This window comes from Pseudoponticoccus marisrubri (assembly GCF_001482405.1).
Lineage (GTDB): Bacteria > Pseudomonadota > Alphaproteobacteria > Rhodobacterales > Rhodobacteraceae > Pseudoponticoccus > Pseudoponticoccus marisrubri.
In genome coordinates, this window is sequence record NZ_LPXO01000002.1 from 109,696 (window position 1) to 222,916 (window position 113,221).

Below are 113,221 nucleotides of genomic sequence, written 5' to 3' on the forward strand. Positions count from 1 at the left end.
GCCGTCCAGCCGGATCTGCCCGCCGGTCACCGATAGACCCTCGGTCAGCAGGCCCATGATCGACAGCGCGGTCAGCGACTTGCCCGAACCGCTCTCGCCCACCAGCGCCACGACCTCGCCGGGCCGGATGTCCAGGTCGACGCCGTCGACCAGCGACAGCGGGCCGGCCTGCACCGACAGATCCTCGACCGCCAGAAGGCTCATGCGGCCCCCTCGGGGATGGCCGCGGCCCAGGGGCTGGGCGGGTGCGCGGCGCCGATATTGGGCCCGGCCCCCTGCCCTGCCACGGCCAGCGAGGGCACGGCGAAGCGCACGGGATAGACCGCGTCCTCGGTGATCTGGACTGCGTGGCGCGCCGAGATCGCGGTGGCCACCGGTCCCTCGGCGCGCCGGTCGACCAGCACGGTGGGCGTGCTGGCATCGATACGCGGCGCATGCAGCGCCGCCCCGGGGGACAGCCCCAGGTCGATCATGTTGGTCAGCACCTGCAGGACGGCGGGAAAGATCTGCCGCCCACCCGCGGCGCCAAGCGCGATCTCGGGCCGACCGTTGCGCGTGGCGATCACCGGGCACATGTTGGCCAGCGGCCGGGCGCCCGGCGCGATGGAGTTGGGCTGGCCCGGGCGCGGGTCGAACCACATCATGCCATTGTTCAGCAGCAGCCCCAGCGAAGGCGCCACCACCTTGGCACCGAAGCGCGACAACAGCGTGTTGGTCAGCGCGACCATGTTGCCCTGCCGGTCCACGACCGACACATGGCTGGTACAGTCGCCGCCCGAAGCGGCATGGCCCATGGTGGTCAGCCGGTGCTCATAGGTGTCGCGGATGGCATCGGCATGGCGCGCGGCGCGCTCCGCCGCGTCCAGCGCGGCAAGGTCGGCCCGCCCCAGCCGGTCGAGGCAGGCCAAGAGGCTGGGCCCGCCCGACAGGCCCGGCACCGCGTGCACGACCCGGTCGCGATAGGCGGCCGAGTGCGCGCCCTGCCATTCCGGCGCATAGGCGGCCAGATCCGCGGCACTCACCGGCGCGCCCATGGCGGCCAGGTCCTGCGCGAGGTCGCGGGCGATCTGCCCCTCGTAGAAATCCCGCGCACCGTGTTCTGCCAGGCGCCGCAGCATCGCGGCCTTGACCGGCATGGGCAGCAGAGCCGCGCCCGGATCCTCGGGATCCGCGCGGCGGCTGGCCGGATCGAGGAAGAGCGCCGCGGCGGCCGGATCAGCCGAGAGGCCGGGCCGGTCGATGGCAAAGGCGAGGTCGGCGAACCAGTCGACGCGCATGCCGCGCTCGGCGATCTCGATCGCGGGCGCCAGCGCATCGGCCCAGGAAAGCGAGCCATGACGCGCCAGCGCCGCCTCCAGCCCCGGCACCGCGCCGGGCACGCAGATCGACCCCGGGCCGATCAGGTTGCGGTCGTCCTTGACGGCGGGCCAGTTGAACCAGTCGCCACCTTCACCGCCGGCCAGCGGGTAGGCCGCGGGATCGGCGCCCTGCCCGGCCACGAGGTTGAAGTCCAGCACGTCGACCGCGCCATCGGCCGCGCCATGCAGCAGGAAGCCGCCGCCGCCCAGCCCTGACAGCCAGGGCTCGACCACCGACAGGACACAGGCGGTGACCACGGCGGCATCCATGGCGGTACCACCCGCGGTCAGCACGCGCGCCCCGGCGCGCGCGGCCTCGGCGTTCTGGGCCACGACGATGCCGCCGGCGCTTTCGACCTGCGGCTTGGACAGGGTCCAGGTCTGACCCGGGGTCACGGTCGCTTTCATCGTCGCTGCCTTTCCGAGACGGCGCGGATCGGCGCGGTCTGCACCTCCATCCCCGCCTGCGTGTCGTGATGCGCCGCGATCTCGCCGCAGGGCGCGATCCAGACATCGCCGCGCTCGGCCAGCCCGCGCCACAGCTCTTCGAGCATGGCCACCCGCGCCGCGCGGCCCGAGATCCAGTCATGCACGGTCAGCATGAACAGCCCGCCATCGGCCACCTGTGCGGCGGCCTCGCTTTTCCAGGTCTCGCCGATCTCCAGATGCGAGCGCGGCGCGCGGTCGCCCGGGCCGAGGAACTTGAAGAATATCGCGTCGTCATTGTCCCAGCGCACCGGCACCTCGGTGACGCCGTCGATCCTGTAGGGCAGGTCATGGCCCATGAGCGAGCTGTCCCAGAGCCCCAGCCGCTTCAGCTCGGCCAGCATGTGGGGCGTCATCTCCCAGGCGGGCGAGCGGAAGCCGGCCGGGCGCTGGCCGGTCTGCGCCTCGAACAGCGCGATGGCCCGTTCCAGCGCCTCGGTGAATTGCGCGTCGGTGATGTCGGCGACGATCTCGTGGAAATAACCGTGCAGCGCGATCTCGTGGCCGCGCGCCACCAGCCCGGGCAGCAGGTCGGGGTTTTCCTCGGCCACGACACCGGGCACGAAGAAGCTGCCGCGCAGGCCCAGCCGGTCCAGCATGTCGACCATGCGGGCCAGCCCGCGGCGCATCCCGTATTGCCGGTGCTCGACCGCGGCCAGCCGGTTCGACACGCCCTCGCGGGTCTGCCACAGGTAGGGCGACAGCGCGTCCACATCGACGCTGAAACAGGCCGCGGCGCGCTTGCCCTCGGGCCAGAGATAGTCAGGAGCTTCCCAGATCATAGCGGGTGCTTCTTGTCCTGGTAGACATCCATCACCCCGGCCGAGTTGCCGCCATCCACTGCCAGTGAGGTGCCGGTGACGTTCTTGGCCGCCGAGGAGGCGAGGTACAGCGCCGCCTGCCCGATATCCTCGGGCATGGTCTGCGCCCCCAGCGGGATGTTGTTCGTCACGCGGTCGATATGCTCCTGGCTGAGCTGCGACACGGCGCTGCCCGGGGCAAAGCCCGGCTCGAGGCAGTTCACGCGGATGCCGAACTCGGCCAGTTCCAGCGCGAAGCCCTTGGACATGCGGTCGAGCGCGGTCTTCGAGGTGCAGTAGGTCACCGCCGTGCGCCGCATCTTGCGCGCCGCGCCGGACGAGATGTTGATGAAATTGCCCTTCACGCCCTTGTCGATCATCTGCAGCGCAAAGCCGCGCATCAGCACCACAGGCGCGCGCACGTTGAGATCCATGATCCGGTCCCAGTCGCTGACCTCCATGTCGAGCAGGAAGGCCGAGGGGTAGAGCGCGGCATTGTTGATCACCACGTCCGGCGCGCCCCATTCCTCGGCCACCGCCGACAGCAGCGTGTCCAGCCCGTGATCGGTGGTCAGGTCGGCGGCCACGGCAAAGCCGCCCAGACCGTCGGTCAGCATGTCCGAGGCGCAGATCTCGGCCCCCGCGGCGGCGAACTGGTCGACCAGCGCGCGGCCCATCACCCCGGCGGCGCCGGTGATGACCACGCGCTTGCCCTTGAACTCATCTCCGAAATCCATTCAGCGTCCCTTTCCGATCACGTCGCCCATCCGGTCGCCCAGCATGTTGGCGGACAGGACAAGCAGAAACAGGGCCAGGCCGGGGAAGGTGGCGATCCACCAGGCCGTGGCGATATAGTTGCGCCCCACCGAGAGCATCGCGCCCCAGCTGGCCATGGGCGGCTGCACGCCCAGCCCGAGGAAGGACAGCCCCGCCTCGAACAGGACCATCAGGCCGAATTCCAGCGTGGCCACCACCAGCAGCGGGCCGGCGATATTGGGCAGGATGTGCTGCCACAGCACGCGCGGCGTGCCCGCCCCCATGGCGCGCGACAGCCGCACGAAGGGGCGGTCGGCAATGGCCAGCGTCTGGCCATAGGCAACGCGCGCATAGCGCGGCCAGCGGGTCAGCGCGAGCACGAGGATCACGTTGACGAAGCCCGGGCCCAGCACGGCCACGGTGATGATCGCCAGCAGGATGGCGGGGATCGACAGGAAGATGTCGACCAGCCGCATCAGCACCGTCTCGACCCAGCCGCGCAGGTAACCCGCCAGCATGCCCACCGCGACACCCACCGCGCCCGACAGCAGCACCGACAGCACCGCGACCGAGATCGAGACCCGCGCGCCGTGGATCACCCGCGACAGCACGTCGCGGCCCAGCTCGTCAGAGCCCAGCCAGTAGGTCGCGCCGCGCGTCTCGAAACCCGGGTCCTTGAGCCGGGCCAGGAGGTTCTGCCGGTCGGGATCCATCGGCGCCAGCCAGGGCGCGAAGATCGCCGCCAGCACCAGCAGCCCCAGCAGCCAGGCCGGCCACCAGCTCAACGCCCGGGCCGAGCGCGCGCGCAGCGAGACGGCCGCGCTCATGCCTTGCCCGTCAGGCGCACGCGCGGATCGACCACGGTGTAGAGGATGTCGGCGGCCAGGTTGGCCGCGATGGTCACGAAGGCGCCCAGCAGCACCACCGCCTGCACCACCATGAAGTCGCGCGACGCGATGCTCTGCACGGTCAGCAGGCCCAGCCCCGGCCAGGCGAAAACCGTCTCGACGATGACGGCGCCGGCCAGCAGCTGCGACAGCTCGAGCGCAGTGATCGAGATCACCGGGATCGAGGAGTTGCGCAGCAGGTGGCGCCGCACCAGCCGCCCGGTGGTCACGCCGCGCGCGCGGGCCGAGCGGACATAGTCCTTGCCCAGCTCGTCGATCACCGCGCTGCGCATGATCCGCGCATAGGTGGCCAGCGACAGAAGCCCCAGCGCGATGGACGGCATCACCAGATGCGCCAGCGTGCCCGTGCCAGACGGTGGCAGCCATTTCAGCCAGACGCCGAAGACGAGGATCATCATGATGCCGCTCCAGAAGGTCGGCAGCGACTGGAAGGCCAGCACCAGCCCCATGATCGCGCGCGAGATCGCGCGCCCGCGCGTCAGCGCCATGATCAGCCCCAGCGGCAGCCCGATCAGCAGCGCCACGACCAGCGCACCGGCGGCCAGTTGCAGGGTCTGGGGAATGCGGCTGAGCAGGATGTCCCAGACCTGCGCGTTCTGGACAAAGCTGCGGCCCAGGTCGAGGCGCAGCATGTCGAAGAGGAATTCCACGTATTGCACGCCCAGCGGGCGGTCGAGGCCAAGCGACACGCGCATGGCCTCGATATCCTGCTCGGTCGCGGTCTCGGGCACCAGCAGCAGCACGGGGTCACCGGTCAGGCGCTGGATGAAGAAGACCAGCGTGACCACCCCGAACACCGCCACCAGCGCCTGTCCGCCCCGTTGCAGCAGGAAGCGCAGCATTTACTCGGACCAGCTCATGCGGTTGAGGAACATGCTCTCGTTCGCGGTCGGCTCGAATTCCAGCTCGGCCCGCGCGCCGTACAGCACCGCCGCCTGGTAGATCGGCCGCACGAGATAATCGTCACGCACGATCTGGTGCACCTTCTCGTAGGCCGCGAGGCGCACATTCTCGTCCAGCGAGGTGCGGGCCTCTTCCAGCAGCGCGTCCAGCTCGGCATTGCTCACCCGGCTCCACGAGCTGCCCGAATGCAGCAGCGGATAGGCGATCCCGTCGGCATCCTGGCAGGCGCAGGACCAGCGGCCGAAATTCAGCTCGGGGCGCTCGGCCCGGTCGGGCGCGCGCGCGGCCGCAAGGTAGGTCGGCATGTCGGTCATGCTGATCGAGATGTTGAAGCCCACGTCGTTCAGCATCTGCTGCAGCGCCTGCACCACGCGCTGGTCGAAGACCGGGGCGGTGGCGAAGGTGGCCGGGGTCGCGGCCATCTCGGATTTGGACGCGACGATCTCGGCCGCCTGTTCGGGATCGTATTCGAAGGGCGCGATATCGGGGGCATAGCCGAAATGCGCCGGGCTCGACAGCTGGGCCATGGGCACCTCGCCCGCGCCCAGCAGGCCCTCGGCGATGGCGACCGAGTCGATGGCGAGGCTGGCGGCGCGGCGCAACTCGGGATCGCTGAAGGGCGGCTTGTCGAGGTTCATGCCCATGAAGGCCACCCGCTCGGTCGGCGTCGAGAGCGCCTTGACCGCCGGGTTGCCCGCCAGCTGCATCGCTCCGTCGCTGTCCAGCCCGACCACCAGATCGGCGGTGCCGGCCTGCAGGTTGGCGATGCGTGTCGCGGCATCGGGCACGGCGCGGAACACGGCATTGTCGAAGGGCCCGTCCTCGCCCCAGTAGCTGTCATTCTTCGCCAGCGTCACCGAGACGCCGCGATTCCAGTCCTCGAAGCTGTAGGGGCCCGAGCCCACCGGCGCCTCGTTGAACGCGTCCTTGCCGACCTCCTCGACGATGTGCTGCGGCACAACGGACAGCTTGACCAGCTGCGCCAGCAGCGCGGGGTACGGCCCCTTGGTGGTCAGCTTGACCTTGTTGCCCTCCATCACCTCGGCCATCTCGATCTGGTTGAACTGGCCCAGCTGCGGCGAGCCGAATTCGGGGTCGATGATGCGGTTGACCGAAAACGCCACGTCCTCGGCGGTCAGCGGCTCGCCGTCATGGAAGGTCACGCCGTCGCGGATGGTCAGCACCAGCTCGGTCTCGCTGGCATAGTTCCATTCGGTCGCGATCTGCGGCACGATGGCGCCGTCATTGTCGCGCGTCACCACGTTGTCGAAGATGTTGCGATAGACGTAGTAGCTGTCCGGGTTCCACTGCATGTGGGGGTCGAGCGACGAGGGCTCTCCGGTCAGGTCGATGGTCACGTCCCGCGCGAAGGCGGGCAAGGCGAGCACCGTGATGGCGACGCCGGTCAGCAGTCCGGTCAAGGGTCTCATGTGGATCTCCTGTTGCTGGCAGCTTGTCCGGCCCGTTCGCTCAGCCCGCTGCCGGGGCCAAGCGCCGTCTGGCTTTTCAGCATCTGGCGCAGGAAGAAGGTCTCCTGCGCGTCGATCAGCGCGGCCCGGGCCGCGCGCACGCCGTCTGCATCCCGCGCCTCCAGCGCCCGGACGAGGGCAAAGACATCGTCCCGGCGGAACATGTGGCCCGCCTGCGCGTCTTCAAGGTAACGCGTGATGCGCGCCGAATGGTGCCACAGCCGGCGCAGATGCCGCGCCGTGAACGGGTCGATGGCCGAGAGCAGCAAGCTGTCGATCTCGTCCACGAAATGCCGGAAGGCCACGCGCGCCCCGGTCTGGGGCTGGTGCTGCACCGCCGCGAGGATCTGGCCCGTGCGCCGCACCTCGTGCAGTTGCGCCTCGTCCAGGCGCGCTTCCGCCAAGGCCGCGGGCTCGACCAGCCGGCGAGCCGAGAGCACCTCGCCCACCAGCGCGCCGGTCACCTCGAGCACCTGCCAGCCCATGCGCGCCAGCGGCTGTGCCCACCCGTCATAGCCCAGCCGCGTCAGCGCGGCGCGCGCCGCGGCGCGGGTCAGGCCGAACCGGTCCATCACGTCGGATTCGGTGATCGTCTCGCCCGGCAGGATCTCGCACCACAGGACGGCATCCAGCAGCCGGTCCTCGGCAAAGCGGGCCTTGGCGTCGGGCTGCGGCAACCCGGCGGCCGGGCTGCCACTGCGCAAGAGGGGAGAGGCGGGATCGTACATCGGGGCTCACCTTTCTGGTAAGATGTGACAGCACGTGTCGTGACATGTCAATAAACCCTTTCTGGCATCCACCGCACGAAAGCGCGAGTGCCGAATGTCGCGTCGGCACCGCGCCGCCGGCTCATTCGTAGCCCGTCATCTCCAGGTAGCCGCGCCCGTCATGGCTTCCGGTGACCTCGACCGGCCCTTCCCAGTAGGGAATCGCAAGGTCCATCCAGGCCTGCGCATTCATCGCCGCGACGGTCACGTCGACGTCGCGCGCCGGCAGCTGCACCCGCCAGCGTACCGGCACGTCGCGCCCGGCGACTTGCGCCTCGTCCAGCGGCGCGGCCGAGAAGGCGCCGTCGGGATAGGCGGTGGTCGTTCCGTCCGGCGCGATCCAGGTGGCCGAGGTGTAGAAACTGCCATCGGTCTGGCGCAGCCGGAACCCCATCAGCTTGTCGCCCCCCGAGAAGGAGAGCGAGAACCAGTCCCAGCCAGACTGCGCCCGGGACAGTGGCTGCGAGGACCATTCCCGGTCCAGCCAGGCCTGCCCTCTGACCGCGACCGACCCCTCCGGCAGGTCCAGACTTCCCGAGATCTCGTAGAAGGGCTGCGAGTAGTAATAGCTCGCCTGCCCCTCGGCCGACTTGACCGAGAAGCCGTCGGCACCGTGAAAGACCAGCGGGCCCTGCGCCTCGAGCGCCATGTCATAGGCAAAATCCGGCGCGGACGCGCGCAGCGTCAGAGTGTCGAAATCCGGGCCCTGCAAGGCCCATTCGTCGATCCAAGCGCGGAAGGGTGCGGCCTGCACGCCGGCCTGCCCGATCCCGCCGCGCGCGAACCGCTCGGTCGCGAAATGACGCTCGGGCGTGGTGACGGCGGCATGGGCGAACCAGACCTGCGGCGAAGTCCAGCCCGCCGCCTCGCCCGGAGCCAGCGCGGTGCGGAACAGCGTCCACTGCAGCCCGTAGTCGCGACCATCGGCGTCCTGCAGGTTCGCGGTCAGGTACCACCATTCGATCCGGTAGTCGGGATGGGCCCCGTGATCGGCGGGAAAGTCGAAGACCGGGTCGGGGGCGGGCATGGCAAAGCCCTCGCTTTCCGCCCCGAGCCCGGCAAAGCCCTGCGCCTGCGCGACCACGGGCAGCAGGCAGGCCAGGAGAAACGCCTTAACGTTCATGGGAAAACACCTTGAGAAGCTGCCCGGCGGGCGTGCGCATCAGCCGGAAGGCAGGCCAAGCCGCCGCGACCAGCGCGGCGAGTGCGGCGTAAAGGCCGAGCCGCGCGTAATCCACCGGGAAGAGGAACATGGGCAGCTGCCAGCCGAAGGCCGCCACGTTGACGATGCTCAAGAGCACCCAGGCCAGCGCCAGCCCCAGCGGCAGCGCGCAGAGAAAGACGCAGAGCGCCAGCACCACGGCGCGGGCCAGCTCCAACCAGCCCAGCCGGCGGCGCGTCAGCCCCAGCGCCCAGACCGGGGCCAGCTGCGGCACACGCATGTCGGCCAGGGTCAGCAGGCTCATCAGGATGGCGAATCCGGCCACGCCCAGCGTCAGCACGTTAAGCGCGCCGGTCACGAGGAAGGTCCGCTCGAACACGTCGAGCGAGGCGCGCTTGATCACCGCCTGGTCGGTCATGGCGCTTTGCGGCACGCCCAGCTCTGCCTCGATGGCCCGGCGCAGCGCGTCCGGATCCTGCGTGCGCACGCCGAAGCGGAGCGGCCGCACCTCGGGGTAGAGCGTGGCAAAGAAGGGCTCGGACAGCACGACCTGCCCGCGCGGATTGCCGTAGTCGCCCACCACGCCCGCGATGGGCCGGCTGACCCCGGGCGCCAGCGTGACGCGATCGCCCACCCACAGATCGGCGCGCCGGGCCAGCTGTTCATTGACCACCACAGCCTCGCCTGCGGCCACCGCGTCCCACGGCGCGTCACCGGCATCAAGGAAGGCCCAGCTGTCGCGATAGGTCGGCCCGACCCGCACGCCGAAGACCTGCGCCGGCAGCCCGGCAACCTCTTCGGCCACGGAATAGAGAGGCAGCACCTCAAGCCCCTGCCCGCGCAGGTAGGCGTCCAGCGCGGCGCCCTGCGCGGCGGTGTCGACCTCGACATAAAGCTCGGGCGCCAGCCGCTGGTCGAGGAAGGAGACGAAGGTCAGCCGGAAGCTCGACACCATGGTCGAGACCCCGATATTTGCCGAGACCGCCAGCAGCAGCGCCATCAGCGCAAGGCTCAGCCCAGACAGCTGCTGGCGCGTGTCGGCCCAGAACCAGGACAGGATCGGGCCGTGACTGCGCGCTTCGATCAGCGCCAACACGCGCGACAGGACCACCGGCAGGGCCAGCGCGGCGCCGATCAGCAGGCAGGCCAAGAGCGCGAACCCGGCGACCAGCCCCTCGGCCACCAGCCCCAGGATCGCGGCCGCCACCAGCAGGACCAGCGCGGCCAGCGCCTGCCCGCGCAGCCCCGCCGCGCCGGACATGGCCCAGGCGCGCGGCCGCGCGCTGGCCAGGATCGGCATCCGCGCGATCTGCCAGAGGCTGCGCGACAGCGCGGCGGCGGTGCCGATCAGCGCCAGCGCCATGCCCGACAGCCACCATTCCGGGCGCAGCGCCAGCGTGCCCGAGACCTGCGCGCCATAAAGCCCGCGCAGCGTGGCCGCCACGTCCGGCAGCAGGACCGAGGCCAGCGCGTAGCCCAGCACGATGCCGAGCGCGCCGCCCAGCAGCGCCAGCGCCAGCATCTCGGCACAGGTCACGCCGATCACCACGCGCAGCGGCACCCCCAGCGCACGCATGGTCCGCACAACGCCGCGGCGCTGCTCGAAGGCCAGCCCGATCGTGCTGTGCACGATGAAGAGCCCCACCGCGAAGGATAGGAAGCCGAAGGCGGTCAGGTTCAGGTGGAAACTGTCGGTCAGCTGCGCGATGTCGGCGGTTTGCTGCGAGGCGCGCAGGCGCAGCTCCGGGGCGACCTTCTCCAGCGGCGGCCGGCCGATGGGCTGTTCGGGCAGGACCAGCAGCCGTGACAGGCCGTCCCGGTCGAGCAGGCCCAGCACCACGCCGATATCACCCACCGCCACGCCCGGCGCGACGCCGCGCGTCACGGTGACCGGGGCCAGCCCCTCAAGCCGCCGGGCGGTGTCCGCCGTGCCGAACAGCCCCTTGGCCGCGCCCGTGTCGCCCGGGGCCAGCGCAGCCGTCGCCTCCAGCCCGCCGAAGCCCGCCGGCGCTGTCACCGGATCGAACCCGATCACGCGCACATCGCCCAGCCGCCCCTCGACGATCGGGGTCACACGCCAGCCGGCCCGGCGCAGCGAGACATAGGTCTCGACCGGCAGCGCGTCGCCCTGCCGCGGCACCAGCTGGTCATAGCGCCCCTCGCCCAGCGTCGCAGCGGCCGCGTCATAGCTGGCCCGCGCCTCGCCATTGATCGCCTGCACCCCCGACCACAGCGCCGTGGCCAGTGCCAGCCCGGCCAGCAGCGCGAAAAGCTGCAGCAGGTTGCGCCGCCAATGCGACAGCAGCGCGGCAAGGCTGACCCGGATCACGACAGCTGTCCCGCCGACAGGTGCAGCTGCCGGTCCATGCCGGCGGCCACCTTGGACGAATGGGTGACCACCATCAGCCCCGCCCCGGTGCGCGCGACCAGCGACAGCATCTCGGTCATCACCTTGTCGGCGGTCGCCTCGTCGAGATTGCCGGTGGGCTCGTCCGCCAAGAGCAGCCGCGGCTGCGCGGCCAGCGCCCGCGCGATGGCAACCCGCTGCTGCTGCCCGCCCGACAGCGCCTCGGGATACTTGTCGAGCTGCCCCTCCAGCCCCAGCGCCTGCACGATGGTGTCGACCAGCCCGGCATCGAACCGGCCCGCCAGCCGGGCATGGAACCCCACATTCGCCCCCACGGTCAGCGAGGGGATCAGGTTGAACTGCTGGAAGACCAGCGCGATGTCGCGGCGGCGCATCTCGGCCCGCGCGCGGTCGTCGCAGTCCTCGAGCGCGCGGCCCAGCACCCGGACCGAGCCGCCCTCTGCCGCCTCGAGCCCGGCGGCGATGTGCAGAAGCGTGCTCTTGCCGCTGCCGGATTCGCCGGTCAGCGCCAGCGTCCGCCGCTCGGCCAGCGCAAAGCTCACGTCGCGCAGCACGGGCACCCGGCCCTCGCCGTCGGAAAAGGATTTCTGCACCCCGTCGAATTCAAGCAGCATCTGGCCGGTCTCCTTTGCTGCCGACATATCGCGCGAGGCCCGGATTGACAGCCGCTTGCACGCAAAACCGGGGCCAAGCTGGACTCCCCCGTCCCGATCCGCCATCCCTGCGCCAACAGCACGGAGATGATCATGCGCGACAGTTCCGACGACCTCGTCCACGACCCCAAGGGCGGCATGCCCCGCCTGATCGAGATCATGCGCCGCCTGCGCGATCCACAAACCGGCTGTCCCTGGGACCTGGAACAGGATTTCGGCACCATCGCGCCCTACACGATCGAGGAGGCCTACGAGGTGGCCGACGCGATCGAGCGCAAGGCCTGGGACGAGCTGAAGGGCGAGCTGGGCGACCTGCTTTTTCAGTCGGTCTTTCACGCGCAGATGGCGGCCGAACGCGGGCTGTTCACCTTCGACGAGGTGGCCGACACCATGTCGGACAAGATGGTCGCCCGCCACCCGCATGTCTTCGGCGACCAGTCGCGCAACAAGTCCGCCGAGCAGCAGACCCGCGACTGGGAGGCGATCAAGGCGGAGGAACGCGCCGCCAAGGCCGAGACGGGCGTGCTGGACGGCGTGGCGCTCGGCCTGCCGGCGCTTTTGCGCGCGGTCAAGCTGCAGAACCGCGCCGCACGGGTCGGCTTCGACTGGCCAAGCACCGACGAGGTCATGGACAAGCTGGCCGAAGAGATGGACGAGCTGCGCCAGAGCCCCGATGCCAATGCCCGGTTCGAGGAGTTCGGCGACCTGCTCTTCGTGATGGCCAACCTCGCGCGACACCTCAAGATCGACCCCGAAGCCGCTCTGCGCGCTGCGAATTCCAAGTTCACCCGCCGCTTTGGGCATATCGAGCAGGCGCTGGCCGAACAGGGCCGCCGCCCCGAGGACAGCAACCTGGCCGAGATGGACGCGCTCTGGGACGCGGCGAAGGCGAAAGAAAAAGCCAAATAAAATACTCAGCTATTGACCTGAGTATTTTTCTTGGATTTAAGCACCCGCGGAAACAAACCGCAGGAGGACATCCATGTTCGCACGCATGACCACCGCGCTCACCGCGCTGGCCGTGGCCGCCCCGGCTTCAGCCGACGAGGTCAATCTCTACTCCTACCGCCAGCCCGAGCTGATCGCGCCGCTGACCGACGCCTTCACCGAGGAGACCGGGATCGAGGTCAATGTCTCCTTCCTCGACAAGGGCATGGTGGAACGGCTGAAGGCCGAAGGCGCCCGCTCGCCCGCCGACCTGATCTTCACCGTCGACATCTCGCGGCTCGCCTCGGCGGTCGAGGCCGGTGTGACCCAGCCGGTGGAAAGCGACGCGCTGCGTGAGAACGTGCCCGCCCAGTACCATGATCCCGACGGCCATTGGTGGGGCCTGACCACCCGCGCCCGCATCGTCTATGCCTCCAAGGACCGCGTCGACCCGTCCGAGATCACCACCTACGAGGATCTCGCCGATCCCAAGTGGGAGGGCCGGATCTGCACCCGCTCGGGCACCCATGTCTACACGCTGGCCTTGGTCGCCGCGATGATCCACCACCACGGCGAGGAAGAGGCCAAGGCCTGGCTGGAAGGCGTGAAGTCCAACCTCGCACGCAAGCCGCAGGGCAATGACCGCGCGCAGGTCAAGGCGATCTGGGCCGGCGAATGCGACATCAGCCTCGGCAACACCTATTACATGGGCAAGATGCTGGAGGACGAGGAACAGCAGGAATGGGCCAATGCGGTGGACATCGTGTTCCCGACCTTCGAGAACGGCGGCACCCATGTGAACATCTCGGGCGTGGCCATGACCGCCTCGGCCCCGAACAAGGAAAACGCCATGAAGATGATGGAATTCCTTGTCTCGCCCGAAGCCCAGGAAATCTACGCCGCAGCCAATTACGAGTACCCGATCGCGCCGGGCACCGAGGCGATCGACCTCGTGCAGAGCTGGGGCGATTACACGGCTGACGACGTCAACCTGATGACCCTGGCAAGCTACCGCGCCGACGCGCTGCGCCTGGTCGAAGAGGTGGATTTCGACGGCTGAGCCCTGACGGAACACACGGTCGGCGCGCGCCCGCGTGCCGGCCGCTTCAACCATCCCCCCGCGTCGCGCATCGGCACGGTCAGGGAGTGTCGAGTATTTTTGGAAAGATGAAAGACGCGAGGGTTCTCCTGCCCTTTCATCTTTCTCCAAATACTCACTTGCAACGGCTCCAACCCGCGCTCCGTCTGATCAATGTCTTTCGGGACGGCGAGCGGGGCCCACGCCGGACTGTCTCACAGGAACTCGGCAGTCTCTTCGGGCTGCGGGCGTGCGACATCCAGCGCCTGTTCGAGCGTGAAGGTCTTGCGCATCAAGGCGCGCCCGACGATGGCACCCGCGATATTCGGCACGTAGCGCAGGCGCGAGAAGTCATCGAGCGTGTCGACAAGGCCGCTGGCGAACACGAGGTGGCGGGTCTGCGCCGCCAGCCCGGTGATCACGCCGAGATGTTTCTCGACCCCGGCGGCATCGGCATCGTGATCGGTCACGATCACACCGGCGAGGGGCGCCTGGGCAAAGCTTTCGAGCACGGCGCTGGGGTCGAGCACGGTATCCATCTGGCGGCCAATCGGGGCCAGCCAGCCGTCGCGGATGTCGAAGTTCAGCAGCACCATGTCAGGTCGGTACTTCGCCAGCGCGCGTACCATGTCGGGGGCGGTCACGGCGAGGCTGCCCACGACAACTTGCGCCGCACCTTGCGCGATCCAGAACTCGGCGCGCTCGCGGGCGCGGATGCCGCCGGCGACTTGCACCGGGACACCGACCGCGCGGATGATCTCGGTGATCAGAGCGTCATTGTCGTGGCGCCCCTGCATGGCGTCGAGGTCGGTCACCTGCAACCGGGTCGCGCCGGCCGCGACGAAGCCGCGCGCCGTGGCCACCGGATCCACGTGCCACAAGGTGGGCGCGTCGAAATCCCCGCCGCGCAGCGTGACGCAGCGCCCGTTCAGCAACTCGATTGTCGGAATGACCTGCATGACACCCTCCCCGGCACAAGCTTGGGAGCAGTGTAGCATGGTCGGGGCTGTTTCGCGCAGTACAGGCGCGACGCATGGCGCGCCATACGCGGCCTTCTGATACGCAGGACGGCGCCCTTGACGGGCGCCGTCGGGGGCCGGGCCGGTCCCGGGCCTTTAGGCTTACTGGGCGTCGGAGATGAACTTGACCGCGTCGCCGAAGGTCTGGATGGTCTCGGCAGCGTCGTCCGGGATCTCGATGCCGAATTCTTCCTCGAAGGCCATGACCAGTTCCACGGTGTCGAGGCTGTCCGCGCCGAGATCGTCGATGAACGAGGCGCTCTCGGTCACCTTGTCCTCGTCGACGCTCAGGTGCTCGACCACAATCTTCTTCACGCGATCTGCGATGTCGCTCATGTTCTCGTCCTCACATAGTACAAGCGGGCCTGTTGCCCGATTCGCCCTGCCCCTTGGCGTGGCATCTGTTGCCCTTGCGGGCGGCTCGATCTCCCGGCAGAACCGGGCCATGGCCGGTCCGCCACCCCGCGTCCGTCCAAATCTGGAGGCGCCTATAGCACAGGCAACCGGGATGGCAAACGCTTTCCCACGCCGCTCTGCAGCAGGGCGCCGAAACCCTTCAAAGCATGGCCATGCCGCCATTTACATGCAGCACCGTGCCGGTCACGTAGGCCGCCTCGGGGCTGGACAGGTAGAGCACCGCGGCGCCGATTTCGGCGGGCGTGCCCATGCGGCCGGTCGGGATCTGGCCGAGGATCCCGGCCTTCTGGTCGTCGGTCAGCTTCTCGGTCATGGCGGTCTCGATGAAGCCCGGCGCCACGGCGTTCACGGTGATGCCGCGGCTGGCAACCTCGTAGGCCAGCGATTTCGACATGCCGACCATGCCGGCCTTGGCGGCGGCATAGTTGCCCTGCCCGGGATTGCCGGTCGCGCCGACCACCGAGGAGATATTCACGATCCGCCCCCAGCGGGCCTTCATCATGCCGCGCAGCACGCCCTTGCACAGGCGGAACGTGGCCGAGAGATTGACGTCCAGCACCGACTGCCATTCCTCGTCCGACATGCGCATGAAGAGGTTGTCGCGGGTGATCCCGGCATTGTTGACCAGGATATCGACGCTGCCGAGCGCCTCGGCCGCCTGCTTGGGCAGTGCGGTCACCGCCTCGGCATCGGAGAGGTTGCAGGGCAGCACGTGGGCGCGGTCGCCCAGTTCCTCGGCCAGGGCCGCCAGGGGCGCCTCGCGGGTGCCCGACAGCCCCACCGTGGCACCCGCCCCGTGCAGGGCATGGGCAATGGCCCCGCCGATGCCGCCCGAGGCGCCGGTGATCAGGGCCGATTTTCCCGTCAGGTCGAACATTCTCGTCTTCCTTGTCGCTGGCGCAAATTCCATGGATGGAACTTGCAAATTTCTTGCAAGAAATTTGGGCGCGGCTCAGCCGTTCAGGCTGTCCACCGCGCCGGTCACGTCGGCCGGGGCGCCGATATTGCGCACGGTGGCCGGCTTGTGGATGCGGCGCACCATGCCCGACAGGGCCTTGCCGGCGCCGATTTCCCAGAAGCTGTCCACGTCCTGTGCGGCCATCCAGGCCACGGATTCCCGCCAGCGCACCGCGCCGCAGATCTGCTCGACCAGCAGGGCGCGGATCGTGTCGGGATCGCTGACCGCCTCGGCGCGCACATTGGCGACCACCGGCACGGCGGGCGCGGCGATGGTGACCCGGGCCAGCTCCTCTTCCATGGCGTCGGCGGCCGGGGCCATCAGCGCGCAGTGGAACGGTGCGCTGACCGGCAGCAGCATGGCCCGCTTGGCCCCGGCCGCCTTGGCCAGTGCCACCGCACGTTCCACCGCCGCCTTGTGCCCCGAGATCACCACCTGGGCCGGATCGTTGTCATTGGCCGCGGCGCAGATCTGGCCCTGCGCGGCGTCGGCGGCGACCTGGCGCACCGCGTCCAGGTCGAGACCCAGCACGGCGGCCATGGCGCCCTCGCCCACCGGCACCGCCGCCTGCATGGCCCGGCCGCGCGCGCGCAGGAGCCGTGCCGCATCGGCGAGGCTGAGGCTGCCCGCGGCGGTCAGCGCGGAATACTCGCCCAGGCTGTGCCCGGCGACAAAGGCCGCATCGGTCACCTTGACCCCCTCGGCCTCGAGCGCGCGCAGCGCCGCGATCGAGGTGGCCATCAGCGCGGGCTGGGCGTTCTCGGTCAGGGTCAGCGTCTCGGCCTCGCCCTCCCAGATCAGCGTCGACAGTTTCTCGCCAAGCGCTTCGTCCACCTCGTCGAACACCGCGCGGGCGGCGGGGTAGGCTTCGGCCAGGTCACGTCCCATGCCGATGGTCTGGGCGCCCTGCCCCGGGAAGATGAATGCGCGGCTCATGTCTGGCCTCCTCGCCTCTGCACCGTGTCGTTGCCGCACAGCCCTACAAGGCCCGGCCGGCGCGCGCAACGGTCTGGCCGCGCCTCAGCCTGCGCGCCGCGCGCGGCCCCGCGGTCTGCGCGACAGCGACACGCAACACAGACCCGCCATCATCATGAAGAGCGACACGCCCAGCTTGACCAGCGCGAGGCCCGGACCCCCTTGGGCGTCGCCCACCAGCCAGATGCCGAGCGCCGAAAGCATCAGCCCGCCCCCCAGCACGGCCAGTCCCAGCCGCAGCACCGCCCGCGCGGTGATGTCGTCCCCGGCCATGCCCGTGCCCGTGATCGCGATCTCGCCTGTGCTCATATCATGTGCCCTCCGCCTGTCCTGTCCCGCAGGCTCGCGCGCGAAGGCGACGGAAATGCGGCGGCTTCCGGGCGATGCGGTGCCCGCCCGGCGGGCATGCCGCGCGGCCTTGCGTCGGCGCGAGATCCGTGTATACCGCGCGGACCTTCCGCGGAAATATGCAATCGCGCAGTCTCTCGTGGGCCGGGGCGGAAGGCCCGAGACCCGACCCTTTGAAATGCGCCGTGACACAAATGGAGTTCGCATGCCGCTTTACGAGCATGTTTTCATCTCGCGTCAGGACCTGTCCAACGCGCAGGCCGAGGGCCTGGTCGAGCACTTCACTGCCGTTCTCACCGACAATGGCGGCAAGCTGGTCGACAGCGAGTACTGGGGCGTCAAGACCATGGCGTTCAAGATCAACAAGAACCGCAAGGGCCACTATGCCTTCCTGCGCACCGACGCGCCCGCCTCGGCCGTGCAGGAGATGGAACGCCTGATGCGCCTGCATGACGACGTGATGCGCGTTCTGACCATCAAGGTCGATGCGCACGAGGAAGGCCCCTCGATCCAGATGCAGAAGAAAGACGAGCGCGACGGCCGCCGCGAGCGCCGGTCGCGCGACTGATCCCGAAGACAGAGGAGTTAAACCATGGCTGCAAAACCGTTTTTCCGCCGCCGCAAGGTCTGCCCCTTCTCGGGAGACAATGCCCCCAAGATCGACTACAAGGACACCCGCCTGCTGCAGCGCTACGTATCCGAGCGCGGCAAGATCGTGCCCTCGCGCATCACCGCCGTGTCCTCCAAGAAGCAGCGTGAACTGGCCCGTGCGATCAAGCGCGCCCGTTTCCTCGCCCTGCTGCCCTATGCCGTGAAGTAAGGAGACAGGCACATGCAAGTCATTCTGCTGGAACGCGTGGCCAAGCTGGGCCAGATGGGCGACGTGGTCGACGTCAAGCCCGGCTTCGCGCGCAACTACCTGCTGCTGCAGGGCAAGGCGCTGACCGCGTCCAAGGAAAACATCGCCGCCTTCGAAGAGCAGAAGGCGCAGCTTGAGGCACGCAACCTCGAGTCCAAGAAAGAGGCCGAGGCGCTGGCCGCCAAGCTGGACGGCGAGCGGTTCATCGTGATTCGCCAGGCGTCGGACGGCGGCAACCTCTACGGCTCGGTCACCACCCGTGACGCGGCCAATGTCGCGACCGAGGCCGGCTTCTCGATCGACCGCAAGCAGATCCTGATCCGTCAGCCGATCAAGGAGCTGGGCCTGCACGAGATCGAGGTGCACCTGCACCCCGAGGTGATGTGCCTGGTCACGCTGAACGTCGCCCGCTCGCCCGAAGAGGCCGAGCTGCAGGAATCGGGCAAGTCGATCCAGGACCTGGCCGCCGAGGAAGAGGCCCAGGCCGAATTCGAGGTCAGCCAGCTGTTCGACGATATCGGCGCAGCCGGCATGGACGACGACGATCAGCCCGCCCCGGCCCCCCGGGCCGAGGAAGGCTCGGAAGATCCGCGCGACGCCGACTGACCGACCCGTCTCCGACGGACCTGATGCAAACCGCGCCGGCCCTGCCCGGCGCGGTTTTTTTCGTGGCCGCCTTCAGGATCTGCGCCCGGCGCCCGATCGCCACAAAAGCTTCGGCATAGCGTCACATGGCGGTTACGTGCCTGCGTCACAGACGGCGTCACGCGCGACGGGCCCCGGCGGCGCCGACGCGCAAGACAGATGCAAGCTGACATGTGAGGCCAGCCATGAAGAAAACCGACATCACCGACCTGTCCTGGGACGATTTCGACGAGCTGCGCGACCCGCGCCCGGCGGAAAGCGATTTCGACGCCGTCGTGGAACGCGCCATCTCGCGCCGCGGCTTCCTGGGTGGCGCGCTGGCCTTCGGCTCGGGCGCGGCCGTGTTCGGCGCAGGCATGTTCGGCTCGGCCAGCTCGGCCCGCGCGCAGGCCGCCGCCTTCGATTTCGAACCGATCGACATTGCCACGGATTACGACATCCACCTGCCCGAAGGCTACCAGTGGAAGCCGCTGGTGCGCTGGGGCGATGCGCTCTTCTCCGAGGCCGAGGGCGCCTATTCGCCCGAGACCGGCGTCTCGGTCGAGATGTCCGACAAGGTCTTTGGCGAGAACACCGACGGCATGGAACTGTTCGAGGTGGACGGCCGCCAGGTCATCGCCGTGAACTCGGAATACGTGAACCCCAAGATCAACCTGCCCGCCGACAGCGAAGGCACGCCGAAGAGTGCCGACGAGGTGCGCATGCTGCAGAACTTCCAGGGCGTCAGCGTCATGGAAGTGGCCGATACAGGCAACGGCTACGAGGTGGTCAAGGACAGCCCGCTGAACCGTCGCATCCACCACAACACGCCGATGACCATGGACGGCCCCGCCGCCGGTTCGACGCTGGTGCAGACCAATGCCGACCCCGAGGGCCTGTCGCCGCTGGGCACGCTGAACAACTGTGGCTCGGGCAAGACGCTCTGGGGCACCTACCTGACCTGTGAGGAGAACTTCAACGGCTACTTCGGCACCACCGGCGCCGCGGTTGAGACCGACGGCTTCTCGCGCTACGGCATCGGCGGCGAAGGCCGCTATGCCTACGAGAAATTCGATGCGCGCTTCGACATCTCGAAAGAGCCGAACGAGCCGCACCGCCACGGCTGGATCGTCGAGATCGACCCGTCCAACCCCGACAGCACGCCGGTCAAGCACACCGCCCTGGGCCGTTTCAAGCACGAGAACGCCGCCATGACCCAGGCCGCCGACGGCCGCGTGGTGGTCTACATGGGCGACGACGAGCGTGGCGAGTTCATGTACAAATACGTCTCGAACGGCACCTGGGCCGAAGGTCAGCCGACCGACGGTCTGCTGTCGGACGGCACGCTCTACGTGGCAAAGTTCCACGACGACCAGACCGGCGAGTGGCTGGCCCTGACGCCCGAGAGCACCGGCATGGAGATGGCCGACATGCTGGTCCACGCCCGCATGGCCGGCTCCAAGCTGGGCGCCACCACCATGGACCGCCCCGAATGGATCGCCGTGAACCCGCTCAAACCCGAGGCCTATTGCGCGCTGACCAACAACAAGAACCGTGGCGTCAAGCCCAATGCCGGCGGTGACGAGACCCCGGTCGGCGGCCCCAACCCGCGCGAGACCAACAATTTCGGCCAGATCGTGCGCTGGCGCCCCGAAGGCGAGGACCACGGCGCCACGGGCTTCACCTGGGATCTCTACGTCATGGCCGGCAACCCGACGGTCTATGACAATGCCTATGCCGGCTCGGACAATGTCACGCCCGGCAACATGTTCAACTCGCCCGATGGAATGGTCTTCGACAGCAAGGGCACGCTGTGGATCCAGACCGACGGCAACTACTCCAACGAGGGCGAGTTCGAGGGCCAGGGCAACAACCAGATGCTGGCCGGCAACACCGAGACCGGCGAGATCGCCCGCTTCATGACCGGCCCTTATGGCTGCGAAGTGACCGGCCTGTGCTGGTCGGCCGACCGCAAGACCGCCTTCGTCGGCATCCAGCACCCCGGCGGCTCCTGGCCCGACGGCGAAGGCAAGCCGCGCTCCTCGATCATCGCCGTGTGGCGCGAGGACGGCGCAACCGTCGGCTGACCTGCACGCCGGACGCAACGACAAAGGCCGCGCCCGGACCCCGGGCGCGGCTTTCTTCGTGCAGAGCCTTGTGCCGGGCGTGCACGCACGTGCGGTTTGATCGAGGTCACGGCCCGGCGCAGGGCATGGGGGATAGGATTCGGGGGTGTCCAGCAGAGAGGCCCCCGATGCGATCACTTCGTACCCAGTTGTTGTCCCTCACCTTCGGCGTCCTCGCCGGCGCGGCCGGCGCAGGCCCGATCGAGACCGTGACCGAGGGCGCGGGCCCGGGCGAGCGGGTCGTGGCCTACCGGCTGGCCCCTGATGCGCTGCCCCTGCGCGCCGGCGATACCGATGTGCTGGCCCTGGCGGGCGAAATCTCGGACCGGCAGGGCGCGGCGGCCACACAGGCGGCGCTGGAGGCCGGATTGACGCTTTTCGGGGACGGGTTCGGCGGCGCGGGCGCCGTGGGCACGCTGGCCGAGAACGTGGGCGGGATCGCCGCGCTTGGCGGGATCAATTCCATCATGACCTATGCCGGCGTGGTCTTCACCGGGGTGCTGGTGGCCAATGACCTGGCCCAGGGCAAGCCCGACAGCGCCGCGATCAATGCCTACAAGGGCATGGTCGGTTTCGCGATCTCGAAATACGGCTGGAGCGCGTTGCAGACCTCGGCCACCACGCTCTTCATCTTCGACGTGACGCTGCGCGAGGTCGCCTCGGGCGGGCGCGAGATCTACGAGGATCGCTGGCGCGAGGCGGTGAAACGCACCTTCCGCGAGGATCGCGACCTCGCGCGCAGCGCGGCGGACTGGCACCGCATCGTCTGGGACATCTACCTGCGCAGCACCCCCGCACCGGGCGAGGACCGCGCGGCCGGGATCAACCCCTTTGCCGCAACGCTCGAGGCCGAGCTGGACGCCTACGTGGCGCGGGTCACGCTGGACAAGGTCGCCCTGCATGACGAGGCGACGCGGCTGGCCGGCGGCGGCAGTGGGCTCAGCCGGACGATCCTCGACGGGCTGCGGGCCGAGCACAAGGCGCGCCTGTCGGCCTGGATCGCGCGCTCGGTCCTGCCGTCCATCGCGAAGCGCGCGCGTGAACGGCAATTGCACCTGCTGGTGCAGCAGATGAATGCCGAGCTGAAGCCCGAGATGAACCGCACGATCACGCTGGAGGTTACGGCCTGGGACATGCCGGGCGCCACGCTGCGCCTGCCCGGGGCCGATGGCACCGACTGGGGCGGGCCGCTGGGCGCCGATGGCAGCTTCACGCTGGAGTTCACGCGCTTTGCCTGGATGAAGGCCGGGCTGCCGCGGCAGATCCTGCTGGAGACGGGCCAGGGCACGGTGCTGAGCGCACCGCTCAGCGTCATGGGCGACCGCGCGGCGGCGATCTTCGGAGAGCCGCGCACCCCGCTTGTCTCGCGCATGACGCTGCGTGAGGACTCCCGCCTGTGCTGGCTGACCCGGCTCAGCCTTGCGCGCGAGCCGCTCTCGACCCGTGCCCTGCGCCTGTCGACGCCGGCCGAGCAGCAGCTCGACGCGGCGCAGCTGCCCGGCGGTCAGGTCGTGGTCGGGCGCTATGACGGGCAGGCGCAAAGATGGCTCTCGGCCGCGCCGGCGGTCTGGCTCTACGACACGCAGCTGCACCTGGGCGCGCCGCGCGACACGGCGCTGGCCGTCATCAAGGATTGCGAGATGACCATGTTCTCGGGCGACCGGATGATGCAGGGCAGCTGCACCTTCGTGCACCAGCGCGAGCGACTGCGCGCCAACGACATCCTTCAGATGCGCTGCTCGAACCGCGGCACGGTCAGCTATGACGGGGTGTTTGCCGACATGGGCGACGGGTTCGCCTATCACCCCTATGGCGGCGATACCGGCGCCATGGCCAACGAGGCGCTGCGCGAGGGGATGCGGCGCGGGCTGCCCGGGCTCGACAGCGGCGCGCTGGAGCAGAACCGGCTGATGATCCCGCAGGGAGGGAACTGAGATGTCACGCAACCTGCCTTTCGCGACCGCCCTTGCCCTGATCTGGGCCCTGCCCGGCACGGCCCAGAGCATCGACATGCTGGCCGCCGAGGCCGAGGCGTGGCTGGCCCCGGGCCCCGCGCCGGTGCTGGAAAGCCTGCTTGGCCCCGTCTCGGAAGAGGCGCTGCCCGACCGCCCGATCCCCGAAGCGGCGCTGCAAGCCGAAACGACCGACGACGCCGGCGATGCGGGCTGGCCGGAATTCGGCATCACGGCCGAGGACGTGGCCCGCGCGCAGCCCGTCGATCCCACCACGGTCGACCAGGATGCGGCCCCGCAACAGGCCGGCATCGCCCCGGTCGAGCCGCCTGCGGGCTGGACCCGGCACGCGCTGCATGGCGTGGAATTTGCCCTGCCCCCCGGCTGGCGCGTCATGGAACAGGACGAGGATCAGCTGGGCATTGCCCTGCTCGATCCCGCCAGCCGCGCCCCCAAGGGCAGCCTGATCCTTGTTGCCGTAACCGGGTCGATGAAGACGGATCGCTTCCTGCAGGAGTTCGCCACCGCCGAGATCGGCACCGTGCAGGAAGGCATGACCCTGCGCGACAAGGGCGCTGTCGAGATCGCCGGCGCGGCCTTCTCCTGGGCCAGCATCGACGGCGAAAATGAAGGCATGGCGATGGTCATGCGCCTCTACATCTCCGAGCGGCGCTTCGGCCCCGATGACGTGCCGCTGACGCTGGCCTTCGGCGCGGTGGGCGGCGGCGATGTGCCCTCTGATGAGGTGCGCGCGCAGGTCCTGGCCTCGCTGCGCCTGCCCGCGCCGAGGACCGAGGAGCCTGCGGCGCCCGAACCGGCCGCGCGGCCCGTCACCAAGACCCGCAGCGCCTTTGACGGGATGGTCACGGTTCCCGCCCTGCCCGGCTGGTCCTGGGTCGAGGCCGGGACGCGGGCGGTGCTGGCGGCCGCGGATGGCAGCGGGAAAGTGAGTTTCCTCCGCGGCGCTGCAGCGCTGGCCGCACTCGACCGCCGCCAGCCCGACGCGGAGGGCATCCCCAGCTGGCAGGGCGGCGCACCGGCGCGCGACTACCCCGTCGCGGGCGGCGAGCTGACCCTGTGGGACAGCTGCCCGGGCCCGGGCGCACCGCTGGTCATGCTCTTCGAGGGGCCCGAGGGCTTTCGCGACGACCCGGCCTACCGCACCGTGTTGATGGGGCTGCGCATTGCCCTGCCGCCGGACGCCGCGCCGTGCGGCAAGCTTTCCGACGCCTCCAGCGCCCCACGGGAGACCGCGCCCGCGGCCGGACAGGCCCCCTCTGCACCGAACGAGACGGCAACCCAAGCCGCCCCGGACCAAACGGCCCCGCAGACCGCGACCCAAGCCGCCCCGGAAGCCACGACCGGTGTCGACACGCTCGCCCCGCCCAGCTTCGGCACGGACCGGTTCGACCCGCAGCCCGGCGGCTACACGCTCTACCGCAACGCGCGCTACGGCTTCTCGCTGTCCTACCCGGGCAGCTATTTCGCGGCCGATCCGCCCCCGGCCTCGGGGGACGGGCGCAGTTTCCTGTCGGTCGACGGGCAGGCGCGCTTTGCGGTCTTCGCGGGCTACGAGGTGCAGGCCCCCGGGCTCGACACGCTGCTGGCGCGCGACCGCGGCTATTTCTCTAAGCTGCACTCCGAACGTGTCGAGAGCGGCGCCTACACGCTGCGCGGCCTGATGGGCGGAGAGATGGTCCTGCGTCGGGTGCTGCGCGACAGCGACGGCATGGTCCGCGTGCTCGAGATCGGCTATCCCCCGTCCCGCGCGGCCGAGTTCGAGGCGGTGGTCACCCATATGGCCGCCAGCTTCGGCCCGCCGCCGCAAGTCCAGACCGCCCCCGTCCCGGTGCCGCAGCCGACCACGCGCAGCGCCGTGCCGCAACCGCCGCCGCAGAGCACCCCGTCGGAGCCTGCGCTCGGGCAGCTCTACACGCCGCAGCGCGGCACGCCCGAGCGCGCCGCTCTGATGGATGCCGCGCGCAAGCCGATGCTGATGGCGATCGGGCAGCGGGTGATCTTCGTCGTGGACCGGCTGAACTCGGACGGGCACTGGGCCTTCCTGCAAGCCACGCCGCGCAACCCCGATGGCACGCCGATCGACTGGCGCAAAACCAACTATGCCCGCGACTGGGACCGCGACATGATGAGCGACATCGTCATGGTGCTCATGCGCCATGACGGGCGGCAGTGGCAGGCGGTGGAATGGGTGGTGGGCCCGACCGACGTGGCCTGGATCAGCTGGGCCGAGCGGCACGGCCTGCCGGAGCGGCTGTTCCGCTGACACGCCCGGTTTGATCCCGATCATGCCCCCGACCGGCGCGCCGTGCGATGCTGCGGTCGCGGGCGGCGGGCCCGCAGGCTGCCGGGACAGACAATGACCGACCAGAGCGAAATCCTGCGCTTCCTCAAGGACCCGGGCACCCATCCCGGCGCGCCGGAGGTGACCGAGATCCAGACCCATGGCGCGCATGTCTTCCTTGCCGGGGAGATGGCGCTCAAGATCAAGCGCGCGGTGCGCTACGACTATCTCGACTACAGCACGCTGGCGGCGCGCGAGGCAGCGCTGCGACGCGAGCTGGAGCTGAACGCCCCCGCCGCGCCGACGCTCTACCGCGACGTGATCCCCGTCACCCGCGAGGCTGACGGGCGGCTGGCGCTGGACGGCGATGGCCGACCGGTGGAATGGGTGCTGCGCATGGTGCGCTTTCCGGACGACGACCAGCTGGACCGGGTGGCGGCGCGCGGCGCGCTGGATCGCGCGCTGGCCGAGGCGCTGGGGGCGCGGATCGCCGACTACCACGCGGCGGCGCCCCTGCGGCGCGGGCCGGACGGCGCAGGCCCCCTGCGCGACATCCTGGCCGAGCTGGGCCGCGAATTCGCAGGCATGGGCGACGCGCTGCCGGAGAAGACGGTACGCGACCTGCTCGACCGGGCCGCGGTCGAGTTGGAAAACCGCGCCGCGCTGCTGGATGCGCGCGCGAGCGCGGGCCATGTGCGGCGCTGCCATGGCGATCTGCACCTGAGCAATATCGTCCTGCTCGACGGCGTGCCACACCCGTTCGACGCGCTGGAATTCAGCGAGGCCTTGGGGACCTGCGACGTGCTCTACGACCTCGCCTTCCTGCTGATGGACCTGCTGCATCGCGGGCTGGGCATGGCGGCGAACGCGGTGCTGAACAGCTACGTTTCGCGCGCAGGACGCCCCGCGCATCTGGACGGGCTGGCGGCGCTGCCGCTCTTCCTGTCGGTGCGCGCGGCGATCAGCGCCATGGTCGCGGTCCAGACCGCCCGGGCGCGGGGCGGCGACGAAGACCTGCCGGAACAGGCGCGGCGCTACCTTCAGGAGTCCGGCACCGCGCTGCACCCCGTGCCGCCGCGGCTGGTCGCGATCGGCGGGCTGTCGGGGACCGGCAAGACGACGCTGGCCCGCGCGCTGGCCCCCGCATTGGGCCGGGCGCCGGGCGCGGTGCATCTGCGCAGCGACGTGATCCGCAAGGCGCTTCATGGCGTCGACCCGCTGACCCGCCTGCCCGAGGATGCCTACACGCCCGGGATGACGGCGCAGGTCTATGCCGCGATGGAGGACGGGGCGCGCGCCGCGCTGGCCGCCGGGCAATCGGTCATCGTGGACGCGGTCTTTCTGAAACCGACCGAGCGCGCATCGCTCGCCACGGTCGCGGATGAGACCGGCGCCACGTTCGCCGGGCTCTGGCTGGAGGCGCCGGAACCCGTCCTGCTGCAACGGGTCACCGGACGGCGAGGCGACGCCTCGGACGCCGATGCGCGGATCGTGCGGATGCAGACCGGGCTGCCCCGGGGCGCGCTCGACTGGAGGTCGATCGACGCCTCGGGCGGGGCCGAGGCCACCCGCACCGCGGCCTGCGAGGCACTGGCGTTATCACCAGACGCAGACGGCACGCCCTGACGCGGGGTCACGTTGACCTGCGTCATGTGACACCCCTCTCGTCCCGCCTAGGCTGCCGCCGAAACGAGCGCGCATCGCGCGGCGCAAGAGGTACGGCATGGCGGATGACACGGCACACCCGGTTCACGGGCTGACATCGCAAGAGGCCGCGCGGCGGTTGCAGGAGTACGGCCCCAACCAGCTGGCCGAGCAGGAGCCGACCGCGCGCTGGCGCATCCTGGCCCGGCAGTTCACCTCGCTGCTGATCCTGATGCTGATCGCCGCGGCCGGCATCGCGCTGGCCCTGGGCGAGACGGTGGATGCCGTCGCGATCCTGCTGGTGGTGCTGCTGAACGGCGTGCTGGGCTTCGTGCAGGAATGGCGCACCGAGACCGCGCTTGCGGCGCTGAAGAACATGCTGGCCAGCGAGGCGCGGGTGGTGCGCGACGGCGCGCAGCGCATGGTGGACACGCGCCGGATCGTGCCGGGCGACCTCGTGATCCTCGAGGCCGGCGACAAAGTGCCGGCCGATCTGACGCTGGTCGCGGGGATGCGGCTGAAGGTCGACGAAAGCGTGCTGACGGGCGAATCCGTGCCGGTCGACAAGGCGCCCGGCGGAGAGGCCGACCGGCTCTTCATGGGCGCGAACGTGGTGGCCGGGCGCGCCGAGGGCGTGGTGCAGGCCACGGGCACGGCGACCGAGTTCGGCAATATCGCGCAACTCACCGCCTCGATCGAAGAGGGGCAGACCCACCTGCAGGTCAAGCTGGCCCGGCTGGCGCGGGTGCTGGGCGCCGCGGCGGTGGGGCTGGGGCTGATGGTCCTGGCCGCCGGGCTGGCCGTCGGCCGCCCGCTGGACGAGACCTTCCTGATGGCCGTGGCACTGGCCGTGGCCATGGTGCCCGAGGGGCTGCCGGCGGTGGTGACGATCACGCTGGCGCTGGGGGCCTCGGCCATGCTGCGGCGCCGCGCGCTGGTGCGCCGCCTGCAGGCGGTCGAGACGCTGGGCGCGGCGACGGTGATCTGCACCGACAAGACCGGCACCCTGACCGAGAACGCCATGACGGTCACCGCGATCTGGACCCCGGCGCAGGGCTACAGCGTGACCGGCACCGGCCATGATCCGGCCGGCCACGTGGCGCGGGACGGGGCCCGCGTGCGCGCGGGGGACGATGCGCGGCTGGCCCGGCTGATGGACGTGGCGCTGTCGTGCAACCATGCCGAGCTGACCCGCGACGCCGAGGGCTGGCACATGGTGGGCGACCCGACCGAGGGTGCGCTGGTCACGCTGGGCCACAAGGCCTGGGCGCCGCTGCCCGACCCCGCCGACCGGCTGGCCGAGATCCCCTTCGACGCCGAGCGCAAGCGCATGAGCGTGGTGATGCGGCGCGGCCCGGACCTGGTGCAGATGGTCAAGGGCGCGCCCGAGACCGTGCTGGAGGTCTGCGACCGGATCGACGGGCCCGACGGCACGCCCGCGCCGCTGACCGCCGCCGACCGCGGTCGCATCCAGCGCGCGGCCGAGGAGATGGCCGCCGACGGGCGCCGCCTGCTGGCCTTCGCGCAGCGCAGCGTCGAGGATCCGCTGGCGGGCGAAAGCGGGCTGATTTTCCTCGGGCTCGTCGGCATGATCGACCCGCCCCGCCCCGAGGTCCGGCAGGCGGTTGCGCTCTGCCGCAGCGCGGGCATCCGCGTGGTGATGATCACCGGCGACGCGCCGCTGACCGCGGGTGCCATCGCGCGCGAGATCGGCCTGTCGGTGGACCGCGTGCTGACCGGCGCGGATCTGGACGATCTGTCCGAGGCCGATCTGGACCGCGCGCTGGCCGGCAACACGCATTTCGCCCGCACCGCGCCGGCGCACAAGATGCGGCTGGTCGAGGCGCTGCAGCGCGCCGGCAATCTCGTGGCGATGACCGGCGACGGGGTGAACGACGCGCCTGCCCTGCGGCAGGCCGATATCGGCGTCGCCATGGGGCAGCGCGGCACCGACGTGGCCAAGGATGCCAGCGACATGGTTCTGCTGGACGACAATTTCGCCACGATCGTGGGCGCGGTCGAGGAAGGACGCCGGCAATTCGCCAATATCCGGCGCTTCGTGCGCTACCTGCTGTCCTCGAACGCGGGCGAGGTCGTCGCGATCCTCGTCAACCTCTTCCTCGGCGGGCCGCTGATCTTCCTCGCCACCCAGATCCTGTGGATGAACCTTGTCACAGACGGGGTCACGGCCGTGGCGCTGGGGATGGAGAAGCCGGCCCCCGACCAGATGCGGCGCCCGCCCACCGCCAAGACCACCCCGATCCTCGATCTGGCAGGCTTTGCCATGATCGGGGCCTTCGGGCTCTATACCGGCGCGGCCAGCCTGTGGCTGTTCTACAGCTACCTGCCGCAGGGCGAGGACCTGGCCCGCACCATGGCCTTTGCCGGCATGGTGGTCTTCGAGAAGGTCAGCGTCTTTGCCTTCCGCTCCTTCCGGCTGCCCATGGCGCGGATCGGCTATGCCAGCAACCGACCGCTGCTGATCGCCTTTGCCGTGACCATGTCGCTGCAGGCGCTGGCGATCTACTGGCCGCCGCTGCAGGTCATGCTGCGCACCGTGCCGCTCGGCCCCGATCACCTGCTGGTGCTGGCGGGACTCGCCCTGCCGCTGCTGCTGGTCCCCGAGCTGTTCAAGACGCTTCGCGCGGCGCGCCCGTAGCGCGGATCCTATCCGTCCGGATAGCCGGGCCGCGCGCCCGCGCCACGCCGTCGCCCCCCGCGCCCGCGCCTAGCCCGGCGCGGGGATGCCGGCGTGGCTATTCCCCATGATAGACCGGTCCTCGGAAAGTAATTCAACTTTGACCAACATCAGGGCCGGTCGCGGATCGGCCACGCGCACGAGGACGAAAAAGATGACTGCAACGAAGAAGGTACTGGTGATCGGGGGTGACGGGTTCTGCGGGTGGCCGACGGCATTGCACCTGTCCGAACTTGGCCACGAGGTGGTGATCGCCGACAACCTGTCCCGCCGGGCCATCGATGCCGAGCTGGGCGCCGACAGCCTGACGCCCATCGCCTCGATCGAGGACCGCATCGCCGCCTGGCACGAGCTGACCGGCAAGACCATCGGCTTTGCCCGTCTCGACGTGGCCCGCGACCTGGCCGGGCTGCGCACTCTGATGCTGTCGATGCAGCCCGACACGGTGATCCATTTCGGCGAACAGCGTGCCGCGCCCTACTCGATGAAGGGGCTCGAGCAGAAGGTCTACACGGTCGACAACAACATCAGCGCCACGCACAACCTGCTGGCGGTGATCGCCGAGACCGGGCTCGACCCGCATGTCGTGCACCTGGGCACGATGGGCGTCTACGGCTATGACGGTGACGGGCTCGAGATCCCCGAGGGCTACCTGACCGTCTTCGTGCCGGGCGACGAGAACCGCATGTACAAGCGCGACATCCTCTACCCGACCAACCCGGGCAGCGTGTACCATATGACCAAGTCGATGGATCAGCTGCTGTTCCAGTTCTACGCCAAGAACAACATGATCCGCGTCACCGACCTGCACCAGGGCATCGTCTGGGGCACCCAGACCGAAGAGACGCGCCGCGACGAACGCCTGATCAACCGTTTCGATTATGACGGCGATTACGGCACCGTGCTGAACCGCTTCCTGATGCAGGCCGCCGTCGGCCACCCGCTGACCGTGCACGGCACCGGCGGGCAGACCCGCGCCTTCATCCACATCCAGGACACGGTGCGATGCATCGCGCTGGCCGTGGCCAACCCGCCGGCGCGGGACGGCAAGGTGAAGATCCTCAACCAGATGACCGAAACCCACCGCGTGCGCGACCTGGCCTACCTGGTGGCGCGCATCGCCGGCGCCGAGGTCGCGCTGGTCGACAACCCGCGCAAGGAAGCGGCCGAGAACGAGCTCAAGGTCTCGAACGCCACCTTCCTCGACCTCGGTCTCAAGCCGATCACCCTGGCCGAGGGGCTGCTGGAGGAGACGGTCGAGATCGCGGCGCGCTACGCGCATCGCCACCGCGCCGACAGCGTGCCCTGCGTCTCGGTCTGGACCGATGCGCAGAAGCCCGGCACCGTTCCGGCCGCGTCGCGGATCGACACCGCGGCCTGATCCCCTGACCCGTCCTGACCGGGGCAGCGCGGGGCGCGCGACATGGCGCGCCCCCTGCCCCGGTGTTCCCACCTGTCCAAGGAGTGAGCGCCATGCGCCTCGTCGGAGTTCTGGCGACCTGTTTCGTGTTGCTGGCCGCGCTGATCTACGGCTTTCAGCACCGCGCGGAAATCGGCCTGCAGCTTGCCGACCGCGTGAAGGAGATGATCCCGGCCGAGACCGCCGCGGTCGACGCCCACGCCCTGCCCGCCGCCGCCACCCCGGCCGAGCTGATCATGCCGATGCGCGAGGCCGGGCGGCTGAACGCGTTCAGCGGCTTTCCCGGCTACACCAAGGCGACCTTCGCCCTGCCGCGCAGCAGCGCCGCGCAGTCCGGCGTGCTGCTGCTCGACCTCAACGGCGAGCTCGAACAAGGCGCGCAAGGCATCCTGCGGGTTACGGTGAACGGCGTGCGCCGGGCCGAGCTGGTGCTGGACGAGGGCCGGCTGCGCCGGCGTCTGGCCGTGCCGCTCAACATCCGCGATCTGGCCGGGCAAACCGTCACCGTCGCGCTCTCGGCCGAGGGGCAGGCCCCGCAGGCCGAGTGCACCGCCGACTGGAATGGCGGCATCGTCGCGCAGATCCTGCCCTCGTCGCATCTGAAACTGGTCATCGACGCGCCGCTGAGCGATCCCGCCGACCTGCTGCTGGCCCAGGCCGCGCCGCGCCTGCTGGAATGGCCCGAGGCCGGGCCGATGCGCGCAGGGCTGCTCCGGGCCGCGCATCTGAATGCGACGCAGGGCGAGGACATCCTTCTCGCCTCGGCCGATAGCGGCGCGCTGGCGATGGATGCCGGCCTGATGGACGCGCTCGAGGCGCGCGCCGTCGCCCGTGCGACCACGGAAAGGGACGTACTGGACCTTGCCGCCGCGCTGGGGCGCAAACGCTCGGTCGCCTTCGAGGGCGAGGCCGGCTGGCGCGTGACCTTCGACCGGCGCCGCTTTGCGCAAGGCGCGCCCGCGGCCGCGCTGGACCTGCAGATGCGCTATGACGCGGCCGGCGATGACAGCGGCTGGCTGCTCTCGGTGCGGCTGAACGACCGGCTGGTGCATTCCGAGGCGCTGGACGGGGCCTCGGGGCAGATCGCGCGCCGGCTGGAGCTGCCGACCGCAGACCAACCCATGCTGAACGACCTGCGCGTCACCCTGACCAGCGCCGAGCAGCGCGCAGGCCGCTGCATCGCCGGCCGCCCGGCCAGCGCCGACATCCTGCAGGCGCGCCTGACGCTGGCCGCGCCCGAGGCCGACAGCCCCTGGGCCGCGCTGCAGACCGTGCTGCAGGACCAGATGCAACTGGCCGTGCACCCGCAGCTGGGCCCCACCGGCGCGCAGCTGGCGCTGGACCTGCTGGGCGGCTTGCAGGGCGCCACCCCGCTGCAGCTGACCACCGCGCAGGAGGCCGCCGCAGAGCAGCCGCGCATCACCGCCGTGCCGCTGGCTGCGCTGGACGCGGCGCTGGCGCCGGTCGACCCGGTCCACAGCTGGCTTGTCCTGCCCGATCCCGAGGACAGCGACATGCTGCGCATCCTGCGGGTCGGCGACCGCGACGCGCAGTTCCACGCCACTGCCGCGCGCGCCGTGCTGCTGATCGAGGAGCGCCCCCACTTCGCCAGCGCCGGGATGCGGCCATGACCGCCGCCCCCGCACCCGAGGGCACCACCGGCCAGCAGGGGCGCAACGACGTCCGGTTCTGGTCGGTGGACAGCGCGCCGCGCCGCTTTGCCAGCAAGGTGCCGCAGCACGCGGCACCGCTGACCCTGGCCCTGTTCTCGGTCATCGCCTTCGCCCTGCTCTGGGCGGTCAACGAGATCCCCGCGCTCGACGCGCTCTTTCCGCATAACGACCTGGTGTTTGCGCCGGCACAGGGCAGCCACGCGGTCGCGGTCCGGATCTTCGTGATCTCCTTCCTGTCGGCCTTCGCGCTGACCTGCGACCGCTCGATCCTGCGCCGCGCGCAGGTGCTGCTGGACATGGTGGGCAGCTATGTCGCGCTCTGCCTGCTGATGGACTTGATGGCCCACCTGCTGCTGTGGCAGACCCATATCGTGCTGTCGCTGCACGTGATCGAGATCGCCTCGGGCCTGACCGGCTTTGCCGTCTTCGCATTCAAGCTGCTGGAGCGCGGCGAGATGCCGGCCCGCATCCGGCTGCGCATCAACACGCGCAAGACGCGCAGCGTCGCGCTGCGGCTGATCGTGGTCACGCTGGTGGCCGCGGGCATCGCCTGGTATGTCGCCTCGCTGAACCTCTGGCTGGAACAGGCGCTGCGCCACCTGACCCTCCTCGGCGGCATCGGGCCCGGCGTCTTCCTGTTCCTGCCCACCTTCTTCACGCTGCTCTACCTGGGCGCGCGGGTCGAAGCGCACCTCGCGCCGCTGGCCGATTTCTCGCCCGACCTGACCATCTTCGTGCCCGCCCATAACGAGGAATACATCATCGCCGACACGATCCGCGCCATGGATGTCGCGGCCACGCGCTATGACGGCCATGTCGAGCTGCTGGTGATGAACAACAATTCCTCGGACCGTACCGCCGAGGTCGCCGCCGCCGCGCTGGCCGCCTGCACGGCCCTGTCGGGCCGGGTGATCGACGTGCCGAAACCGGGCAAGGCCAATGCGCTCAATGCCGGGCTGGACGCGGTCGAGACCGAGTACTGCGTGCGCGTCGATGCCGACACCCAGCTTGGGCCGGACTCGCTGCGCCTGGCCATGCGCCATTTCGCCGATCCCCAGGTGGGCGTGGTGGGCGGCGTCCCCCTGCCGCCGGGCGGCGGGCTGTTCGACCGGGCGCGCTTTCTCGAGGTCGCGGTCAAGCACGCCTTCTACTCGGTCGCCTTCGGCACGATTGATTCCGTCGTCGGCATCCCGGGCATGTTCTCGGTCTACCGCACCGAGCTGCCGCGCGACCTGGGCGGCTTCGTCGAGGGCATGAACGGCGAGGATACCGACATCTCGCTGCGCGCGGGCGAGCTGGGCTACCGCCTCGTGGTCGACCCCAAGGTGCGCTACATCTCGGAGGTGCCGGCCACCTATCGCCACATGCGCGAGCAGCGCACCCGCTGGTTCCGCTCGACCTTCCACATCTCGGCGCGCTGCCGCGACCTGATCTTCTCGCGGCACGGCACCGTGCGCGGCAAGATCATCCTGCCCTACATGCTGATCAACTCGGCCCGCCGCGCGATGATGGTGCCGCTGCTGCTGTTCGGCGCGATCGAGTACCTGACGAGCTTCAACGCCTTCAACACGCTGATGTGGCAGTCGGTGGTGGCGCTGACCGTGGGCGCGCCGGCGCTGATGGCGATGCTCTGCGCCCTGCTGATGCGCCGGCCGGGCGCCATCCTCTACCTGCCGGAATACCTGCTGTTCCGCGTGATGCGGGCCTATTTCACGCTGGAATCGATGCTGTCGATCAATATCCGCGCCTATGGCGAGCATCCCTATTCGCGCAGCGCGCTGGCCCGCCCGGCCCCGCCCTCGGTGCGCATCGCCTGACGGCGCGCGGCGTCCCGGCTCACTTCGTGCCGGGGCGCCGTTCGGCCAGCGCCTCGGTCACGGCGCGGATCGTGGCGCTCTTGCGCGGGCCCTCGCGGCATTGCGCGATAATGCCCGCATCGCGGCAGAACCGGTTATGCGCCGCGATGGTCGACCGCGTCAGCCGCCCGTTCAGCGAGCCGCGGTAATAGCCCAGCCCGCGCAATTCGCGTTGCAGGATGCGCACATAGGCATTGGGCGTCACCCGGTTGGCGGTCAGCGCCGCGCGCGGAAAATGCTCGGAGGGCGTGGTGGCGATGATCTCGTCGGCGGCCAGGTAGAAGCGGCGCGGCTGGATGTCGGCAGCCAGCCACATCCGTTCGGAGGCAAGGATCCGGTCGCGGATGCCCGGCACTTCGATCAGCGCCTGCCGCCGCGAGACGGCGCGTCGTTCTGCCTTGGTCAGGTAGACCAGCGCCGCCTCGGCCGAAGGACCGTCCCCCGCCAGTCCATCCGCCTCGACCTGCGCCACCAGCCGATCCGGGGCGGGCAGTGGCAGCCGGTTCCAAGTGTAGCGCAGCAGAAGCGGGCGCGCGGCGCGCCCATCCCCGTCATCGATCAGCGCCATCAGGATCTCGCGACCCCGGGCCGGGTCCGAGGCGACACCCAGCTGCCGGTCCACATGGGCAAAACCCAGCTGCCGCTCGGCCCCCGGCATCCCGGCGTCGATGGCGCGGTTCACCAACCCGAGCGCCGCCGCCCCGTTGCCAAGCGCCGCCTCGACCCGCGCCATCGGCGCCAGCGCATAGGGCCGCCCGCCCTCGATGGCACGCTGGTACCACTCCCGCGCGGCCTGAAGGTCGGTCTCGGTCCCGATGCCTTGCCTGTAATAGGTGCCCAGCTCCTGCTGCGCCTTGGTGTCACCCGTCGCGGCAAAGCGCGTCATCAGCCCGAACGCGGCGCCCGGATCCGTCTCGGCCATGGCCTCGAGCGCCTCGAAAAGCGCGGTGCGCTCCTCCCGCTCCAGCGGGCCCTGCTCGGCCGCGCCCAGCAAGGCCTGCACCGACCCGGGCGCCGCCCCCGCCTCCTGCCCCGGCGCGGCCGTGGCCGACAGCGCCACGACCAGCGCGGCGGTGATAAGACGAGCAGCGGCCATGCGGTCCTCCGGAGCAATGCGACAGGCAACAAACGGTAGCGCCATGTTGCCCAGCCGCGCGGACGGATCAAGCCCTTGGCGACGTGTCCCGCATGATCCGTTCAGCCACCCCGAGCGTGCCCATCAGCCGCGCTTGCGCGCGTAGTAGGCGCTGATGGCGGCGGCGTCGGACATGGCGTTGCCGTCCTCGGCATAGCCGACATAGGTCTCGACCGCGCGGTCGATGAGCGGCATGCCGCCGCCCTGTTCGGCCACGAAATCGGCCAGCGCCTTCATGTCCTTGGACAGCTGCCGCGCATAGGCCTTGGGCGGGTCGAAATCATCGGCCGCCATCTGCTTGTAGGTGCGCTGCAGGATCTGCGAATCCGCCAGCCCTCCGGCCAGTGCCTCGGGCAGGCGCGCGGGGTCGATCCCGGCGCTGCGGGCCAGGGTGATGACCTCGGCCATCAGCACGTAATTCGTGCCCACGATCGCCTGGTTGAGGGTCTTGGCCACCTGCCCCGCGCCGAGCGGGCCCAGCAACGTCGCGGCCTGTGTCAGCGCGCCAAGCAGCGGGGCGGCGCGGTCGACGTCGGCCTGTGCGCCGCCCAGCATCGCGGTCAGTTGGCCGGCCTCGGCCGGATCCGGCCCGCCCGATACCGGCGCGTCGATCCAGCCAACGCCATGTGCCGCCATGCCCGCCGCGATCTCCAGCGTGTGATCTCGCGCGACGGTCGAGAAATCGACGATCAGGTCGGCGCCGGCGCCGGCGCCGGCCTTGTCGAACCCCTCGGGCCCGAAGCAGCAATTGCGCACCGCCTCGGCATGCAGCACGCAAAGCGCGAGGAGATCGCAGTTGCGCCGGACCTCGGCCGGGCTGTCCGCCCAGATCGCGCCATGCGGCACAACCTCGTCAGCGCGCTCGGGTTCGAGGTTCCAGACGATGACGCGGAAGCCCTGGGACAGAAGGCGGCGCACCATGGGCGCGCCCATGATGCCCAGCCCGACAAAGCCGATGCGGGGAAGTGTGGTCTCGGTCGTCATGCGTGCTCCATGCGGTAGATGCGGCGGGCCGTGTCGCGGAACATGGCCGCGCGCGCGGCCTCGGCGAAGCCGCGGGTGATCCGGTCGAACCCGTCGATGATGGTGTCGAACCCGGCCACCAGCGAGTCCACCGGGAAGTTGGAAGCGAACATCACGCGCTGGGGCGTGAAGGCGTCGATGGCGGCAAGGACGATGGCGCGGTTGTCCTCGATCCGCCAGGGCTGACCGGGCACGCCCAACCCCGAGATCTTGAGCGCCACGTTGGGCGCCCCTGCGAGACGACGCAGCGCGGCATCCCACTGCGCCAGCCCCTCGGCGGACCGATCGGCGGGCAGCCCGGCATGGTTCAGGATGATCTGCGTTTCGGGGAAGTCGCGGGCCAGGTCGCAGGCGGCGTCGAGATGCCACCACGGCGTCTGCAGGTCGAAGGACAGCCCCTGCCCGGCCAGCATCGCGAACCCCTCGCGCCAGCGCGGATCATCCATCGAACCCGGCGCCCCGCGCCTTGCCGCCTGCGGCGTGGCGGAGGCGGCGGGCTTGTGCCGGATGCCGCGCACCAGCGGATGCGCCCCGTGGGCGGCCAGCACCTCGTCGCGATCCGGGCGGTCGAGCCAAGCCTGCGCCACGATCACCGTGGGCAGGCCCTGCGCGCGCGCGATGTGACTGACCCAGGCAACCTCGCCCAGCGGATCGCCGGGATCATGCTCGGCCTCGACATAGACCGAGCCCACCACCTCGTGCCGGCCGGCATCGGCGCGGTAATCCCCCGGCAGGTAGGGCCGCCGCAACGCCGCGTAGTCGCCATAGCGGAACGGGATCGGGTCGGGATCGCAGAGCCAAGGGTGATAGTTGCGGGAGATGTCCCAGAAATGCTGATGGGCGTCTACGATGCGCATCGCGGGTCAGGCTCCGCGCTGGCGGTCCAGCTCGTGCAGCATCTCGACACGGCGGACATGATCGTCGGTCGCGTCGAACTCGGCCTCGACATAGGCCTTGACCAGGTCGCGGGCCAGCCACGGGCCGACGATCTGCGCGCCGATGCACATGACGTTCACGTCGTCATGCTCCACCCCCTGGTGGGCGCAATGCACATCATGCCCGATCGAGGCGCGAATGCCCGCGCGCTTGTTGGCCGCGATCACCGCGCCCACGCCCGTGCCGCAGATCAGCAGCCCGCGATCGGCCGAGCCGTCCAGTACCGCGTCGCAGACCTTGCCCGAGATCACCGGGAAATCCACCGGGTCCGGGTCGAAAGAGCCGACATCGGTGATCTCGTGGCCGAGCGACTGCAGGTATTCCACGACCGAGGCCTTGAGCGGAAAGCCCGCGTGATCGGATCCGACGACAAGTTTCATGACAGTTTCCTTTCCGGGTTAGCGGATCATCTTGGGCAGGAACAGAGAGAGTTCCGGCACCAGCGTCAGCAGCAGAAGCGTGGCAAAAAGCGGAATGTAGAAGGGCATCATCGCCTTCAGGATCGCGCGCATCGAGACCTGCGCGATATCGGTGATCAAGAAGAGCGACAAGCCCATCGGCGGCGTGACCAGCCCCAGCATGAGGTTGAAGATCGCAACGATCCCCAGGTGCACCGGGTCGACCCCCGCAGCGTGCAGCGGCCCGGCGATGATCGGGATGATCAGCAGCGTCGCCGTGGTGCTGTCGAGAAACATGCCCGCCACCAGCAGGATCAGGTTGACGATCATCAGGAGCATCACCGGATCCTGCGATATCGAGGTCAGCGTGGCGGCAAAGCTCTGCGGGATCTGCTCGATCGCCAGGATCCAGCCGAACAGCGCCGCGGCCGAGACGATGATCAGGATCGCCGCCGTGCTCTTGATCGTCTCGTAGGCGGCATAGAGGATATGCGCCATGGTCAGCTCGCGGTAGACGATGCTGCTGATGAAGATCACGTAGAACACGGTGACCGAGGCGGCCTCGGTCGGGGTGAACCAGCCCAGCAACATGCCCCCCACCAGAAGGATCGGCGTCAGCAGGGCCGGGATCGCCGGCAGCAGCGCATCGCGGATCTCGCCGGGGCGCGACCAGCGTTCGGCGCGCGGCAGCTTGCGGCGATGGGCGATGAAGGCGGTGGCCGCCATCAGCATCAGCACGCAGACGACGGCGGGAATGATGCCGGCCAGCAGCAGCTGGACGATCGAGACACCGGTGACCGACCCGTAGATGATCAGCGGGATCGAGGGCGGAAAGATCGGCCCGACTACCGCCGAGGAGGCCGTGACCGCGCCGGCGAAGGCACGCGAGAAGCCGCGCTCGGCCATGGCCTTGATCTCGATCTTGCCCAGCCCGCCGACATCGGCCAGCGCGGCGCCGCTCATCCCCGAGAAGATCAGGCTGGAGAAGATGTTGACCTGCGCCAGACCGCCGGGCACCCGGCCGACAAGCGTGTCGGCAAAGCGGAAGATGCGGGCCGTCACGCCGGCCTGGTTCATCAGGTTGCCGACGAAGATGAAGACCGGCACGGCGACCAGCGGAAAGCTGTCCAGGGCATAGGTCATGCGCTGGCCGATCAGCTCGATCGGAAAACCGTTCAGCGCGATATACAGCGCCGACGGCACGAGAATGGAGAGGACGATGGGAAAGCCCATCAGGAACATGCCGGCAAAGACGGCGAGGATCAGGTAGCCCAAGTCGTACCTCGAATGCTTGTGGTCTGGGACGCGGGACTCACAGGGTCAGGTCCTCGGTGGGTTGTTCGGCGGCGAAGGTCACGTACATCGGCAGCCCCACCAGCGCCTTCCAGGCCAGCACGGCAAATTCCAGCGCGGCACAGAAGAACCCGACCGCGGTGGCCGAGAAGAAGACGTAATAGGGAATGCCCAGCGTGGGCGTCGCGTTGTTGAGGTTCTTCAGCGTCGCGGTCAGCACCGACCACGCGGCAAAGGCGAAGGCCGCCATGCCGAGCAGCGCGATCAGCACGCGCAGGCCCCGCTGGACGGGCTGCGGAAAGACGTGCTGCAGCTCTTCCATCCGGACGCTCGCCCCGGAGGAGACCGTGTAGGGGATGGTCAGCATCACCACGCTGATCAGCATGAAGCGCGACAGCTCGTCCGCGCCGATCAGCGGGATGCCGAAGAACTGGCGCATGATGACCTGCGCCATCGGGGTGGCGATCATCACCGCCAGGATGACAAGGCCGGCCAGTCGCAGGATGCGGCGCGCCGGGTTCAGGATGCGGTCTGCCATCAGGGCAGTCGTCGGAAGCGCGGCGTTCGGCGCCTCAGGGTCAGGATCGTGCGACACGGGGGGTCCCCTCCGTCGGGCTGCGGATGAACAATGGCGGGAGGGGGGAGTGACCCCTCCCGTCGCCGGATCACTCGATCGCGGCAATCTGCTCGATATACGGCGCCCAGGACGGGAAGTCCTCGTTCACCTGTGCGACCACGCCTTCGCGGAACGCGTCCAGCTCCAGCCCGTCATCGCCGGTGATGAAGGTCATGCCCTTCTCGGTCAGCGTGCCCACGAGGTCCTGCTCGGCCTGCTGCGCGGTGGCCAGCGTCTCGTAGGCCAGCTCGTCCAGCGAGGTCAGGATCGCCTCGCGGTTCTCTTCCGAGATCGACTGCCAGACATCCTCGTTGATGAAGACCGGCAGAACGTTCTGCATGTGACCGGTCAGCATGACGTGGCTCTGCACTTCGTACAGCTTGTTGGCGTTGATCATGGTCAGCGGGTTCTCCTGCCCCACGACCATGCCGGTCATCAGCGCGGTCGGCAGTTCGCTGACCTCGACCGGCGTTGGGATCGCGCCGAAGCCCTTGATCATCGTGGTCCACAGCTGCAGCGGCACGCCACGGAACGGCTCGCCCTCGAGATCGGCGGGCGAATAGACCGGCATCTTGGCCGTCATCTGACGCGCGCCGCGGAACAGCCGGCCGATGATGCGCATGTTGCCGCTCTCGATCAGCTGCTCGTTGAATTCCTGCAGCACGGGCGATGTGCGGGGATCGGTGGCCTTCAGCGCGTGCTCGCCGTCGCGGTAGACGAAGGGCGCGTTGAAGACGGCGATGTCCTCGACCAGCTGGGCCAGCGAGGCGAACTCGTGGTGGGCCATCGAGATCGCGCCCGAACGCACCCCGTCGATGGTTTCCTGCACGCCGCCCAGCTGCGAGTTGGGGAACACGGTGACGGTCACGTCGCCATCGGTCGCGTCGGGCAGCCGGTCGGCGGTCTGCGCGGCGAACCAGTGCTGGATGTCGCCTTCCGAGCCCACATGGGCATAGCGCAGGTTCTGCGCGCTGACGGCGGTGGCGGCAAGTGCGGCGCTGACAGCAAGCGCTGCTGACGCCAGCCGGATGGAGCTGAACTTCATGGATTTCCTCCCGTTGAGTGGTCTGGCGGGGCCAGAGAAGCGCCTCCCATGGTCGCCTCTGGGTCGCATTCTTGTATGCAAGAAATCAGGGCGTCAATAGAGGATGTGAAAGTTTTGCGATGGGCCGACCGCAATTCGGGGCGCCCTGCCCCGGGCGCCAGCCCGACGGGACAGCCCTATTCCTCGCCCATCCGGGCGCGCGCGTGACGTTGCGAGAAGGACAGCCCGTTCATGAAATGCTCACGTGTCATCTGCGCCAGCTTGGCACCGTCGCGCGCACCGAGCGCGGCCAGCATCCGCGAATGCTCGGACACCGCCGCCAGCCAGCGTTCGCGGTCGAGATTGGCCACCGCGCGCGCCCGCTCGACCCGCGGCACCAGCACCTCCCAGGCCGACAGCAGGACCGGGTTGCGCGCGATCTCGACAACGCGGCGGTGGATCAGGTGGTTGTTCGCAAGATATTCCGCGCGATCGCCATGCTCGTAGGATTCAAGCATTTTACTATGCAAATCAACGATTTCCGCAAATTCGTCCTGCGTGATCCTTTCGCAGGCCAATTCGCCCGCCGTGGCCTCGAGCGCGGCGACGACCACATAGATATGCTCGAGATCCTGCGCGCTCAGCCCGGCCACGACCGGCGATCTGTTCGGGGACAGCTCGATCAGACCCTCGGCCGCAAGCGCCTTGACCGCCTCGCGGAACGGCGTGCGGGATACGCCGAACAGTTGGCAGTAATGCGATTCCCGCAGCCGCTCTCCGGGGGCAAGCTCGCCCGAAACGATCATCTCGCGCAGCCGCTGCGTGGTCGCCACGTGCAGCGCCCCCTTGCGGGGTTGCGCCTCTGCGCCATCGACAGGCCTGGCCATGGCAGTTCCTCCTCCACAGGCTCCAAACCGACCTACTGATTCCGGGCCGTTGGGGCAATCTTTCCCGGTGCAGCTATGCGGCGCAGCTTGACCTTCGTCAATTCTTGTATACACAAATGGCAAGGCGAGACGTGATGGCAGGGAGGCAGCACACGCATGACAACCACCGACGACCAGGACCGGGCGGACGCCCCGCCCCTTCCGCTCGCAGGCTTGCGGGTCATCGACCTGACGCAGGTGATGGCCGGGCCCTTCTGCTGCATGATGCTGGGCGACATGGGCGCCGACGTCATCAAGATCGAGCCGCCCAAGGGCGACCAGACCCGCGCCGCCATGGGCTTTCGGATGAAGGGGGCCGACAGCCCCGGCTTCCTCGCGCTCAACCGCAACAAGCGCTCGGTGACGCTGGACCTCAAGACCGAGGGCGGGCGGGCCATGCTGCTGGAGCTGGTCAAGACCGCCGACGTGCTGGTCGAGAACTACCGCCCCGGGGTGACCGGGCGGCTGGGCATCGACTATGACACGCTCTCGGCGCTGAACCCGAAACTGGTCTATGCCAGCATCTCGGGCTTCGGCCAGACCGGGCCGTGGTCGCAGCGCCCGGGCTTCGACCTGATCGCACAGGCCATGTCGGGCGTGATGAGCGCGATGGGCCACCCCGAGACAGGACCGGTGAAATCGGGCGTGTCGGTGGGCGACCTCGGCGCCGGGCTGTTCTGCCTTTACGGCATTCTCAGCGCGGTGATCGGCCGGTCGAGCTCGGGCAAGGGCCAGTATATCGATGCCTCGCTCTTCGAGGCCGCGCTGTCGCTGTCGATCTGGGAGACGACCGAATACTGGGCCACCGGCCATTCGCCGGAACCGCTGGGCACCGCGAACCGGATGAGCGCGCCCTACCAGGCCTTCACCGCCAGCGACGGGATGTTCGTGGTCGGCGCCGCGAACCAGAAGCTCTGGGACCTGTTCTGCGAAGTGATCGCCCGCCCCGACATCCATGACGACCCGCGCTTTGTCACCAACAAGGACCGGGTCGCGAATCGCGACGCGCTGGTCGCCGCGCTGGAGCCGGTCTTCCTGGAACGCGGAGCGGCGGAGTGGGTCGAGGCCTTTCTGTCCAATGGCGTGCCGGCCGGGCCGATCAACGATTTCGGCCAGGTCTTCGCCGCCGACCATACGCAGGCGCGGGACATGATCATGACGATCGACCACCCGGCGGAGGGGCCGATGAACGCGCTCGGCTTCCCGGTCAAGATGCGCGGCACGCCGCAGCAGGTGCGCCATGCCCCGCCGCTTCTGGGCCAGCACACTGACGAGTTGGCGGGCGAGCTGGGGCTGGATGCCGCCCGGCTGCGCGCGGAAGGTGCCTTCGGATGAGCGCCGGGGAGGTCCGGCTCGCGATCGACGGCCCGGTTGCGCGCATCTTCTTCGACCGGCCGGCGGCGATGAACGCCATGACATGGAAGATGTATGGCGAGTTCGAGGAGATCAGCCACAGGCTGGCGGCCTGGACCGACCTGCGCGCCGTGGTGCTGCGCGGGGTCGGCGGGCGCGCCTTTGTCGCCGGCTCGGACATTGCGCAATTCGCCGAGTTCGACAGCGGCGCCGACGGCATCGCCTACGAGCGCAAGATGGACCGGATCCTCGACGCCTTCGCCTCGATCAAGGCGCCCACCCTGGCCGTGATTGACGGCATGGCGATCGGCGGCGGATTGAACATCGCGGGGGGCTGCGACCTGCGCGTCGCCACTGCAGGGGCGCGCTTTGGCGTGCCCATCGCGCGCACGCTGGGCAACTGCCTGTCCATGCGCAACTATGCGCGCATGTCGGCCGGTCTGGGCGAGGCCATGGCGAAGCGCATGCTGCTGCTGGGGGAGCTGGTTACCGCGGAAGAGCTGGCCGGTACCGGTTTCCTTGCACGCATCGTCCCCGCGGACGAGATCGACGAGACCGCAGACAAGCTGGTCTCCAGGCTTCTGGCCGGGGCGCCCCTGAGCATGGCGGCCAGCAAGGCCGCGCTCGGCCGGCTGGCGCGCAGCACCCTGCCTGATATCGACGACCTGATCGACAGCTGCTACGGCAGCGCCGATTTCCGCGAGGGCATCCGCGCCTTCGGCGAGAAGCGCAAGCCGGACTTTACCGGCCGCTGAAGCAGTCCGGCGACAGGCCGCCCGGAGCGTTGAACAAACACCAAGCGGGGCCGCCCTCCTGAAACGCGAAACACGACCCCCGGCGCACGCGCCGGAGGTCATCCTGCATCCGCTAGAGCAGACCCCGCGAGGCGAGGTTGCGCATCAGGTGGCTGGCGCCGAATTGCCAGGGCGGGCAGTCGGTCGACAGGTTCACGACATTGCGCAAGAGCCCCAGCCGGGGCGAGCTGATCTCGACCACGTCCCCCAGCTTGTGGGTGAAGCCCTGCCCCGGCGCATCGCGATCCTCGGTTGGGGCGAAGAGCGTGCCGAGAAACAGAACGAACCCGTCGGGATACTGGTGATGTCGCCCCACGGTCTGCGCCACGAGGTCGAGCGGGTCGCGGCTGATCCGTGTCATGTCCGACCGCCCCTCCAGCACGAACCCGTCTTTGCCGGTCACCTGCAGCCGCAGCTCGGCCCGGCGCACGTCCTCGATGCCGAACCCGTCATCGAACAGGCGCAGCATCGGCCCCAGCGCGCAGGAGGCATTGTTGTCCTTGGCCTTGGACAACAGCAGCGCCGAGCGTCCCTCGACATCCCGCAGGTTGACGTCATTGCCCAGCATCGCGCCGACCGCCCGGCCGGTCGAGGCCACGGCCAGCACCACCTCGGGCTCGGGGTTGTTCCAGGACGAGGACGGGTGCAGCCCCACCTGCGCCCCGTGGCCCACGGCGGAGAGGACCTGCGCCTTCGAGAACACCTCGGCATCCTGGCCGATACCGACCTCGAGATACTGGCTCCACAGCCCCTCGGCCATCAAGGCCTGCTTGACGCGCGCCGCCTCCGGTGAGCCGGGCACGATATCGCGCAGCGAATTGCCGATCGCCTGGCCCACCCGGGCGCGGATCGCCTCGGCCCGGCCGGCATCGCCCGCGGCCTGTTCCTCGATGACGCGTTCGATCATCGAGCCGGCAAAGGTGACACCACACGCCTTGACCGCCTGAAGGTCGACCGGTGCCAGCAGCTGCCAGCCCGCACCCTCGCCCAGCACCTCGGACACCGATCCCAGGTCGGTCCCCGGCGCCGTGCGGACATGCGCCACGGGATCCGCCATCTCGCAGATGTCGCGCACCGTCGGCGCGGCCCGGCATGTGATGTCCAGCACCCGACCCTGGCGGATCGTGATGACCGAGGGGCCCGCCGCCTCGGCGTTCCAGGCCCGGCCCAGCCAGCAGCCGTCTTGTTCGAGCGCGTCATTCATCCGTTCTGTCCTTTCTGCGCTTCGGCTGCCGGGAACAGGCAGCCGGGATTCATCCGCCCCTCGGGGTCGAGCAGCGCCTTGATCCCCTCGGCAAGGCGCAACAGCTCGGGCGCCCGATCCGCGTAGAGCGCCGCGCGCCGCTCGCGGCCGATGCCATGCTCGGCGCTGAGCGATCCGTCGAAGCCGCGCACGACCTCGTACATCCGCGCCCGCGCCGGCGCGGCCCGGGTGGCAACCTCCGCCCCGTCCAGCCCCTCGGGCGGCAGCACGTTGAAATGCACGTTGCCATCGCCCATGTGGCCATAGGCGAGCGAGGTCCAGCCCGGCAGATGCTCGGCCACGACCTGCTCCAGCGCCGCGACCAGCTGTGCCACGCGCGACAGCGGGACCGAGAAATCGGTGCGCAGATGGGGACCGCGGGCGGCCTGCGCCTCGACCATCGCCTCGCGCAGCAGCCAGAGCTCCTTGCGCTGCTGATCGCTGGCCGCGACCACCCCGTCAAGCACGCGGCCATCGCCCATCGCCTCTTCGAGCAGCCCCATCAGCAGCCCGTCGAGGTCGACCGGCCCCGAGGCAGCGATCTCGAGCAGGACGTAATAGGGATGGCGCGCCTCCAGCGGGTCGCGCAGGCTGTCCACGTGGCCGGTGGCCAGTTCGATCGCCTCGCCCGGCATGAATTCGAAGGCCGACAGCAGGTCGGAGCAATGCGCCCGCGCCTGACCGGCGAAGGCCACGATCTCGGACAGCCCTTCGAAGGCCAGCAGCGCGGTCTGGCGCCGGGTGATGCGGGGCAGAAGGCGCAGGCTGGCCGCGGTCACGATGCCGAGCGCCCCCTCGCTGCCGATGAAGAGCTGGTGCAGCGCCAGCCCGCGATTGTCCTTGGACAGCGCCGAGAGCGTGTCCAGCACCGTCCCGTCGGCCAGCACCACCTCGAGCCCCAGCACGAGGTTGCGCGTCATGCCATAGCGCAGCACGTTCAGCCCGCCCGCGTTGACCGCCACCGCACCGCCGATCTGCGCGGTGCCCTGCGCGCCGAAGGAGAGCGGAAACAGGCGGTCCGCCGCGGCCGCCGCCATCTGCGCCTCTTCCACGGTGACGCCGGCCTCGACCTGCATGACCATGTCGGTGGGCTCGACCGCGCGGATCGCGCGCATCCGCCCGAGCGACAGCATGATGTCGCGCCCGCCGGTCGTACAGGTCCCGGCCACCAGCCCGGTATTGCCGCCCTGCGGCACCACGCCAATCCCCCGTGCCTGCGCAAGGCGCATGATCTCGGAGACCTCCGCCGTCGTGGCCGGACGCACGACACAAAGCGGCTCGGCCAGGTTGTCACCCGGCCAGTCGCGGACATAAGCCGCGGTCTCCTCCGGCCCTACCAGCACGTTGCGATCCCCGACAATGGCCGCCAACGCGGCCAGGCAGTCCTGTTCGTTCATGGGCTTCCCCCCTCTTGGTGGCGACGTGTCTAGCAGGCTTATCCCATTTGTCCAACAATCCTATCATCGAAATATCTGTCGCATGTGCCTGCGTCTCTGCTATGACCGGGTCGAAAGAAGGCACCCCGCCGATGGCACGACAGTCAGGAGGCCCCCGTGAGCACCAGGTTTGTCATGGACCGCCCCGCGGGGCTGCCGGACCGGATCGCCGACCGGCTGCTGGCGCAGATCGAGTCCGGCGAGATCGCGGAGGGCGAGGTGCTGCCGACGGAAAGCGCCCTCGCCCAGAGTTTCGGGGTCAGCCGCAATGTCGTGCGCGAGGCCATCGCCCGTCTGCGCTATGACGGGATCCTCGACAGCCGGCAGGGCCGCGGCGCGACCGTCCTGCCGCGCGACGCACGCCTGACCTTCCGGATCGATGACAGCGGGCTGGCCGATGAGGCCGCGCTGGCCGACCTGTTCGAGCTGCGCGGTGTGCTCGAGATCGAGATCGCGGGGATCGCGGCGCTGCGGCACGGCGAGGGTGACCTGGCCGAGCTGCGCGGCGTGCTGGCCGATCTCGACGCGGGCCCGGCCTTCGACGAGGCCAGTCTCGAGGCGGACGCCCGCTTTCACCGCGCCCTCGCCGCCGCGACCGACAATGCCTATCTCAAGGGCATCTCGACCTATATCGCGTTCCGCCTGAAGGGCACGTCGCGCGATACGGCCGCGATCTACCGCTCCGACGATCTGGTCCGGCGCACCATCGCGGAACACCGCCACATCCTCGACCGCGTCGCGGTACGCGATCCCGACGGCGCCCGCGACGCCATGCGCCAACACATCCGCCAAGCCGCCGACCGCCTCGGCGTCGCCCTTCGCGAGGACCGGTTTTCAGTCTCGCGATAGGTGGGTGTCGTTGCGTGTTTTTTTGGGGCCCGGGCACTATAATGGAAGCCCCGAGTCGTCGTCGAGCGGGTGTGAGTCGCAAGAAGACCAACACAGAAAATAACGCCGATCATTCGACCGGAGGCATTTTCGGAGAAAGTATTCGACTTGCGATGGTGCCCAAGGTCGGACTCGAACCGACACGCTGTCGCCAGCGGGGGATTTTGAATCCCCTGCGTCTACCATTCCGCCACTTGGGCCACGGGGCTTACGTCTAGCCGCATGCCGGACATTCGTAAAGGCCGATTGCGGTGGCTTGACCGCGGCGGGCGGTCATGGGAAGCCGCGCGCGCGGCAAGAGGGAGAGCGGCATGCTGGCGCGGCTATATTTCTGGACCATGGCGCAGGCCAGTGCGCCGCATGCGCTCTGGGTGCTGGCGGCGGTGGCCTTCATCGAAAGCTCGGTCTTCCCCATCCCGCCCGACGTGCTGATGATCCCGATGATCCTTGCCCGGCCCCGGCGGGCCTGGCTGATCGCGCTGGTCGCCACCGCGGCCTCGGTGCTGGGCGGGCTGCTGGGCTACGGGATCGGTTATTTCTTCTATGACAGCCTCGGCCAGCCCGTGCTCGAGGCGCTCGGCAAGGCCGACAGCATGACGGCCTTCAACGAACGCTTCAACGGCGTGGGCTTCTGGGCGGTGCTGATCGCCGGGCTGACCCCCTTCCCCTACAAGGTGATCACCATCATGTCGGGCTGGACAGCGATGCCGCTCTCGACCTTCGTGATCACCTCGATCCTGGCGCGCGCGGGGCGGTTCTTCATCGTGGCGGCGCTGCTGCGGGCCTTCGGCGCACCCATTCGTGATTTCATCGAGCGCCGCCTGGGGCTTGTCTTCACCGTCTTCGTGGCGCTTCTTCTGGGGGGCTTCCTTCTGGTGAGGTATCTGTGATGCGCAAGACCCTGATCCTGGCCGCCGCCGCCGGTTCCGCCGGCCTTCTGCTGGGGGCGCTCGGCTTCCAGTACCTGGGCGAGATGCCGCCCTGCAAGCTGTGCTACTGGCAGCGCTACGGCCATGTGGCAGCGCTGGTGCTTGCCCTGCCCGCGCTGGCACTGCGCGGCGCGGCCCTGCCGCTCCTGGCCGGGTTGGGCGCGGCCTCCAGCGCCGGGATCGGCGCCTATCACACCGGGGTCGAGCGCGGCTGGTGGGAGGGTCCCAGCTCCTGTTCCTCGCAATCCATCGAGGGCCTGAGCCCCGAGGAGCTGGTCGAGCAGATCATGGCCGCCCCGCTGGTGCGCTGCGACGAGGTGCCGTGGGAGATGCTGGGCCTCTCCATGGCGTCGTGGAACGTGCTCGCCTCGCTGGGCATCGCCGCGCTCTGGCTGCTGGCGGCCCGGGCCGGGGCGCGCGCCATTCCCGCGTGACAGGGCGCGCCCGCTCTGGCATCAAGGCGGCGCCGCACAGCCGGAGGGCCGCATGACAAACCCGATCGCCATCGTGCTCGGCCTGATCCTTCTCGGCGCCGTCGCCGCGGATCTGGTGCTCTGGGACGGGACGAACCTGGTCTTTGTCGGAAAGAAACTCTTCTCGCTCATCGACTGGCTCGCCTTCTGGCGATAGGCTCGGCTTGACTTTCGACCACGCCAGTGGTTGTTAGCGATAACAGAGCGCCGCGCGGATCCGCGCCGCGCCCGGACCGAAAATCTTCGCAAAGGCTCAAGGCCGCCAGCAAGAGGAAGCCCCCATGAGTGTCAAAGTCGCCATCAACGGATTCGGCCGCATCGGACGGAACGTTCTGCGCTCGATCATCGAATCCGGTCGCACCGATATCGAGGTCATCGCGATCAACGACCTCGGCCCGGTGGAAACCAATGCCCACCTGCTGCAATTCGACAGCGTGCATGGCCGCTTCCCGGTCGAGGTGAAGGCCGGCGAGGACAGCATCGACGTGGGCCGCGGGCCGATCAAGGTGACCGCCATCCGCAACCCCGCCGAGCTGCCCTGGTCGGACGTGGACGTGGTGCTGGAATGCACGGGCATCTTCACCTCGAAAGAGGCCTGCCAGGCGCATCTGGAGAACGGCTCCAAGCGGGTGCTGATCTCGGCCCCGGGCAAGGACGCCGACAAGACCATCGTCTACGGCGTGAACCATGACAGCCTCACCGCCGAGGACCTCGTCGTCTCGAACGCCTCCTGCACCACCAACTGCCTCGCGCCGGTGGCCAAGGTGCTGAACGACACGATCGGCCTCACCCGCGGCTTCATGACCACGATCCACTCCTATACCGGCGACCAGCCGACGCTGGACACGATGCACAAGGATCTCTACCGCGCCCGCGCCGCGGCGATGAGCATGATCCCCACCTCGACCGGCGCCGCCAAGGCCGTGGGCCTCGTCCTGCCCGAGCTGAACGGCAAGCTCGACGGTGTCGCGATCCGCGTGCCCACGCCCAATGTCTCGGTGGTCGACCTGACCTTCGAGGCCGCGCGCGAGACCAGCGCGGAGGAGATCAACGCCGCCATCCGCAGCGCCGCCGACGGCCCGCTCAAGGGCATCCTCGGCTATACCGACCGCAAGCTCGTCTCGAGCGACTTCAACCACGACCCCCACTCGTCGATCTTCCACACCGACCAGACCAAGGTGATGGAGGGCACCATGTGCCGCATCCTGACCTGGTACGACAACGAATGGGGCTTCTCCAACCGCATGAGCGACACTGCCGTCGCCATGGGCAAGCTGATCTGATCCATTCGACCGGTTTGACCGAGGATACCGCCCCCGCAGGCACCTGCGGGGGCGGTTGTGTTCTTGGAAGGTGGCGGTGAAAGAGGGTTAGGATGGGCGGGAAGCTGCCGTTCGCCGCGCGTCGGACGAATGACCAAGATGCGCACGAAGCGGGCCGTGTGTCGAGGAGCGAACTTTGCAGCGAGCACGGATGAGCAGCGGCAATTCAAAAAAGTAGCGGGAGAAGGAAGGCGGGATGAATGCCTGCCTGCACCGCCGAGGTTACGATCCCGTGAAGCATCCCTTATATCTATGCCTCGAGCACCGAATTCAGGATGATTATTGATGAGTGATGACAGTGACGACAGCCAAGGCGATAGTGAAAGGCCCCCGAAGAAGAAAGGCGTCGATCTTGCCGCTTTGAGCGAACAACTGAAGGCTCAGGGATATGATGGCGACGAAAGGGGGGAGGCTCTGAAGAAAGCCATGAATGACCTGGAGCGGCAGATGGAACCGCTTCGCCATGTGCAAGAGCAGATTAAGCATCTCCAAGGGCTTTCGGGGCATGAGGGTATCGCTGCGAAGCTGGCTGAAGACGCGAAACGCTATTCTGCCGTTCAGGAGCAGATGGAGAAGGCGCTTGAGCCCTATCGTGGTCTCCAAGATCGCATGAAGAGCCTGGGGCTCTCCGCCGGGGAAGATTCCGCCATTGGCCGTGTTGCAAAGCAGATTGCCGACCAGCAGCGTGCGATCGAGGCAATGCGTCCCCATATCCCCGAACATCTGGAGAAGGCTGAGCCTCGACTGCCTAACATCGAACAGATCAAGTTGCCGCCGAACCCGCTCCTTGAGACCAACGAGCGTCTCGAACGTATCGAAGAGCGGTTCGAGCAGATGCAGGGCATCGCCACAGATGCTGCGCAAATCGCCAATGGCCTGCAAGGTGCCGCTGCCGAGTTCCTTCAGAAGTTCGAGAAGGCCGCTGCGGATAACGACCGCACCGCGGGGCGGGCTATCTGGATCGGTGTTATCGCTGTGATAATAGCCATTGCCATGCCAGCCGTCCAGATCGGCTATTCTGAGTTCCGACGCACGCCCGACAACGGCCCCGAGATTCAGTCTGCCCTCGAGGACGTGCAGGCTGAGGTAGCCGGTTTGCGCGATGCTCAGGCTCAAGCGTCGGCGCAGCTTGGAGAGATCATTGGTTCATCGAATGACGAGACTGCGAAGGTCCTCCGCGAAATCCGCGACCTGCTGTCGAACCGTTCTGCGCCGGTAGGGACGGTGCTTGAAGAGGTTCCGCAGTAGGAAAGCTACCGATATTAAGATGGAATAAAGACCGCGTTGAGGAATGACCGCGAGGCGCCGAAACCGCTCATGTAGCATATCCTGCGCGAAGGTCGGCTCAGGGCCGTTTGTAATGATATTGGCCCCCGGCCACGCCCATCACGGGGCCGGGGGGCTTCATAACCCTCAATCATCCCATTCGGGCAGGTTCTCGATCTGGGTGCGGTTCATCTTGCTGACATAGACCCCGTCTTCATAGGTCAGCGCGGCCAGGGGGACGGCCACGTCCTCGTCGCCGATATCGAGGAAGCCGCCAACCTCGATGTGGAAGGCGGCCGGGTGGCCGGCCTCGTCGACAAGGATCTCCTCGATCTCGCCGATCTTCTCGCCATCTGCATCGACCACGTCCATGTCATCCACCGATTTCAGGTAGCTGTTGTCGCGGCGGTCGACGGGGCCCCAGCTCTGGTCGCCCTCTTCCTGGGCCAAGGCGGGCAGCGCGGTCAGGCAGAGCAGTGCGGTGATGCGGGTGAACATGAAGACCTCTCCTGTTGCATGTCTCGGCTGGTCAACGCCCCCCGTCCCGGCCGGTTCCCGCGCAGCCAGTGGCGAAAAAGTTCCCGTTTCAGCTCTGCATCCGGCGCAAGGCGCCTTTTCGTTTCCGTCAGTTGTTCTGCACCGCAGCATGGCCCATGTTTGCGCTACCAACGACAAGAAACACCGAGCACATCAGTGAAAGGAACCGCCATGACCCTGTTTGATGGTCTTCGCACCCGCATGGAACGCCGCGCCCGCTACGTGCGCACCGTCCACGAACTCGAAGCGCTGTCGCATGACACCGCCCGCGACCTGAACATCGCCCCCGGCGACGCCCGCCGCATCGCGCGCCAGGCCGTCTACGGCTGAGCCGGGCCTCGCGCCCTAGCAGCACAACGCGCCCTGCCCGGCCCTTGCGCCGGGCCCGGGCGCGGATCAGCCCGCCCGGGGCTCAGGAAAACCGCTTGACCAGCGCCTCGCGCACCGGCGGTGTCACGAATTTCGACACGTCGCCATCCAGCCGCGCGATCTCCTTGACCAGCTTCGACGCGATCGCCTGGTGCCGGGCCTCGGCCATCAGGAAGACCGTCTCGATCGTGTCATCCAGAGCGCGGTTCATGCCCACCATCTGGAATTCATACTCGAAATCCGCGACCGCCCGCAGGCCGCGCACGATGACCTGCGCGCCCACGTCGCGCGCCGCGTCGATCAGCAGGTTCTCGAACGGGTGGGCGACGATCTCGGTGCCGGTCTGGGCGCTGAGCGCGGCGCATTCCGTCTCGATCATCGCGACCCGCTCCTCGAGCGAGAAGAGCGGGCCCTTGTCGCGGTTGATCGCCACGCCGATCACCAGCCGGTCGACCAGCATCGCCGCCCGCCGGATGATGTCGATATGCCCCAGGGTGATCGGGTCGAACGTCCCGGGATAGAGGCCGATGCGCATTTGGGTCCCTCGCTCCTTGGCGGATTTGCCGCGCACGCAACAATATTGCCCACGCGAATGCAAGCCCGAAAGCCGTCACGCCGTGGCGCGCGGTCTCACCACTGGCTGGTGATCATCCCCTCCAGCGCGCTCTTCTCCATGGCCAGCTCGGCCAGCCGCGCCTTGACCACGTCGCCCAGGGTGATCAGCCCGACCATCTTGCCGTCCTCGACCACGGGCATGTGGCGGAACCGGCCCTCGGTCATGCGGGCCAGCACGTCATCGGCCAGGTCGGCGCGGGTGCAGGTCTGCAGGTCGCGCGTCATGTAGTTGTCGACGGGGCTGTTCAGGCAGGTGGCGCCCTTCTCGGCCAGTTCGCGCACGATGTCGCGCTCCGACAGGATGCCGTCGGCGGCGCTGCCGTCGGACGAGATCACCACCGTACCGATGCGCTTCTCCGAGAGGATCTTGGCGGCATCGGACACCAGCGTGCCGGGTGTGACGGTGAACACGCCGTCGGTGCCCTTGGTCTTCAGGATCTGCTGGACTTGCATCTTGCTGCCTCCTCCTCGTGGTCGTCGCAGGACTGACCTCCAAGGTTCCCGCGGGGCGCCGTTCTGTCAAGCCTGCCGATCCGCCCATGTCCTGCCGCCACGGGGTTTTTTCGGCCCGCTCAGGCCCGCGCCTCCAGCCGCGCCAGTTCCGCCCGCAGCTCGGCGACCAGCGCCGCGGCAAAGCGGTTGAGCCGCTCCAGCCGCCGGTCATCCACGTGGCGCACCAGGTAGAAGCTGCGCGTCAGGCTGACCGCCCCGGTCAGCACCCGGCGCAGCCCCGGCGCGAAGGGCAGCGCGAAATCATGCACGATGCCCAGCCCCGCGCCTTGGCTCAGCCACTGGAACTGCACCACGACCGAGTTCGAGGCCAGCGGCACCCGCGTCAGCCCGAGATCGGCGAGGTAGTCCAGCTCCTTGTCGAAGATCATGTCGGGGATATAGCCCACGACGCGATGCGCCGGCAGGTCGGCCACGGTCTCGATCGGGGCGTTTTGGGCAAGATAGGCGTCACTTGCGGCAAGATGTAGCCGGTAATCGGTGATTTTCTGCACGGATAGCCGCCCCGCCGTGGGGGCGCTGACCGCGATGGCCATGTCCGCCTCGCGTCGCGACAGGTTGACCACGCGCGGCAGTGCCACGATCTGCAATTCCAGTGCGGGGTTGTCGCGGGCGATGCGCGCGCAGACCTGCGGCAGCAGGAAATTCGCGCAACCATCCGGCGCGCCGATGCGGATCTGTCCCGACAGCCCCTCGGCCCGGCCCTGCACCGCCTCGGCGGCCAGCGACATGGCCTGTTCGGCCTCCTCGGCATGGGTGACCAGCCGCGCGCCGGCCTCGGTCAGCGCGTAGCCCTGCGGCGACTTGACGAAGAGCGCCGTGCCCATGCGCGCCTCCAGCCGCGCCACGCGCCGGCCCACCGTGGCCGGGTCCAGCCGTAGCACGCGGCCCGCCGCCGACAGGCTTTCGCCCCGCGCCACGGCCAGGAACACGCGCAGATCGTCCCAGCTGTCCACCGCCCCTCGCTTTGCATTCCTGCAAGACCTTTTTGCCTGATTACCTCTGTTCAGGGCATTTTTGCAAGCTTAGGGTCCGCGCACCCAGATCAGGAGGATCCCATGACCGAACTCACCAACTGGATCGACGGCGCCCATGTCAAAAGCGGCTCGGGCCGCTTCTCGGACGTGTTCAACCCCGCCACCGGCGAGGTGCAGGCGCAGACCCCGCTGTCCAGCGTGGACGAGCTGAACGATGCCGTGGCCCGCGCCAAGGCCGCGCAGGTCGGCTGGGGCGCCACCAACCCGCAGCGCCGCGCCCGCGTGATGATGGCCTTCGGTGCGCTCATCAACCAGCACATGGACGAGCTGGCCGAGCTGGTCGCGCGCGAGCACGGCAAGACCATCCCCGATGCCAAGGGCGACGTGCAGCGCGGGCTCGAGGTCGTCGAGGTCTGCATGGGTGCGCCGCACATGCTCAAGGGCGAGTTCACCGATGATGGCGGTCCGGGCATCGACCTCTATTCCATGCGCCAGCCGCTGGGCGTGGTGGCCGGCATCACGCCGTTCAACTTCCCCGCCATGATCCCGATGTGGAAGATGGCGCCGGCGCTGGTCGCGGGCAATGCCATGATCCTGAAACCCTCCGAGCGCGTACCCTCCACCGCGCTGCGCCTGGCCGAGCTGCTGCAGGAGGCCGGCCTGCCCGACGGCGTGCTGCAGGTGGTCAATGGCGACAAGGAGGTCGTGGACGCGATCCTCGACAATGACGACATCGCCGCGGTGGGCTTTGTCGGCTCGACCCCGATCGCGCAGTATATCTATGGCCGCGCCGCCAATAACGGCAAGCGCGCGCAGTGCTTCGGCGGCGCCAAGAACCACATGATCATCATGCCCGATGCCGATCTCGACAAGGCGGCCGACGCGCTGGTGGGCGCAGGCTACGGCGCCGCGGGCGAGCGCTGCATGGCGATCTCCGTCGCCGTGCCGGTGGGCCAGAAGACCGCCGACGCGCTGATCGAGCGGCTGGTGCCGCGGGTCGAGAAGCTCAAGGTCGGCCCCTACACCGCCGGCGAGGACGTGGATTACGGCCCCGTCATCACCGCCCAGGCCAAGAGCCGGATCGAGGGGCTGATCGACAGCGGCGTCAAGGAAGGCGCCAATCTGGTGATCGACGGCCGCGGCTTCGAGCTTCAGGGCTACGAGAAGGGCTTCTTCGTGGGCCCCTCGCTCTTCGACAACGTCACCCCCGACATGGAGATCTACCGCGAGGAGATCTTCGGCCCGGTGCTGAGCCAGGTGCGCGCCGAGACCTACGAGGACGCGCTGAAACTGACCATGAACAACCCCTATGGCAACGGCACCGCGATCTACACCGCCGATGGCGATACCGCGCGCGACTTTGCGCACCGTGTGAACGTGGGCATGGTGGGGATCAACTTCCCGATCCCGGTGCCGCTCTCCTACCACACGTTCGGCGGCTGGAAGAAATCGGCCTTCGGCGACCTGAACCAGTACGGCCCCGACGCCTTCCGCTTCTACACCAAGACCAAGACCGTCACGGCGCGCTGGTTCTCGGGCATCAAGGATGGTGGCGAGTTCAACTTCAAGGCGATGGACTGATCGCCCCCGGGCCCTGCCGGATCACCGGCAGGGCCCCATGACACATGCAGTTTCCGCTAGGTCACCTTTGTTTGACAAAGCTGACTCTGGTTGTCACCATTCGCCGCAATGTTCCCATTGCGTGCCAAGGCACTGTCTTCATGCGTTTCAGCCATCGGGTCTCGCCACGGGACAACCTGCTGGCGGTCCGGTTCGCGGGCATCTACCGCCCGACCCGGTCCATCGAGGCGGCGCGCGCCGCCATGCAGGACCCGCTGTTTCAGCCCGACATGGCGCAGATCTTCGACCTGGCCGGGGTCGACCGCTTCGACGCCGATTACCGCGCCGTGGTCGAGCTTGTTGGCCAGAAGGCCCGGCTCTACCGCGACCTGCCCGCAGGGCTCACCTACGTGCTGCTGGCGCCCGGCTTCGAATCCTACGGCATGGCCCGGATGTACCAGCAACTGGCCGAAGGGCATTTCCCCTTCGCCGTGCAGGTCGCCCGCGACCGGACCGAGGCCGCCGCCTGCCTGCACATGGCCGAGGCCCGACTGGGCGCTCTTCTCGACGCAGGCTGAGCCGGCGGCTTCCCTAATGTCCCGGCCGCGATTACGCTGGCCGGGAGATCAGGAGGGCGGCCATGCAGGAACCGGAATTCACCATCGGCATCGAAGAGGAATACCTGCTCGTCGATACCGAGACCTGCGCCCTTGTCGAGGCGCCCGACGGGCTGATGGAAGCCTGCGCCGAAGCGCTCGAGGACCAGGTCAGCCCCGAATTCCTGCAATGCCAGATCGAGATCGGCACCCGACCCTGCCGCACCATCGCCGAGGCGCGCGACGATCTGCGCCGCCTGCGCGCCACCGTCTCGGACTGCGCCGCCCGCCACGGGCTCAGCCCGATCGCGGCGTCCTGCCACCCGCTCGCGGAATGGCGCCGCCAGCACCATACCGACAAGCAGCGCTACAACCAGCTGCAGCGCGACCTTGGCGGCGTGGTACGGCGCATGCTGATCTGCGGCATGCATGTGCATGTGGGGCTGGGCGACAACGCCCTGCGCGCCGACCTGATGGGGCAGATCAGCTATTTCCTGCCGCACCTGCTGGCGCTCTCCACCTCCTCGCCCTTCTGGCAGGGGCAGGATACCGGGCTGGCCAGCTACCGCATCTCGGTCTTCGACAACCTGCCCCGCACCGGCCTGCCACCGCAATTCGACAATTGGGAGGATTACGCCCGCTCGGTCCAGGTGCTGATCGGCACCGGCGTGATCGAGGACGCGACCCGCATCTGGTGGGACCTGCGCCCCTCGGACCGCTTCCCGACGCTGGAATCGCGCATCATGGACGTGCAGCCGCGGCTGGAACACGCGCTCACGCTCGCCGCGCTGAACCAGAGCCTGCTGCGCATGCTGTGGCGACTGCGCAGCCGGAACCAGCGCTGGCGCCGCTACGACCCCTTCCTGATCGGCGAGAACCGCTGGCGCGCGCAGCGCTACGGCGTCTCCGAGGGGCTGATCGATTTCGGCCGTGCCGAGATCGTCCCCATGCCCGAGCTGATCGAGGAGCTGGTCGAACTGGTCGAGGAGGATGCCGGCATCCTGCGCTGCCTGCCCGAGATCGAACGCGCCCGCGAGATCGCGCTCGAGGGCAATTCCACCACCCGCCAACGCGCCGCGCTCGCCTCCGCCGAGCAGCAGGGGCTCGACCATGACGGCCGCATGCGCGCCGTGGTCCGCCACCTGGTCGAGGAATTCCACGCCGATCTCTGAGGCCCGGCAAGCCGACAGGCCACGAACCGGCACGCCCACCCCGCCCCACAGCCCCCCGGGCTTTCATCTTTCCCCAAATACTCCTGCCGGAGGCTCCCGTCACCCGACCCACCGCCGGGGCAAGGCACCCCACCCTTGGCAGCAGGACCCCGGCGCGATAGGACGGCGCGGCCCAGCCCGGAGACCGCCATGAAAGCCGCCATCGCCACGTCCGATTATTTCGTCCCGGGCGAGACCTTCATCAACCGCCACATTGCGCAGATGTTCGGCGGCCAGACCTGCGTCATCTGCGGCCGGTTCAACGGCGAGGACCCGCTGGGCAAGCCGCTCTTCGAACGCCGCACAAGGCTCACCCCGGCCGACCGGCTGCGCCAGCCCTTCGCCGCCGCAACCGGCGCGCTGCTGCACGGCACGTCGCGCCTGCCCTTCGGCGACAACCGCGCCCGGCTGGCAGATTTCCTGCGCGACCAGCAGGTCGACGTGATCCTTGCCGAGTTCGGCACCCAGGCGCTGGTCGTGGCGCAGCTGGGCAACCAGCTGGGCCTGCCCGTCTTCACCTATTGGCGCGGCACAGACGCCTCGGCGCAGCTGCGCTCGCGCCAGCGCGTGCGCTCCTACCGGCTGATGATGCCGCGGCTGGCGGGCATGTTCTCGGTGAGCCGCTTCCTGCTCGACAATCTCGCCGCCCATGGCATCACCCATGACAATGCCCATGTCGTGCCCTCGGGCGTCGATGTGGACCTCTTCACACCGGGCGAGAAACGCCCCGGCAGTTTCCTCGCCGTGGGCCGCATGGTCGAGAAGAAGGCCCCCCAGGTCACGCTGCGCGCCTTCGCCAAGGCCGCCAAGGGGCGCGACGCGCACCTGACCTTCATCGGCGACGGCCCCCTGCTCGAGGAGTGCCGCAACCGCGCCCGGCTGCTCAAGATCGAGGACCAGGTCACCTTCACCGGCGCCCTGCCCCATGATGCCGTGCGCGCCCACCTGCAGCGGACCGAGATCTTCCTGCAGCACTCGGTCACCGCCGAGAACGGCAATACCGAGGGCCTGCCCACCGCCATCCAGGAGGCGCTGGCCTGCGGCTGCATCACGCTTTCCACCCGCCATGCCGGCATCCCCGAGGCGGTGCAGGACGGCCGGAATGGCTGGCTGGTCGATGAATGGGACGAGGCCGGTTTCGCCGACCGGATCACGCAGATCCTCGACAGCCCCGACCGCGCCGCCATGGCCCGCGCCGCCCGAACCACCGCGCTCGAGAAATTCGACAATGCCAAGGGGCTGGCCCGGGTCGAAGAGGTGCTGCGCGCGGCCTGCGCATAGGCGCAATTTCATCTTTCCCCAAATACTCGCCCGCCCGGCCCGCGCCACCAGGCCGCACCGCCCCCGGCGTGCGCGGAAGCTTGCAACCCGCCGCCGCATCCGGCATGATCTGAACAAGTGTTCAATTCACGGGATCGGGGAGGGTCACCATGGATTTCGCGCTGAGCGAGGAACAGACCGCCATTTTCGACATGGCGCATGGCTTCGGGCAAGAGCATATCGCGCCTTTCGCCCGCGACTGGGAGGCGCAGGGCACCATCCCCAAGGAACTCTGGCCACGACTGGCCGAGCTCGGCTTCGGCGGGCTCTACGTCTCCGAGGAGGCCGGCGGCTCCGGCCTGTCGCGGCTCGACGCGACGCTGGTCTTCGAGGCGCTCAGCATGGCCTGCCCCTCGGTCGCCGCCTTCCTGTCGATCCACAACATGTGCGCCCGCATGATCGACAGCTTCGCCAGCGACGAGATGAAATCCCGCATCCTGCCCCGCGCGCTCAGCATGGAGACGGTGCTCTCCTACTGCCTGACCGAGCCCGGATCGGGCTCGGACGCGGCGGCGCTGAAGACGCGCGCGGCGAAGACCAATGAGGGCTACCGGCTGACCGGCACCAAGGCCTTCATCTCGGGCGGCGGCTATTCCGACGCCTATGTCGTGATGTGCCGCACCGGCGGCGACGGGCCAAAAGGCATCTCGGCGCTCTATGTCGAGGACGGCGCCGAGGGGCTCAGCTTCGGCGGGCTCGAGGACAAGATGGGCTGGAAATCCCAGCCCACAAGGCAGGTGCAGTTCGACGAGTGTCTGGTACCCCATGACAACCTTCTGGGCGAGGAAGGCCGCGGCTTCAGCTATGCCATGGCCGGGCTCGATGGCGGGCGGCTCAACATCGCCGCCTGCTCGCTCGGCGCCGCGCAGGCCGGGCTGTCGCAGACCCTCGCCTACATGGCCGAGCGCAAGGCTTTCGGCCAGCCCATCGACCAGTTCCAGGCGCTGCAGTTCCGGCTGGCCGACATGGAGATCGACCTGCAGGCGGCCCGCACCTTCCTGCGCCAGGCGGCCTGGAAGCTCGACACCGGCGCGCCGGACGCCACCCGTTTCTGCGCCATGGCCAAGAAACTGGTCACCGAAACCGGCAGCCGCGTCGTCGACCAATGCCTGCAACTGCATGGCGGCTATGGCTACCTCGCCGATTACGGGATCGAGAAACTGGTCCGTGACCTGCGCGTGCACCAGATCCTCGAAGGCACGAACGAGATCATGCGCCTGATCGTGGCCCGGCAGATGCTGGCCCGCTGATCCCCCCGCGAGCCGCAAATTTTGTCGACAAAATTTGCAAATTCCGTCCACGGAATTTGCCCCATCCCGACCCGAGGCGCCCATGAGCCAGATCGCACCCCGTATCGACGGCCGCGCCGGCCGTATCACGCTGACCCGCCCCGAGGCGCTGAACGCGCTCAGCTACGAGATGTGCCGCACCACAGAGGCCGCGCTGAATGCCTGGCGCGATGACCCGCGTGTCGATCTCGTCCTGCTCGAGGCCGAGGGCGACCGGGCCTTCTGTGCCGGCGGCGACATTGCCGAGATGTACCATACCGGCCGCGCCGGCGATTACGATTACGGCCGGCGCTTCTGGCGCGACGAATACCGGATGAACGCAAAGCTGGCCGAGTATCCCAAGCCGGTCGTCTCCTTCCTGCATGGCTTCGTCATGGGCGGCGGCGTGGGGCTTGGCGGCCATGTCTCGCACCGCATCGTCTGCGACAGCACCCAGATGTCCATGCCCGAATGCGGCATCGGCTTCGTCCCCGACGTCGGCGGCAGCTTCCGGCTGGCCCGGGCGCCGGGGCACCTGGGCAAGTATCTCGGCCTGACAGCTTCGCGGATGGGGCCCGGCGATGCGATCCATGCCGGCTTTGCGGATCACTACCTGCCCGACAGCGACTGGCCCGCGCTCAAGCAGGCGCTGGTGGAGCGCGGCGACGCGGCCGAGGTGGCCCGCCGGGCCACACCCGCCCCGGACAGCCCACTGGCAGAGGCGCAGGAGGAGATCGACCATCTCTTCGGGGCCGACAGCCTTGACGGGATCCTCGCGCGGCTGCGCGCCAGCGACAGCCCGCTGGCCGCCAAGGCGCTCAAGGCCCTGTCCCGCAGCGCGCCCCTCTCCATGGCGGTCACGCTCGAGATGATCCGCCGGCTGCGCGCGCCCGATCTCACCATCCGCGACGCGCTGGAGCTGGAATACCGCGTCAGTCACCGGATCATGGAACACGGGGACTTCCTCGAAGGCATCCGCGCCGCCATCATCGACAAGGACAGGACGCCGCGCTGGCGTCATGCCGAGGGTCCCGTCCCGTCGCAGGAGGTCGCCGCGATGCTGGCCCCGCTCGGGGCGCAGGCGCTCGATTTCAGGGAGGAGCACACATGAAGATCGGATTCATCGGGCTGGGCAACATGGGCGGCCCCATGGCCGCCAATCTCGCCGCGGCCGGCCACGAGGTGACCGGATTCGACGTGGCCGGCACGGGGGCCGAGGGCGTGCGGGTCGCACAAAGCGCCGAGGACGCCGCCCGCGCGGCAGAGGTGGTGATCACCATGCTGCCCAATGGCGAGATCCTGCGCGAGGTCGCCGCCACCATCCATCCCGTCATGAAGGCCGGCGCGGTGCATCTGGACTGCTCCACCGTCGACGTGGCCTCGGCCCGTCACGTGGCCGAGGCGGCGACCGCCGCGGGGCTGCGGGCGCTGGACGCGCCGGTCTCGGGCGGGGTCGGTGGCGCCACCGGTGGAACGCTGACCTTCATGGTGGGCGGTGATGCCTCGGCTTTCGAGACAGCGACACCGCTCTTCGAGATCATGGGCCAGAAGGCAGTGCATTGCGGGGCCGCCGGCAACGGCCAGGCCGCGAAGATCTGCAACAACATGATCCTCGGCGCCACAATGATCGCCACCTGCGAGGCTTTCGCGCTGGCCGACAAGCTGGGGCTGGAGCGGCAGGCCATGTTCGACGTGGTCTCGACCGCTTCGGGCTACAGCTGGTCGATGAACGCCTATTGCCCGGCGCCCGGGATCGGCCCGAAATCGCCCGCCGACAACGGCTATCAGCCCGGATTCGCCGCCGATCTGATGCTCAAGGACCTGCGCCTCAGCCAGCAGGCCGCCGAGGAGGTCGATGCCGACACGCCCATGGGCCGCGCGGCGCTGGAGCTCTACAGCCAATTCGTCGAGCAGGAGGACGGCGCGGGGCGCGATTTCTCGGCAATGCTGCCGCGCTTCGAAAAACGCGGGCGGTCTTGATCGAAATCATATTCGAGAATCGCCAAGTGTCGATAAGCTACATCCGGAACACCATTTTGGGAGTATCGAGATGTTCGCCAAGAATATGGGCCAGACCGACCGCATGATCCGCGGCATCGTGGGCGTGGTGCTGCTGATCCTCGCCCTTGCCAGCCTGTCGGGCGGCTGGGCCTGGATCGCGGGGATCGTCGGCGTGGTGCTGCTGGCAACCGCCGCCATGGGCTCCTGCCCGCCCTACCAGCTGCTGGGCATCAACACCTGCAAGACCAAGTGACCTCGCGGGCCGGGCCCGAGGTCCGATAGGAAAATGTACGAAACGGCGGAAACACCGGCCGTTTCGTACGATCCGGCATTTACTCGGCCGCCACCTTGCGCGGCTGCAGCATGGGCTTGAGATAGCGGCCGGTATGCGAGGCCTCGACCTCGGCCACCTGCTCCGGCGTGCCGGCGGCCACGATCTCGCCTCCGCCATCGCCGCCCTCGGGACCGATATCGATGATCCAGTCGGCGGTCTTGATGACGTCGAGATTGTGCTCGATCACCACCACGGTGTTGCCCGCCTCGACCAGCTCGTGCAGCACTTCCAGCAGCTTGCGCACATCCTCGAAATGCAGGCCGGTCGTGGGCTCGTCGAGAATGTAGAGCGTGCGCCCCGTGGACCGCTTGGCCAGTTCCTTGGACAGTTTCACGCGCTGCGCCTCGCCACCCGACAGGGTCGTGGCCTGCTGGCCCACCTTGACATAGCCCAGCCCGACCCGCGCCAGCGCATCCATCTTGTCGCGGATCGACGGCACAGCCTTGAAGAACTCCTGCGCGTCTTCAACCGTCATCTCAAGAACGTCGGCTATGCTCTTGCCCTTGAACAGAACTTCCAGCGTCTCACGATTGTAGCGCGCGCCCTTGCAGGTCTCGCAGGTGACATAGACATCGGGCAGGAAGTGCATCTCGATCTTGATGACACCGTCGCCCTGGCAGGCCTCGCAGCGGCCCCCCTTGACGTTGAAGCTGAACCGCCCCGGCTTGTAGCCGCGGGCCTTTGCTTCGGGCAGGCCGGCGAACCAGTCGCGGATCGGCGTGAAGGCCCCGGTGTAAGTCGCTGGATTCGAACGCGGAGTCCGCCCGATCGGGCGCTGGTCGATATCGATCACCTTGTCGAGATGCTCCAGCCCCTTGATCGTCTCGCAAGGTGCCGGCGTCTGGCGCGCGCCGTTCAGCGCCATGGAGGCCGCCTTGAACAGGGTCTCGATCGTCAGCGTCGACTTGCCGCCGCCCGAAACGCCGGTGACGCAGACGAACTTGCCCAGCGGAAACTCCGCCGTGACCTCCTTGAGGTTGTTGCCCGTGGCCTTCACCACCTTGAGTTTCTTGCGATTTCCCTTGCGCCGCGTGGCGGGCACCGCGATCTCGCGGCTGCCCGAAAGGTACTGACCCGTCAGGCTGCCCGCGTCGGCGGCAACGGCCTCGGGCGTGCCGTGCGAGACGACCTGCCCGCCATGCACCCCGGCGCCGGGCCCGATGTCGAAGACGTAATCCGCCTCGCGGATGGCTTCTTCGTCATGTTCCACCACCAGCACGGTATTGCCCTGGTCGCGCAGGTTCTTGAGCGTGTCGAGCAGCCGGGAATTGTCGCGCTGGTGCAACCCGATCGAGGGCTCGTCCAGAACGTACAGCACGCCCGTCAGGCCCGACCCGATCTGGCTGGCCAGCCGGATGCGCTGGCTCTCGCCGCCGGAAAGCGTTCCGGCAGAACGACTTAGCGTGAGGTATTCGAGTCCCACATTATTCAGGAAGCCCAGCCGCTCGCGGATCTCCTTCAGGATGGCGCGGGCGATCTCGTTCTTCTGCTGGGTCAGGCTTTCGGGCACGGTCTCGCACCAGTCGAAGGCCTGCCTGATCGACATCTCGACCACCTGGCCGATATGCAGACCGGCGATCTTGACCGCCAACGCCTCTTCGCGCAACCGGTAGCCGCCGCAGGTGCCGCAGTCACGGTTGTTCTGGTAGCGCTCGAACTCTTCGCGGATCCAGCTGCTGTCGGTCTCGCGGTAGCGCCGCTCCATGTTGGGGATCACCCCCTCGAAGACGCGGCTGACCTGATAGACGCGCCCGCCCTCGTCATAGCGGAACTGGATCTCTTCGTCGCCCGAGCCGTAGAGGAAGACCTGCTGCACATGGGCCGGCAGGTCCTTCCAGCGTGCGTTCTTGTCGAACTCGTAATGCTTGGCGATGGCCTCGATGGTCTGCAGGAAATAGGGCGACTTGCCCTTGCGCCACGGTGCCAGCGCCCCGTCGCTGATCTTGAGCGTCGCATCGGGCACGACCAGCCGTTCGTCGAAGAACAGCTCGACCCCAAGACCGTCGCAATCCGGGCAGGCGCCGAAAGGCGCGTTGAACGAAAACAGCCGCGGCTCGATCTCGGGGATGGTGAAGCCACTGACCGGGCAGGCAAAATTCTCGGAGAAGGTGATCCGCTCGGGCTCGGCCCCCTCGTCGCGCGGAGCGGTTTCCAGCACCGCGATCCCGTCGGCCAGGTCCAGCGCGGTGCGGAAACTGTCGGCCAGCCGCGTCTCCATCCCCTCGCGCACGACGATCCGGTCGACCACCACGTCGATGTCGTGGCGATACTTCTTGTCCAGCGTGGGCGGGTCGTCCAGCTCGTGGAAGGTGCCGTCCACCTTCACCCTCTGGAACCCCTGCTTGCGCAGTTCGAGAAATTCCTTGCGGTACTCGCCCTTGCGGTCGCGGATGATCGGCGCCAGCAGGTAGCCGCGGGTGCCCTCCTCCATCGCCATGACACGGTCGACCATGTCCTGCACCTGCTGCGCCTCGATCGGCAGGCCGGTGGCCGGGCTGTAGGGCGTGCCGACGCGGGCAAAGAGCAGCCGCAGGTAGTCGTAGATCTCGGTCACCGTGCCCACGGTCGAGCGCGGGTTTTTCGACGTGGTCTTCTGCTCGATCGAGATGGCCGGCGACAGGCCGGCGATATGGTCCACGTCGGGTTTTTCCATCATGTCGAGGAACTGCCGCGCATAGGCGGACAGCGATTCGACATAGCGGCGCTGGCCCTCGGCATAGATCGTGTCGAAGGCGAGGCTCGACTTGCCCGAGCCCGACAGCCCGGTGATCACGACCAGCTTGTCGCGCGGAATGTCCACGTCGATGGATTTGAGGTTGTGCTCGCGCGCGCCGCGCACCTCGATCTGCTTGAGCTCAGGCATGGATATCCCCCGGTCCGGCAACGCGCTACACATAGGTGAAACCTGCCGCCGCGCCAATGGCAATCTGCGAACGAAAGCGGAACGCCGGCCTTGCCTGCAAGATTCAGCGCGCCGCGGGGCGAAAGAGGCCGGATGCGGGCCGTTTCTCCACAGGGGCGCGCGGCATGGCAGAATTCCGTGATTGCCCCGGCGCGGCCGATTGCGCAGGCTGGTGGCATTGATCACAGGGAGAATTTGCCTCATGCCCCGCCGCCTGTCCCCCCTTGCCGCCCTGCTCTGCGCCGCGCCGCTCTGCGCCCTTGCGCAGGAGCCGGAGCGCTCGATCCTCGTGCTGGATGCCTCCGGCTCCATGTGGGGCCAGATCGACGGCACGGCCAAGATCGAGATCGCGCGGGACGTGGTGGGCGAGCTCTTGCAGAGCCTGCCCGAGAGCCAGCAGCTGGGCCTGACCACTTACGGTCACCGCAGCACCGGCGATTGCGCCGATATCGAGACGCTGGTCAGTCCCGGCGCCGACAGCCGGGCCGCCATCGCCGAGGCCGTCCAGGGGCTGACCCCGCGCGGCAAGACGCCCATGACCGATGCGGTGATCGCCGCCGCCGAGGCGCTGGGATATGCCGACAGCCGCGCCACGGTGATCCTCGTCTCGGACGGGATCGAGACCTGCAACCCCGATCCCTGCGCCGCGGCCCGCGCGCTGGAGGCGGCCGGCGCCGACCTGACCGTGCACGTGGTGGGCTTTGACGTGACCGAGCCGGAGGCGCTGCGCCAGATGCAATGCCTGGCCGGTGCGACCGGGGGGCGTTTCCTGACCGCCTCCAGCGCGTCGGAACTGGGCGGCGCGCTGGAGGAGGTGACGCAGGCCCCGGCGCTCTACCCGGTGACACTGGTCGCCACCTCGGGCGAGGGCGGCGCGCGCATCGACGCGCCGCTGATGTGGTCGCTGCGCTCGGGCGACACACCGCTTGTCGATTTCCAGCGCGCGCCGCAGATCGTGCAGGAATTGCCCGCCGGTCGCTATACCGCCACGGTCCTGCGCCCCGAGGACGAGGCCAGCGCCGAGACGCGCTTCGACGTGACCGAGGGCGGCATGACCGTGACGCTGGTCCTGCCCTCGCAACTGCCCGCGGCGTCGGTCACCGGCCCCGAAACCGCCGTGGCCGGCGCCACCGTGCAGGTCGACTGGGACGGGCCGGATACGCGCAATGACTACATCACCGTGTCGCGCCCCGACGACACGGGCTACGTGAACTATGTCTACACCCGCAACGGCACACCCGGCGCGCTGGTCATGCCACCCGAGCCCGGGCGCTATGAGCTGCGCTACGTGCTGGCCGACGGGCGGGTGACACTGGCCGCGCAGGAGATCACGGTGACCCCGGCCGAGGCCACGCTGGACGCCCCGGCCGAGGCCCCGATGGGCGCGACCCTGCCGGTGGGCTGGACCGGCCCGGATTATCGCAACGATTACATCGCGGTATCGCCGGCGGGCGAGAGCGGCTACGTGAACTACCGCTACACGCGGCAGGGCGCGCCGGCCGAGCTGGTGATGCCGCCGCGCGCTGGCGCGTATGAGCTGCGCTACATCATGGCGCAGGACAACACCGTGCTGGCCACGCGCCCGATCACCGTGACCGAGATCGCCGCGACGCTGGACGCGCCGGCCACGGCAGCGGCGGGCGAGGCCCTGTCGGTCGCCTGGGAGGGGCCGGATTACCGCAATGATTACATCAGCATCGCGCGTCCCGACGATGCGGGCTATGACGGCTATACCTATACGCGTGCGGGCCAGCCGCTGGACCTGACCATGCCGCTGGAGCCGGGCAGCTACGAGCTGCGCTACGTGATGGCGCAGGAGAACACGGTGCTGGCCACGCGGGCGATCGAGGTTGCGGATGTCTCGGCCACGCTCGACGTGGCGGACGCGGCGGATGCCGGCGCGCCGCTGCTGGTGCGCTGGGAGGGGCCGGGATACGAGCGCGATTACGTCACCGTCTCGCGCCCCGAAGATCCCGGCTACGAGGCCTATACCTATACGCGGACGGGCAACCCGCTGCGCCTGACCTTGCCGACCGAGCCCGGCACCTACGAGATCCGCTACGTCGCCGCGAGCAATGGCGAGACCGTGCTGGCCAGCGAGACAATCGAGCTGGGCCCGGTGACGGCCCACCTCGAAGCCGAGGCGACCGGCACGGCCGGCGGGCAACTGGGCGTGATCTGGGAGGGGCCGGATTACAAGGGGGATTACCTGTCGCTCGCCAAGGCCGGTGCCGCGGACGGGGCGTATGAGAGCTATGTCTACACCTCCGAGGACAGCCCGCTGGTCATGCCCCTGCCCGAGGTGCCGGGCGATTACGAGCTACGCTACGTGCTGGGCCAGGGCGACCGGGTGCTGGCGCGCCACGACCTGACCGTGGAATGACGGCCGGGCCAGCGCAACGGGAAAGGCCCTTCGAAGGGCCTTTCATCACGCGCCTTGCAAGGCGCGTCCGAAGCGGCTTGCAAGCCGCTTGACGGAAGCCGTTTCGAAACGGCTTCCCGCCCGGGATCAGCGGTAGAGCATCGAGGTGCCGTCGGCGAAAAGATGCACCTTGTCCGAGCTGGCCGTCAGCGCAACGTCGCGGCCGCGCATCTCGCGGTGGATGCCGGGCAGCTTGGCAATCACCGGGTCGGCGCCGCCCGTCTTCTCGAAATAGAGCAGCGTCACCTCGCCGAGCGCCTCGGTGATGTCCACCCGCCCCTTGTAGAGCGCCGCGCCCTCGGTGGCGGTGAAATCCTCGGGCCGCACGCCGACATTGACCTTGCGCCCCATGTCGCCGGCCTCGGACGGGTAATCCGACACGGCCGTGCCGCCGCCCTCCAGCTTGACCGTGGTCTGCGCGCCGGTGGCCACGATCTCGCCGGGCAGCAGGTTCATCGACGGCGAGCCGATGAACTGCGCCACGAATTCGCTGTTGGGCCGCTCGTAGAGCTCCAGCGGCGAGCCGACCTGCGCGATCCCCTTGTTGGCCAGCACGACGATCCGGCTGGCCAGCGTCATCGCCTCGACCTGGTCATGGGTCACGTAGATCATGGTCCGGTCGGGCATCTGCTCCTTCAGCTGGGCGATCTCGATCCGCGTGGCCACACGCAGCGCCGCATCGAGGTTGGAGAGCGGCTCGTCGAAAAGATAGACCTTGGGGTCGCGCACCAGGCTGCGGCCGATGGCGACGCGCTGGCGCTGGCCGCCCGACAGCGCCTTGGGCAGGCGATCCAGATAGGGCTCCAGCTGCAGCATCTTGGCGGCGCGCATCACCGCCTCGTCGATCTCGGAGGCGCTCTTCTTGGCCAGTTTCAGCGCGAAGGACATGTTGTCGCGCACCGTCATGTGCGGGTAGAGCGCGTAGGACTGGAAGACCATGGCGATGCCGCGCTGCGCGGGCGGCACGTCGTTCACGACGGTGCCGTCGATCTCGAGCGTGCCCCCGGTGATCTTCTCGAGCCCCGCGATCATGCGCAGCAGGGTGGACTTGCCGCAGCCCGAGGGGCCGACGAAGACGACCAGCTCGCCCTGCTCGATCTCGAGGTTGATGTCGTTGAGCACGTTGACCGTGCCGGCATAGGTCTTCTCGACATCGGTCAGTTTCAGATTGGCCATGTCCCCTCCCCCTTGATGTTCAGTCGTTCTTGCGCAGGGCCAGCGCCGGCTGCCACGGACCCAGGTGAAGCTTGCCGTCACCGGCCGCATGGGCGCTGCCCAGCTCCTGGCCGATCTGGTGCCAGTCGCCCTCGGGCATGTCCATCACCGCCGGCTCGCCGCTGAGATTGACCGCGACGAAGATCTCCTCGCCCTCGCAGCTCCGGCGGAAATGCACGATCTCGCCGGTATGGCGCACCGCGTCGTGATCGCCCTGGCGCAGCGCCTTGTGGCTGTGCCGGAAGGCGAGGGCCTTGCGGTAATGGTGCAGCAGCGCGCCGGGATCGCCCTCCTGCACCGCGACGGCGCGGTTCAGGTGCTCATGACCCACGGGCAGCCAGGGCTGCGCCTGGCTGAAGCCGCCATGCAGGTTCGACTGTTCCCACACCATCGGCGTGCGGCAGCCGTCGCGGCCCTTGAACTCGGGCCAGAACTCGATTCCGTAGGGGTCCTGCAGGTCCTCGAAGCTGAGCTCGGCCTCGGGCAGGCCCAGTTCCTCGCCCTGGTAGAGGCAAACCGAGCCGCGCAGGCAGCAGATCAGCGTCGCATAGGCGCGCAGCGCGGCCGAGCTCAGGTCCCAGCGCGAGGCGTGGCGGATCACGTCGTGGTTCGAGAAGGCCCAGCAGGGCCAGCCCTCGCCTGCGACCTCGTCGACCAGCGTCATCACCTCGGCAAAGCGCGCAGCGGTGGGCTGGTCCTTGGCAAGGAACTCGAAGGCGTAGCACATATGCGCCTTGTCGCCGCCCGAGGTGTATTGGCCCATGATCTCGAGCCCGCGCTGCGCGTCGCCGACCTCGCCCACCGAGGTCGCGCCGGGATACTCGTCCAGCACCGCGCGGAACCGCTTGAGGAAGTCCAGGTTCTCGGGCTGGTTCTTGGAATAGAGATGTTCCTGGTGATTGTAGGGGTTCACGCTGGGCGCGATCGTGGCGTTGCGCTTCTCGGGCGGCAGCGCGGGATTGTCGCGCAGCTGCTTGTCATGGATGTAGAAGTTGATCGTGTCGAGGCGGAACCCGTCCACGCCGCGATCCAGCCAGAAGCGCACCACGTTCAGCAGCGCGTCCTGCACTTCGGGGCAGTGGAAATTCAGGTCCGGCTGCTCGACGAGGAAATTATGCAGGTAATACTGCTCGCGCCGCGTGTCCCATTGCCAGGCCGAGCCGCCGAAGATCGACAGCCAGTTGTTGGGCGGCGTGCCGTCGGGCTTGGGATCGGCCCAGACGAACCAGTCCGCCTTGGGATTGTCGCGCGACTGGCGGCTTTCCTTGAACCACGGATGCTGGTCCGAGGTATGCGACAGCACGAGGTCGATCATTACCTTCAGGCCCAGCCGGTGCGCGGTGTCCACCAGAACGTCAAAATCGGCCAGCGTGCCGAACATCGGGTCGACATCGCAGTAATCGCTTACGTCGTAGCCGAAATCCTTCATCGGTGAGGTGAAGAAGGGCGAGATCCAGATCGCATCGACGCCAAGGCTTGCCACATGCGGCAGGCGCTGGGTGATGCCGTTCAGGTCGCCGATCCCGTCGCCATTGCTGTCCTGGTAGCTGCGCGGGTAGATCTGGTAGATCACCGCGCCGCGCCACCAGTCGGGATCGGTCGTCGCTTGGGTCAGGGGCTGTGTCTGGGTGTTCATGGAACCTGTCTCGTCTGGGGCGCGTCCGCGGCGCCCCGTTCTTTCGGGTTGGGCCCCGGGCGCACGGCCCGGGGCACGGGTATCACTTCACCGATCCGGCCAGCAGGCCGCGGACCAGGTATTTCTGCATCGCGAAGAAGACCAGCAGCGGCATGGCGATCGACACGAAGGCCGCGGTGGCGAGGATCTCCCAGTTGCCGCCGCGCGTGCCCAGCAGCTCGACGATCTGGTTGGTCATCACCGTGGTCTGGCCCGTGGCGTCGATCAGGAAGACCTTGGCCACCAGCAGGTCGTTCCAGGTCCACAGGAACTGGAAGATCGCGAAGCTGGCCAGCGCCGGGAAGCTGAGCGGCAGGATGATCTTGGTGAAGATCTGGAAATCGGTCGCCCCGTCCACGCGCGCATTCTCGATGATGTCGCGTGGCAGGCCGACCATGTAGTTGCGCAAGAGATAGATCGCCAAGGGCAGCCCGAAGCCGGTATGCGCCAGCCAGGTGCCCAGGTATCCCTTGCCGATGCCGATGCCCAGGTGAAGCTTGAGCAGCGGGATCAGCGCCAGCTGCAGCGGCACCACCAGCAATCCGACCACGAAGGCGATCAGCAGCGCCCGGCCGGGGAAATCCATCCAGGCCAGCGCATAGGCCGCGAAGGCCGCGATCACGATGGGGATGATGGTGGCGGGGATCGTCACGGTCAGCGTGTTGAAGAAGGCCTTGGACATGCTGTCCGTGCTGTCGCCGGACAGCAGCACCTGCCGGTAATTGGCCAACGTGAAGTCCGGCGGCGTCTCGGCCACGACGAAGACCCGCTCGCCGCGCCGTCCCTCCATCTCGGTCCCCGAGGTCAGGCGGTAGGCGCCATCGGCCTCGACCGTCAGGCGCATGCCGTCATCCTCGGCGGTGTCGCCGGGCTGGTAGGCCGAGAGATCCCGCGACGAGGTGCCCCAGGTCGCGATCGTGGCGTCGCTGTTCTCTTCCTCGAAGAGGTTGCCCTCGATCACCCAGAGATCGCCCTCCTGCACCTGCGTCTCGGGCGCGGCGGTGCGCAGGGTCATGTTCTGCTCGGTCGGGAAGAGCGCCTTCCACCAGCCCGAGGACGAGATCTGGTCGGCCGTCCGGAAGGAGGACACGAAGAGCCCGATCGTCGGGAAGAGCCAGAGCAGCACGAGTGCGACCACCGAGATGTGCACGGCCCAGGTCAGGGTGGGTTTCGAACCGGCGATATTGTCCATGATGTCAGCCCCCTCAGCGCATTTCGCGGCGCGCGTTGCGCACGTTCCAGACCAGGATCGGCGTCACCAGCAGCATGATGACCATGGCCGAGGCCGAGCCCACGCCCCAGTCGCGCGCGACGAAGAGCTGGTTGAACATGTAATTGGCCAGCACCTGCGTGCCCCACTGGCCGTTGGTCATCGCAAAGACGATGTCGAAGATCTTGAGCACGACCAGCGTGATCGTCGTCCACACCACCACGATCGTGCCGGCGATCTGCGGCACCTTGATCTTGAAGAAGATCTGGAACGGGTTGGCGCCGTCGACGATGGCGGCCTCGACCGTCTCCTCGGGGATGCCGCGCAGCGCGGCCGAGAGGATCACCATGGCAAAGCCGGTCTGGATCCAGATCAGCACGATCATCAGGAAGAAGTTGTTCCAGAACGGCACCGTCAGCAGCTGCACCGGGTCGTTGCCGGTCAGCGAGACGTAGATCGCGTTGACCACCCCGATCTGGTTGGTGTCCGGCGGGCGCGCGTCATAGATCAGTTTCCAGATCACCGCGGCGCCCACGAAGGAGATCGCCATCGGCATGAAGATCAGCGACTTGGCGACATTGCCCCACCAGATCCGGTCGGTCAGCTGGGCGGCCAGCAGGCCGAAGGCGGTGGACAGCGCCGGCACCACGATCAGCCACAGCATGTTGTTGAACATCGCCTCCCAGAACTTGGGATCGGCCGACATCTGCACGTAATTGGCGAACCAGACGAATTCGTAGACGGTGGTGCCGTCGGCCTGTGTCACCCGCTCGGTCAGCGACAGGCGGATCGTCTCGACCACCGGGTAGGCCAGGTAGAGCCCCAGCGCGAAAAGCGCGGGAAACAGGAAAAGCCACGGCCGGATCTGGTTGGCGCGGTTGATGTTCCGCCCGGCCTGCGGCCCCTTGGCCGGAAACAGCACCTTGTCCAGGAACTGGTTCGACAGCCAGAAATAGGCCAGGCAGCCCCCCACGCCGATGACAATGGTCACAAGTCCTGCAAGTGCCGGATGCATTGCGCCCTCCTCCCGTTTGGCTCACGCCGGTTGTCGCGCCTCCCCCGGAGCGGTCCGGGAGAGGCCGTTTTCTGGCGCCGGGGCGCTTACTTCAGCGCGTCCCAGCTGTCCTGGATGTCGCTGGCGACGGCCTCGGCATCCTTGCCGCCGGCATAGTCGACCATGCCGGTCCAGAAGCTGCCCGCGCCGACGCCGCCCGGCATCAGGTCCGAGCCGTCGAAGCGGAAGGTGGTCGCCTCGAGCAGGATGTCGTTCATCTTGCGGGTCGGCTCGTCCGAGAACTTGGAGGTGTCCACGCCCTTGAACGGCGTCAGGAAGCCGCCGCGCGCCATCCAGATCTCGTGCGCTTCCGGCGTCTGCAGGAAGCTGATCAGGTCATGCGCCGCCTCGTTCTCGTTGGTGATCGCCCAAAGCGTGCCCGCGCCCAGCACCGGCTGGCCCAGGTCCTCGCCCTCGTAGGCGGGGAAATAGAAGAAGTCGGCATCCAGCCCCACCTCGGTGCCCTCGGGGAAGAAGGCCGGGATGAACGAGGCCTGGCGGTGCATGTAGCACTGCGGCGGCGTGTCGAAGAGACCCTTGGGGCTGTCGCGGAAATCGGTCGCGGCCACGGCATCGCGGCCACCGGCCACGCGGTCGTCCTGGATGAACCAGCCGAATTCCTCGATCGCGCCGACCACGGCCGGGTCGTCGAAGGGCATCTCGTTCGAGACCCACTGGTCATAGACCTCAGGCGGCTGGGTGCGCAGCATCAGGTCCTCGACCCAGTCGGTCGCCGGCCAGCCGGTCGCCCCACCCGAGCCCAGGCCCACGCACCACGGCGTCTCGCCATCCTCGATCATCTGCTCGGAGAGCGCCTTGAGCTCTTCCATGGTCTGCGGCACTTCGTAGTCCATGTCCTCGAAGTTCTCGGGCACGTACCAGACCAGCGATTTCACATCGACCTTGTAGAAGAAGCCGTACAGGTCCTCTTCGCCGTCGGGGCCCGCGTAGCTGCCCAGGTTCACCCAGGATTCACCCGCGGCGTAATTCTCGGTGATCCAGTCGCCGGTGCCGTCCTCCAGCGGGGTCAGGAAGCCGCGCGAGGCCATGTCCGAGGCCAGGCCCGGCTGCGGGAAGATCGCGATGTTGGGGGCCGAGCCCGCCTCAGCGTCAACCACGATCTGCTGCTCGAAGCTGTCCGAGCCGACATAGCTGACATCGTGGCCCGAGCTTTCGGCGAAGGCGGCCAGCACCTCCTCGACGATGGCCTGGTCCGGCCCCAGCCAGGGACCGAAGACGGTCAGGCTCTCGGCATGGGCCGTGCCCGCGGTCAGCGCGATGGCAGCGGCGCCGAGATACAGCTTGGATTTCATGGATTGTCCTCCCGATTGCTGCGCGGCGGACCCCTCCGCCACGCGAATGCGTTGGTCGTCACTTCAAGGCATTTGGCACTGAAACGCCAAAGCGCTTTGGGCGCCCTTGTTCTGAGACAGACCCACCCCTTTTGTCAACCTTACGGGCCAGTTTCGCAACAGATTTCCATGCTGCAGCGCGGCGCGTAACGTATACGCCGGCAGTTGCGCTCTCAACGAATAATTCCTTGACAAGTCCGAAGCGCTTTGAGCCATAACGGGGCATGAACCTCAAGGAATTGTCGCAGCATCTCAACCTGTCGCAGACCACGGTGAGCCGGGCGCTGAACGGCTACCCGGAGGTCAGCGAGGCCACCCGCGCGCGCGTCAAGGAGGCCGCCCTGCGCATGGGCTACAGCCCCAATGCGCGCGCCAAGGGGCTGGCCACGGGCCGCGCGCAGGCGATCGGCCACGTGCTGCCGGTCTCGACCCAGAACGAGATGGTGAACCCGGTCTTCGGTGATTTCCTCGCCGGCGCCGGCGAAAGCTATGCCCGCGCGGGCTACGAGGTGATGATCTCGCTGGCCGACGACACGGCCGAGGAACGCGCCTATCGCGCGCTGCGCAACAGCGGAAATGTCGACGGGCTGATCGTGCATGCCCCGCGGCGGCAGGATCCGCGGATCCCGCTGCTGACCGAGCTGGGCCTGCCCTTCGTCGTGCATGGCCGCAGCACCGAGACCGAGATCCCCTATTCCTGGGTCGACACCAACAATCGCCGCGCCTTCCGCCGCGCCACCGAGTTCCTGCTGGATCTGAACCATCGCCGCATCGCGCTGATCAACGGGATCGAGCATCTGGATTTCGCGCTGCGCCGCCGAGAGGGCTATGCCGAGGCACTGACCGCGCGCGGGCTGCAGACCGACCCCGCCCTGATGTGCAGCGAGGAGATGACCGAGATCTACGGCTACCGCGCCGCGCGCCGGATGCTGGCCGGTGACGATCCGCCCACCGCCTTTCTGGTCTCGTCCATGATCACCGCGATCGGCGTGCGCCGCGCGGTGCACGAGCTGGGGCTGGAATTGGGGCTGGACATTTCGGTCATTACCCATGACGACGACCTCGGCTATCTCAAGAACGGCCATGACGTGCCGATCTTCACCGCCACGCGGTCCTCGGTCCGCGCCGCTGGACGGCAGGCGGCCGAGATGCTGCTGAAACTGATCGACCGGCCCGAGAGCGGGCCGATGAGCCACAGGTTCGAGGCCGAGCTGATCATCGGCGCCTCGACCGGCCCCGCACATGAGAGGATGCCATGAAACACAAGCGTTCGGACTTTCCCGACGGGTTCCTGTTCGGCACGGCCACGTCGAGCTACCAGATCGAGGGCCACGGTTTTGGCGGCGCCGGCCGCACCCAGTGGGACGATTTCGCCGCCACCCCCGGCAATGTCGTCCGGGCCGAGGATGGCGCGCGGGCCTGCGACCATTTCCACCTCTATGAAAACGATTTCAACCTCGTGCGCGACGCGGGGTTCGACTGCTACCGCTTCTCGCTCAGCTGGGCGCGCGTGCTGCCCGAGGGGCGCGGCACGGTCAACGAGGCGGGGCTCGACTTCTACGACCGGCTGACCGACGCCATGCTGGAGCGCGGGCTGAAGCCCTGCGCCACGCTCTACCACTGGGAGATGCCCTCGGCCCTTCAGGACCTGGGCGGCTGGCGCAACCGTGACATCGCGGGCTGGTTCGCCGACTGGACCGAGATCATCATGAAGCGCGTGGGCGACCGGATGTACTCGGTCGCGCCGATCAACGAGCCGTGGTGCGTGGCGTGGCTCAGCCATTTCCTTGGCCATCACGCGCCGGGGCTGCGCGACATCCGCGCCACCGCGCGGGCCATGCATCACGTGCTGCTGGCGCATGGGCGCTCGATCCAGGCGATGCGCGGGCTGGGCATGGACAACCTCGGCGCGGTGTTCAACTTCGAATGGGCCGAGCCCGCCGATGACAGCGCCGAGGCCGCCCGCGCCGCCGAGCTTTACGACGGCTACTACAACCGCTGGTTTTTGGGCGCGGTGTTCAAGGGCGAATACCCGGAGACCGTGCTGGAAGGGCTGGGCCCGCACATGCCCGCGAACTGGCAGGACGATTTCCCCACCATCCAGTCGCCGGTCGACTGGTGCGGGCTGAACTACTACACGCGCAAGCTGATCGCGCCGGATGACGGCCCCTGGCCCGCCCACAAGGAGGTCGAGGGCCCGCTGCCCAAGACGCTGATGGGCTGGGAGATCTACCCGCAGGGCCTGTATGATTTCCTGACGCGCACGGCACGCGACTATACCGGCGACCTGCCGTTGATCGTGACGGAAAACGGCATGGCCTCGCCTGACGTGATCGAAAACGGCGCGGTGCACGACGCGGCGCGGATCGACTACCTCGAGCAGCACCTGGACGCGGTGAAGCGCGCGCTGGCCGAGGGCGTGCCGGTGAACGGTTATTACATCTGGTCGCTTCTGGACAATTACGAATGGGCGCTCGGCTACGAGAAGCGCTTCGGCCTCGTGCATGTGGATTTCGACACGCTGGAACGCACGCCCAAGGCCTCCTACAAGGCGCTCCAGACCGCATTGGGGAGCTGAGACCATGACCGACACGCTGGCCGTCGTCGCCGATATCGGTGGCACCAACACCCGCGTCGCGCTGTGCCGGGGCGCCACGCTGATGCCCGAGACGATCCGGCGCTACCGCAACGCCGAGAATGCCGGGATCGAGGCGGTGCTGGCCGACTACCTGGCCCAGACCGAGGCGCGCCCGCAGGCCTGCTGCGTCGACATGGCCGGGCCGGTGACCGACGGGGTGGGCACGCTGACCAATCTCGACTGGCGGGTGGATTCGGCCGCGCTGAAGGCCGCCACCGGGGCCGGCATCGTGGCGGTGCTGAACGATCTGCAGGCGCAGGGCCACGCGGTCTCGCTGCTGGGCCATGACAGCCTGACGCCCGTCCTGTCGGGGCGCCCTGCCCCGGCCAATGCCACGCGGCTGGTGGTGAATGTGGGCACCGGGCTGAACGCCGTGCCGGTCTACGGGTTCGAGGGGATGACGCTGGTGCCCCCGGCCGAGGCGGGCCATGTCTCGCTGCAGGCACGCGACACCGAAGAGCTGCGCCTGCATGACTGGATCGCGCAGCATCACGGGGTGCCAGGGCTCGAGGACATCCTGTCGGGCCGCGGGCTGGAGCGGATCCATGCCTGGGCCTGCGCCGAGGAGGGCGACGGCGAGCCGCTGGGCGCTGCCGCGATCATGCAGGCCGTCGAAGAGGGCCAGCCCCGCGCGCTGCGCGCCGCGACGCTCTTCGTGCGCTATTTCGGCCGCTATGCCGGGGACCTTGCGCTGGTCACCCTGCCCTTCGGCGGGATCTACCTGGTGGGCGGCGTGATCCGGCATCTCGGCCCGCACCTGCTGCGGCTGGGCTTTGCCGAGGCCTTTGCCGACAAGGGCCGGTTCAACGCCTACATGACGCAGTTCCCGGTGCACCTGGTCACCGACGATTATGCCGCGCTGCGCGGCTGTGCCGGCCACCTCGCCGAGCGGATCGCGAAAGGCGCCTGAGCCACCGGCCCAGCACGGGCAACCCGTGCGGGTCGCCGCATCTTCCGGGCGCGGGGCTCACCCTCGCGCCACAGCGCGTCTCGGCGCGGGCCACCTGCCCGCGCCAATGATCTGCCCAAAGCCGGTATTTTCGCACAGGGGGGCCTTCGCCCGCGCAGGTTGCGCGCCGGACGGCCCTCGCCCAAGGAGCCTGCCATGCATGTCCTGCGCGCCATAACGCTGATGGTCCTTGCCATGGCCTTCCTTGCCGGCAGCGATGCCAGCATCAAGCTGGCCACGCGCGATGCCTCGGTCGGACAGGCCATGTTCCTCGTCAGCCTCGGCGGCACGCTGGTCTTCTACGCCATGTGCCGCATCAAGGGCGTGCCGGTCTTCCACCGCGCGGCGTGGCACCGGATGGTCCTGCTGCGCAACGGCTTCGAGGTGGTCGGTGCCATCGGCATGGTCTTCGGCGTGGCCTATGTCTCGCTCTCGGTCTTCGCGGCGATCCTGCAGGCCGCGCCGCTGGTGGTCACGCTGGGCGCGGCGGTCTTTTTGAAAGAGCCGGTGGGCTGGCGGCGCTGGAGCGCGATCGGCGTGGGCATCATCGGCATGCTGATGGTGATTCGCCCCTTTGGCGCGGGCTTCACCGGCTGGGAGGTCTTCCCGCTGCTGGGCATCTCGGCGCTGGCGGCGCGCGACCTCGTCACGCGGCTCTCACCAACCGAGATCCCGGCGCTGGCGCTGTCGACCTGGGGCTTTGCCGCGCCGATCCCGGTGGGGCTGGCGCTGTTTGCCCTGACCCCGCAGGCCGCGGACTGGAGCGGCACGACGCTCTGGCCCATCGCGGTGGCGATCCTTGTCACCCCGGCGGGATATCTCTGCGTGACCACGGCCATGCGGCTGGCCCCGGCAGCCATCGTCTCGCCCTTCCGCTACTCGCGGCTGATCTTCACCACGGGGCTCGGCATCGCGATCTTCGGCGACCGGCCTGACGCCTGGACGCTGTCCGGGGCCGGCCTGATCCTGGCCGCGGGGCTCTACACCTTCGTGCGCGAACGCCGACTGGCCCGGGCCGCGACAGCCTAGGCAAACGGGCAACGCCGCCCGTTAGCGATAACGGCAACGGGGGACTTGGCGTTTACATTCGCCGTGCGCCTGTTAAACCGACGCCAGATCATCGCCGGAGGGACACCGCCATGAGCACCATCATCGACATTCACGCCCGCGAAATCCTCGACAGCCGCGGCAACCCGACCGTCGAGGTCGACGTCACGCTGGAAGACGGCACCATGGGCCGCGCCGCCGTGCCCTCGGGCGCCTCGACCGGCGCATACGAGGCGGTGGAGCGCCGCGACGGCGATGCCGCGCGCTACAAGGGCAAGGGCGTGCAGGAGGCCGTGGCCGCCGTGAACGGCGAGATCGCCGAGGCGATCCTAGGCTTCGACGCGACCGAGCAGGTGGCCGTGGACGGCGCCATGAACGAGCTGGACGGCACCGACAACAAGGGCCGGCTGGGCGCCAACGCCATCCTGGGCGTCAGCCTCGCCTGTGCAAAGGCCGCGGCCGATTACTGCGGCCAGCCGCTCTTCCGCTACGTGGGCGGCACCTCGGCCCGCACCCTGCCCGTGCCGATGATGAACATCATCAATGGCGGCGAGCATGCCGACAACCCGATCGACATCCAGGAATTCATGATCATGCCCGTGGCCGCCGCGAATATCCGCGAGGCGGTGCGCATGGGCTCGGAAGTGTTCCACACGCTCAAGAAGGAGCTGTCGACCGCCGGCATGTCCACCGGCCTCGGCGACGAGGGCGGTTTCGCGCCCGAGCTGGGCTCGACCCGCGAGGCGCTGGATTTCATCCTCAAGAGCATCGAGAAGGCCGGCTACACGCCCGGCGAGGACATCCACCTCGCGCTCGACTGCGCCGCGACCGAGTATTTCAAGGGCGGCAAATACGAGATGAAGGGCGAAGGCAAGTCGCTGAGCCCCGAGGAGAATGTCGCCTATCTCGAGGCGCTGGTGAAGGATTACCCGATCATCTCGATCGAGGATGGCTGCTCGGAAGATGACTGGGACGGCTGGAAAGCGCTGACCGACGTGCTGGGTGATCGCTGCCAGCTGGTGGGCGACGACCTCTTCGTGACCAATCCCAAGCGGCTGGCCATGGGGATCGAGAAGGGCTGCGCAAACTCGATGCTGGTCAAGGTGAACCAGATCGGCTCGCTCACCGAGACTCTGCAGGCGGTCGAGATGGCGCATCGCGCGCGCATGACCAACGTGATGTCGCACCGCTCGGGCGAGACCGAGGATGCCACGATTGCCGATCTCGCCGTGGCCACGAATTGCGGCCAGATCAAGACCGGCTCGCTGGCGCGCTCGGACCGGCTCGCCAAGTACAACCAGCTGATCCGCATCGAGGAAATGCTGGACGAGACCGCGATCTACGCCGGCCGCTCGATCCTGCGCTGACATGAAAGAAGGCGCGGCGCCCTTGCCGGGGGCCGCGCCGTCAAAGCGACGTACCGTGAAAGCGTGATCGGCAGGCCCGGACGGACGCGGCTCAGCTCTCGGGTTCCTGGTAAACCCCCTGCTCCTTCAGCGCATCGACGACCTCTTTCGGCATGTAGGTCTCGTCATGCTTGGCCAGGATCTCGCTGGCCTCGAAAGTGCCGTTGACATAGCGCCCGGTGCCCACCATGCCTTGGTTCTCCTCGAAGAGGTCGGGCAGCACGCCGGTATAGACCACCGGCACCGTGGCGCCGCCATCGGTCACACGAAAGCGGATCTGCTCGCCAGCGCCGCGCACCAGCGACCCCTCCTCGACCAGCCCGCCGATGCGGAAGGTCTCGGATTCGGTCGGAGGCTCGGCCACGACTTGGCTGGGTGAGCGGAAGAAGTTGATCCCGTCGCGCATGGCATAGCCGATCAGCACGGTCGAGACGACCAGCGCGACGGCGGCCAGCGCCACGATCTGGATGCGCCGCTGCTTCTTGAGCGATTTCAGAGCCATCTCGGCCTCCTTCAGACTGCCCTCCCAATATAGGCCCGTGCGACCGGTCTGGGGAGAGGGCGCGACGTCGGCAGGTTGCGACCAAAAGGCGCTTCGAAGCGCCTTTCTTCAAGCGCCTTGCAAGGCGCTTGGCCACGCGATTTGCAAATCGCGTCAGGACGGCCTTTCGAAAGGCCGTCCCCCGCGCCTCACGGGAAGCAGGGCGCCAGCATCAGCCCGGCGGTCTCGTCCAGCCCGAGCATCAGGTTGGCGTTCTGCAAAGCCTGCCCCGAGGAGCCCTTGGTCAGGTTGTCCAGCGCCGCCACGACGATGGCCCGCCCCGCGCGCCGGTCCGCGACCACGCCGAGATGGCAGAAATTGGATCCGCGCACATGGTGGGTCGACGGCGTCTCGCCCATGGGCAGCACCTGCACGAAAGGCTCGGCCGCGTAGGTCTCGGCCAGCGCCGCATGGATCGCCTTGGCTTCGCCCTGCACATAGGCCGTTGCGAGGATGCCACGGTTGAACGGTCCCAGATGCGGCGTGAACTGGATCTGCACCGGCCGCCCGGCCAGCGCCGAGAATTCCTGGTCGAACTCGCCCAGGTGCCGATGCGTGCCGCCCACTGCGTAGGCATTCGTGCCCTCGGAGAGCTCGGCGTGCAGCAAGTTCTCCTTCAGCGACCGCCCGGCCCCGCTGACCCCGCATTGCAGGTCGAGGATGATCTCGTCCAGATCGATCAGCCCGCCGGCGATCAGTGGCCGCAGGATGTACTGCCCGGTCGCGGCATTGCAGCCCGTGCCGGCCACCAGCCGTGCCGCGCGGATCCGGTCGCGGTAGAACTCGGTCAGCCCGTAGACGGCTTCGTCCTGCATCTCGGGCGCGGCATGCGGGTTGCCGTACCATGCCTCGTAGGCCACTGGATCGCGCAGCCGGAAATCGGCCGACAGGTCGACGATCTTCACCGTGCGTGGCAGCTTCGAGATCACCTCCTGGCTGGTCTTGTGCGGCAGCGCGCAGAAGCACAGGTCGATCCCGTCGAAATCGATCTCTTCCCAAGTCACGAGATCCGGCAGGTCGAGATGGCGCAGATGCGGAAAGACAGCGGCCAGCGGCTGGCCCGCCTTGGAATTGGCCGCCAGCGCGGCGATCTCGAAGGCGGGATGCGTGGCCAGAAGCCGGATGAGCTCGGCGCCGGTATAGCCGGACGCGCCGATGATGGCGATGGAATGGGACATGGAAACACCGTGGATCGTGGAGAGACAGCAGGATGAGGCCGCGAAAGCGGTCGGACGGCGTTTATCGTCGCAGGCGGGGGGCGGTCATGACATCTCTCCTTTGCCGCGCGGCTTAGCGCGCGACGGCGCGGAAGGCAACGCCCCTGCCGACCCGCTCAGGCCGTGGTGAAACTGATCCGGCGCCGCAGGAACTGCGTCGCATTCTGCGAGACCTTGACCGGGTTGCCGGTGGTGAGAAACCCGCTCTCTGTGCCCGGGCCCAGCATCTCGGGATGGCGCGCCAGGTAGTCTGCCAGCGACTCGGCCACGAGATTGGCCTGCGAATAGACCGAGACCGACGGCCCCAGCGCGTCCTGGAAGACCTCCTGCATCAGCGGGTAATGCGTGCAGCCCAGGATCGCTGCCTCCGGCTCGGGCATCTTGCGCTTGAGCGCGTCCACATGGCTGCGCACCAGCGCCTCGGCCAGGATCATGTCGCCGTCTTCGATGGCATCCACGAGCCCGCCACAGGCCTGCGCCTCGACATCGACGCCGATGGCGCGGAAGGCCAGCTCGCGCTGGAAGGCGCGGCTGCGCACCGTGGCCGGCGTGGCAAAGAGCGCGACGTGCTGCACAGCAACCTCGCGCGGCGGGGAATTGTCGCCCCATTGACGTTCGGTCAGGGCCTCGATCAGCGGCACGAAGACGCCCAGCACGCGCTTGTCGCGCGGCACCCAGCTTTCCTGCATGCGGCGCAGCGCGGCGGCCGAGGCGGTGTTGCAGGCCAGGATCACCAGGTCGCAGCCCGCCTCCCAGAGCCGCTCCACCGCGGCGGTGGTCAGCGCGTAGATGTCATCGGCATCGCGCACCCCGTAGGGCGTATGCTTGCTGTCGGCGAAGTAGACGAAGGGCACGTCCGGCAGGCGTTGGCCCACCGCGTCGAGCACCGTCAGCCCGCCGAGGCCGGAATCGAAAATACCAACTGCCATGTCCCTGCCCCGCTGTTGCGCGCGCTCAATGCCGCGTCTTGTGCCTGTCCCGGTGACGCTCTTCGAACTCGAACCCGTAATCGTAGGAAGAGAGCGGCGTCGGGGACAGCTCATACGTGGCCTGGCGCAGGAAATCCATCATCGCGCGCGCATCCCGAGCGCGGGCGTCGATTTCCGCGCGGGGAATCGCCTCTCCGATGGCCACGCGCACCGGCGTGTCCACCCGCTTGCGGAACTCCTTGATCAAGAGCCCCATGCGCAGCGTATAGTGCAGGTGGCTGGCCAGCTGGAACAGGCGCGAGGTGTGGCCGTCGAAATAGATCGGCACCACCGTGGCCTCGGACTTGGCGATCATCCGCGCGGTGAAGGTGCGCCAGCCGGGATCCATGGGCTTGGAGAAGGGCCGCGCCGCGGTGGCCACGGTGCCACCAGGGAAGATCCCGATGCAGCCGCCCGCGCCGAGATAGCGCAGCGATTCCTTGCGGGTCTCGATATTCTGGGCCACCGCCTCCTTGGTCTCGTCGAAATTGACCGGCAGGATGATGCGGTCGAGCTCCTGCGCCTTGCGGAACACGCGATTGGCGAGGATCCGGAAATCGCCCCGCACCACGGAGAGGATATGGCCCAGCATCAGCCCGTCGAGAATGCCGTAGGGGTGGTTGGCGATGACGACCAGCGGGCCCTCGGTCGGCAGGTTGTCGAGCGAGCCCGCGATCACCTCGAGCCCCAGCCCGTAGCGCTCGACCATGACTTCCCAGAAATCGCGGCCGCGCGCGACCTCGTGCTCGTACCCCTCGGCGCGTCGGATCAGGCCGATCCGCCCGGTGGCGTTTTCCATCAACCGGATCATCGCGCGTCCGCCCCGGGTGGAGGCGGAGTAGCTGTAGGAGATGTCGCGTGCGATCTGACGCCGGTTTGGCATCCTTGAGGCGTCCTTCTGTAACCGTGTGACGTGCAACTTACCGCGGTTCGCGCATCGTGACTAGGAAATGTGAAAGGACCATGACGGTCTTTTTTCGCGGCAGCCCGTCCATCTTTTCAGCAAGATAGGAAATTCCGCGCCGCGGTCCAACAGGTGCCGATCGCGGAATGTCGTGCCAAGCGCCCGGGTCGGGCGGCAAGCCGCTTCGAAGCGGCTTGAAGGAAGCGGTTTCGAAACCGCTTTCCCAACGCGTTTGCAAACGCGTTTTTCGAAGGCCCTTCGAAGGGCCTTCGCCGCGGGATGGTGACGCCTCGCGCTATTCCGCGGCCTGTTTCAACGGCGCGCCGCCGGCCTTGAGCACCGACAGAAGCTCCTCGCGCCGCTTGGCGGCCTTGGCCTCGTTGGCCTCCTTGACGGGACCGAAGCCCTTGATCTGCAGAGGCAACTCGGCCAAGACCACCAGCGCGTCCATGGTCTCGGGCGCCACCTTGGGCAGCCAGTCCGCCATGTCGGCCTCGTATTGCGCGATCAGCGCACGCTCCATGCGGCGCTCGGCGCTGCGGCCGAACGGGTCGAACGGTGTGCCGCGCAGGAACTTGAAGCGCCGCAGCAGCGAGAAGGCGCGCAGCATCCCCTCGCCATAGGTCTTCTTGAGCGGCCGGCCATCGGGCCCCTCGCGAGTCAGCACCGGCGGGGCGAGGTGGAAGGTCATCTCGAACTCGCCGTCGAACTCGGCCCTTGCCTTCTGCCGCGTCTCCAGCAGCAGGCGGGCCACCTCGTACTCGTCCTTGTAGGCCAGCAGCTTGTGATAGCCCTTGGCGACCGCCTCCTTCAGGCGCGGATCTTCGATCCCGTCCACCAGCTTGCGGTAGCGCCGCGCCAGGCGCCCGGACTGGTAGCGCGTCAGGTGGTCGGCGCGCAGCGCGATCCGCTCTTCCAGCCCCTTGGGCAGGTCAACCACCGTGTCGGCGGTCTGCGCCGCGGCCTCCTCGGGAAAGAGCACCGCCCAGCGGCCGATCTCGAAGGCGCGCAGGTTCTTATTGACCGCCGCGCCGTTCAGTTCGACCGCCGCGCGGATCGCGTCCTGCGACAGCGGCACCAGCCCCTGCTGCCAGGCCGCGCCCAGCAGCAGCATGTTGGAAAAGATCGAATCGCCCAGCGTGGCGCGTGCCAGTTCCGAGGCGTCGAACAGGCGCACGCGATCCTGAAGTCTCGCCTCAAGAGCCAGCTGCAACCTGTCGGACGGCAACGAGAACTCCGTGTTGCGGGTGAAATCGCCGGTGATGATCTCGTGGCTGTTCACCACTGCGCCGGTGCGCCCGGTCGCGGTCAGGCCCAGCGTCTTGGCCCCGGCCGAGACGACGAGGTCGCCGCCGATCAGCGCATCGGCCTCGCCGGTGGCCACGCGCACCGCCGAGATGTCGCCCGGCGTCTCGGCCAGCCGCAGGTGGATATGCACCGCACCGCCCTTCTGGGCGAGGCCTGCCATCTCCATCATGCCCGCGCCCTTGCCGTCAATCTGCGCCGCCTGCGCCAGCACCGCGCCGATGGTCACGACGCCGGTGCCGCCGACCCCGGTGATCACCACGTTCCACGTGCCGTCGATCGCCGGCAGCGCGGGCTGCGGCAGGTCGGGCAGCTCCAGCGAGGTGGTCGCGGCCTTCTTCGGCTGCGCGCCCTTCAGCGTCACGAAGGAGGGGCAGAATCCCTTGAGGCAGGAGAAATCCTTGTTGCAGGCGCTCTGGTCGATGGCGCGCTTGCGGCCGAACTCGGTCTCGGCCGGCACGATGGCCACGCAGTTCGACTGCACGCCGCAATCGCCGCAGCCCTCGCAGACATCGGTGTTGATGAAGACCCGCGTGTCGGGATCGGGGAACTGGCCGCGCTTGCGCCGGCGGCGTTTCTCGGCGGCGCAGGTCTGCACGTAGACGATCGCGCTGACGCCCTCGATCCCAGCGCAGCGCTCCTGCACGGATTGCATCTCGGCGCGTTCATGCACCTCGACCCCGCCGGGGAAGCTTTTCGGGTCCATCTCCTCTTTCTCGTCATAGACGACGAAGACATGGGCCACGCCCATGGCGCGGAGCTCGGCCACGATCTGCTGCGGGCTGAGGCCGCCATCGTTGCGCTGCCCGCCGGTCATGGCGACCGCGTCATTGTAGAGGATCTTGTAGGTGATGTTGGTGCCGTCGAGCAGCGCGGCACGGATCGCCTGCACGCCCGAGTGGTTGTAGGTGCCGTCGCCGAGGTTCTGGAACACGTGGGCGCGCTTGGAGAACGGCGCCTCGCCGATCCAGTTCGCGCCTTCGCCGCCCATATGGGTGAAGCCCGTGGTCTCGCGGTCCATCCACTGCACCATGTAGTGACAGCCGATCCCGGCATAGGCGCGGCTGCCCTCGGGCACCTTGGTGGAGCTGTTATGCGGGCAGCCGGCGCAGAAATAGGGCAGCCGGGCGGCGATCTCCTCGGCATTGTCGGCCTTCTCGGCCTCGGCAATGCGGGTCAGCCCGGCCTTCACGCTGTCGGTGCCGCGCCCCTCCTCGATCAGGATCTCGCCCAGCTTGCGCGCGATCCAGACCGGGTCCAGCGCGCCGCGGGTCGGGAACAGCTCTTCCCGGTGCATCGCGCCCGAGCCGCCCTTGTACCAGCCATAGACACGCCGGCCGCGGCGGTCGTCGAAGATCGCCTCCTTGACCTGCACCTCGATCAGCTTGCGCTTCTCCTCGACGATGACGATCAGGTCGAGCCCCTCGGCCCAGTCGTGGAAGCCCTGCATGTCCAGCGGGAAGGTCTGGCCGACCTTGTAGGTGGTGATGCCCAGCCGCTCGGCCTCGTCCGCGTCGATGCCCAGCAGGCTGAGCGCGTGCACGAGGTCCAGCCAGTTCTTGCCCGCCGAGACCAGGCCGATCTTGGCCCCCGGCTTGCCCCACATCCGCTTGTCCATGCCGTTGGCGCGGCTGAACGCCTCGGCGGCAAAGCGCTTGTGGTCGATCATGCGCGCCTCCTGCGCATGCGGGGTGTCCTGCAGGCGGATGTTCAGCCCGCCCTCGGGCATGTCGAACTCCGGCAGGACCAGCTGCATGCGGTCGGGGCTGCCATCGACCACCGCGGTGGCCTCGACCGTGTCCTTCATGGTCTTGAGCCCGACCCAGAGCCCGGCAAAGCGCGACAGCGCGTAGCCGTAGATCCCGAAATCGAGGATCTCCTGCACGCCGGCCGGCGAGACGACGGGCATGTAGGCATCGACCAGCGCCCATTCCGACTGGTGCAGCACGGTCGAGGATTCGCCGGTGTGATCGTCGCCCATGGCCATCAGCACGCCGCCATGGGGCGAGGTGCCGGCCATGTTGGCATGGCGCATCACGTCGCCCGATCGGTCCACCCCCGGCCCCTTGCCGTACCACAGCCCGAAGACACCGTCATACTTTCCCTCGCCGCGTAGCTCGGCCTGCTGGCTGCCCCAGAGCGCAGTGGCGGCGAGATCCTCGTTCAGCCCGGCGCGGAACAGGATGTCGTTCTCGGCAAGGATCTTCTCGGCCCGGGTCATCTGCATGTCGACCGCGCCCAGCGGCGAGCCGCGATAGCCCGTGACATAGCCCGCCGTGTTCAGCCCCGCCGCCCGGTCACGCGCCTTCTGCATCAGCATCAGGCGAACCAGCGCCTGTGTTCCGTTCAGAAGAACCGTGTTCCTGGAAAGGTCGAACCGGTCGTTCAGCGATACCTGATGCTTGCTCATGTCGCGCCTCCCAACGCTGATCTTATGGGCATTATAGGGCAAATATAGGTCACTATTACTGACCTGAACAGGGAATTTTTCGTGATCGGGGCCTGTTCCGACATGCCATCAGCGAAATAGTCATCTATGCACGGCATGGATCGTGGCAGGGGATTTTTGTGAACGACATGGACTGGGACAAGCTCAGAATATTTCACGCCGTCGCGGATGCCGGCAGCCTGACCCATGCCGGCGACGCGCTGCACCTGTCGCAATCGGCGGTGTCGCGGCAGGTCCGCGCGCTCGAGGAATCGCTGAACACCACGCTGTTCCACCGCCATGCGCGCGGGCTGATCCTGACCGAGCAGGGCGAATTGCTGTTCGATGCGACCTCGTCGATGATCAAGCGGATCGACGCCGCCACCGCGCGCATCCGCGACAGCGAGGAAGAGGTGTTCGGCAACCTTCGCGTCACCACCACCTACGGGTTCGGCGCGCTCTGGCTGGCGCCGCGGCTGACCAAGCTCTACGAGAAATATCCCGATCTCAACATCGACCTCATGCTCGAGGAGCGGGTGCTGGACCTGCCCATGCGCGAGGCCGATGTCGCCATCCGCATGAAGGAGCCCAGCCAGGCGGACCTGATCCGCAAGCGGCTGATGACGATCCGCATGCGCCTCTACGCCTCGCCCGACTACCTCGCCATCCATGGCGAGCCGCACGAGATGGCCGATATCGCCAAGCACCGCCTGATCTGCCAGAGCCCCAGCGCCGCGCAGGTCTCGGCCGGCGCGCAGCTGGTGCAGGAGCTGTTCACCCATGACGTGAGCTCGACCCTGACGGTCAACAACTATTTCGGCGTCCTGCAGGCGGTGATCTCGAACCTCGGGATCGGCGTGCTGCCCGACTACATCATCGAGGACTTTCCGACGATCGTGCGCGTGCTGCCTGATGTGGAATCGGTCGAAGTGCCCGTTTTTCTGGCATATCCGGAAGAACTGCGCCAATCCAAGCGCATCGCTGCCTTCCGCGACTTCGTTCAGGAAGAGATCATCGCCCATCGCCGCACCCTCAAGGCGCTTGGCACCGAGTAGACACAACCTGAACAAGAAGTGAACCGTGTGGTATGCATATCACGCATAGCGGCAATGCTGCACGCGCGGCATGATTGTTCTTGATCGACTCTGCTTCGATGACATATTCGGCAGACGAACGATGAAACGCGCATTCGCGTATCATCTTTCACCTCCCTGTTGGACTTCGGCCGAGCTTTGTGCTCGGCCTTTTTTTTGGCCCGATGCCCGGATTGCGCGCCACGCGGCGACGCCATGATTGCGCAGGACGCGCAAAGGGCGCAAGCTGGTTGGTGACAGACCGGAGGGCGCGCGCATGGCCGAGGACCGCAACCTGACCTGCCGGTGCGGGCAGATGGCGTGGAGCATCGCGGGCGACGCGCCCGGCACGCATCTTGTCTGCCATTGCCGCGACTGCCAGGGGTTCGCCCGCCATCTTGGCGTGGCCGAGGCAATGCTGGACGCCCATGGCGGGACCGAGCTGTTCCAGATCGCGCCCGAGAACCTGCGCCTGACAGACGGGGTCGACCACCTTTCCGTGCTGCGGCTGAGCGACAAGGGGCTGTTGCGCTGGTATGCCGGCTGTTGCGGCACGCCCATCGCCAACACCCTGCCCGGCCCGGGCCTGCCCTTTGCCGGCATGGTGCTGCCGCGCGAGGCGCCCGGCTTCGGCCCGATCACCGCGCGCACCGGGACCGCCGCCACCGGCGGCGCGGTCAAGGCGCGGGGGGGCCTGCGCGCCGGCCTGTCGCTGATGGTGCGCGCCTTGCGCAGCCGGTTGACCGGCGGGCATCGCCGCACGCCCTTCTTCGGACCCGACGGCGCGCCGGTGCGCCACCCCAAGGTACTCAGCGCGCAGGAGCGCGCGGCCGCCGGGCTCGATCCCGCCTGAAAGGATGCCCATGTCTGACCCACCTGCCCCGCAATTCGCACCCGAGAACGATGCGCAGCGCCGGTTCTGGGACGAGGGCCCGGGCCGCGTCTGGGCCGCGCTGCATGACGAGCTGGACGCGATGTATGCGCAGATCGGGGCCGCCGTGCTGGCCGCCGCCGCGCCGCAGCGCGGGGAATGCGCGCTGGATATCGGCTGTGGCGCGGGCGCCACGACACGGGCGCTGGCCCGCGCGGTCGGCCCCGAGGGACGGGCCACCGGACTCGATGTCTCCTCCAGTCTGCTGGGCGCGGCACGCGCGGCCAGTCAGGCTGCGCCCCCGGCCCCGGATTACGTGCTGGCCGATGCGCAGCTCTGGCGCCCCGCCACGCCCGTGGACCTGGCCCTGTCACGCATGGGCGTGATGTTCTTTGCCGATCCCGACGCGGCCTTCGCCAATATCCGCGCCATGCTGCGTCCCGGCGGCCGGCTGGCTTTCATCTGCTGGCGGGGCGCGGAGGAGAACCCGCTCTTCTCGCTGCCCCACACCGCGGCGGTCGAGATGCTGGGCCCGCCCGAGGACGCCGCCAGCGACCCCGACGCGCCCGGCCCCATGGCCTTTCGCGACCCCGACCGCGTCTTTGGCATCCTGCAGCGCAGCGGCTTTGAAAGGATCACGATCGAGACTGTGCACCCGCCGATCTCCTTTCCCGGCGATGTCACCCGCGCGGCAGAACTGGCCACGGCCGTGGGCCCCGCCTCGCGCCACCTGCGCGACAAGGGCGCCGGCCCCGAGGCGCTGGAACAGCTGCGTGCCCGGCTGCGCGACGACTTCGCGCCCTACAGCGCGGACGGCCTCTGCGTCCTGCCCGCGTCAATGAACCTTGTCACCGCGCGCAACCCGGGCTGACCCCTTCCCCCCATGCCTGCCATGCCGTAAAGAGCCGGCAGCCAGATGAGGGGAAACGGCATGCAGGAACCGGCCATTACGGAAGAGTTGATCGAGGCGCATGGAATCAAACCGGAGGAATATGCCGAGATCCTGCGCATCCTGAACCGTCCGCCCTCCTTCACCGAGCTGGGCATCTTCTCGGCCATGTGGAACGAGCACTGCTCCTACAAGTCCTCCAAGATCCATCTGAAGAAGCTGCCCACCTCCGGCCCGCAGGTGATCTGCGGCCCCGGCGAGAATGCCGGCGTGGTCGATATCGGCGACGGGCAGGCCGTGGTCTTCAAGATGGAGAGCCACAACCACCCCTCCTATATCGAGCCCTACCAGGGCGCGGCGACCGGCGTGGGCGGCATCCTGCGCGATGTCTTCACCATGGGCGCGCGGCCGATCGCGGCGATGAACGCGCTGTCCTTCGGCGAGAAGGACCACCCCAAGACGCGCCAGCTGGTGCATGGCGTGGTCGAGGGCGTCGGCGGCTACGGCAATGCCTTCGGCGTGCCCACCGTGGGCGGCGAGGTGCGTTTCCACGCCGCCTATAACGGCAACTGCCTGGTCAACGCCTTCGCCGCCGGGCTGGCCCGGACCGACCAGATCTTCTACTCGGCGGCCAGCGGCGTCGGCCGTCCGGTGGTCTATCTCGGCGCCAAGACCGGGCGCGACGGCGTCGGCGGCGCCACCATGGCCTCGGCCGAGTTCGACGAGAGCATCGAGGAAAAGCGCCCCACTGTGCAGGTGGGCGACCCGTTCACCGAAAAGCGCCTGATGGAGGCCTGTCTCGAGCTGATGCAGACCGGTGCGGTCGTCTCGATCCAGGACATGGGCGCGGCCGGGCTGACCTGTTCGGCGGTCGAGATGGGCGACAAGGGCGGGCTGGGCATCCGGCTGGACCTCGAGAAGGTGCCGCAGCGCGAAACCGCCATGACCGCCTACGAGATGATGTTGTCCGAAAGCCAGGAGCGCATGCTCATGGTGCTGGACCCCGCCCGCGAGGCCGAGGCCAAGGCGGTGTTCGACAAGTGGGATCTTGATTTCGCCATCGTGGGCGAGACCATCGCCGAGGACCGTTTCCTGATCCTGCATCATGGCGAGGTGAAGGCCGATGTGCCGCTGTCGCGCCTGTCCTCCTCGGCGCCGGAATACGACCGCCCGTGGGAGCCGGTGGAGCCGCCCGCCCCGCTCGAGGACGTGCCGCAGGTCGATCCGGTCGATGCGCTGAAATGGCTGCTGCAATGCCCCAACTGCGCCTCGCGCGCCTGGATCTACGAGCAATATGACAGCCAGGTCATGGCCGACACGGTGCGCATTCCCGGCTTCGGCGCCGGCGTGATCCGCGTGCACGGCACCGACAAGAAACTGGCCTTCACCTCGGACGTGACGCCGCGCTATGTGCAGGCCAACCCGGTCGAAGGCGGCAAGCAGGCGGTGGCCGAGGCCTTCCGCAATCTCTGCGCCGTGGGGGCCAAGCCTCTGGCCACGACGGACAATCTCAATTTCGGCAATCCCGAGAAGCCGCAGATCATGGGCCAGTTCGTCGGCGCGCTGGACGGGATCGGGCAGGCCTGCACGGCGCTCGACATGCCGATCGTCTCGGGCAATGTCTCGCTCTACAACGAGACCGACGGCCAGGCGATCCTGCCCACCCCCACGATCGGCGCGGTGGGCCTGATCGGCGCCGAGGAAGAGCCGATCCTCGGCCTTGCGCGCGCCGGCCATGTCGCCCTGCTGGTCGGCGGCGAGGGCACGCATCTGGGCCAGTCCGCCCTTCTGGCCGAGGTCTTCAACCGCGAGGAAGGCGACGCGCCGCCCGTGGATCTGGACGAGGAAGCGAAGAACGGCGCCTTCATCCGCGACAACCGCGACTGGATCAAGTGCTGCACCGACCTGTCGGATGGCGGGCTGGCGCTGGCCGCCTTCGAGATGGCCGCCGCCTCGGGCGTGGGCGTGCAGATCGACAGCAGCGACACCGCGCAGCTGTTTGGCGAGGACCAGGGCCGCTACCTGATCGCGTGCAATTTCGACGCCGCCGAGGCGCTGATGATCGCTGCCGGTCAGGCCGGGGTGACCATCGCGACCGTGGGCCGCTTCACCGGCGAGGCGGTGCGCTTCGGCCGCTCCGAGGCGCCGCTGGAGGAGCTGGTCGAGACCTGGCAGGGCGCGCTGGCCGCGGCCTTTGCCTAAGGCGCACGGGTTTGTCAGCCGGATCGGCTTTCCAAGCCGCCGCATCGCCCCCATATTCGGGGCATGCTGAAGTTTACGCCGATCCTGCTGGCCATCCTCTACGCGCTCGCCATGTACCGCTTTTCCACCTGGCGGACGGGGCGCGAGCTTGACGCGCGCTCGACCGAGCTGGCCGATGGCCGGCTCAAGGCGCTGACCGACCGCATGGCCGCCGCGCTGGGGCTGGAGCGGATCAAGGTGCATATCTACGAGATCGAGCCGGTCAACGGGCTGGCCGCCCCGGACGGGCGCATCTTCATCACCCGCGGCTTCTACAACAAGTACCGCAATGGCGAGGTCACGGCCGAGGAACTGGCCTCGGTCATCGCGCATGAGCTGGGCCATGTGGCGCTGGGGCATTCGCGCCGGCGCATGATCGATTTCTCGGGCCAGAACGCGCTGCGCACCGCGCTGGCGATGATCCTCAGCCGCTTCCTGCCGGGCATCGGCGTCTATATCGCCAACGCGCTGACCACGCTGCTGGCCGCGCGGCTGTCCCGCTCGGACGAGTACGAGGCCGACGAGTATGCCGCCGCCCTGCTGACCCGCGCGGGCATCGGCATCGCGCCGCAGAAATCGCTTTTCGGCAAGCTCGAGGCGCTGACCCAAAGCCGCGGCGGCGCCATGCCCGCCTGGCTCATGTCGCACCCCAAGACCGAGGCCCGCATCGCGGCGCTGGAAAAGCTGGAAGGCCGCTGGGCAGACTGAGACCGCCCGCCCGGGGCCGTCATTCCGCGACTCGCAGAAATGTGCTAAGATAAGAGGCGTCCTTTCTCTGTGATGCCGTTTTATCAGTCTCTTTTCAGACCGCCTTTCTTCGAGGATCCGACATGCCCGTTTTCCGGACCACCATCGCTTTCGGCCTGTCCGCCGCGCTTGCGCTTGCCCCCTTGCCCGCCGCAGCCACCTCCCTGACCGCCGCGGAATGCGTCCAGGCGCAGGACTCCGCGCTGAATTATTACAAGCAGGCCAAGGCCAACACGAAACTCTTCCCCACCGAGGCCGATGCCAAGCGCGGCGCGCAGACCTATTTCGCGCGCCGGATCATGGCGGAGCTGGGCCAGACCAAGACCGCCACCCATGCCGATTACACCGAGGCGGTGGAGCATTGCCGCCGCAAGACCGCCGGGGACATCTCGAAACTGATCGGGCTGCTGGGCGCGGTCGCGCTCAAGGGTGTGCGCGGCCCCAAGACCAACTGAGCGCCGCGCTCAGCCCTCCGGCGGCGAAACGAGGTCGAACCCAGCCTGCGCGACATCGACCCCGTTGACCTGCACCACCACGCCATGCGGCCCGGGATGCAGGCGGAAGGTCGTGGCATCGCCCTTCATCCGGTGCCGCTTGGTCAGGGTCAGCGGCGCGCCGGGCGACAGCTCGGCCGTCTTCAGCTTGAACACCTTCTCGGCCGGATCCCGCCCGGGACGGTGAAAGCGCAGGCGATAGTCGACCATCACCGGCAGCGCCCGCTCTGCCTCCAGCGTGACGGCAAAGACAAGCGCGTTCCCCACCGGCACGAATGGTGTCTTGATCGTCAGTGCCGCACGCACCCCGCCCGCGCGGTAGCCGAGGAAATCCAGCGCGCCCCGCTCGCCGCGTTTGACCGCGGTGCGCAGGCTGTGCCGGGTGATCCAGGCCAGCTCCTCCGGCGCCTGCCGCCCCTGCGCCTGCCAGTCGGCAAGATGGGCCAGCACCGTGTCGGGCAGGATCTTGGACAGGTCGTTCATGTGATTGGCGACCGAGCGAGTGACATAGCGCGTCGGATCGGCGTGCAACCGGTCGAGAAAGCGCAGCGGCACGCGCGGGTCGAGCGTGATGTCCCGCGCCCAGGGCAGGCGCGGCCGCGTGCCCTCGCTCACCAGCCGGCGAACATGGTAGTTGGGATCGTCGCACCACCTCTCCAGCCGCGCCAGCGTGTCCTCCGGCCAGCGATCGAGGAAGGGCCGGATGTAATATTCCATGGAGAACCGCTGCGTGGCCGCGTGCAGCAGGTCGAGCGCGCGCTCGCGATGCTCCTCCAACCCGTGCCGCACGGCCAGCACGCCCGGCACCGCGTGGATGAACCGACCGAAATCCCCGTCCCGGCGCGCCGGATCCAGCGGCGGCGGCATGGCAGCCTCCAGCGCCTCCGCCATTTCGGAAAAGGCCTGCGGCAGGTAGGGCTCGAGGCAATCCGCAATCCAGTCCAGCCGGGCCAGAAGGGGCCGCCCGGGCAGACCGGCCATCACCGCGCGAAGGAAGGCCTCCGGATCGAAGCCCGGCAGGACAGCGTGTTCGCGCGCCAGGTCCCCGACCGTCTCGGCATTGAACAGCTGGTCGGCCAGCGAGACCCCGGCCCCGCCGCCCGCCCCGTCAGGCCCGCGCGCCATGCGAGGATAGGCTCCGACGATCCCGCCCGCGGAAATTTCTTACAAAGAAATTTGCAAAAATCGTGCACGATTTTTGCCCGGCCCCGACCCGGTCACAGCGTGGCATTCGTCGCGCCACCGTCCAGCAGGATGTTCTGGCCGACGATGAATCCCGCATGTCGGGAACAGAGAAAGGCGCACATCTGGCCGAACTCCTCGCGCGTGCCGTAGCGGCGCGCCGGAATGGTCGCCTCGCGTTTCGCGCGCGCCGCGTCGAGCGAGATTCCCTCCTGCTCGGCCACGCCCGTATCGAGCGACAGCGCCCGGTCCGTGGCATGGATCCCCGGCAGCAGGTTGTTCACGATCACCCCCTGCGGCGCCACCTGCCGCGCGGTGCCGGCGACATAGCCCGTCAGCCCCGTGCGCGCGGTGTTGGACAGGCCCAGCACCGCGATGGGCGCCTTGACCGATTGCGAGGTGATGTTGACCACCCGGCCCCAGCCCTTGTCGATCATCGCCGGCATCAGCGCGGTCATCAGCGCGATCGGCGTCAGCATGTTGGCGTCCAGCGCGGCGAGGAAATCCTCGCGTCCCCAATCCTGCCACAGGCCCGGCGGCGGGCCGCCCGCATTGGTCACCAGGATGTCCACGTCGCCGGCTGCCTCCAGCACCTCGGCGCGGCCCTCTTCCGAGACGATATCGGCCGGCACCGTCTTGACGCTGACCTGGAACCGGCCGCGGATCTCTTCTGCCGTGGCTTCCAGCGCCTCGGCGCCGCGCGCATTCATCACCAGGTCGACCCCGGCCTCGGCCAGCGCCTCGGCGCAGCCCCGGCCCAGCCCCTTGGACGAGGCGCAGACCAGCGCCCGTTTTCCGCGAATCCCCAGATCCATGACGGTCTTCCTTCCTTCCGGCGGCCGCCCCGGGCCGCGCATTGTCCTGTTCTCCGGCCCGGCCGCGGCGCGGCCGGCAAATCGCCGGATCGGCGGCCATTTGATGACACATTCCCTTGCCATACAACCCGCGATACAGTGCCTTGCAGCATCGCGCCCGCCCGCGGCGCGCCCGAAGGACAGGTTTGCCCCTCATGCCCACACCGGATCCGCACCGTTCCGCGCACACCTTCCATGTCTACCGCGCCGAGGGGCTGCGCGTCGTGAACGGCGCCAACCTCGGCGATCCGCTGGGCATTGCCGAGGAGCTGGTGCCCGACGATCTTTACCGCCTCTCGCCGCTGGCCGCACCGGCGCCGCTGCGCGTCGAGACGCGCGCCACGCCGCCCTTCCGCATCGCCGCGGACAGCCCGATGGGGGCGCCGGGCGCGGATCTGCATCTCGATTGCTGCCTGACCTTCATGTCGGGCACCGGTGAGACCACGGAATGCGTCGTGCTGGTCGAGACCGATGTCGCGGGCGATATCCGCGCGGTCTATGCGCTGCCGCTGGCCGCGCTGCATCCCAGCGCCGATTATGCGCTGGTCGGGCTGTCGCGCGACACCGCGCTGCAGCGGGTGGCGCAGATCGCCTGCGTCTCCTTCACCGGGGGCACGCTGATCACCATGGCGGACGGCGCGCAGCGCGCGGTCGAGGATCTGCGCCCCGGCGACCGCGTGCTGACCCGCGATGACGGCGCGCAGCCGATCCGCTGGATCGGGCGGCACACGACGCGGGCCACCGGCGCCTTCGCCCCGATCTGCATCCGGACCGGCGTGCTCAACAACAGCCGCGACCTGCTGGTCAGCCCCGATCACCGGCTGTTCATCTACCAGCGCGAGGACCGTCTGGGCGCCGGCCGGGCCGAGCTGCTGGTCCGTGCGCGCCACCTGGTCGATGGCGACCGGATCCGGACCGTGCCGGGCGGGTTCGTGGACTATTACCAGATGCTCTTCGACGCGCACCAGATCATCTATGCCGAGGGGATCGCCGCGGAATCCCTGCTGATCGATTCGCGCACCCGTGCCGCCCTGCCCGAGGACCTGGACGACCACCTGGCCGCGCTGCTGCCCGATCACCGCAAGAGCGATCACCGCGCGCTGGAGGTGCAGGAAGGGCTGCTGGCCCGGCCGGGTGTGGCCGAGCTGCTGCGCAAATCCTCGGCCGGCTAGAGCCGGACTCGACGCCTACTTGCCGTGCCTACATGCCGTAGAAGAACTCCTCGCGGACGATCTTGCCATCGGCCACGTGGTAGACGGCGACCTCCTTCATCTCGCTGACCTCGCCGGTCTGCGTGTTCTTCGCCTTCATGTCGAAGATCACGGCGAACCGGTCATCGCCATGCGGGAACGGATCGCTGATCATGCCCTCCAGCACCTCGAAATTGGCGTCCCACCAGGCATGTTTGCCCTTGATCCCGTCAAGCCCGTGCGTCTCGCGGCTGCCGCCCTCCTCCATGGCCATCGCCTCGACCGAGACGGCATCCGCGGCATAAAGCTTGTCGAGATTCTCCTTCTCGCGCCCCTCGCGGCAGCCGGCGACCAGCGCATTGGCAAGTGTCATGAAATCCATATCCGTCCTCCCTGAAAATGTTCCATTTATGTTCTCATCATGCCCCGACTTCGTGACAGGGGCAAGACAAAGCTCGGCGCTTGCGCCATTTCCCGGCCCCGCCTATATCCGCGGCCATGCTGGACATTGCCCCCAACCGCCCCGACCTGCCTGCCGAGATCGCCCGGCGCCGCACCTTCGCGATCATCTCGCACCCGGATGCGGGCAAGACGACGCTGACCGAGAAATTCCTGCTCTATGGCGGCGCGATCCAGATGGCCGGCCAGGTCCGCGCCAAGGGCGAGGCGCGGCGCACCCGCTCGGACTTCATGCAGATGGAAAAGGACCGCGGTATCTCGGTCTCGGCCTCGGCCATGTCCTTCGATTTTGCCAGCAAGGACCGCAGCTTCCGCTTCAACCTTGTCGACACGCCGGGCCACAGCGACTTCTCGGAAGACACCTATCGCACGCTGACCGCCGTGGACGCGGCGGTGATGGTGATCGACGGCGCCAAGGGCGTGGAAAGCCAGACCCGCAAGCTGTTCGAGGTCTGCCGCCTGCGCGACCTGCCGATCCTGACCTTCTGCAACAAGATGGACCGCGAGGCGCGCGACACGTTCGAGATCATCGACGAGATCCAGGAGAACCTGGCCATCGACGTGACGCCGGCCAGCTGGCCCATCGGCATGGGGCGCGATTTCCTGGGCTGCTACGACATGCTGAACGACCGGCTGGAGCTGATGGACCGCGCCGACCGCAACGTGGTGGCGGAGTCGATCCGGATCGACGGGCTGGACGACCCCACGCTGGACAAGCACGTCCCCGCCCACCTGCTGGAACAGCTGCGCGAAGAGGTCGAGATGGCGCGCGAGCTGCTGCCCGCGCTCGACCCGCAATCGGTGCTGGAGGGTCACATGACGCCGATCTGGTTCGGCTCGGCGATCAACTCCTTCGGGGTCAAGGAGCTGATGGAGGGCATCGGCATCTACGGGCCGGAACCGCAGCCGCAGCCCGCCTCGCCGCGGCAGGTTTCCCCTGAAGAGTCAAAGGTCTGCGGCTTCGTCTTCAAGGTTCAGGCGAACATGGACCCCAAGCATCGCGACCGCGTGGCCTTTGTCCGGCTGGCCTCGGGGCATTTCAACCGCGGCATGAAGCTGACCCATGTGCGGACGAAAAAGCCCATGACCATCTCGGCCCCGGTGCTGTTTCTCGCCAGCGACCGCGAGCTGGCCGAAGAGGCCTGGGCCGGCGACATCATCGGCATCCCCAACCACGGGCAGCTGCGCATCGGCGACACGCTGACCGAGGGCGAGGCGCTGAAGGCCACCGGCATCCCCTCCTTCGCGCCCGAACTGTTGCAGGGCGTGCGCGCGGGCGACCCGATGAAGGCCAAGCACTTGGAAAAGGCGCTGATGCAATTCGCCGAGGAAGGCGCAGCCAAGGTCTTCAAGCCGATGATCGGCTCGGGCTTCATCGTGGGCGTGGTGGGTGCGCTGCAATTCGAGGTGCTGGGCAGCCGGATCGAGCTGGAATACGGCCTGCCGGTGCGTTTTGACTCCAGCCAGTTCACCTCGGCCCGCTGGGTCGCGGGCGACAAGCAGGCGGTCGAGAAATTCATCAACGCCAACAAGCAGCATATCAGCTATGACCATGATGGCGACGTGGTCTACCTGACGCGGCTGCAATGGGATATCGACCGGGTCGAGCGCGACTACCCCGACGTGACCCTGTCGGCGACCAAGGAAATGATGGTCTGAGCGGCCGCGCCCGCAAGGAGATCCAGATGACGGGCGTGCTTGCCAGCCACCAGATCGAGGCGCTGCTGCAGCGCCGCGCGATCCGCACCGACACCCCACCGGTCGAGGGACAGGTCCAGCCGGCCAGCCTCGATCTGCGGCTGGGCACGGTGGCCTACCGGGTGCGGGCCTCTTTCCTGGCCGGCGTGGGGCGCAGTGTGGCCGACCGCGTGGCCGAGTTCGAGATGCACCGCGTCGACCTGGCTCAAGGCGCGGTGCTGGAAAAGGGCTGCGTCTATGTCGTCCCGCTGATGGAGGCGCTGTCCCTGCCCGCCGACATCCACGCCATCGCCAATGCCAAGAGCTCGACCGGCCGGCTCGACCTCTTGACCCGCGTCATCACCGATGGCGGGACCGAGTTCGACCGCATCGCGCAAGGCTATGACGGCCCGCTTTATGCCGAGATCTGCCCGCGCTCCTTCTCGGTGCTGGTGCGGCCGGGGATGCGGCTGAACCAGATCCGCTTTCGCCGCGGACGCTCGGTGCTGGACGATGCCGAGCTGGCCGCCCTGCATGACGCGCAGACGCTGGTCGCCGGCGGGCCGGCGGTGATCTCCGAGGGGCTGGGCTTTTCGGTCGATCTCAGCCCCGGCCCCGGCGGGCTGGTGGGCTGGCGCGCCAAGCCGCATACCGGGGTGATCGATCTCGACCGGATCGGTGTCTATGATCCGGCCGAGTTCTGGGACCCGCTGCACAGCGACCGCCGGCAACTGGTGCTGGACCCGGGCGCCTTCTACATCCTCGTCAGCCGCGAGGCGGTGCATATCCCGCCCGGATACGCCGCCGAGATGGCGCCCTACCTCGCCATGGTGGGCGAGTTCCGGGTCCATTACGCGGGCTTCTTCGATCCCGGTTTCGGCCACGCCGCCGCCGGCGGTGCGGGGGCGCGTGGCGTGTTGGAGGTGCGCTGCCACGAGGCGCCCTTCGTGCTGGAGCATGGCCAGACCGTGGGTCGGCTGGTCTATGAGCGTATGTCCGAGCTGCCCCGACAGCTTTACGGCGCGGGGATCGCCTCGAACTACCAGGGACAGGGGCTGAAACTGTCCAAGCATTTCCGAAGCGCGGACGCCCCGGACGGGTAAGCGCCTAGAACCGGCCCATGCGCTGCGCCATGCGCGCGGCCTTCTTGGCGTGGCGCGCGGCCTTGGGCCCCTTGCCCTTGCGACCCTTCGCACCGCCGCCCGAGGCGTGCCGGATCCCGGCATCCACCCCCTTGTTGACCAGCTTGCGCATCACCATGCGGGTGATCATGTTGACGATCTGGTTCGCGTTCATCTGCGGCCTCCTTGGGTTTGCCGACAGTATAGCGGGAAATGTGCCGGTTTTCGGGCATCCCGCCTAGTCTTCGAAAAGCTCGCTCTGGTCCGCGCTGCCGGCCTCCTCGGCATCGGGGTCGTCCTCGTCGGAGTGCGACGTGCCCAGCGGCGAGGGGCGGTTGTCCAGCAGCCCCGCGGCGCGCAGCTCGGCCAAGCCCGGCAGGTCGCGCGCGTTCTCCAGCCCGAAATGATCGAGGAACCCCTCGGTGACCACGAAGGTCACCGGCCGGCCCGGCGTCATGCGGCGGCGCCCGAAGCGGATCCACTCCATCTCGATCAGCTGGTCCACCGTGCCGCGCGACACCGACACGCCGCGGATCTCCTCGATCTCGGCGCGGGTGACGGGCTGGTGATAGGCGATGATGGCCAGCGTCTCGATCGCGGCGCGCGACAGCTTGCGCGTCTCCACCGTCTCGCGGCTCATCAGGAAGCCCAGGTCGGGCGCGGTGCGCATCGCCCAGGCATCGCCCACCCGGACAAGATGCACGCCGCGGCCCTCGTAGCGCTTGCGCAGATGGGCCAGCGCCTCGGCCGGGTCGCAGCCATGCGGCATACGCGATTCCAGCTCGCGCACGGTGACCGGTTCGGCCGTGGCAAAGAGGATCGCTTCGACCATGCGCTCCTGCTCGCCCATGGGCGGGGCCTCGAACAGGCTGTCGCGCGGGGGGCGCTGCGGGCTGTCGGCGCTCGGCTCAGTCACGCGGGTGCTCCTTCCGGCGCAGCTCGATCGGGGCGAAGGTCTCGGACTGGCGCAGCTCGGCCCGGCCCTCCTTGACCAGCTCCAGCGAGGCGGCAAAGGTCGCCGCAGTGGCCGAGCGCCAGCGCACCGGGTCCTCGTCCCAGCCCTCGGGCAGGTAGGACTGGATGTCGGTCCATTGCCCGGCAAAGCCGATCATGCCGCGCATCCGGTCCAGCGCCTGTTCCATGGTGAAGACGCTGTCGCGATCCATCACGAAGGGGCGGAAATCGTCCCGCGTGCGGATCCGCGAATAGGCCTGCATCAGGTCCAGCAGCGTGGCGGTGTATTGCACCTTCCGCACCCGCTCCATCCGTTCGGGCAGGCCGCGGGCAAAGAAGTCGCGCCCCAGCCGGTCGCGCGCCATCAGCCGGGCGGCGGCCTCGCGCATGGCCTGCAGCCGCTCCAGCTGAAAGGCCAGGTGCGCGGCCAGGTCCTCGCCCGACGGGCCCTCCTCGGTCGGGTCGGGCGGCAGCAGCAGGCGCGATTTCAAGAAGGCCAGCCAGGCCGCCATCACCAGGTAGTCGGCCGCAAGCTCGATACGCAGCGCCTTGGCCTTCTCGACGAAGGCGAGGTATTGCTGCGCCAGCGCCAGCACCGAGATCTTGCGCAGGTCCACCTTCTGCGTACGCGCCATGTTGAGCAGCAGGTCCAGCGGCCCCTCGAAGCCGTCCACATCCACCACCAGCGCCTCGGCGGCCAGCCGGTCGGTGACAGAGATGGGCTCGGAAGAATTATCGGCGTCGGTCATGGGCAGCGCGGGTCAGAAGCGCTTCAAACTCTGCACTCAGCGACGCGATGTCAACCGGGTCGGGCTGCGGCCGGCGGGCCAGCGCCGCCTCGGCCCGGGCCTGCGCGGCCGGGGTCATCTCGCCCACCCGCGCCATCAGCGCAGTCATCTCGCCGAGATCCCCGTTGCAGTGCAGCACCGCGTCGCAGCCCGCCTGCAGCGCCGCGACCCCGCGCTCGGGCACCGTGCCCGACAGCGCCTGCATCGAGATGTCATCGGTCATCAGCAGGCCCGTAAAGCCGATCCGGTCGCGGATGAGCCCGATCATCACCTCGGACACCGTGGCCGGGCGCGGGTCGATCGCCTCGAAGACGAGATGCGCGGACATGCCCAGCGGCAGGTCGGCCAGCGCGCGGAAGGCGGCGAAATCCGTCTCTTCCAGCGCCTCGCGCGGGGCCGTGACGCGCGGCAGGTCGAGATGGCTGTCCAGCGTGCCCAGCCCGTGGCCCGGCATGTGTTTCATCACCGGCAGCACGCCTCCCAGCGCCGTGCCCTCGACCACCGCGCGGCCCAGCGTCACCACCTGCGACAGGCTCTCGCCCAGGCAGCGGTTGCGCAGCACGGGATGGGTGTCGGGGCGCGCGATGTCCAGCGTGGGCACGCAGTTCGTGTCGATGCCGAGCGCGCGCAGCTCCTGCGCGATGATCCGGTAGCGCAGCCGCATCGCCTCGGGCGCGGTCTCCCCGAACCGCGCGGCCTCGTCCAGCGGTGGCTGCCAGGTCCGCGCCAGCGGCGGGCGCAGGCGCTGCACGCGCCCGCCCTCCTGGTCGATCAGGATCGGCGCCTCGCGGCCCACGCTGTCGCGCAGCGCGTCGCAGAGCGCGCGGATCTGCTCGGGCGCCTCGAGGTTGCGGTCGAACAGGATGAAACCGAAAGGCTGCGTCTCGGCAAAGAGCGCCGCCTCCTCCGGGGTCAGGCGCGGCCCCGCGACACCGAGGATCGCCGCGCCGAACCGCATCAGCGGGTCACCACCGGGATGCAATCGACATTCTGCGCCACGAAGGCCGCACAGAAACGCCGTGCATCGGAGAGATCGGCAAAGCCATGCGCGCGCAGCCGGTAGAACACCCGGCCGCCGGAATTGGCCCGCTGGATCACCCGGTCCTTGCCTTCGAGATATTCGCCGAAGCGCCCCTCCAGCCGGTCCCATTCCGAGCGCGCGGTCTCGGGGCTGTCAAAGGCGCCGATCTGCACCAGCCGCGTGCCGGGATCGAGCGTGTCCGCGTCGATCTCGCGCGCGCCGACACTGACCGTCGAGGGCAGCGGCAGCTCGCCCGCGGCGGCCACCTGCGTGCCCAGCCCCGCGGGGCGCGGACGTGGCCGCAGCGATCGGTTGAGCGCGCCATTGGCATCGACCAGCGGCCGCGGCGCCGCCTCGGGCTCTGCCTCCACCGGTTCGGCCAGCTCGGTGACCACGGGCTTGTCCTCGCCCGGGGCCAGCTCGGACAGTGGCGCCGCACCGGCGGCCAGCTGGTTGGCCAGCGCCTGGATCGGATCCTCGTCCTCGGCCAGCTCGAAGGGCGGGTCGACCTCCATGATCTCGGCCTGCTCGGCCAGCGAGGTCTGCATTGGCGGGTCTTCGCGCGGGCTCAGCGTGCCCGCGGCCACGTCCTCCTCGGCCAGGCCCGAGGGCTGCGGCGCCAGAACCAGACGGTCGGGCGGCGGCGCGGTCGCGCCGCTGCCGGCCACGGTATTGACCGCCAGCCCGGTATTCTCGGCCAGCTGGCCGCCGGGATCCTCGGGGGCGACGCGCATCGGCCCGCCCATGGCCTGCACCACCGGCACGCCGCTGACATCGCGCGATACCACGCCGTAGCCCCAGACCCCCACGCCCGCGACCAGCGCCAGCGAAGCCGCCGCGCCGATCCAGTTGGTCAGGGACGCAACCTTTCCCGGAGCAGGGGGCATGTCGCCCCCCTCATAGGTGAAATCCGCCATCTCTGCCTCTCTCGTCCGGACGGCACGGGGCCGACCGGAAAACCGCTCGTCTGTCACCGCGCGCGAGAAAGTTGGATGGGATGGGACCGGGCGCGCCGCGCCCGTTCATGTTCCGCCCGATATTCCGCCTGCGCGCCTGCCTGTGCCCGCCGGCGGAACAGCGTCTTCAGCGCATTTCTTCCACCGGGGTCACGCCCAAGATACCAAGACCGGCGGAAATGACAATGGAAACGGCCCGGGCCAGCACGATTTTCCGCTGCGAGGCTTCCGCATCCTCCTGCAAGAAGCGCAGCTCGGGCGCGTCATTGCCGCGGTTCCACAGCCCGTGCAGTTCCGCCGCCAGCTCCGACAGGTAGGTGGCGATGCGGTGCGGCTCATGCGTGCGTGCGGCGATCTCGACCTGACGCGGCCAGTCGGCCAGCTTGGCGGCCAGCGCGCGCTCGGCCTCGTGGCCCATGTCGGGCGTCACCCCGGCCAGGGCCGCATCGCTCACGTCGACCCCGTCGGCACCCGCCTTGCGCAGCACCGAGCAGATCCGGGCGTGGGCATATTGCACGTAGAAGACCGGGTTCTCCTTGGACTGCTCGACCACCTTGTCGAAGTCGAAATCCAGCGCCGCGTCGGGCTTGCGCGTCAGCATGTGGAACCGCGCCACGTCGGCGCCGACCATGTCGACCACGTCGCGCAGCGTCACGAAAGTGCCGGCGCGCTTGGACATCTTGAAGGGCTCGCCGTTCTTGTAGAGCTTGACCAGCTGGATCAGCTTGATGTCCAGCGGCACCGCCCCGTCCGACAGCGCGCTGACCGCGGCCTTCATGCGCTTGACATAGCCGCCGTGATCGGCACCGAAGATGTCGATCAGCATGTCGAAACCGCGGCTGACCTTGTCGTAGTGATAGGCGATGTCAGGCGCGAAATAGGTCCAGCTGCCATCCGATTTCATGATCGGCCGATCCACGTCGTCGCCATGCGCGGTCGAGCGGAACAGCGTCTGCTCGCGCGGCTCCCAGTCCTCGGGCGTCTTGCCCTTGGGCGGCTCCAGCGTGCCGCGATAGATCAGCCCCTTGTCGTCCAGATCCTTGATCGCGGATTCGATCCGGCCCGTGCCGTAAAGGCTCTTCTCCGAGAAGAAGTGATCCATGTGCACACCCAGCGCCGCCAGGTCGTCACGGATCAGCGCCATCATCGCCTCGGTGGCAAAGCTGCGCACCTCGGACAGCCAGACCGCCTCGCCCTGGTCCAGGTAGGCGTCGCCCACCTTCTCCTTCAGCGCCTGGCCCACCGGCACGAGGTAGTCGCCCGGATAGGTGCCGTCGGCAAACTCCACCTCGCGGCCATGCGCTTCAAGGTAGCGCAGGTAGACCGAGCGGGCCAGCACGTCGACCTGCGCGCCGCCATCGTTGATGTAGTATTCACGCGTCACGTCATAGCCCGCATAGGCCAGAAGCGAGGCCATGGCATCGCCCACGATGGCGCCGCGCGCATGGCCCACATGCATCGGCCCCGTCGGGTTGGCCGAGACATATTCGACATTGACCCGCGTGCCCTTCCCCATCTCGGAGCGGCCATAGCTGTCGCCCTGCCGCAGGATCGCCGTGGCCAGCGCCTGCCAGACCGCCGGCGCCAGCCGCAGGTTCAGAAAGCCCGGCCCCGCCACCTCGGCCGAGGCGATGCGGTCATCGGCGCGCAGCTTGGCGGCCAGCGCCTCGGCGATGTCGCGCGGCTTGGCGCGGGCGGGCTTGGCCAGCACCATCGCGGCATTGGTGGCCATGTCGCCGTGCGCGGGATCGCGCGGCGGCTCGGTGGTGACCGGGTCGAGGGTCAGCCCCTCGGGCAGCGCGCCCTCGGCCTGCAACGCCTCGATCGAGGCGATGACCAGCGCGCGGATATCGGAGAACAGGTTCATGCGGGATAGCTCCTGAGGATCGGCGCCCCCTCTACCATGCCCTCCGGCAAGGTCAAACCGGGCGCCCCTTTCATCTTTCCGACAAATACTCCCGCCGGAGGCGACACGGCCGGCGCAAGCCGGCCGTCCCCTCCCAAGCAAACCCGGCGGCGCAGCCCCTCCCGCTCAGGCCTGGCCCGCGGCGCGCTCGGGGCGCGCCGGCATCAGCGCCACGACGCGCGTGCCGGCGGTCTCCTTGACCGGCGTCTCGGGGCCCAGCAGGCGCAGCGTCCCGTTCGGGCCGAGATCCGCCACCGGCACCGCTTCGGGATGGGTCTCGCGCCAGCGCTCCAGCGTGAACTCCTCCGACAGCTCGGTCACCCGGAACTCCCAGCCCTCGGCGAGCCGCGCATTGGCCTCGAAGAAGGTCTCGCCCGCCCCGATCGGCTGGCCGCCCAGCGTGGGCGGCAGCGCGTGGCGCGTGCTCGACTGCTGCACGCGCTTGACCTGGAAGACGTTCTCGCGGCCGAACTCGGGCGCCATGTCGGTGGCCACCAGCGTGTTGTAGGCATCATTGTCGGTGGCGCAGATCAGCTTTTCATAGGCCACGTGGTTCAGCCGGTGCTCGGCGCTCTCGGACAGGATGTCACCGAAGAACGTGTCCAGCCCCGCCGCCCGCGCGGCGCGCAGATGCGCGTGGTTGGGATCGGCGATCAGCACCGGCAGGTCGAGCGTGCTCAGCGTCTCGCCCAGCGCCACCGCCCAGCGCGACCCGCCCAGGATCAGCACCCCCGGCTTGCGCGAGGCCACCAGCCCCAGCCAGCGCGCCATGGGCGTCAGGGTGAAGCCGTGCAGCACCACGGTCGCGGCCACCAGCGCGAAGGCCAGCGGCGCCACGCGGTCAGCATCCTCGATGCCGATCTGCACCAGCCGCTCGCCGAAGAGCCCCGCCACCGCGACCAGCACCACGCCGCGCGGCCCGGTAAAGGCGACCAGCAGCCGCTCGCGCCAGGCGACATTGGTCACCGCCAGCGCGATCAGCACCGGCAGCGGCCGCGCCACGAGGATCACCACCGCCACGAAGACCGCCGCGCGCCAGTCCAGCGTGCGCAGCACGTCGAGGCTCATCCCCGCGGCCAGCAGGATGAACACGCCCGAGACCAGCAGGATCGTGGCATGTTCCTTGAAACGGCGCAGCTCGACAAAGCTGGGCAGGCTGGAATTGGCGATCCACAGCCCCATGATCGTGACTGCCAGCAGCCCGCTTTCATGCAGCACCGAATCGGCCAGCGCGAAGACCGACAGGACCAGCACGAACAGCACCGGCACCTTCATGAACTCGGGCACATGCGCCTGCCGGAAGGCCCGCACCAGCCCCCAGCCCGCGGCCAGCCCCAGCACCGTGGCCACGGTGATGCCCAGCGCCAGCTGCTGGATGGCATGTGCCGCGCTCGTGGCGGTCTGAAGCACGATCACCACCTCGAAGGCCAGCACCGCGGCCAGCGCGCCGACGGGATCGTTGACGATCGCCTCCCATTGCAGCAGCTGGGCGGGACGCCGCGCCAGCCTTGCCTGCCGCAGCAGCGGCGCGATCACCGTGGGACCGGTGACGATCATGATGCCGCCGAACACGGCCGAGGCCTCGAGGCTGAGCCCGGCCACGAAATGCAGCGCGCCGGTCGAGGCCAGCCAGCCAAGCGGCGCACCGATCAGCACCAGCCGGCGCACCCCCGTGGCGGCGTCCGACAGCGAGCGCAGGTGCAGCGTCAGCCCGCCCTCGAAGAGGATGATGGCCACGGCCACGGCGATCATCGGCTCCAGCATGCCCCCGAACTGGGTGCGCGGGTCGAGGATGCCGGTCAGCGGGCCGATGATCAGCCCGGCCGCCAGCATCAGCACGATGGCCGGCAGGCGCAGCCGCCAGGCCAGCCACTGGCTGCCCACGCCCAGCGCGCCCACCAGCGAAAAGGCCAGCACGGGGTCCAGCCCCGCGGTCTCTGCTGTCGCCATGTCCCTGCCTTCCCGTCCGTTTCGCGGCACGCCCGCCGCGCCTGTCGCGCGATACCTAGCGCGACGGCTGCGCCCAGTCGACCACGCTGCCGCCCTGCAGCCCGCGCGAGACCGGGTGGCAGAGCATCAGGGCCAGATCGCCGGCCGAGAGAAGCGCCTGTTGCGACCAGTCGGTGCGCAGCGGCAGGCCCAGCCCCGCAACGCGGCCCGGCCGGCAGGCCGGCGCGCAACGCTGCACCAGGGTGACATGCGCCGCAGCCCGGGCCTGCGTGTCGGCATCACCCGGCCGCTCGGGGCGCGGCACCGCCATCACCACCTGCGCGCTGCCCTGCCGGATGCCGTGCAGAAGCGCCCGGACCAGGCCTGCGCTGCGCGCCAAGGCCGCGCCGGGCCGCTCCCCGGCGGTCAGGGAGGTCATGGGCAGAAGGTCGATCAGCAGATCGAGCGGTGTCGCGCCCCAGGCCTCGCCCAGCAGCGTCAGCACGTCGCGCCGCCCGGGGCGCAAGGCCAGCGGCTCGATCCGGTCGGGGGCTTGTCGCGCCAGCGCGATCAGCGCCTCCTCGTCCCGGTCCAGCGCCACCACCGTGGCGCCGAACCCCGCCAGCCGCAGGCAGAGCGACGCGCCCAGCGGATGGCCGGCCCCGGCGATCACGGCGGTCCGGTCGCGAAATCTCGAAGCTGCGAACATCCCTGCCCCCCGCTGCACGGGGCAGATATGCCACGGCCGGGCGCGCGGCGGGAGTCAGTTGGCCCCGTGCCCGGCAAGGACCGGCCGCCCGGTCAACGCCGCGTGGCTCTGCAAGGCGAAACGGTCGGTCATGCCGGCGATGTAATCGGCCACCAGGCGCGCCAGCGCCGTCTCGCCCTTGGCCTCGGCCACATCGCCCTGCCAGCGCCGCGGCAGCAGCGTCGGGTCGGCCATGTAGATCGGGAAGAGTTCCTCGACCGCGCGGGTCACCCGCTCGCGCTGCGCCATCACGCTGGGCGCGCGGTACATGTTGGCAAAGAGGAAGCCCCGGATCTCCTGCAACTCGGCGCGCAGCCGGTCCGAGAAGGCGATGACCGGCCGGCCGAGCGCGCGCACCTCCTGCGCCGAGCCCGCACCCGAGCCTTCGAGTGCCTCGCGCGAGGTGGTGATCAGATCGGTGACCATGATGCCGAAGACCCGGCGCAGCGCCTCGTGCCGGCGCCTATAGGGGTCGAGCCCGGGATAGCGGTCATCCACCTCGGCATAGGCCTGGGACACGATGGGCAGCTGCGCGGTCCGCGCCTCGTCGAAGAGCCCCGCGCGCAGCCCGTCATGCAGGTCGTGGTTGTTGTAGGCGATATCGTCGGAGAGTGCGGCGACCTGCGCCTCGGCGCTGGCATGGGTGTGCAGTTCCAGGTCATGGCGCGCGTCATATTCGGCCAGCGCATAGGGGATGGTGCCGGTCACCGGGCCATTGTGCTTGGCGATCCCCTCGAGCGTGTCCCATGTCAGGTTCAGCCCGTCGAACTCGGCATAATGCCGCTCCAGCGAGGTGACGATGCGCAGGGTCTGGGCATTGTGGTCGAACCCGCCATAGGGCTGCATCAGCGCGTCCAGCGCATCCTCGCCGGTATGGCCGAACGGCGTGTGACCCAGGTCATGGGCCAGGGCGACCGCCTCGGTCAGGTCGGTGTTCAACCCGAGCGCATTGGCGATGGTGCGCGCCACCTGCGCCACCTCGATCGAGTGGGTCAGCCGCGTGCGGTAGAAATCACCCTCGTGCTCGACGAAGACCTGCGTCTTGTGCTTGAGCCGCCGGAAGGCGCTGCAATGGATGATCCGGTCGCGATCGCGTTGAAAGCACGACCGGTGCGCGCTTTCCTCTTCCGGGTAGAGCCGCCCCCGAGCGGCCTCCGGCTCACATGCATAGGCGGCCCGCATGGCACCGCTCCTCGTCCTGTCTGTCCCTGTCTGTCCGCACCCTTCCCCAAGGCTGCGGGTCCCGGGCCCGTGTTTGACACGGGCAGAGACGGCCCGCCACCCTGTGCCGGCGCCCCGATGGGCCGGATATGCCGGTTTTTCGCGTCTCGCGGCCGGGCAACAGGGCTGCGCGCCCCGCTTGAAGGATCGGGGCGGGTTCATATATCCTGCCCGTGCCAGACAGAGAGAGTGCCATGAACCTGCCGCCCAAAGTGACCGACCGTGCCTTTGCCCGCCTGTCCGAGATCGGTGCCGGGGCGGAGGGACAGGCCCTGCGCGTGGCCGTCGAGGGCGGCGGCTGCTCGGGCTTTCAATACGACATCCGGCTCGACGCGCCGGCCGAGGATGACATCGTGATCGAGGAGGCCGGCCAGCGCGTCGTGGTCGACCCGGTCTCGCTGCCCTTCCTGTCGGGCGCGGTGATCGATTTCGCCGACGAGCTGATCGGCGCGCGCTTCGTGATCGAGAACCCCAACGCGACCAGCTCCTGCGGCTGCGGCACCTCCTTCTCGATCTGAGATCGGTGCGCGGCGTGAGCCCGTGCGGCCCTTCTCAAGCGTGGCGCGGCTGGAGGACGCGGGAGATCTGAGTATTTGGAAAGAGAAGAAGCAGGGGGTGTGCCCTGCTTCCCTGTTGGGTTTGACGTCTTGGGTTACTCGGCAGGGATGACGCGGGCGCGGGCCATGTGTTCGTCGATGACCAGCCAGAGCCCCGAGCCGATGACCAGCGACACCCCCAGAAGCGTGCCCATGGTCGGGATCTCGCCGAAGGCCAGCATGCCGATCGCCACCATCCAGACGAATTGCAGGTTCATCAGCGGCGTCGCCACATAGGCGGGCAGCAGGCGCAGCGCCTCGGCCACCACGTAGCGGGCGGCGAAGAGCGCGACCGCGTAGCCGGTGATCCAGCCGAGGTCGGTGAGGCTCATCGGGGTCCAGACGAAGGGCAGCGCCAGGCCCATGGCCAGCATCAGCGCGAGGTTCGGCCAGAAGACCTGGGCCAGCGGCACCCGCTCGACCCGGGCGATGAGCCGCGCGGCCAGCATGGAGCCGGTGCCCGAGACCGCCGCCAGCAGCGCCCAGCCATGGCCGGCCTGCATGCCCGAAAGCCCGCCCGGCATCAGCACGAGGATGCCGCCCGCGCCCAGCCCCAGCGCGGCCCAGGCCATGGGGCGCGGCACCTCGCCCAGCACCGGGCCGGAGAGCGCCGCGGCGATCAGCGGGATCAGCCCGATGAACAGGAAGACATCGGCGAAGGGCAGCAGGCGGAAGGCCTGGAAGAAGGCGATCGAGGCGATCACCGTCAGCGCGGCGCGCACCCACATCGCCCCGCGGGAGCGCAGGCGCAGCCCGCCCTGCCCCCGGTCGCCGAGCCGCGTCGCTGCCATGGAGAGCGCCACGACCAGCGCCGAGGAGATCACGAAGAGCTGTGGCGCGGCATAGCTGCCCGCGATGAACTTGGTGATGCCGTCGGCGGCGGCCATCATGCCAGTGTAGAGGACGACCAGCGCCGCCCCGATGCCTGCGCCCCTCATGACCGGCCCGCCCGGGCGAAGCCCTCGAAATAGGCGCCGAAGAGCGCGCTGCTCTGCGCCGCCACCTCGAGCAAGTCGCGCGCCTCTTCCGACAGGTGCGGCGCCACGCGGGCGCGCATGCGTTCCCAGTCGCCCGAGCGCCCCTCCTCCATGGCCAGCATGGCCTGGCTGATCTCGCGCAGCGCGGTGCGCGGGCGGGCGGCGCGGTCAAAGCGCATGCGCCCGGGCGCCACCGGCTTGCGGAAGAGCGGGCCGCCGGTCACCGCCTGGTGCCAGTTGCAGATCAGGAACTCGTGGTAATTGTCGCTCAGCGCGACGCCCGGCCCGCTCTCGACCGTGAAGCCCATGGTCTCGGCTTCGAGCCACGCGGTCCAGACCGCGGGCGGCACCTGGCCGGCATGGCGCAGCGCGATGCAGATCTCGGCCAACAGGTCGGCATTCTGGTCGAGAAACGCGGTCAGACCGGCGAAATGCAGGCTGTCCAGCGCCTCCTGCGGCAGGTCGGGCGGTCGGCGCCCGTATTCGCTCAGGTAATAGACGATATGGGTCAGCTCGTAGGCGGCCTTCTTGTTGGGCAGCTGGAAGGTGGCGGTGCGGGAGGTGAAGGCGCGCAGCCGGTCATCCAGCCCGGGATCGCGGATCGGGTCGACCCCGCGCCGGCCCATCAGGCGCCGTGCCTCGGCGCGCTGCAGGTCCGACAGCTCGGCCTCGGCCAGCCCTTCGCGGCGGGCGAACTCGACCATGCGGGCGGCCTCGTTCCCCGGCATTCCCAGCGCCTCGAGATCGAGCGCCAGCGACAGCAGGAAGCGGTAATATTGCGGAAAGAAGGTCAGCCGGTCATGGGCATTGGCATAGAAGCCGGCATGGATGGCCAGCGCCTCGGCCGGCACCTCCTGACCGGTGCATTCGAGGATGTTGAGCAGCTCGGCATTTTCCTTCAGCCAGAACACGTCGTCCCCGGTGCGACGGTGCTCGGCAAAGCAGGCCAGAAGCGCGCCGAGACGCGCTTCCAGAGGCAAAATCCGGGACGGGACGGTCAGTTGGACGATGTTGTTCATCTTCTTGGCTCCTGTCTTGCGGCAGAGCGTCCCCGCCCCGCCCGGGTTGCTTGGGTTCAGGCGCGGACCGGGCCCGACCAGCTGACGAAGGATTCGACATTGTCGCCGGTCTTGGCATCGCCATTGGCGGGGCCGGACCAGCTCACGAAGGATTCGACATTGTCGCCGGTTTTCGCGTCGCCATTCGCGGGGCCGGACCAGCTCACGAAGGCTTCC

General features: G+C 68.5%; 102 protein-coding genes and 1 tRNA gene (2 of these 103 running past the window's edge). 46 read left to right on the forward strand and 57 right to left on the reverse strand.

All coding sequences use genetic code 11. From position 1 onward, the window contains the following. From AVJ23_RS04270 to AVJ23_RS04320, 11 genes are all read right to left on the reverse strand, one after another. Positions 1-204, reverse strand: the start of a protein-coding gene (locus tag AVJ23_RS04270; protein ID WP_058860921.1) for an ABC transporter ATP-binding protein. Its footprint begins 738 nt before the window's first position; only the first 204 of its 942 coding nucleotides appear in the window; the start codon lies at positions 202-204; the stop codon falls past the left edge of the window. Then, positions 201-1,766, reverse strand: coding sequence for a gamma-glutamyltransferase (locus AVJ23_RS04275; RefSeq protein ID WP_058860922.1), 1,566 nt, complete (start codon positions 1,764-1,766; stop codon positions 201-203). Before AVJ23_RS04275 ends, AVJ23_RS04270 begins: the two co-directional genes overlap by 4 nt. Continuing rightward, complete coding sequence (locus AVJ23_RS04280; RefSeq protein ID WP_058860923.1) at positions 1,763-2,626, reverse strand: polysaccharide deacetylase family protein; 864 nt, start codon at positions 2,624-2,626, stop codon at positions 1,763-1,765. The genes AVJ23_RS04275 and AVJ23_RS04280 overlap by 4 nt, the downstream gene beginning before the upstream one ends. Then, a complete protein-coding gene (locus tag AVJ23_RS04285; protein ID WP_058860924.1) occupies positions 2,623-3,381 on the reverse strand; it encodes an SDR family NAD(P)-dependent oxidoreductase in 759 nt (252 codons plus the stop codon). Before AVJ23_RS04285 ends, AVJ23_RS04280 begins: the two co-directional genes overlap by 4 nt. Next, positions 3,382-4,227, reverse strand: a complete 846-nt coding sequence (locus AVJ23_RS04290; RefSeq protein ID WP_084794288.1) for an ABC transporter permease — start codon at positions 4,225-4,227, stop codon at positions 3,382-3,384. It abuts the gene before it with no gap. After that, complete coding sequence (locus AVJ23_RS04295) at positions 4,224-5,150, reverse strand: ABC transporter permease (protein WP_058860925.1); 927 nt, start codon at positions 5,148-5,150, stop codon at positions 4,224-4,226. The genes AVJ23_RS04290 and AVJ23_RS04295 overlap by 4 nt, the downstream gene beginning before the upstream one ends. Further along, a complete protein-coding gene (locus AVJ23_RS04300) occupies positions 5,151-6,641 on the reverse strand; it encodes an ABC transporter substrate-binding protein (RefSeq protein WP_058860926.1) in 1,491 nt (496 codons plus the stop codon). Next, entirely contained in the window at positions 6,638-7,408 is a 771-nt protein-coding gene (locus AVJ23_RS23470) for a GntR family transcriptional regulator (protein WP_058860927.1), read from the reverse strand. The genes AVJ23_RS04300 and AVJ23_RS23470 overlap by 4 nt, the downstream gene beginning before the upstream one ends. Positions 7,409-7,529: 121 nt before the next feature. Then, entirely contained in the window at positions 7,530-8,570 is a 1,041-nt protein-coding gene (locus tag AVJ23_RS04310; protein WP_058860928.1) for a lipocalin-like domain-containing protein, read from the reverse strand. Beyond that, on the reverse strand, positions 8,560-10,938 hold the full coding sequence (locus AVJ23_RS04315; protein ID WP_058860929.1) for an FtsX-like permease family protein: 2,379 nt from the start codon (positions 10,936-10,938) through the stop codon (positions 8,560-8,562). The genes AVJ23_RS04310 and AVJ23_RS04315 overlap by 11 nt, the downstream gene beginning before the upstream one ends. Continuing rightward, entirely contained in the window at positions 10,935-11,591 is a 657-nt protein-coding gene (locus AVJ23_RS04320) for an ABC transporter ATP-binding protein (protein WP_058860930.1), read from the reverse strand. The genes AVJ23_RS04315 and AVJ23_RS04320 overlap by 4 nt, the downstream gene beginning before the upstream one ends. 132 nt (positions 11,592-11,723) lie before the next feature. Here AVJ23_RS04320 and mazG point away from each other — a divergent pair, with 132 nt between their 5' ends. Both mazG and AVJ23_RS04330 read left to right on the forward strand, forming a co-directional pair. Then, a complete protein-coding gene (gene mazG / locus AVJ23_RS04325; RefSeq protein WP_058861256.1) occupies positions 11,724-12,539 on the forward strand; it encodes a nucleoside triphosphate pyrophosphohydrolase in 816 nt (271 codons plus the stop codon). A 73-nt stretch (positions 12,540-12,612) separates the two neighbouring features. Beyond that, positions 12,613-13,617 (forward strand): Fe(3+) ABC transporter substrate-binding protein, encoded by a 1,005-nt coding sequence (locus tag AVJ23_RS04330; RefSeq protein WP_058860931.1) that lies wholly within the window; start codon positions 12,613-12,615, stop codon positions 13,615-13,617. Between the two features lie 233 nt (positions 13,618-13,850). On the opposite strand, the gene AVJ23_RS04335 is transcribed toward AVJ23_RS04330, so the two are convergent. From AVJ23_RS04335 to AVJ23_RS04355, 5 genes are all read right to left on the reverse strand, one after another. Beyond that, the gene (locus tag AVJ23_RS04335; RefSeq protein WP_058860932.1) at positions 13,851-14,594 is read right to left on the reverse strand and encodes a 1-(5-phosphoribosyl)-5-[(5-phosphoribosylamino)methylideneamino]imidazole-4-carboxamide isomerase; all 744 of its coding nucleotides are present in this window, start codon (positions 14,592-14,594) and stop codon (positions 13,851-13,853) included. Positions 14,595-14,756: 162 nt separating this feature from the next. Then, positions 14,757-14,990 carry an acyl carrier protein gene (locus AVJ23_RS04340; protein ID WP_058860933.1) on the reverse strand — a complete coding sequence of 78 codons (234 nt, stop codon included), beginning with the start codon at positions 14,988-14,990 and terminating at the stop codon, positions 14,757-14,759. A 220-nt stretch (positions 14,991-15,210) separates the two neighbouring features. Further along, a complete protein-coding gene (gene fabG, locus AVJ23_RS04345; RefSeq protein WP_058860934.1) occupies positions 15,211-15,948 on the reverse strand; it encodes a 3-oxoacyl-[acyl-carrier-protein] reductase in 738 nt (245 codons plus the stop codon). 75 nt (positions 15,949-16,023) lie between these two features. Further along, entirely contained in the window at positions 16,024-16,965 is a 942-nt protein-coding gene (fabD, locus tag AVJ23_RS04350; RefSeq protein WP_058860935.1) for an ACP S-malonyltransferase, read from the reverse strand. Positions 16,966-17,049: 84 nt separating this feature from the next. Beyond that, positions 17,050-17,313 carry a hypothetical protein gene (locus AVJ23_RS04355; protein ID WP_058860936.1) on the reverse strand — a complete coding sequence of 88 codons (264 nt, stop codon included), beginning with the start codon at positions 17,311-17,313 and terminating at the stop codon, positions 17,050-17,052. Between the two features lie 244 nt (positions 17,314-17,557). On the opposite strand from AVJ23_RS04355, the gene rpsF reads away from it, so the two are divergent. From rpsF to AVJ23_RS04410, 11 genes are all read left to right on the forward strand, one after another. Beyond that, positions 17,558-17,920, forward strand: a complete 363-nt coding sequence (gene rpsF, locus AVJ23_RS04360) for a 30S ribosomal protein S6 (RefSeq protein ID WP_058860937.1) — start codon at positions 17,558-17,560, stop codon at positions 17,918-17,920. Between the two features lie 24 nt (positions 17,921-17,944). Then, positions 17,945-18,172, forward strand: a complete 228-nt coding sequence (rpsR, locus tag AVJ23_RS04365) for a 30S ribosomal protein S18 (RefSeq protein WP_058860938.1) — start codon at positions 17,945-17,947, stop codon at positions 18,170-18,172. A 12-nt stretch (positions 18,173-18,184) separates the two neighbouring features. Continuing rightward, on the forward strand, positions 18,185-18,817 hold the full coding sequence (gene rplI / locus AVJ23_RS04370; RefSeq protein WP_058860939.1) for a 50S ribosomal protein L9: 633 nt from the start codon (positions 18,185-18,187) through the stop codon (positions 18,815-18,817). Positions 18,818-19,041: 224 nt separating this feature from the next. Next, positions 19,042-20,922, forward strand: a complete 1,881-nt coding sequence (locus tag AVJ23_RS04375) for a PhoX family protein (RefSeq protein ID WP_058860940.1) — start codon at positions 19,042-19,044, stop codon at positions 20,920-20,922. A 167-nt stretch (positions 20,923-21,089) separates the two neighbouring features. Continuing rightward, positions 21,090-22,895, forward strand: coding sequence for a hypothetical protein (locus AVJ23_RS04380; protein WP_157772610.1), 1,806 nt, complete (start codon positions 21,090-21,092; stop codon positions 22,893-22,895). A 1-nt stretch (position 22,896) separates the two neighbouring features. Continuing rightward, entirely contained in the window at positions 22,897-25,197 is a 2,301-nt protein-coding gene (locus tag AVJ23_RS04385; RefSeq protein ID WP_058860942.1) for a hypothetical protein, read from the forward strand. Positions 25,198-25,290: 93 nt separating this feature from the next. Further along, positions 25,291-26,841 (forward strand): bifunctional aminoglycoside phosphotransferase/ATP-binding protein, encoded by a 1,551-nt coding sequence (locus tag AVJ23_RS04390; RefSeq protein WP_058860943.1) that lies wholly within the window; start codon positions 25,291-25,293, stop codon positions 26,839-26,841. 97 nt (positions 26,842-26,938) lie between these two features. Next, entirely contained in the window at positions 26,939-29,518 is a 2,580-nt protein-coding gene (locus AVJ23_RS04395) for a cation-translocating P-type ATPase (protein ID WP_058860944.1), read from the forward strand. Between the two features lie 193 nt (positions 29,519-29,711). Next, positions 29,712-30,938, forward strand: a complete 1,227-nt coding sequence (locus AVJ23_RS04400; RefSeq protein WP_058860945.1) for an NAD-dependent epimerase/dehydratase family protein — start codon at positions 29,712-29,714, stop codon at positions 30,936-30,938. 92 nt (positions 30,939-31,030) lie between these two features. Next, on the forward strand, positions 31,031-32,608 hold the full coding sequence (locus tag AVJ23_RS04405) for a hypothetical protein (RefSeq protein ID WP_058860946.1): 1,578 nt from the start codon (positions 31,031-31,033) through the stop codon (positions 32,606-32,608). Further along, a complete protein-coding gene (locus AVJ23_RS04410; protein WP_058860947.1) occupies positions 32,605-34,467 on the forward strand; it encodes a glycosyltransferase family 2 protein in 1,863 nt (620 codons plus the stop codon). Before AVJ23_RS04405 ends, AVJ23_RS04410 begins: the two co-directional genes overlap by 4 nt. Positions 34,468-34,486: 19 nt before the next feature. Here the strand turns inward: AVJ23_RS04410 and AVJ23_RS04415 are convergent, their stop codons facing one another. The 8 genes from AVJ23_RS04415 to AVJ23_RS04450 form a co-directional block, all read right to left on the reverse strand. Next, entirely contained in the window at positions 34,487-35,602 is a 1,116-nt protein-coding gene (locus AVJ23_RS04415; RefSeq protein WP_058860948.1) for a tetratricopeptide repeat protein, read from the reverse strand. A gap of 123 nt (positions 35,603-35,725) precedes the next feature. Continuing rightward, positions 35,726-36,625, reverse strand: coding sequence for an NAD(P)-dependent oxidoreductase (locus AVJ23_RS04420; protein ID WP_058860949.1), 900 nt, complete (start codon positions 36,623-36,625; stop codon positions 35,726-35,728). Beyond that, positions 36,622-37,521, reverse strand: a complete 900-nt coding sequence (locus AVJ23_RS04425) for an amidohydrolase family protein (protein WP_058860950.1) — start codon at positions 37,519-37,521, stop codon at positions 36,622-36,624. The genes AVJ23_RS04420 and AVJ23_RS04425 overlap by 4 nt, the downstream gene beginning before the upstream one ends. Positions 37,522-37,527: 6 nt before the next feature. Next, a complete protein-coding gene (locus tag AVJ23_RS04430; protein ID WP_058860951.1) occupies positions 37,528-37,980 on the reverse strand; it encodes an RpiB/LacA/LacB family sugar-phosphate isomerase in 453 nt (150 codons plus the stop codon). Positions 37,981-37,998: 18 nt separating this feature from the next. Further along, a complete protein-coding gene (locus AVJ23_RS04435; protein WP_058860952.1) occupies positions 37,999-39,273 on the reverse strand; it encodes a TRAP transporter large permease in 1,275 nt (424 codons plus the stop codon). Between the two features lie 37 nt (positions 39,274-39,310). Then, positions 39,311-39,829 carry a TRAP transporter small permease gene (locus tag AVJ23_RS04440; RefSeq protein ID WP_058860953.1) on the reverse strand — a complete coding sequence of 173 codons (519 nt, stop codon included), beginning with the start codon at positions 39,827-39,829 and terminating at the stop codon, positions 39,311-39,313. A gap of 127 nt (positions 39,830-39,956) precedes the next feature. Further along, a complete protein-coding gene (locus AVJ23_RS04445; RefSeq protein ID WP_058860954.1) occupies positions 39,957-40,952 on the reverse strand; it encodes a TRAP transporter substrate-binding protein in 996 nt (331 codons plus the stop codon). 176 nt (positions 40,953-41,128) lie between these two features. Continuing rightward, positions 41,129-41,818 carry a GntR family transcriptional regulator gene (locus tag AVJ23_RS04450; RefSeq protein WP_058860955.1) on the reverse strand — a complete coding sequence of 230 codons (690 nt, stop codon included), beginning with the start codon at positions 41,816-41,818 and terminating at the stop codon, positions 41,129-41,131. 156 nt (positions 41,819-41,974) lie between these two features. Between AVJ23_RS04450 and AVJ23_RS04455 the strand changes: the two genes are divergently transcribed. Beyond that, positions 41,975-43,192: a CaiB/BaiF CoA transferase family protein gene (locus AVJ23_RS04455; RefSeq protein ID WP_058860956.1), complete on the forward strand. Its 1,218-nt coding sequence runs from the start codon at positions 41,975-41,977 to the stop codon at positions 43,190-43,192. After that, positions 43,189-43,965 (forward strand): enoyl-CoA hydratase, encoded by a 777-nt coding sequence (locus tag AVJ23_RS04460; RefSeq protein ID WP_058860957.1) that lies wholly within the window; start codon positions 43,189-43,191, stop codon positions 43,963-43,965. Before AVJ23_RS04455 ends, AVJ23_RS04460 begins: the two co-directional genes overlap by 4 nt. 112 nt (positions 43,966-44,077) lie before the next feature. On the opposite strand, the gene AVJ23_RS04465 is transcribed toward AVJ23_RS04460, so the two are convergent. Both AVJ23_RS04465 and AVJ23_RS04470 read right to left on the reverse strand, forming a co-directional pair. Beyond that, on the reverse strand, positions 44,078-45,208 hold the full coding sequence (locus tag AVJ23_RS04465) for a fumarylacetoacetate hydrolase family protein (protein ID WP_058860958.1): 1,131 nt from the start codon (positions 45,206-45,208) through the stop codon (positions 44,078-44,080). Further along, positions 45,205-46,644, reverse strand: a complete 1,440-nt coding sequence (locus AVJ23_RS04470) for an FAD-binding oxidoreductase (RefSeq protein ID WP_058860959.1) — start codon at positions 46,642-46,644, stop codon at positions 45,205-45,207. Before AVJ23_RS04470 ends, AVJ23_RS04465 begins: the two co-directional genes overlap by 4 nt. Before the next feature lie 156 nt (positions 46,645-46,800). On the opposite strand from AVJ23_RS04470, the gene AVJ23_RS04475 reads away from it, so the two are divergent. After that, a complete protein-coding gene (locus AVJ23_RS04475; protein ID WP_157772611.1) occupies positions 46,801-47,532 on the forward strand; it encodes a FadR/GntR family transcriptional regulator in 732 nt (243 codons plus the stop codon). Between the two features lie 153 nt (positions 47,533-47,685). On the opposite strand, the gene AVJ23_RS04480 is transcribed toward AVJ23_RS04475, so the two are convergent. Then, positions 47,686-47,771 (reverse strand) — tRNA-Leu (locus AVJ23_RS04480). Positions 47,772-47,882: 111 nt separating this feature from the next. Between AVJ23_RS04480 and AVJ23_RS04485 the strand changes: the two genes are divergently transcribed. The 5 genes from AVJ23_RS04485 (at position 47,883) to AVJ23_RS04510 (ending at position 51,543) form a co-directional block, all read left to right on the forward strand. Then, entirely contained in the window at positions 47,883-48,461 is a 579-nt protein-coding gene (locus AVJ23_RS04485; protein ID WP_058860961.1) for a YqaA family protein, read from the forward strand. Then, a complete protein-coding gene (locus AVJ23_RS04490; RefSeq protein WP_058860962.1) occupies positions 48,461-48,934 on the forward strand; it encodes a disulfide bond formation protein B in 474 nt (157 codons plus the stop codon). Before AVJ23_RS04485 ends, AVJ23_RS04490 begins: the two co-directional genes overlap by 1 nt. 52 nt (positions 48,935-48,986) lie before the next feature. After that, the gene (locus tag AVJ23_RS23055; RefSeq protein ID WP_058860963.1) at positions 48,987-49,130 is read left to right on the forward strand and encodes a hypothetical protein; all 144 of its coding nucleotides are present in this window, start codon (positions 48,987-48,989) and stop codon (positions 49,128-49,130) included. Positions 49,131-49,254: 124 nt separating this feature from the next. Beyond that, the gene (gene gap / locus AVJ23_RS04500; protein ID WP_058860964.1) at positions 49,255-50,256 is read left to right on the forward strand and encodes a type I glyceraldehyde-3-phosphate dehydrogenase; all 1,002 of its coding nucleotides are present in this window, start codon (positions 49,255-49,257) and stop codon (positions 50,254-50,256) included. A 324-nt stretch (positions 50,257-50,580) separates the two neighbouring features. Then, positions 50,581-51,543, forward strand: coding sequence for a hypothetical protein (locus tag AVJ23_RS04510; protein WP_157772612.1), 963 nt, complete (start codon positions 50,581-50,583; stop codon positions 51,541-51,543). Positions 51,544-51,708: 165 nt separating this feature from the next. Here the strand turns inward: AVJ23_RS04510 and AVJ23_RS04515 are convergent, their stop codons facing one another. Next, a complete protein-coding gene (locus AVJ23_RS04515; protein WP_058860967.1) occupies positions 51,709-52,059 on the reverse strand; it encodes a PRC-barrel domain-containing protein in 351 nt (116 codons plus the stop codon). Positions 52,060-52,269: 210 nt separating this feature from the next. Here AVJ23_RS04515 and AVJ23_RS23060 point away from each other — a divergent pair, with 210 nt between their 5' ends. Continuing rightward, positions 52,270-52,428, forward strand: a complete 159-nt coding sequence (locus tag AVJ23_RS23060; protein ID WP_169795925.1) for a hypothetical protein — start codon at positions 52,270-52,272, stop codon at positions 52,426-52,428. A gap of 82 nt (positions 52,429-52,510) precedes the next feature. On the opposite strand, the gene coaD is transcribed toward AVJ23_RS23060, so the two are convergent. The 3 genes from coaD to AVJ23_RS04530 form a co-directional block, all read right to left on the reverse strand. Continuing rightward, positions 52,511-53,002 carry a pantetheine-phosphate adenylyltransferase gene (gene coaD / locus AVJ23_RS04520; protein WP_058860968.1) on the reverse strand — a complete coding sequence of 164 codons (492 nt, stop codon included), beginning with the start codon at positions 53,000-53,002 and terminating at the stop codon, positions 52,511-52,513. A gap of 95 nt (positions 53,003-53,097) precedes the next feature. Continuing rightward, positions 53,098-53,535, reverse strand: a complete 438-nt coding sequence (locus tag AVJ23_RS04525; RefSeq protein ID WP_058860969.1) for a CBS domain-containing protein — start codon at positions 53,533-53,535, stop codon at positions 53,098-53,100. Between the two features lie 119 nt (positions 53,536-53,654). Next, a complete protein-coding gene (locus AVJ23_RS04530) occupies positions 53,655-54,548 on the reverse strand; it encodes a LysR family transcriptional regulator (protein ID WP_058860970.1) in 894 nt (297 codons plus the stop codon). A 102-nt stretch (positions 54,549-54,650) separates the two neighbouring features. On the opposite strand from AVJ23_RS04530, the gene AVJ23_RS04535 reads away from it, so the two are divergent. From AVJ23_RS04535 to AVJ23_RS04570, 8 genes are all read left to right on the forward strand, one after another. Continuing rightward, entirely contained in the window at positions 54,651-56,150 is a 1,500-nt protein-coding gene (locus AVJ23_RS04535) for a CoA-acylating methylmalonate-semialdehyde dehydrogenase (protein WP_058860971.1), read from the forward strand. 140 nt (positions 56,151-56,290) lie between these two features. Further along, complete coding sequence (locus AVJ23_RS04540) at positions 56,291-56,707, forward strand: hypothetical protein (RefSeq protein WP_058860972.1); 417 nt, start codon at positions 56,291-56,293, stop codon at positions 56,705-56,707. 62 nt (positions 56,708-56,769) lie between these two features. Beyond that, entirely contained in the window at positions 56,770-57,897 is a 1,128-nt protein-coding gene (locus AVJ23_RS04545; RefSeq protein ID WP_058860973.1) for a carboxylate-amine ligase, read from the forward strand. A 189-nt stretch (positions 57,898-58,086) separates the two neighbouring features. Continuing rightward, entirely contained in the window at positions 58,087-59,217 is a 1,131-nt protein-coding gene (locus tag AVJ23_RS04550) for a glycosyltransferase (RefSeq protein WP_058860974.1), read from the forward strand. A 149-nt stretch (positions 59,218-59,366) separates the two neighbouring features. Next, on the forward strand, positions 59,367-60,506 hold the full coding sequence (locus tag AVJ23_RS04555; RefSeq protein WP_058860975.1) for an acyl-CoA dehydrogenase family protein: 1,140 nt from the start codon (positions 59,367-59,369) through the stop codon (positions 60,504-60,506). 82 nt (positions 60,507-60,588) lie between these two features. Further along, a complete protein-coding gene (locus AVJ23_RS04560) occupies positions 60,589-61,635 on the forward strand; it encodes an enoyl-CoA hydratase/isomerase family protein (RefSeq protein ID WP_058860976.1) in 1,047 nt (348 codons plus the stop codon). Continuing rightward, the gene (mmsB, locus tag AVJ23_RS04565; protein WP_058860977.1) at positions 61,632-62,504 is read left to right on the forward strand and encodes a 3-hydroxyisobutyrate dehydrogenase; all 873 of its coding nucleotides are present in this window, start codon (positions 61,632-61,634) and stop codon (positions 62,502-62,504) included. The genes AVJ23_RS04560 and mmsB overlap by 4 nt, the downstream gene beginning before the upstream one ends. Positions 62,505-62,574: 70 nt before the next feature. Beyond that, positions 62,575-62,778, forward strand: coding sequence for a YgaP family membrane protein (locus tag AVJ23_RS04570; RefSeq protein WP_058860978.1), 204 nt, complete (start codon positions 62,575-62,577; stop codon positions 62,776-62,778). A gap of 79 nt (positions 62,779-62,857) precedes the next feature. Here the strand turns inward: AVJ23_RS04570 and uvrA are convergent, their stop codons facing one another. Next, a complete protein-coding gene (uvrA, locus tag AVJ23_RS04575) occupies positions 62,858-65,722 on the reverse strand; it encodes an excinuclease ABC subunit UvrA (protein ID WP_058860979.1) in 2,865 nt (954 codons plus the stop codon). 241 nt (positions 65,723-65,963) lie between these two features. Between uvrA and AVJ23_RS04580 the strand changes: the two genes are divergently transcribed. Continuing rightward, positions 65,964-68,144 (forward strand): vWA domain-containing protein, encoded by a 2,181-nt coding sequence (locus AVJ23_RS04580; RefSeq protein WP_058860980.1) that lies wholly within the window; start codon positions 65,964-65,966, stop codon positions 68,142-68,144. Positions 68,145-68,270: 126 nt separating this feature from the next. On the opposite strand, the gene AVJ23_RS04585 is transcribed toward AVJ23_RS04580, so the two are convergent. The 5 genes from AVJ23_RS04585 to AVJ23_RS04605 all read right to left on the reverse strand — a co-directional run bounded on the left by AVJ23_RS04585 (position 68,271) and on the right by AVJ23_RS04605 (position 74,650). Further along, positions 68,271-69,359 carry an ABC transporter ATP-binding protein gene (locus AVJ23_RS04585; RefSeq protein WP_058860981.1) on the reverse strand — a complete coding sequence of 363 codons (1,089 nt, stop codon included), beginning with the start codon at positions 69,357-69,359 and terminating at the stop codon, positions 68,271-68,273. A 19-nt stretch (positions 69,360-69,378) separates the two neighbouring features. After that, positions 69,379-71,034, reverse strand: a complete 1,656-nt coding sequence (bglA, locus tag AVJ23_RS04590) for a beta-galactosidase BglA (RefSeq protein WP_058860982.1) — start codon at positions 71,032-71,034, stop codon at positions 69,379-69,381. Positions 71,035-71,116: 82 nt separating this feature from the next. Then, on the reverse strand, positions 71,117-72,265 hold the full coding sequence (locus tag AVJ23_RS04595; protein ID WP_058860983.1) for a carbohydrate ABC transporter permease: 1,149 nt from the start codon (positions 72,263-72,265) through the stop codon (positions 71,117-71,119). A gap of 13 nt (positions 72,266-72,278) precedes the next feature. Then, the gene (locus tag AVJ23_RS04600) at positions 72,279-73,298 is read right to left on the reverse strand and encodes a carbohydrate ABC transporter permease (protein WP_058860984.1); all 1,020 of its coding nucleotides are present in this window, start codon (positions 73,296-73,298) and stop codon (positions 72,279-72,281) included. Positions 73,299-73,384: 86 nt separating this feature from the next. Continuing rightward, positions 73,385-74,650 (reverse strand): ABC transporter substrate-binding protein, encoded by a 1,266-nt coding sequence (locus AVJ23_RS04605; protein ID WP_058860985.1) that lies wholly within the window; start codon positions 74,648-74,650, stop codon positions 73,385-73,387. A 263-nt stretch (positions 74,651-74,913) separates the two neighbouring features. Between AVJ23_RS04605 and AVJ23_RS04610 the strand changes: the two genes are divergently transcribed. The 5 genes from AVJ23_RS04610 to eno all read left to right on the forward strand — a co-directional run bounded on the left by AVJ23_RS04610 (position 74,914) and on the right by eno (position 80,690). Continuing rightward, positions 74,914-75,948 (forward strand): LacI family DNA-binding transcriptional regulator, encoded by a 1,035-nt coding sequence (locus AVJ23_RS04610; protein ID WP_058860986.1) that lies wholly within the window; start codon positions 74,914-74,916, stop codon positions 75,946-75,948. After that, on the forward strand, positions 75,945-77,267 hold the full coding sequence (locus tag AVJ23_RS04615; protein WP_058860987.1) for a GH1 family beta-glucosidase: 1,323 nt from the start codon (positions 75,945-75,947) through the stop codon (positions 77,265-77,267). Before AVJ23_RS04610 ends, AVJ23_RS04615 begins: the two co-directional genes overlap by 4 nt. Positions 77,268-77,271: 4 nt before the next feature. Then, positions 77,272-78,237 (forward strand): glucokinase, encoded by a 966-nt coding sequence (locus AVJ23_RS04620; protein ID WP_058860988.1) that lies wholly within the window; start codon positions 77,272-77,274, stop codon positions 78,235-78,237. 195 nt (positions 78,238-78,432) lie between these two features. Next, positions 78,433-79,305, forward strand: a complete 873-nt coding sequence (locus tag AVJ23_RS04625; RefSeq protein WP_058860989.1) for a DMT family transporter — start codon at positions 78,433-78,435, stop codon at positions 79,303-79,305. Between the two features lie 110 nt (positions 79,306-79,415). After that, positions 79,416-80,690 carry a phosphopyruvate hydratase gene (gene eno / locus AVJ23_RS04630; protein WP_058860990.1) on the forward strand — a complete coding sequence of 425 codons (1,275 nt, stop codon included), beginning with the start codon at positions 79,416-79,418 and terminating at the stop codon, positions 80,688-80,690. A 91-nt stretch (positions 80,691-80,781) separates the two neighbouring features. Here the strand turns inward: eno and ccmE are convergent, their stop codons facing one another. The 5 genes from ccmE to AVJ23_RS04655 form a co-directional block, all read right to left on the reverse strand. Continuing rightward, positions 80,782-81,231, reverse strand: coding sequence for a cytochrome c maturation protein CcmE (gene ccmE, locus AVJ23_RS04635; RefSeq protein WP_058860991.1), 450 nt, complete (start codon positions 81,229-81,231; stop codon positions 80,782-80,784). A gap of 188 nt (positions 81,232-81,419) precedes the next feature. After that, positions 81,420-82,448, reverse strand: coding sequence for an N-acetyl-gamma-glutamyl-phosphate reductase (argC, locus tag AVJ23_RS04640; RefSeq protein ID WP_058860992.1), 1,029 nt, complete (start codon positions 82,446-82,448; stop codon positions 81,420-81,422). Positions 82,449-82,603: 155 nt separating this feature from the next. Beyond that, the gene (locus tag AVJ23_RS04645) at positions 82,604-83,416 is read right to left on the reverse strand and encodes a glutamate racemase (RefSeq protein WP_058860993.1); all 813 of its coding nucleotides are present in this window, start codon (positions 83,414-83,416) and stop codon (positions 82,604-82,606) included. 25 nt (positions 83,417-83,441) lie between these two features. Then, positions 83,442-84,338: a lysophospholipid acyltransferase family protein gene (locus AVJ23_RS04650; RefSeq protein WP_058860994.1), complete on the reverse strand. Its 897-nt coding sequence runs from the start codon at positions 84,336-84,338 to the stop codon at positions 83,442-83,444. A gap of 316 nt (positions 84,339-84,654) precedes the next feature. After that, entirely contained in the window at positions 84,655-88,074 is a 3,420-nt protein-coding gene (locus AVJ23_RS04655) for an indolepyruvate ferredoxin oxidoreductase family protein (protein WP_058860995.1), read from the reverse strand. A gap of 167 nt (positions 88,075-88,241) precedes the next feature. Here AVJ23_RS04655 and AVJ23_RS04660 point away from each other — a divergent pair, with 167 nt between their 5' ends. From AVJ23_RS04660 to AVJ23_RS04685, 6 genes are all read left to right on the forward strand, one after another. Continuing rightward, a complete protein-coding gene (locus AVJ23_RS04660; RefSeq protein ID WP_058860996.1) occupies positions 88,242-89,147 on the forward strand; it encodes a LysR family transcriptional regulator in 906 nt (301 codons plus the stop codon). A gap of 295 nt (positions 89,148-89,442) precedes the next feature. Beyond that, positions 89,443-90,018: a DUF6151 family protein gene (locus tag AVJ23_RS04665; RefSeq protein ID WP_058860997.1), complete on the forward strand. Its 576-nt coding sequence runs from the start codon at positions 89,443-89,445 to the stop codon at positions 90,016-90,018. 10 nt (positions 90,019-90,028) lie between these two features. Then, complete coding sequence (locus tag AVJ23_RS04670) at positions 90,029-90,907, forward strand: class I SAM-dependent methyltransferase (protein ID WP_058860998.1); 879 nt, start codon at positions 90,029-90,031, stop codon at positions 90,905-90,907. A gap of 60 nt (positions 90,908-90,967) precedes the next feature. After that, positions 90,968-93,127, forward strand: coding sequence for a phosphoribosylformylglycinamidine synthase subunit PurL (purL, locus tag AVJ23_RS04675; RefSeq protein WP_058860999.1), 2,160 nt, complete (start codon positions 90,968-90,970; stop codon positions 93,125-93,127). A gap of 63 nt (positions 93,128-93,190) precedes the next feature. Next, positions 93,191-93,874 (forward strand): M48 family metallopeptidase, encoded by a 684-nt coding sequence (locus AVJ23_RS04680; RefSeq protein ID WP_058861000.1) that lies wholly within the window; start codon positions 93,191-93,193, stop codon positions 93,872-93,874. Positions 93,875-93,996: 122 nt separating this feature from the next. Continuing rightward, positions 93,997-94,368 (forward strand): hypothetical protein, encoded by a 372-nt coding sequence (locus tag AVJ23_RS04685; RefSeq protein ID WP_058861001.1) that lies wholly within the window; start codon positions 93,997-93,999, stop codon positions 94,366-94,368. 9 nt (positions 94,369-94,377) lie between these two features. Here the strand turns inward: AVJ23_RS04685 and AVJ23_RS04690 are convergent, their stop codons facing one another. Both AVJ23_RS04690 and AVJ23_RS04695 read right to left on the reverse strand, forming a co-directional pair. Continuing rightward, the gene (locus tag AVJ23_RS04690; protein WP_058861002.1) at positions 94,378-95,532 is read right to left on the reverse strand and encodes a YhaZ family DNA alkylation repair protein; all 1,155 of its coding nucleotides are present in this window, start codon (positions 95,530-95,532) and stop codon (positions 94,378-94,380) included. 92 nt (positions 95,533-95,624) lie between these two features. After that, entirely contained in the window at positions 95,625-96,404 is a 780-nt protein-coding gene (locus tag AVJ23_RS04695) for an SDR family oxidoreductase (RefSeq protein WP_058861003.1), read from the reverse strand. A gap of 194 nt (positions 96,405-96,598) precedes the next feature. Between AVJ23_RS04695 and AVJ23_RS04700 the strand changes: the two genes are divergently transcribed. Then, positions 96,599-97,615 carry a Hint domain-containing protein gene (locus AVJ23_RS04700; protein WP_084794295.1) on the forward strand — a complete coding sequence of 339 codons (1,017 nt, stop codon included), beginning with the start codon at positions 96,599-96,601 and terminating at the stop codon, positions 97,613-97,615. 28 nt (positions 97,616-97,643) lie between these two features. Here AVJ23_RS04700 and AVJ23_RS04705 read toward each other — a convergent pair whose 3' ends face one another. Next, positions 97,644-98,015, reverse strand: a complete 372-nt coding sequence (locus tag AVJ23_RS04705) for a nuclear transport factor 2 family protein (protein WP_058861004.1) — start codon at positions 98,013-98,015, stop codon at positions 97,644-97,646. 116 nt (positions 98,016-98,131) lie between these two features. Here AVJ23_RS04705 and AVJ23_RS04710 point away from each other — a divergent pair, with 116 nt between their 5' ends. Next, complete coding sequence (locus AVJ23_RS04710) at positions 98,132-99,751, forward strand: peptide chain release factor 3 (RefSeq protein WP_058861005.1); 1,620 nt, start codon at positions 98,132-98,134, stop codon at positions 99,749-99,751. Positions 99,752-99,777: 26 nt separating this feature from the next. Beyond that, on the forward strand, positions 99,778-100,872 hold the full coding sequence (locus AVJ23_RS04715; RefSeq protein WP_058861006.1) for a 2'-deoxycytidine 5'-triphosphate deaminase: 1,095 nt from the start codon (positions 99,778-99,780) through the stop codon (positions 100,870-100,872). A gap of 4 nt (positions 100,873-100,876) precedes the next feature. On the opposite strand, the gene AVJ23_RS04720 is transcribed toward AVJ23_RS04715, so the two are convergent. The 9 genes from AVJ23_RS04720 to AVJ23_RS04760 form a co-directional block, all read right to left on the reverse strand. Beyond that, the gene (locus AVJ23_RS04720; RefSeq protein ID WP_058861007.1) at positions 100,877-101,065 is read right to left on the reverse strand and encodes a hypothetical protein; all 189 of its coding nucleotides are present in this window, start codon (positions 101,063-101,065) and stop codon (positions 100,877-100,879) included. A 63-nt stretch (positions 101,066-101,128) separates the two neighbouring features. Continuing rightward, positions 101,129-101,740 (reverse strand): SMC-Scp complex subunit ScpB, encoded by a 612-nt coding sequence (gene scpB, locus AVJ23_RS04725; protein WP_058861258.1) that lies wholly within the window; start codon positions 101,738-101,740, stop codon positions 101,129-101,131. A 58-nt stretch (positions 101,741-101,798) separates the two neighbouring features. Then, positions 101,799-102,593, reverse strand: a complete 795-nt coding sequence (locus AVJ23_RS04730) for a segregation and condensation protein A (protein WP_058861008.1) — start codon at positions 102,591-102,593, stop codon at positions 101,799-101,801. Beyond that, positions 102,577-103,590 (reverse strand): glycoside hydrolase family 3 N-terminal domain-containing protein, encoded by a 1,014-nt coding sequence (locus AVJ23_RS04735; RefSeq protein WP_058861009.1) that lies wholly within the window; start codon positions 103,588-103,590, stop codon positions 102,577-102,579. The genes AVJ23_RS04730 and AVJ23_RS04735 overlap by 17 nt, the downstream gene beginning before the upstream one ends. Next, positions 103,590-104,570 carry an SPOR domain-containing protein gene (locus tag AVJ23_RS04740; protein ID WP_058861010.1) on the reverse strand — a complete coding sequence of 327 codons (981 nt, stop codon included), beginning with the start codon at positions 104,568-104,570 and terminating at the stop codon, positions 103,590-103,592. Before AVJ23_RS04740 ends, AVJ23_RS04735 begins: the two co-directional genes overlap by 1 nt. 166 nt (positions 104,571-104,736) lie before the next feature. After that, positions 104,737-106,476: an arginine--tRNA ligase gene (argS, locus tag AVJ23_RS04745; protein ID WP_058861011.1), complete on the reverse strand. Its 1,740-nt coding sequence runs from the start codon at positions 106,474-106,476 to the stop codon at positions 104,737-104,739. Between the two features lie 165 nt (positions 106,477-106,641). After that, positions 106,642-108,465, reverse strand: coding sequence for a cation:proton antiporter (locus AVJ23_RS04750; RefSeq protein WP_058861012.1), 1,824 nt, complete (start codon positions 108,463-108,465; stop codon positions 106,642-106,644). A gap of 55 nt (positions 108,466-108,520) precedes the next feature. After that, positions 108,521-109,153 (reverse strand): SDR family oxidoreductase, encoded by a 633-nt coding sequence (locus AVJ23_RS22590; RefSeq protein WP_157772613.1) that lies wholly within the window; start codon positions 109,151-109,153, stop codon positions 108,521-108,523. A 54-nt stretch (positions 109,154-109,207) separates the two neighbouring features. Then, a complete protein-coding gene (locus tag AVJ23_RS04760; protein WP_058861014.1) occupies positions 109,208-110,374 on the reverse strand; it encodes a deoxyguanosinetriphosphate triphosphohydrolase in 1,167 nt (388 codons plus the stop codon). A gap of 233 nt (positions 110,375-110,607) precedes the next feature. On the opposite strand from AVJ23_RS04760, the gene AVJ23_RS04765 reads away from it, so the two are divergent. Next, positions 110,608-110,931 (forward strand): HesB/IscA family protein, encoded by a 324-nt coding sequence (locus AVJ23_RS04765; RefSeq protein ID WP_058861015.1) that lies wholly within the window; start codon positions 110,608-110,610, stop codon positions 110,929-110,931. 134 nt (positions 110,932-111,065) lie between these two features. Here AVJ23_RS04765 and AVJ23_RS04770 read toward each other — a convergent pair whose 3' ends face one another. The 3 genes in view from AVJ23_RS04770 to AVJ23_RS04780 are tightly spaced (at most 56 nt apart) and all read right to left on the reverse strand, a layout consistent with a single transcriptional unit that may run on beyond the window. Further along, entirely contained in the window at positions 111,066-111,947 is an 882-nt protein-coding gene (locus tag AVJ23_RS04770; protein ID WP_058861016.1) for a DMT family transporter, read from the reverse strand. Then, entirely contained in the window at positions 111,944-113,005 is a 1,062-nt protein-coding gene (locus AVJ23_RS04775) for a DUF6902 family protein (protein ID WP_058861017.1), read from the reverse strand. The genes AVJ23_RS04770 and AVJ23_RS04775 overlap by 4 nt, the downstream gene beginning before the upstream one ends. A gap of 56 nt (positions 113,006-113,061) precedes the next feature. Continuing rightward, positions 113,062-113,221 carry the 3' portion of a DUF6749 family protein gene (locus tag AVJ23_RS04780; protein ID WP_157772614.1) on the reverse strand. The gene runs 440 nt beyond the window's last position, so the window shows 160 of its 600 coding nt (coding positions 441-600); the start codon falls outside the window, past its right edge; it ends in the stop codon at positions 113,062-113,064.

Coding starts and splice junctions, on each gene's coding strand:
- AVJ23_RS04275 (WP_058860922.1), bottom strand. CDS start 1,766: ATGAAAGCGACCGTGACCCCGGGTCAGACCTGGACCCTGTCCAAGCCG.
- AVJ23_RS04280 (WP_058860923.1), bottom strand. CDS start 2,626: ATGATCTGGGAAGCTCCTGACTATCTCTGGCCCGAGGGCAAGCGCGCC.
- AVJ23_RS04285 (WP_058860924.1), bottom strand. CDS start 3,381: ATGGATTTCGGAGATGAGTTCAAGGGCAAGCGCGTGGTCATCACCGGC.
- AVJ23_RS04290 (WP_084794288.1), bottom strand. CDS start 4,227: ATGAGCGCGGCCGTCTCGCTGCGCGCGCGCTCGGCCCGGGCGTTGAGC.
- AVJ23_RS04295 (WP_058860925.1), bottom strand. CDS start 5,150: ATGCTGCGCTTCCTGCTGCAACGGGGCGGACAGGCGCTGGTGGCGGTG.
- AVJ23_RS04300 (WP_058860926.1), bottom strand. CDS start 6,641: ATGAGACCCTTGACCGGACTGCTGACCGGCGTCGCCATCACGGTGCTC.
- AVJ23_RS23470 (WP_058860927.1), bottom strand. CDS start 7,408: ATGTACGATCCCGCCTCTCCCCTCTTGCGCAGTGGCAGCCCGGCCGCC.
- AVJ23_RS04310 (WP_058860928.1), bottom strand. CDS start 8,570: ATGAACGTTAAGGCGTTTCTCCTGGCCTGCCTGCTGCCCGTGGTCGCG.
- AVJ23_RS04320 (WP_058860930.1), bottom strand. CDS start 11,591: ATGCTGCTTGAATTCGACGGGGTGCAGAAATCCTTTTCCGACGGCGAG.
- mazG (WP_058861256.1), top strand. CDS start 11,724: ATGCGCGACAGTTCCGACGACCTCGTCCACGACCCCAAGGGCGGCATG.
- AVJ23_RS04330 (WP_058860931.1), top strand. CDS start 12,613: ATGTTCGCACGCATGACCACCGCGCTCACCGCGCTGGCCGTGGCCGCC.
- AVJ23_RS04335 (WP_058860932.1), bottom strand. CDS start 14,594: ATGCAGGTCATTCCGACAATCGAGTTGCTGAACGGGCGCTGCGTCACG.
- AVJ23_RS04340 (WP_058860933.1), bottom strand. CDS start 14,990: ATGAGCGACATCGCAGATCGCGTGAAGAAGATTGTGGTCGAGCACCTG.
- fabG (WP_058860934.1), bottom strand. CDS start 15,948: ATGTTCGACCTGACGGGAAAATCGGCCCTGATCACCGGCGCCTCGGGC.
- fabD (WP_058860935.1), bottom strand. CDS start 16,965: ATGAGCCGCGCATTCATCTTCCCGGGGCAGGGCGCCCAGACCATCGGC.
- AVJ23_RS04355 (WP_058860936.1), bottom strand. CDS start 17,313: ATGAGCACAGGCGAGATCGCGATCACGGGCACGGGCATGGCCGGGGAC.
- rpsF (WP_058860937.1), top strand. CDS start 17,558: ATGCCGCTTTACGAGCATGTTTTCATCTCGCGTCAGGACCTGTCCAAC.
- rpsR (WP_058860938.1), top strand. CDS start 17,945: ATGGCTGCAAAACCGTTTTTCCGCCGCCGCAAGGTCTGCCCCTTCTCG.
- rplI (WP_058860939.1), top strand. CDS start 18,185: ATGCAAGTCATTCTGCTGGAACGCGTGGCCAAGCTGGGCCAGATGGGC.
- AVJ23_RS04375 (WP_058860940.1), top strand. CDS start 19,042: ATGAAGAAAACCGACATCACCGACCTGTCCTGGGACGATTTCGACGAG.
- AVJ23_RS04380 (WP_157772610.1), top strand. CDS start 21,090: ATGCGATCACTTCGTACCCAGTTGTTGTCCCTCACCTTCGGCGTCCTC.
- AVJ23_RS04385 (WP_058860942.1), top strand. CDS start 22,897: ATGTCACGCAACCTGCCTTTCGCGACCGCCCTTGCCCTGATCTGGGCC.
- AVJ23_RS04390 (WP_058860943.1), top strand. CDS start 25,291: ATGACCGACCAGAGCGAAATCCTGCGCTTCCTCAAGGACCCGGGCACC.
- AVJ23_RS04395 (WP_058860944.1), top strand. CDS start 26,939: ATGGCGGATGACACGGCACACCCGGTTCACGGGCTGACATCGCAAGAG.
- AVJ23_RS04400 (WP_058860945.1), top strand. CDS start 29,712: ATGACTGCAACGAAGAAGGTACTGGTGATCGGGGGTGACGGGTTCTGC.
- AVJ23_RS04405 (WP_058860946.1), top strand. CDS start 31,031: ATGCGCCTCGTCGGAGTTCTGGCGACCTGTTTCGTGTTGCTGGCCGCG.
- AVJ23_RS04410 (WP_058860947.1), top strand. CDS start 32,605: ATGACCGCCGCCCCCGCACCCGAGGGCACCACCGGCCAGCAGGGGCGC.
- AVJ23_RS04415 (WP_058860948.1), bottom strand. CDS start 35,602: ATGGCCGCTGCTCGTCTTATCACCGCCGCGCTGGTCGTGGCGCTGTCG.
- AVJ23_RS04420 (WP_058860949.1), bottom strand. CDS start 36,625: ATGACGACCGAGACCACACTTCCCCGCATCGGCTTTGTCGGGCTGGGC.
- AVJ23_RS04425 (WP_058860950.1), bottom strand. CDS start 37,521: ATGCGCATCGTAGACGCCCATCAGCATTTCTGGGACATCTCCCGCAAC.
- AVJ23_RS04430 (WP_058860951.1), bottom strand. CDS start 37,980: ATGAAACTTGTCGTCGGATCCGATCACGCGGGCTTTCCGCTCAAGGCC.
- AVJ23_RS04440 (WP_058860953.1), bottom strand. CDS start 39,829: ATGGCAGACCGCATCCTGAACCCGGCGCGCCGCATCCTGCGACTGGCC.
- AVJ23_RS04445 (WP_058860954.1), bottom strand. CDS start 40,952: ATGAAGTTCAGCTCCATCCGGCTGGCGTCAGCAGCGCTTGCTGTCAGC.
- AVJ23_RS04450 (WP_058860955.1), bottom strand. CDS start 41,818: ATGGCCAGGCCTGTCGATGGCGCAGAGGCGCAACCCCGCAAGGGGGCG.
- AVJ23_RS04455 (WP_058860956.1), top strand. CDS start 41,975: ATGACAACCACCGACGACCAGGACCGGGCGGACGCCCCGCCCCTTCCG.
- AVJ23_RS04460 (WP_058860957.1), top strand. CDS start 43,189: ATGAGCGCCGGGGAGGTCCGGCTCGCGATCGACGGCCCGGTTGCGCGC.
- AVJ23_RS04465 (WP_058860958.1), bottom strand. CDS start 45,208: ATGAATGACGCGCTCGAACAAGACGGCTGCTGGCTGGGCCGGGCCTGG.
- AVJ23_RS04470 (WP_058860959.1), bottom strand. CDS start 46,644: ATGAACGAACAGGACTGCCTGGCCGCGTTGGCGGCCATTGTCGGGGAT.
- AVJ23_RS04485 (WP_058860961.1), top strand. CDS start 47,883: ATGCTGGCGCGGCTATATTTCTGGACCATGGCGCAGGCCAGTGCGCCG.
- AVJ23_RS04490 (WP_058860962.1), top strand. CDS start 48,461: ATGCGCAAGACCCTGATCCTGGCCGCCGCCGCCGGTTCCGCCGGCCTT.
- AVJ23_RS23055 (WP_058860963.1), top strand. CDS start 48,987: ATGACAAACCCGATCGCCATCGTGCTCGGCCTGATCCTTCTCGGCGCC.
- gap (WP_058860964.1), top strand. CDS start 49,255: ATGAGTGTCAAAGTCGCCATCAACGGATTCGGCCGCATCGGACGGAAC.
- AVJ23_RS04510 (WP_157772612.1), top strand. CDS start 50,581: ATGAGTGATGACAGTGACGACAGCCAAGGCGATAGTGAAAGGCCCCCG.
- AVJ23_RS04515 (WP_058860967.1), bottom strand. CDS start 52,059: ATGTTCACCCGCATCACCGCACTGCTCTGCCTGACCGCGCTGCCCGCC.
- AVJ23_RS23060 (WP_169795925.1), top strand. CDS start 52,270: ATGACCCTGTTTGATGGTCTTCGCACCCGCATGGAACGCCGCGCCCGC.
- coaD (WP_058860968.1), bottom strand. CDS start 53,002: ATGCGCATCGGCCTCTATCCCGGGACGTTCGACCCGATCACCCTGGGG.
- AVJ23_RS04525 (WP_058860969.1), bottom strand. CDS start 53,535: ATGCAAGTCCAGCAGATCCTGAAGACCAAGGGCACCGACGGCGTGTTC.
- AVJ23_RS04535 (WP_058860971.1), top strand. CDS start 54,651: ATGACCGAACTCACCAACTGGATCGACGGCGCCCATGTCAAAAGCGGC.
- AVJ23_RS04540 (WP_058860972.1), top strand. CDS start 56,291: ATGCGTTTCAGCCATCGGGTCTCGCCACGGGACAACCTGCTGGCGGTC.
- AVJ23_RS04545 (WP_058860973.1), top strand. CDS start 56,770: ATGCAGGAACCGGAATTCACCATCGGCATCGAAGAGGAATACCTGCTC.
- AVJ23_RS04550 (WP_058860974.1), top strand. CDS start 58,087: ATGAAAGCCGCCATCGCCACGTCCGATTATTTCGTCCCGGGCGAGACC.
- AVJ23_RS04555 (WP_058860975.1), top strand. CDS start 59,367: ATGGATTTCGCGCTGAGCGAGGAACAGACCGCCATTTTCGACATGGCG.
- AVJ23_RS04560 (WP_058860976.1), top strand. CDS start 60,589: ATGAGCCAGATCGCACCCCGTATCGACGGCCGCGCCGGCCGTATCACG.
- mmsB (WP_058860977.1), top strand. CDS start 61,632: ATGAAGATCGGATTCATCGGGCTGGGCAACATGGGCGGCCCCATGGCC.
- AVJ23_RS04570 (WP_058860978.1), top strand. CDS start 62,575: ATGTTCGCCAAGAATATGGGCCAGACCGACCGCATGATCCGCGGCATC.
- uvrA (WP_058860979.1), bottom strand. CDS start 65,722: ATGCCTGAGCTCAAGCAGATCGAGGTGCGCGGCGCGCGCGAGCACAAC.
- AVJ23_RS04580 (WP_058860980.1), top strand. CDS start 65,964: ATGCCCCGCCGCCTGTCCCCCCTTGCCGCCCTGCTCTGCGCCGCGCCG.
- AVJ23_RS04585 (WP_058860981.1), bottom strand. CDS start 69,359: ATGGCCAATCTGAAACTGACCGATGTCGAGAAGACCTATGCCGGCACG.
- bglA (WP_058860982.1), bottom strand. CDS start 71,034: ATGAACACCCAGACACAGCCCCTGACCCAAGCGACGACCGATCCCGAC.
- AVJ23_RS04595 (WP_058860983.1), bottom strand. CDS start 72,265: ATGGACAATATCGCCGGTTCGAAACCCACCCTGACCTGGGCCGTGCAC.
- AVJ23_RS04600 (WP_058860984.1), bottom strand. CDS start 73,298: ATGCATCCGGCACTTGCAGGACTTGTGACCATTGTCATCGGCGTGGGG.
- AVJ23_RS04605 (WP_058860985.1), bottom strand. CDS start 74,650: ATGAAATCCAAGCTGTATCTCGGCGCCGCTGCCATCGCGCTGACCGCG.
- AVJ23_RS04610 (WP_058860986.1), top strand. CDS start 74,914: ATGAACCTCAAGGAATTGTCGCAGCATCTCAACCTGTCGCAGACCACG.
- AVJ23_RS04615 (WP_058860987.1), top strand. CDS start 75,945: ATGAAACACAAGCGTTCGGACTTTCCCGACGGGTTCCTGTTCGGCACG.
- AVJ23_RS04620 (WP_058860988.1), top strand. CDS start 77,272: ATGACCGACACGCTGGCCGTCGTCGCCGATATCGGTGGCACCAACACC.
- AVJ23_RS04625 (WP_058860989.1), top strand. CDS start 78,433: ATGCATGTCCTGCGCGCCATAACGCTGATGGTCCTTGCCATGGCCTTC.
- eno (WP_058860990.1), top strand. CDS start 79,416: ATGAGCACCATCATCGACATTCACGCCCGCGAAATCCTCGACAGCCGC.
- ccmE (WP_058860991.1), bottom strand. CDS start 81,231: ATGGCTCTGAAATCGCTCAAGAAGCAGCGGCGCATCCAGATCGTGGCG.
- argC (WP_058860992.1), bottom strand. CDS start 82,448: ATGTCCCATTCCATCGCCATCATCGGCGCGTCCGGCTATACCGGCGCC.
- AVJ23_RS04645 (WP_058860993.1), bottom strand. CDS start 83,416: ATGGCAGTTGGTATTTTCGATTCCGGCCTCGGCGGGCTGACGGTGCTC.
- AVJ23_RS04650 (WP_058860994.1), bottom strand. CDS start 84,338: ATGCCAAACCGGCGTCAGATCGCACGCGACATCTCCTACAGCTACTCC.
- AVJ23_RS04655 (WP_058860995.1), bottom strand. CDS start 88,074: ATGAGCAAGCATCAGGTATCGCTGAACGACCGGTTCGACCTTTCCAGG.
- AVJ23_RS04660 (WP_058860996.1), top strand. CDS start 88,242: ATGGACTGGGACAAGCTCAGAATATTTCACGCCGTCGCGGATGCCGGC.
- AVJ23_RS04665 (WP_058860997.1), top strand. CDS start 89,443: ATGGCCGAGGACCGCAACCTGACCTGCCGGTGCGGGCAGATGGCGTGG.
- AVJ23_RS04670 (WP_058860998.1), top strand. CDS start 90,029: ATGTCTGACCCACCTGCCCCGCAATTCGCACCCGAGAACGATGCGCAG.
- purL (WP_058860999.1), top strand. CDS start 90,968: ATGCAGGAACCGGCCATTACGGAAGAGTTGATCGAGGCGCATGGAATC.
- AVJ23_RS04680 (WP_058861000.1), top strand. CDS start 93,191: ATGCTGAAGTTTACGCCGATCCTGCTGGCCATCCTCTACGCGCTCGCC.
- AVJ23_RS04685 (WP_058861001.1), top strand. CDS start 93,997: ATGCCCGTTTTCCGGACCACCATCGCTTTCGGCCTGTCCGCCGCGCTT.
- AVJ23_RS04690 (WP_058861002.1), bottom strand. CDS start 95,532: ATGGCGCGCGGGCCTGACGGGGCGGGCGGCGGGGCCGGGGTCTCGCTG.
- AVJ23_RS04695 (WP_058861003.1), bottom strand. CDS start 96,404: ATGGATCTGGGGATTCGCGGAAAACGGGCGCTGGTCTGCGCCTCGTCC.
- AVJ23_RS04700 (WP_084794295.1), top strand. CDS start 96,599: ATGCCCACACCGGATCCGCACCGTTCCGCGCACACCTTCCATGTCTAC.
- AVJ23_RS04705 (WP_058861004.1), bottom strand. CDS start 98,015: ATGGATTTCATGACACTTGCCAATGCGCTGGTCGCCGGCTGCCGCGAG.
- AVJ23_RS04710 (WP_058861005.1), top strand. CDS start 98,132: ATGCTGGACATTGCCCCCAACCGCCCCGACCTGCCTGCCGAGATCGCC.
- AVJ23_RS04715 (WP_058861006.1), top strand. CDS start 99,778: ATGACGGGCGTGCTTGCCAGCCACCAGATCGAGGCGCTGCTGCAGCGC.
- AVJ23_RS04720 (WP_058861007.1), bottom strand. CDS start 101,065: ATGAACGCGAACCAGATCGTCAACATGATCACCCGCATGGTGATGCGC.
- scpB (WP_058861258.1), bottom strand. CDS start 101,740: ATGGGCGAGCAGGAGCGCATGGTCGAAGCGATCCTCTTTGCCACGGCC.
- AVJ23_RS04730 (WP_058861008.1), bottom strand. CDS start 102,593: ATGACCGACGCCGATAATTCTTCCGAGCCCATCTCTGTCACCGACCGG.
- AVJ23_RS04735 (WP_058861009.1), bottom strand. CDS start 103,590: ATGCGGTTCGGCGCGGCGATCCTCGGTGTCGCGGGGCCGCGCCTGACC.
- AVJ23_RS04740 (WP_058861010.1), bottom strand. CDS start 104,570: ATGGCGGATTTCACCTATGAGGGGGGCGACATGCCCCCTGCTCCGGGA.
- argS (WP_058861011.1), bottom strand. CDS start 106,476: ATGAACCTGTTCTCCGATATCCGCGCGCTGGTCATCGCCTCGATCGAG.
- AVJ23_RS04750 (WP_058861012.1), bottom strand. CDS start 108,465: ATGGCGACAGCAGAGACCGCGGGGCTGGACCCCGTGCTGGCCTTTTCG.
- AVJ23_RS22590 (WP_157772613.1), bottom strand. CDS start 109,153: ATGTTCGCAGCTTCGAGATTTCGCGACCGGACCGCCGTGATCGCCGGG.
- AVJ23_RS04760 (WP_058861014.1), bottom strand. CDS start 110,374: ATGCGGGCCGCCTATGCATGTGAGCCGGAGGCCGCTCGGGGGCGGCTC.
- AVJ23_RS04765 (WP_058861015.1), top strand. CDS start 110,608: ATGAACCTGCCGCCCAAAGTGACCGACCGTGCCTTTGCCCGCCTGTCC.
- AVJ23_RS04770 (WP_058861016.1), bottom strand. CDS start 111,947: ATGAGGGGCGCAGGCATCGGGGCGGCGCTGGTCGTCCTCTACACTGGC.
- AVJ23_RS04775 (WP_058861017.1), bottom strand. CDS start 113,005: ATGAACAACATCGTCCAACTGACCGTCCCGTCCCGGATTTTGCCTCTG.